General features: G+C 56.9%; 110 protein-coding genes and 1 other RNA gene. 45 read left to right on the top strand and 66 right to left on the bottom strand.

All coding sequences use genetic code 11. The annotated features are described in order from the left end of the window. Positions 1 to 122 precede the first annotated feature (122 nt). Entirely contained in the window at positions 123 to 386 is a 264-nt protein-coding gene (gene rpsT / locus ACKF11_RS12125; protein ID WP_230348911.1) for a 30S ribosomal protein S20, read from the top strand. 228 nt (positions 387 to 614) lie between these two features. On the opposite strand, the gene ACKF11_RS12120 is transcribed toward rpsT, so the two are convergent. From ACKF11_RS12120 to rplU, 6 genes are all read right to left on the bottom strand, one after another. After that, positions 615 to 1,757 (bottom strand): 5-(carboxyamino)imidazole ribonucleotide synthase, encoded by a 1,143-nt coding sequence (locus tag ACKF11_RS12120; protein ID WP_407997250.1) that lies wholly within the window; start codon positions 1,755 to 1,757, stop codon positions 615 to 617. Positions 1,758 to 1,802: 45 nt separating this feature from the next. Then, positions 1,803 to 2,297 carry a 5-(carboxyamino)imidazole ribonucleotide mutase gene (purE, locus tag ACKF11_RS12115; RefSeq protein WP_407997249.1) on the bottom strand — a complete coding sequence of 165 codons (495 nt, stop codon included), beginning with the start codon at positions 2,295 to 2,297 and terminating at the stop codon, positions 1,803 to 1,805. A gap of 9 nt (positions 2,298 to 2,306) precedes the next feature. Continuing rightward, complete coding sequence (gene proB / locus ACKF11_RS12110) at positions 2,307 to 3,425, bottom strand: glutamate 5-kinase (protein ID WP_407997248.1); 1,119 nt, start codon at positions 3,423 to 3,425, stop codon at positions 2,307 to 2,309. A 15-nt stretch (positions 3,426 to 3,440) separates the two neighbouring features. Next, complete coding sequence (gene cgtA, locus ACKF11_RS12105; protein ID WP_407993049.1) at positions 3,441 to 4,502, bottom strand: Obg family GTPase CgtA; 1,062 nt, start codon at positions 4,500 to 4,502, stop codon at positions 3,441 to 3,443. A gap of 113 nt (positions 4,503 to 4,615) precedes the next feature. Then, positions 4,616 to 4,873 carry a 50S ribosomal protein L27 gene (rpmA, locus tag ACKF11_RS12100; protein WP_011480439.1) on the bottom strand — a complete coding sequence of 86 codons (258 nt, stop codon included), beginning with the start codon at positions 4,871 to 4,873 and terminating at the stop codon, positions 4,616 to 4,618. 13 nt (positions 4,874 to 4,886) lie between these two features. Then, positions 4,887 to 5,201: a 50S ribosomal protein L21 gene (rplU, locus tag ACKF11_RS12095; protein ID WP_011480440.1), complete on the bottom strand. Its 315-nt coding sequence runs from the start codon at positions 5,199 to 5,201 to the stop codon at positions 4,887 to 4,889. Positions 5,202 to 5,394: 193 nt separating this feature from the next. Here rplU and ispB point away from each other — a divergent pair, with 193 nt between their 5' ends. After that, on the top strand, positions 5,395 to 6,363 hold the full coding sequence (gene ispB / locus ACKF11_RS12090) for an octaprenyl diphosphate synthase (protein WP_309566286.1): 969 nt from the start codon (positions 5,395 to 5,397) through the stop codon (positions 6,361 to 6,363). A 9-nt stretch (positions 6,364 to 6,372) separates the two neighbouring features. On the opposite strand, the gene ACKF11_RS12085 is transcribed toward ispB, so the two are convergent. The 4 genes from ACKF11_RS12085 to ACKF11_RS12070 all read right to left on the bottom strand — a co-directional run bounded on the left by ACKF11_RS12085 (position 6,373) and on the right by ACKF11_RS12070 (position 11,546). Next, a complete protein-coding gene (locus ACKF11_RS12085; RefSeq protein ID WP_407993051.1) occupies positions 6,373 to 8,148 on the bottom strand; it encodes a TolC family protein in 1,776 nt (591 codons plus the stop codon). After that, on the bottom strand, positions 8,148 to 9,449 hold the full coding sequence (locus ACKF11_RS12080) for an HlyD family secretion protein (protein WP_407997247.1): 1,302 nt from the start codon (positions 9,447 to 9,449) through the stop codon (positions 8,148 to 8,150). The genes ACKF11_RS12085 and ACKF11_RS12080 overlap by 1 nt, the downstream gene beginning before the upstream one ends. Beyond that, positions 9,439 to 11,097 carry an ATP-binding cassette domain-containing protein gene (locus ACKF11_RS12075; protein WP_407997246.1) on the bottom strand — a complete coding sequence of 553 codons (1,659 nt, stop codon included), beginning with the start codon at positions 11,095 to 11,097 and terminating at the stop codon, positions 9,439 to 9,441. The genes ACKF11_RS12080 and ACKF11_RS12075 overlap by 11 nt, the downstream gene beginning before the upstream one ends. A gap of 128 nt (positions 11,098 to 11,225) precedes the next feature. Further along, a complete protein-coding gene (locus ACKF11_RS12070) occupies positions 11,226 to 11,546 on the bottom strand; it encodes a hypothetical protein (RefSeq protein ID WP_407993053.1) in 321 nt (106 codons plus the stop codon). A gap of 153 nt (positions 11,547 to 11,699) precedes the next feature. Here ACKF11_RS12070 and ACKF11_RS12065 point away from each other — a divergent pair, with 153 nt between their 5' ends. Genes ACKF11_RS12065 through ACKF11_RS12050 form a run of 4 tightly spaced genes read left to right on the top strand, consistent with a single transcriptional unit; the run spans position 11,700 to position 14,164 of the window. Then, the gene (locus tag ACKF11_RS12065) at positions 11,700 to 12,566 is read left to right on the top strand and encodes a prepilin peptidase (RefSeq protein ID WP_407997245.1); all 867 of its coding nucleotides are present in this window, start codon (positions 11,700 to 11,702) and stop codon (positions 12,564 to 12,566) included. A gap of 3 nt (positions 12,567 to 12,569) precedes the next feature. Next, a complete protein-coding gene (coaE, locus tag ACKF11_RS12060) occupies positions 12,570 to 13,178 on the top strand; it encodes a dephospho-CoA kinase (RefSeq protein WP_309566280.1) in 609 nt (202 codons plus the stop codon). Positions 13,179 to 13,232: 54 nt separating this feature from the next. Then, positions 13,233 to 13,991: a cell division protein ZapD gene (gene zapD / locus ACKF11_RS12055; protein ID WP_309566279.1), complete on the top strand. Its 759-nt coding sequence runs from the start codon at positions 13,233 to 13,235 to the stop codon at positions 13,989 to 13,991. Next, a complete protein-coding gene (locus ACKF11_RS12050) occupies positions 13,979 to 14,164 on the top strand; it encodes a DNA gyrase inhibitor YacG (RefSeq protein ID WP_407997244.1) in 186 nt (61 codons plus the stop codon). Before zapD ends, ACKF11_RS12050 begins: the two co-directional genes overlap by 13 nt. 15 nt (positions 14,165 to 14,179) lie before the next feature. Here the strand turns inward: ACKF11_RS12050 and ACKF11_RS12045 are convergent, their stop codons facing one another. The 7 genes from ACKF11_RS12045 to ACKF11_RS12015 all read right to left on the bottom strand — a co-directional run bounded on the left by ACKF11_RS12045 (position 14,180) and on the right by ACKF11_RS12015 (position 21,761). Beyond that, positions 14,180 to 14,668: a hypothetical protein gene (locus ACKF11_RS12045; RefSeq protein WP_407997243.1), complete on the bottom strand. Its 489-nt coding sequence runs from the start codon at positions 14,666 to 14,668 to the stop codon at positions 14,180 to 14,182. Continuing rightward, positions 14,617 to 15,549 (bottom strand): Nudix family hydrolase, encoded by a 933-nt coding sequence (locus ACKF11_RS12040; RefSeq protein WP_407997242.1) that lies wholly within the window; start codon positions 15,547 to 15,549, stop codon positions 14,617 to 14,619. Before ACKF11_RS12040 ends, ACKF11_RS12045 begins: the two co-directional genes overlap by 52 nt. Then, entirely contained in the window at positions 15,546 to 16,421 is an 876-nt protein-coding gene (locus ACKF11_RS12035) for an ATP-binding protein (RefSeq protein WP_407997241.1), read from the bottom strand. Before ACKF11_RS12035 ends, ACKF11_RS12040 begins: the two co-directional genes overlap by 4 nt. A gap of 8 nt (positions 16,422 to 16,429) precedes the next feature. Further along, complete coding sequence (gene argJ, locus ACKF11_RS12030; RefSeq protein ID WP_407997240.1) at positions 16,430 to 17,662, bottom strand: bifunctional glutamate N-acetyltransferase/amino-acid acetyltransferase ArgJ; 1,233 nt, start codon at positions 17,660 to 17,662, stop codon at positions 16,430 to 16,432. A gap of 225 nt (positions 17,663 to 17,887) precedes the next feature. Further along, a complete protein-coding gene (locus ACKF11_RS12025; protein WP_309566271.1) occupies positions 17,888 to 18,073 on the bottom strand; it encodes a DUF1289 domain-containing protein in 186 nt (61 codons plus the stop codon). Positions 18,074 to 18,091: 18 nt separating this feature from the next. Further along, positions 18,092 to 20,818 carry a preprotein translocase subunit SecA gene (gene secA / locus ACKF11_RS12020; protein WP_407997239.1) on the bottom strand — a complete coding sequence of 909 codons (2,727 nt, stop codon included), beginning with the start codon at positions 20,816 to 20,818 and terminating at the stop codon, positions 18,092 to 18,094. Between the two features lie 76 nt (positions 20,819 to 20,894). Continuing rightward, a complete protein-coding gene (locus tag ACKF11_RS12015) occupies positions 20,895 to 21,761 on the bottom strand; it encodes a M23 family metallopeptidase (protein ID WP_407997238.1) in 867 nt (288 codons plus the stop codon). Between the two features lie 24 nt (positions 21,762 to 21,785). Between ACKF11_RS12015 and ACKF11_RS12010 the strand changes: the two genes are divergently transcribed. The 4 genes from ACKF11_RS12010 to ACKF11_RS11995 are packed head-to-tail and all read left to right on the top strand — an operon-like array spanning position 21,786 to position 24,586. Next, the gene (locus ACKF11_RS12010; RefSeq protein WP_407997237.1) at positions 21,786 to 22,202 is read left to right on the top strand and encodes a DciA family protein; all 417 of its coding nucleotides are present in this window, start codon (positions 21,786 to 21,788) and stop codon (positions 22,200 to 22,202) included. A gap of 49 nt (positions 22,203 to 22,251) precedes the next feature. Beyond that, on the top strand, positions 22,252 to 23,043 hold the full coding sequence (locus tag ACKF11_RS12005) for a sulfite exporter TauE/SafE family protein (RefSeq protein ID WP_407997236.1): 792 nt from the start codon (positions 22,252 to 22,254) through the stop codon (positions 23,041 to 23,043). Then, positions 23,040 to 23,780 carry an ABC transporter ATP-binding protein gene (locus ACKF11_RS12000; protein ID WP_407997235.1) on the top strand — a complete coding sequence of 247 codons (741 nt, stop codon included), beginning with the start codon at positions 23,040 to 23,042 and terminating at the stop codon, positions 23,778 to 23,780. Before ACKF11_RS12005 ends, ACKF11_RS12000 begins: the two co-directional genes overlap by 4 nt. Beyond that, the gene (locus ACKF11_RS11995; RefSeq protein ID WP_407997234.1) at positions 23,780 to 24,586 is read left to right on the top strand and encodes an ABC transporter permease; all 807 of its coding nucleotides are present in this window, start codon (positions 23,780 to 23,782) and stop codon (positions 24,584 to 24,586) included. Before ACKF11_RS12000 ends, ACKF11_RS11995 begins: the two co-directional genes overlap by 1 nt. Here ACKF11_RS11995 and ACKF11_RS11990 read toward each other — a convergent pair whose 3' ends face one another. The 11 genes from ACKF11_RS11990 to ACKF11_RS11940 form a co-directional block, all read right to left on the bottom strand. Continuing rightward, on the bottom strand, positions 24,587 to 25,507 hold the full coding sequence (locus ACKF11_RS11990) for a diguanylate cyclase domain-containing protein (RefSeq protein WP_407997233.1): 921 nt from the start codon (positions 25,505 to 25,507) through the stop codon (positions 24,587 to 24,589). 255 nt (positions 25,508 to 25,762) lie between these two features. Next, entirely contained in the window at positions 25,763 to 26,290 is a 528-nt protein-coding gene (gene ppa / locus ACKF11_RS11985) for an inorganic diphosphatase (RefSeq protein ID WP_309566263.1), read from the bottom strand. A gap of 76 nt (positions 26,291 to 26,366) precedes the next feature. Further along, positions 26,367 to 26,597, bottom strand: coding sequence for a YkvA family protein (locus ACKF11_RS11980; RefSeq protein ID WP_407997325.1), 231 nt, complete (start codon positions 26,595 to 26,597; stop codon positions 26,367 to 26,369). 75 nt (positions 26,598 to 26,672) lie between these two features. Beyond that, a complete protein-coding gene (locus tag ACKF11_RS11975) occupies positions 26,673 to 27,566 on the bottom strand; it encodes a phosphoribosylaminoimidazolesuccinocarboxamide synthase (RefSeq protein ID WP_407997232.1) in 894 nt (297 codons plus the stop codon). 21 nt (positions 27,567 to 27,587) lie between these two features. Beyond that, positions 27,588 to 28,004: a phosphate-starvation-inducible protein PsiE gene (locus ACKF11_RS11970; RefSeq protein WP_309566260.1), complete on the bottom strand. Its 417-nt coding sequence runs from the start codon at positions 28,002 to 28,004 to the stop codon at positions 27,588 to 27,590. 312 nt (positions 28,005 to 28,316) lie between these two features. Beyond that, a complete protein-coding gene (fba, locus tag ACKF11_RS11965) occupies positions 28,317 to 29,366 on the bottom strand; it encodes a class II fructose-bisphosphate aldolase (RefSeq protein WP_407997231.1) in 1,050 nt (349 codons plus the stop codon). 11 nt (positions 29,367 to 29,377) lie between these two features. Next, the gene (gene pyk / locus ACKF11_RS11960; protein WP_407997230.1) at positions 29,378 to 30,853 is read right to left on the bottom strand and encodes a pyruvate kinase; all 1,476 of its coding nucleotides are present in this window, start codon (positions 30,851 to 30,853) and stop codon (positions 29,378 to 29,380) included. A gap of 682 nt (positions 30,854 to 31,535) precedes the next feature. Beyond that, on the bottom strand, positions 31,536 to 32,723 hold the full coding sequence (locus ACKF11_RS11955; RefSeq protein ID WP_407997229.1) for a phosphoglycerate kinase: 1,188 nt from the start codon (positions 32,721 to 32,723) through the stop codon (positions 31,536 to 31,538). A gap of 15 nt (positions 32,724 to 32,738) precedes the next feature. Continuing rightward, the gene (gap, locus tag ACKF11_RS11950; protein ID WP_407997228.1) at positions 32,739 to 33,740 is read right to left on the bottom strand and encodes a type I glyceraldehyde-3-phosphate dehydrogenase; all 1,002 of its coding nucleotides are present in this window, start codon (positions 33,738 to 33,740) and stop codon (positions 32,739 to 32,741) included. 76 nt (positions 33,741 to 33,816) lie between these two features. Continuing rightward, positions 33,817 to 35,808, bottom strand: coding sequence for a transketolase (gene tkt / locus ACKF11_RS11945; RefSeq protein ID WP_407997227.1), 1,992 nt, complete (start codon positions 35,806 to 35,808; stop codon positions 33,817 to 33,819). 244 nt (positions 35,809 to 36,052) lie between these two features. Next, a complete protein-coding gene (locus ACKF11_RS11940) occupies positions 36,053 to 36,616 on the bottom strand; it encodes a thioredoxin family protein (protein WP_407997226.1) in 564 nt (187 codons plus the stop codon). Between the two features lie 52 nt (positions 36,617 to 36,668). Here ACKF11_RS11940 and ACKF11_RS11935 point away from each other — a divergent pair, with 52 nt between their 5' ends. The 3 genes from ACKF11_RS11935 to ACKF11_RS11925 all read left to right on the top strand — a co-directional run bounded on the left by ACKF11_RS11935 (position 36,669) and on the right by ACKF11_RS11925 (position 39,960). Beyond that, on the top strand, positions 36,669 to 37,406 hold the full coding sequence (locus ACKF11_RS11935) for a 16S rRNA (uracil(1498)-N(3))-methyltransferase (protein ID WP_407997225.1): 738 nt from the start codon (positions 36,669 to 36,671) through the stop codon (positions 37,404 to 37,406). Between the two features lie 74 nt (positions 37,407 to 37,480). Continuing rightward, complete coding sequence (gene argA, locus ACKF11_RS11930) at positions 37,481 to 39,046, top strand: amino-acid N-acetyltransferase (protein ID WP_309566247.1); 1,566 nt, start codon at positions 37,481 to 37,483, stop codon at positions 39,044 to 39,046. A gap of 164 nt (positions 39,047 to 39,210) precedes the next feature. After that, a complete protein-coding gene (locus ACKF11_RS11925) occupies positions 39,211 to 39,960 on the top strand; it encodes a PEP-CTERM sorting domain-containing protein (RefSeq protein WP_407997224.1) in 750 nt (249 codons plus the stop codon). Positions 39,961 to 40,058: 98 nt separating this feature from the next. Here ACKF11_RS11925 and ACKF11_RS11920 read toward each other — a convergent pair whose 3' ends face one another. Continuing rightward, positions 40,059 to 41,735, bottom strand: a complete 1,677-nt coding sequence (locus ACKF11_RS11920) for a formate--tetrahydrofolate ligase (protein ID WP_407997223.1) — start codon at positions 41,733 to 41,735, stop codon at positions 40,059 to 40,061. A 434-nt stretch (positions 41,736 to 42,169) separates the two neighbouring features. On the opposite strand from ACKF11_RS11920, the gene argB reads away from it, so the two are divergent. From argB to slmA, 3 genes are read left to right on the top strand one after another with little or no spacing between them, the layout of a single operon-like run. Then, a complete protein-coding gene (gene argB, locus ACKF11_RS11915) occupies positions 42,170 to 43,054 on the top strand; it encodes an acetylglutamate kinase (protein WP_407993077.1) in 885 nt (294 codons plus the stop codon). Between the two features lie 22 nt (positions 43,055 to 43,076). Next, positions 43,077 to 43,754: a pyrimidine 5'-nucleotidase gene (locus ACKF11_RS11910; RefSeq protein WP_407997222.1), complete on the top strand. Its 678-nt coding sequence runs from the start codon at positions 43,077 to 43,079 to the stop codon at positions 43,752 to 43,754. A gap of 41 nt (positions 43,755 to 43,795) precedes the next feature. Further along, positions 43,796 to 44,374, top strand: a complete 579-nt coding sequence (slmA, locus tag ACKF11_RS11905) for a nucleoid occlusion factor SlmA (protein ID WP_407997221.1) — start codon at positions 43,796 to 43,798, stop codon at positions 44,372 to 44,374. Between the two features lie 66 nt (positions 44,375 to 44,440). Here the strand turns inward: slmA and ACKF11_RS11900 are convergent, their stop codons facing one another. The 24 genes from ACKF11_RS11900 to rsmI all read right to left on the bottom strand — a co-directional run bounded on the left by ACKF11_RS11900 (position 44,441) and on the right by rsmI (position 70,139). Continuing rightward, on the bottom strand, positions 44,441 to 45,673 hold the full coding sequence (locus ACKF11_RS11900) for a multifunctional CCA addition/repair protein (protein ID WP_407997324.1): 1,233 nt from the start codon (positions 45,671 to 45,673) through the stop codon (positions 44,441 to 44,443). Between the two features lie 4 nt (positions 45,674 to 45,677). Continuing rightward, on the bottom strand, positions 45,678 to 46,643 hold the full coding sequence (locus ACKF11_RS11895; protein WP_407997220.1) for a complex I NDUFA9 subunit family protein: 966 nt from the start codon (positions 46,641 to 46,643) through the stop codon (positions 45,678 to 45,680). Between the two features lie 39 nt (positions 46,644 to 46,682). Then, entirely contained in the window at positions 46,683 to 48,698 is a 2,016-nt protein-coding gene (locus ACKF11_RS11890; protein ID WP_407997219.1) for a transglycosylase SLT domain-containing protein, read from the bottom strand. Positions 48,699 to 48,775: 77 nt separating this feature from the next. Beyond that, complete coding sequence (locus tag ACKF11_RS11885) at positions 48,776 to 48,958, bottom strand: hypothetical protein (RefSeq protein ID WP_407993082.1); 183 nt, start codon at positions 48,956 to 48,958, stop codon at positions 48,776 to 48,778. A gap of 3 nt (positions 48,959 to 48,961) precedes the next feature. Beyond that, on the bottom strand, positions 48,962 to 49,891 hold the full coding sequence (gene lpxC, locus ACKF11_RS11880; RefSeq protein ID WP_309566235.1) for a UDP-3-O-acyl-N-acetylglucosamine deacetylase: 930 nt from the start codon (positions 49,889 to 49,891) through the stop codon (positions 48,962 to 48,964). A 115-nt stretch (positions 49,892 to 50,006) separates the two neighbouring features. Continuing rightward, on the bottom strand, positions 50,007 to 51,170 hold the full coding sequence (gene ftsZ / locus ACKF11_RS11875) for a cell division protein FtsZ (RefSeq protein WP_309566234.1): 1,164 nt from the start codon (positions 51,168 to 51,170) through the stop codon (positions 50,007 to 50,009). An 88-nt stretch (positions 51,171 to 51,258) separates the two neighbouring features. Further along, positions 51,259 to 52,497, bottom strand: a complete 1,239-nt coding sequence (gene ftsA / locus ACKF11_RS11870) for a cell division protein FtsA (protein ID WP_309566233.1) — start codon at positions 52,495 to 52,497, stop codon at positions 51,259 to 51,261. A 25-nt stretch (positions 52,498 to 52,522) separates the two neighbouring features. Next, positions 52,523 to 53,254 carry a cell division protein FtsQ/DivIB gene (locus tag ACKF11_RS11865; protein WP_309566232.1) on the bottom strand — a complete coding sequence of 244 codons (732 nt, stop codon included), beginning with the start codon at positions 53,252 to 53,254 and terminating at the stop codon, positions 52,523 to 52,525. Continuing rightward, positions 53,244 to 54,152 (bottom strand): D-alanine--D-alanine ligase, encoded by a 909-nt coding sequence (locus ACKF11_RS11860; RefSeq protein WP_407997218.1) that lies wholly within the window; start codon positions 54,150 to 54,152, stop codon positions 53,244 to 53,246. The genes ACKF11_RS11865 and ACKF11_RS11860 overlap by 11 nt, the downstream gene beginning before the upstream one ends. Next, entirely contained in the window at positions 54,145 to 55,038 is an 894-nt protein-coding gene (murB, locus tag ACKF11_RS11855) for a UDP-N-acetylmuramate dehydrogenase (RefSeq protein ID WP_407997217.1), read from the bottom strand. Before murB ends, ACKF11_RS11860 begins: the two co-directional genes overlap by 8 nt. Next, positions 55,035 to 56,462: a UDP-N-acetylmuramate--L-alanine ligase gene (gene murC, locus ACKF11_RS11850; RefSeq protein ID WP_407997216.1), complete on the bottom strand. Its 1,428-nt coding sequence runs from the start codon at positions 56,460 to 56,462 to the stop codon at positions 55,035 to 55,037. The genes murB and murC overlap by 4 nt, the downstream gene beginning before the upstream one ends. Then, positions 56,459 to 57,565 (bottom strand): undecaprenyldiphospho-muramoylpentapeptide beta-N-acetylglucosaminyltransferase, encoded by a 1,107-nt coding sequence (gene murG / locus ACKF11_RS11845; protein ID WP_407997215.1) that lies wholly within the window; start codon positions 57,563 to 57,565, stop codon positions 56,459 to 56,461. Before murG ends, murC begins: the two co-directional genes overlap by 4 nt. A 75-nt stretch (positions 57,566 to 57,640) precedes the next feature. Continuing rightward, positions 57,641 to 58,819: a putative lipid II flippase FtsW gene (ftsW, locus tag ACKF11_RS11840; protein WP_407993089.1), complete on the bottom strand. Its 1,179-nt coding sequence runs from the start codon at positions 58,817 to 58,819 to the stop codon at positions 57,641 to 57,643. Then, on the bottom strand, positions 58,816 to 60,177 hold the full coding sequence (murD, locus tag ACKF11_RS11835) for a UDP-N-acetylmuramoyl-L-alanine--D-glutamate ligase (protein WP_407997214.1): 1,362 nt from the start codon (positions 60,175 to 60,177) through the stop codon (positions 58,816 to 58,818). Before murD ends, ftsW begins: the two co-directional genes overlap by 4 nt. A 20-nt stretch (positions 60,178 to 60,197) precedes the next feature. Further along, positions 60,198 to 61,283 carry a phospho-N-acetylmuramoyl-pentapeptide-transferase gene (gene mraY, locus ACKF11_RS11830; RefSeq protein WP_309566226.1) on the bottom strand — a complete coding sequence of 362 codons (1,086 nt, stop codon included), beginning with the start codon at positions 61,281 to 61,283 and terminating at the stop codon, positions 60,198 to 60,200. Further along, positions 61,283 to 62,635 (bottom strand): UDP-N-acetylmuramoyl-tripeptide--D-alanyl-D-alanine ligase, encoded by a 1,353-nt coding sequence (locus tag ACKF11_RS11825; protein WP_407997213.1) that lies wholly within the window; start codon positions 62,633 to 62,635, stop codon positions 61,283 to 61,285. Before ACKF11_RS11825 ends, mraY begins: the two co-directional genes overlap by 1 nt. Beyond that, positions 62,632 to 64,056, bottom strand: a complete 1,425-nt coding sequence (locus ACKF11_RS11820; protein WP_407997212.1) for a UDP-N-acetylmuramoyl-L-alanyl-D-glutamate--2,6-diaminopimelate ligase — start codon at positions 64,054 to 64,056, stop codon at positions 62,632 to 62,634. Before ACKF11_RS11820 ends, ACKF11_RS11825 begins: the two co-directional genes overlap by 4 nt. Next, positions 64,053 to 65,804, bottom strand: coding sequence for a peptidoglycan D,D-transpeptidase FtsI family protein (locus ACKF11_RS11815; protein WP_407997211.1), 1,752 nt, complete (start codon positions 65,802 to 65,804; stop codon positions 64,053 to 64,055). The genes ACKF11_RS11820 and ACKF11_RS11815 overlap by 4 nt, the downstream gene beginning before the upstream one ends. Beyond that, a complete protein-coding gene (ftsL, locus tag ACKF11_RS11810; protein ID WP_407993094.1) occupies positions 65,801 to 66,061 on the bottom strand; it encodes a cell division protein FtsL in 261 nt (86 codons plus the stop codon). The genes ACKF11_RS11815 and ftsL overlap by 4 nt, the downstream gene beginning before the upstream one ends. Further along, positions 66,061 to 67,026, bottom strand: a complete 966-nt coding sequence (rsmH, locus tag ACKF11_RS11805) for a 16S rRNA (cytosine(1402)-N(4))-methyltransferase RsmH (RefSeq protein WP_407997210.1) — start codon at positions 67,024 to 67,026, stop codon at positions 66,061 to 66,063. The genes ftsL and rsmH overlap by 1 nt, the downstream gene beginning before the upstream one ends. Continuing rightward, a complete protein-coding gene (mraZ, locus tag ACKF11_RS11800; RefSeq protein ID WP_407993096.1) occupies positions 67,023 to 67,469 on the bottom strand; it encodes a division/cell wall cluster transcriptional repressor MraZ in 447 nt (148 codons plus the stop codon). Before mraZ ends, rsmH begins: the two co-directional genes overlap by 4 nt. Before the next feature lie 375 nt (positions 67,470 to 67,844). Further along, positions 67,845 to 68,149, bottom strand: an RNA gene (rnpB, locus tag ACKF11_RS11795) — RNase P RNA component class A. A gap of 75 nt (positions 68,150 to 68,224) precedes the next feature. Continuing rightward, entirely contained in the window at positions 68,225 to 69,259 is a 1,035-nt protein-coding gene (gene pyrC / locus ACKF11_RS11790; protein ID WP_407997209.1) for a dihydroorotase, read from the bottom strand. A 34-nt stretch (positions 69,260 to 69,293) separates the two neighbouring features. Next, positions 69,294 to 70,139, bottom strand: a complete 846-nt coding sequence (rsmI, locus tag ACKF11_RS11785; protein WP_407997208.1) for a 16S rRNA (cytidine(1402)-2'-O)-methyltransferase — start codon at positions 70,137 to 70,139, stop codon at positions 69,294 to 69,296. Between rsmI and ACKF11_RS11780 the strand changes: the two genes are divergently transcribed. The 6 genes from ACKF11_RS11780 to ACKF11_RS11755 all read left to right on the top strand — a co-directional run bounded on the left by ACKF11_RS11780 (position 70,131) and on the right by ACKF11_RS11755 (position 75,371). After that, positions 70,131 to 71,771, top strand: coding sequence for a penicillin-binding protein activator (locus ACKF11_RS11780; RefSeq protein WP_407997207.1), 1,641 nt, complete (start codon positions 70,131 to 70,133; stop codon positions 71,769 to 71,771). The two genes, rsmI and ACKF11_RS11780, sit on opposite strands and share 9 nt — an antisense overlap. Further along, on the top strand, positions 71,768 to 72,109 hold the full coding sequence (locus tag ACKF11_RS11775) for a YraN family protein (protein ID WP_309566216.1): 342 nt from the start codon (positions 71,768 to 71,770) through the stop codon (positions 72,107 to 72,109). Before ACKF11_RS11780 ends, ACKF11_RS11775 begins: the two co-directional genes overlap by 4 nt. A 29-nt stretch (positions 72,110 to 72,138) precedes the next feature. Beyond that, a complete protein-coding gene (locus tag ACKF11_RS11770; RefSeq protein ID WP_407993100.1) occupies positions 72,139 to 72,732 on the top strand; it encodes an SIS domain-containing protein in 594 nt (197 codons plus the stop codon). A 2-nt stretch (positions 72,733 to 72,734) separates the two neighbouring features. Next, complete coding sequence (locus ACKF11_RS11765) at positions 72,735 to 73,319, top strand: BON domain-containing protein (RefSeq protein WP_309566214.1); 585 nt, start codon at positions 72,735 to 72,737, stop codon at positions 73,317 to 73,319. An 84-nt stretch (positions 73,320 to 73,403) separates the two neighbouring features. Continuing rightward, positions 73,404 to 73,727: a DUF3579 domain-containing protein gene (locus tag ACKF11_RS11760; RefSeq protein ID WP_309566213.1), complete on the top strand. Its 324-nt coding sequence runs from the start codon at positions 73,404 to 73,406 to the stop codon at positions 73,725 to 73,727. A 108-nt stretch (positions 73,728 to 73,835) separates the two neighbouring features. Next, a complete protein-coding gene (locus ACKF11_RS11755; protein WP_407997206.1) occupies positions 73,836 to 75,371 on the top strand; it encodes a cyclic-di-GMP receptor FimW-related protein in 1,536 nt (511 codons plus the stop codon). A gap of 35 nt (positions 75,372 to 75,406) precedes the next feature. Here the strand turns inward: ACKF11_RS11755 and ACKF11_RS11750 are convergent, their stop codons facing one another. Beyond that, positions 75,407 to 76,666, bottom strand: coding sequence for a sensor domain-containing phosphodiesterase (locus ACKF11_RS11750; RefSeq protein ID WP_407997205.1), 1,260 nt, complete (start codon positions 76,664 to 76,666; stop codon positions 75,407 to 75,409). A 207-nt stretch (positions 76,667 to 76,873) separates the two neighbouring features. Between ACKF11_RS11750 and trxA the strand changes: the two genes are divergently transcribed. The 4 genes from trxA (at position 76,874) to ACKF11_RS11730 (ending at position 80,792) form a co-directional block, all read left to right on the top strand. Beyond that, positions 76,874 to 77,200: a thioredoxin TrxA gene (gene trxA, locus ACKF11_RS11745; protein ID WP_226757751.1), complete on the top strand. Its 327-nt coding sequence runs from the start codon at positions 76,874 to 76,876 to the stop codon at positions 77,198 to 77,200. Positions 77,201 to 77,334: 134 nt separating this feature from the next. Next, positions 77,335 to 78,594, top strand: coding sequence for a transcription termination factor Rho (rho, locus tag ACKF11_RS11740; protein WP_230348981.1), 1,260 nt, complete (start codon positions 77,335 to 77,337; stop codon positions 78,592 to 78,594). 139 nt (positions 78,595 to 78,733) lie between these two features. Continuing rightward, entirely contained in the window at positions 78,734 to 78,976 is a 243-nt protein-coding gene (locus ACKF11_RS11735) for a type B 50S ribosomal protein L31 (protein WP_011480512.1), read from the top strand. A gap of 118 nt (positions 78,977 to 79,094) precedes the next feature. Next, on the top strand, positions 79,095 to 80,792 hold the full coding sequence (locus ACKF11_RS11730) for an ArnT family glycosyltransferase (protein WP_407997204.1): 1,698 nt from the start codon (positions 79,095 to 79,097) through the stop codon (positions 80,790 to 80,792). On the opposite strand, the gene ACKF11_RS11725 is transcribed toward ACKF11_RS11730, so the two are convergent. Then, positions 80,789 to 81,136: a winged helix-turn-helix domain-containing protein gene (locus ACKF11_RS11725; RefSeq protein ID WP_309566209.1), complete on the bottom strand. Its 348-nt coding sequence runs from the start codon at positions 81,134 to 81,136 to the stop codon at positions 80,789 to 80,791. The genes ACKF11_RS11730 and ACKF11_RS11725 overlap by 4 nt on opposite strands. Positions 81,137 to 81,258: 122 nt before the next feature. Here ACKF11_RS11725 and moaA point away from each other — a divergent pair, with 122 nt between their 5' ends. The 8 genes from moaA (at position 81,259) to ACKF11_RS11685 (ending at position 89,606) form a co-directional block, all read left to right on the top strand. Next, positions 81,259 to 82,266, top strand: a complete 1,008-nt coding sequence (moaA, locus tag ACKF11_RS11720; protein ID WP_407997203.1) for a GTP 3',8-cyclase MoaA — start codon at positions 81,259 to 81,261, stop codon at positions 82,264 to 82,266. Between the two features lie 127 nt (positions 82,267 to 82,393). Beyond that, positions 82,394 to 82,972, top strand: a complete 579-nt coding sequence (mobA, locus tag ACKF11_RS11715; protein ID WP_407993106.1) for a molybdenum cofactor guanylyltransferase MobA — start codon at positions 82,394 to 82,396, stop codon at positions 82,970 to 82,972. Further along, positions 82,969 to 83,517, top strand: a complete 549-nt coding sequence (gene mobB, locus ACKF11_RS11710; protein ID WP_407997202.1) for a molybdopterin-guanine dinucleotide biosynthesis protein B — start codon at positions 82,969 to 82,971, stop codon at positions 83,515 to 83,517. The genes mobA and mobB overlap by 4 nt, the downstream gene beginning before the upstream one ends. After that, positions 83,514 to 84,779: a molybdopterin molybdotransferase MoeA gene (gene moeA, locus ACKF11_RS11705; protein WP_407997201.1), complete on the top strand. Its 1,266-nt coding sequence runs from the start codon at positions 83,514 to 83,516 to the stop codon at positions 84,777 to 84,779. Before mobB ends, moeA begins: the two co-directional genes overlap by 4 nt. Before the next feature lie 305 nt (positions 84,780 to 85,084). Continuing rightward, positions 85,085 to 85,852, top strand: coding sequence for a GntR family transcriptional regulator (locus ACKF11_RS11700; protein WP_407997200.1), 768 nt, complete (start codon positions 85,085 to 85,087; stop codon positions 85,850 to 85,852). 6 nt (positions 85,853 to 85,858) lie between these two features. Beyond that, a complete protein-coding gene (locus ACKF11_RS11695; RefSeq protein WP_407997199.1) occupies positions 85,859 to 86,839 on the top strand; it encodes a PfkB family carbohydrate kinase in 981 nt (326 codons plus the stop codon). A gap of 82 nt (positions 86,840 to 86,921) precedes the next feature. Beyond that, positions 86,922 to 89,042, top strand: coding sequence for a TonB-dependent receptor family protein (locus ACKF11_RS11690; protein WP_407997198.1), 2,121 nt, complete (start codon positions 86,922 to 86,924; stop codon positions 89,040 to 89,042). A gap of 207 nt (positions 89,043 to 89,249) precedes the next feature. Further along, entirely contained in the window at positions 89,250 to 89,606 is a 357-nt protein-coding gene (locus tag ACKF11_RS11685) for a hypothetical protein (RefSeq protein WP_407997197.1), read from the top strand. Positions 89,607 to 89,744: 138 nt separating this feature from the next. Here ACKF11_RS11685 and ACKF11_RS11680 read toward each other — a convergent pair whose 3' ends face one another. Then, the gene (locus ACKF11_RS11680; RefSeq protein WP_407997196.1) at positions 89,745 to 90,344 is read right to left on the bottom strand and encodes a cytochrome b; all 600 of its coding nucleotides are present in this window, start codon (positions 90,342 to 90,344) and stop codon (positions 89,745 to 89,747) included. A 75-nt stretch (positions 90,345 to 90,419) separates the two neighbouring features. Further along, complete coding sequence (locus ACKF11_RS11675) at positions 90,420 to 91,373, bottom strand: beta-propeller fold lactonase family protein (RefSeq protein WP_407997195.1); 954 nt, start codon at positions 91,371 to 91,373, stop codon at positions 90,420 to 90,422. Between the two features lie 144 nt (positions 91,374 to 91,517). Between ACKF11_RS11675 and ACKF11_RS11670 the strand changes: the two genes are divergently transcribed. The 6 genes from ACKF11_RS11670 to lplT all read left to right on the top strand — a co-directional run bounded on the left by ACKF11_RS11670 (position 91,518) and on the right by lplT (position 98,067). Next, on the top strand, positions 91,518 to 92,459 hold the full coding sequence (locus ACKF11_RS11670; RefSeq protein WP_407997194.1) for a quinoprotein relay system zinc metallohydrolase 2: 942 nt from the start codon (positions 91,518 to 91,520) through the stop codon (positions 92,457 to 92,459). 164 nt (positions 92,460 to 92,623) lie between these two features. Then, positions 92,624 to 93,379, top strand: a complete 756-nt coding sequence (locus tag ACKF11_RS11665) for an energy transducer TonB family protein (protein WP_407997193.1) — start codon at positions 92,624 to 92,626, stop codon at positions 93,377 to 93,379. Next, complete coding sequence (locus ACKF11_RS11660; RefSeq protein ID WP_407997192.1) at positions 93,376 to 94,845, top strand: sensor histidine kinase; 1,470 nt, start codon at positions 93,376 to 93,378, stop codon at positions 94,843 to 94,845. The genes ACKF11_RS11665 and ACKF11_RS11660 overlap by 4 nt, the downstream gene beginning before the upstream one ends. A gap of 86 nt (positions 94,846 to 94,931) precedes the next feature. Beyond that, a complete protein-coding gene (locus ACKF11_RS11655) occupies positions 94,932 to 95,387 on the top strand; it encodes a peroxiredoxin (RefSeq protein WP_407997191.1) in 456 nt (151 codons plus the stop codon). An 11-nt stretch (positions 95,388 to 95,398) separates the two neighbouring features. Then, positions 95,399 to 96,796: a PhoH family protein gene (locus ACKF11_RS11650; RefSeq protein ID WP_309566194.1), complete on the top strand. Its 1,398-nt coding sequence runs from the start codon at positions 95,399 to 95,401 to the stop codon at positions 96,794 to 96,796. A gap of 89 nt (positions 96,797 to 96,885) precedes the next feature. Further along, on the top strand, positions 96,886 to 98,067 hold the full coding sequence (gene lplT, locus ACKF11_RS11645) for a lysophospholipid transporter LplT (protein WP_407997190.1): 1,182 nt from the start codon (positions 96,886 to 96,888) through the stop codon (positions 98,065 to 98,067). Between the two features lie 86 nt (positions 98,068 to 98,153). Here the strand turns inward: lplT and ACKF11_RS11640 are convergent, their stop codons facing one another. The 4 genes from ACKF11_RS11640 to ACKF11_RS11625 all read right to left on the bottom strand — a co-directional run bounded on the left by ACKF11_RS11640 (position 98,154) and on the right by ACKF11_RS11625 (position 103,311). Further along, positions 98,154 to 99,488 (bottom strand): NAD(P)/FAD-dependent oxidoreductase, encoded by a 1,335-nt coding sequence (locus tag ACKF11_RS11640; RefSeq protein WP_407997189.1) that lies wholly within the window; start codon positions 99,486 to 99,488, stop codon positions 98,154 to 98,156. A 248-nt stretch (positions 99,489 to 99,736) separates the two neighbouring features. Next, positions 99,737 to 100,291, bottom strand: coding sequence for a c-type cytochrome (locus ACKF11_RS11635; protein ID WP_407997188.1), 555 nt, complete (start codon positions 100,289 to 100,291; stop codon positions 99,737 to 99,739). 89 nt (positions 100,292 to 100,380) lie between these two features. After that, on the bottom strand, positions 100,381 to 101,298 hold the full coding sequence (locus tag ACKF11_RS11630) for a substrate-binding domain-containing protein (protein WP_309566190.1): 918 nt from the start codon (positions 101,296 to 101,298) through the stop codon (positions 100,381 to 100,383). A 135-nt stretch (positions 101,299 to 101,433) separates the two neighbouring features. Continuing rightward, positions 101,434 to 103,311 (bottom strand): methanol/ethanol family PQQ-dependent dehydrogenase, encoded by a 1,878-nt coding sequence (locus ACKF11_RS11625; RefSeq protein WP_407997323.1) that lies wholly within the window; start codon positions 103,309 to 103,311, stop codon positions 101,434 to 101,436. 271 nt (positions 103,312 to 103,582) lie between these two features. Here ACKF11_RS11625 and pip point away from each other — a divergent pair, with 271 nt between their 5' ends. Beyond that, positions 103,583 to 104,536: a prolyl aminopeptidase gene (gene pip, locus ACKF11_RS11620; RefSeq protein WP_407997187.1), complete on the top strand. Its 954-nt coding sequence runs from the start codon at positions 103,583 to 103,585 to the stop codon at positions 104,534 to 104,536. Between the two features lie 22 nt (positions 104,537 to 104,558). Continuing rightward, positions 104,559 to 105,845, top strand: a complete 1,287-nt coding sequence (locus tag ACKF11_RS11615; protein WP_407997186.1) for a YhjD/YihY/BrkB family envelope integrity protein — start codon at positions 104,559 to 104,561, stop codon at positions 105,843 to 105,845. A gap of 6 nt (positions 105,846 to 105,851) precedes the next feature. Here the strand turns inward: ACKF11_RS11615 and ACKF11_RS11610 are convergent, their stop codons facing one another. The 4 genes from ACKF11_RS11610 to ACKF11_RS11595 form a co-directional block, all read right to left on the bottom strand. Continuing rightward, positions 105,852 to 106,535: a Fe2+-dependent dioxygenase gene (locus ACKF11_RS11610; RefSeq protein WP_407997185.1), complete on the bottom strand. Its 684-nt coding sequence runs from the start codon at positions 106,533 to 106,535 to the stop codon at positions 105,852 to 105,854. A 100-nt stretch (positions 106,536 to 106,635) separates the two neighbouring features. Continuing rightward, positions 106,636 to 108,582 carry a TonB-dependent receptor gene (locus ACKF11_RS11605; protein WP_407997184.1) on the bottom strand — a complete coding sequence of 649 codons (1,947 nt, stop codon included), beginning with the start codon at positions 108,580 to 108,582 and terminating at the stop codon, positions 106,636 to 106,638. Next, positions 108,579 to 108,944, bottom strand: a complete 366-nt coding sequence (locus ACKF11_RS11600) for a hypothetical protein (RefSeq protein ID WP_407997183.1) — start codon at positions 108,942 to 108,944, stop codon at positions 108,579 to 108,581. Before ACKF11_RS11600 ends, ACKF11_RS11605 begins: the two co-directional genes overlap by 4 nt. 40 nt (positions 108,945 to 108,984) lie before the next feature. After that, entirely contained in the window at positions 108,985 to 111,150 is a 2,166-nt protein-coding gene (locus ACKF11_RS11595; protein WP_407997182.1) for a TonB-dependent receptor, read from the bottom strand. Positions 111,151 to 111,373: 223 nt separating this feature from the next. Between ACKF11_RS11595 and trhO the strand changes: the two genes are divergently transcribed. Then, positions 111,374 to 112,345: an oxygen-dependent tRNA uridine(34) hydroxylase TrhO gene (trhO, locus tag ACKF11_RS11590; RefSeq protein WP_407997181.1), complete on the top strand. Its 972-nt coding sequence runs from the start codon at positions 111,374 to 111,376 to the stop codon at positions 112,343 to 112,345. A gap of 65 nt (positions 112,346 to 112,410) precedes the next feature. Here the strand turns inward: trhO and ACKF11_RS11585 are convergent, their stop codons facing one another. Further along, a complete protein-coding gene (locus tag ACKF11_RS11585; protein WP_407997180.1) occupies positions 112,411 to 112,761 on the bottom strand; it encodes a hypothetical protein in 351 nt (116 codons plus the stop codon). Between the two features lie 142 nt (positions 112,762 to 112,903). Between ACKF11_RS11585 and nhaR the strand changes: the two genes are divergently transcribed. After that, entirely contained in the window at positions 112,904 to 113,803 is a 900-nt protein-coding gene (gene nhaR, locus ACKF11_RS11580) for a transcriptional activator NhaR (protein ID WP_309566180.1), read from the top strand. A 198-nt stretch (positions 113,804 to 114,001) separates the two neighbouring features. After that, the gene (locus ACKF11_RS11575; protein ID WP_407997179.1) at positions 114,002 to 114,487 is read left to right on the top strand and encodes a GlcG/HbpS family heme-binding protein; all 486 of its coding nucleotides are present in this window, start codon (positions 114,002 to 114,004) and stop codon (positions 114,485 to 114,487) included. The last annotated feature ends 262 nt before the right edge of the window (positions 114,488 to 114,749 follow it).

Below are 114,749 nucleotides of genomic sequence, written 5' to 3'. Positions count from 1 at the left end.
AAGCGGGGATTTTATCACGGCTAGTCCGGCAACTCACTGAAAGGTCAACATAGGGATTGCATTCAGGAGGAAAATTGGTTAATATGCCGGGCTTCGAATTCAATTAACAGGAATTATCATCCATGGCTAATAGCGCACAGGCGAGAAAGCGTGCACGTCAGGCAATCAAGCAACGCGCCCACAATGCAAGTTTGCGCTCGGCTCTGCGTACCGCGGTCAAAAAGATCATCAAAGCGGTTGAAGCCGGCGACAAGACTGCAGCTCAAAGCGTGTTCAACGAAAATGTCAGCGTGATCGACCGCATTGCAGACAAGAAAATCATCCACAAGAACAAGGCCGCTCGCCACAAGAGCCGCCTGAGCGCAGCGATCAAGGCACTTGCCTAATCCAGCTTGCATGCTTGTGTAAAAAGCCGGGACATCCCGGCTTTTTTATTGCATTTTTATTGTCCTACGTTTACAAAACCCTGCTTATTGCCCGACTCGGATTGTAGGCATTACTCATAATTCCTACCCAAGAGTTGGCTAACGCTTTAACGGTGAGCAGCAAAAGCAAAAAATAAAAAAGCCAGGCAGACCGCCTGGCTTTTTTATTTCAATCCGGCTTCGTCTTCGTCAGTCCTCAATTCCCAAGGCATGGCGCACTTTCAATGCGCCCTGCAGGGTTTGGTCCAGCCTGTCCCCGATCACGGTAAAGTGCCCCATCTTGCGGCCAGGCCTGGCCTCATGCTTGCCGTAAAGGTGCATTTTCAATCCAGGCTCGGCATAGGCATCGCCCCATGCCGGTTCGCCATCGCCCCAGATGTCGCCCAGCAAATTCACCATCACTGCCGGGCTGTGCTGACGCGCATCGCCCAGCGGCAGGCCTGCCAGTACGCGCACCTGCTGTTCGAACTGGTTGGTCACGCATGCATCTATGGTGTAGTGCCCGGAATTATGCGGGCGCGGTGCCATTTCGTTGACCAGCAAACGGCCTTCGCTAACGAAGAACTCGACGCCTAGCACGCCGGTGTAATTGAGCTTTTGCGCCACATCCACCGCCAGCTGGCGGGCTTGCTCACGAATCGCAGCATCGCCTCGAGCCGGGGCAATGCTGACGTCGAGGATGCCGTTCAGGTGGCTGTTTTCCGCCACGGGAAAGGTCTCTACATTGCCTTCCGCGTCGCGCGCCAATACCACGGACACTTCATAATCCAGCTTCAGCATGCGCTCGAGCACGCAGACCTCCGTGCCGAATTTCTCGAAAGCGGCGCCGGCTTCCTCAGGCGTCGCCACCCGGGCCTGGCCTTTGCCGTCATAGCCGAAGCGCGCCACCTTGAGGATGGCGGGATAAAGCCCGCTATCGGCGCCGGGAATGTCAGCCGCCTGCCGGATCACGGCATAAGGCGCCACCGGAAAGCCGGAATCGCGGAAAAAGTTCTTTTCAGCGACGCGGTTCTGTGCAATCGCTACCGAAGCTGCCGCAGGACGTACGGTGCGATGCTGCGCGAGGTATTCCAGCGTGGATGCCGGCACATTCTCGAACTCGGTGGTAACGGCTTCACATTGCTCAGCCAGCGACCGCAGGGCAGCCTCATCGTCGTAGGCCGCGCAGAGGTGCACATCGGCAATCTTGCCCGCAGGGCTGTTGCGGTCCGGATCCAGCACCGCCACCTTGTAGCCCATCTCATGAGCCGCAATCACGAAGAAGCGGCCCAACTGGCCGCCGCCCAGCATTCCCAGCATCGCCGGGGGCAATATGGTTTTTGCACTACTCACGAAAACTCCTCAAAACTCGATATTCAGCATTATCATCAAGACGCATCAAGGCTGGTCCTGCAATGTCATATCCAGCACCCGCGAGGACTGTGCGGCACGGAAATCCGCCAGCTTCTGCGCAAGCCCGGCATCCGTCGTCGCCAGAATGGCTACGGCAAACAGACCGGCATTGGCAGCACCTGCCTCACCGATCGCAAATGTCGCGACCGGGATGCCCTTGGGCATCTGCACGATGGACAGCAGAGAATCCTGCCCTTGCAAGTGACGGGATGGCACCGGCACGCCAAGCACCGGCAACGTAGTCTTGGCGGCCACCATGCCCGGCAGGTGCGCCGCACCGCCAGCACCGGCAATAATGACGCGCAAGCCGCGTTCGGCAGCCTGTTCGGCAAACTCGAACATCAGGTCCGGCGTGCGATGCGCAGACACCACGCGCGCCTCATAGGCGATGCCGAAGTCAGCCAGCATCTGGGCCGCTGCGCGCATGACGGGCCAGTCGCTATCTGAGCCCATGATGATACCAACCAATGGTTTGGACATGATTTCCCCTTACACCAGAATCAGGTTATCGCGATGAATCAATTCAGGCTCATCGACATAACCCAGGATATGTTCAATTTCGTGGCTCGGCTTGCGCAGGATGCGTGCGGTTTCCAGCGCGCTGTAATTCACCAAGCCGCGTGCGATTTCCTGCCCCGCGGCATTCGCGCACGACACCACCTCGCCGCGCTCGAAACTGCCCTCCACCGCAATCACGCCGATCGGCAGCAGACTGCGCCCGCCTTCAAGCAAGGCCCTGGCGGCACCGTCGTCCAATATGACCTTGCCCGCCAGACGCAAATGGTCGGCCAGCCATTGCTTGCGCGCCAGGGTCTTGACCTGGCCTGCCTTGAGATGGGTGCCCACCACTTCCCCCTGCGCCAGCCTCACCAGCACATCGGGCTCGCGGCCAGAGGCAATCACGGTATGCGCCCCGCTGCGCGCAGCACGCTTGGCCGCAAGTATCTTGGTGAGCATGCCGCCGCTGCCGATCAAGGTGCCAGCGCCGCCGGCCATTTTCTCCAAGGCCGGGTTACCGGCAGTTTCATGCTGGATGAATTCCGCGTCGGGATGCTTGCGCGGGTCGGCGGAATACAAGCCGGGCTGGTCGGTAAGGATCACCAGCGCATCAGCCTCGATCAGGTTGGCGACCAGCGACCCCAGGGTGTCGTTGTCGCCGAAGCGGATCTCATCGGTCACCACGGTGTCGTTTTCGTTGATCACGGGGATCACGCCCAAATCCAGCAAGGTACGCAAGGTAGTGCGTGCGTTCAGGTAGCGTTTCCTGTCCGCCAAGTCGGCATGCGTCAACAAGATCTGGGCAGTATGCAGGCCGTGCGAGGCAAAACAGGTTTCGTACATCTGCACCAGGCCCATCTGCCCGACGGCAGCCGCCGCCTGCAACTCATTGATCGCGACCGGCCGCTTCTTCCAGCCCAGGCGCTGCATACCCTCGGCCACAGCGCCGCTCGACACCAGCACCACCTGCTTGCCGGACTTGACCAGCCTGGCGATCTGGTCGGCCCAGGCCGCAATGGCATCCCTGTCCAGGCCTGCCCCATTGTTGGTCACCAGGCTGGAGCCGACCTTGACGACCAGGCACTTCGCATTCAATAGCAATGACGTCATTTCTGCCGGTCCTGCCTAGTCTCCAGCTACCGGGGCCGTGCCGACGCTCTCAGCCGCCTCATGGTCAGCCCGGCTGGTTTCTTCCACATGCTCCATGATGGCATAGGTCAATTCGCGGCAGCCTATGCCGGCCAATGCGGAAATGGCGAAATAACGGCCCTTCCAGCCCAGCCTCTGGACAAATTCGGCTACTTTTTCCTCGCTGTCTTGCAGCATGTCCACCTTGTTGAGCACCAGCCAGCGCGGCTTGTTGTAGAGCTCTTCGTCGTACTTGCGCAACTCTTCCGTGATGGCCAGGGCTTCGCGTACCGGATCGACGGCTTCATCGAACGGCGCCAGGTCGACCAGATGCAGCAGCAGGCGGGTACGGGACAGGTGGCGCAGGAACTGGTGGCCCAAACCTGCGCCCTCGGCTGCGCCCTCGATCAGCCCGGGAACATCCGCAATCACGAAGCTGCGGTTGGCATCGACGCGCACCACGCCCAGGTTGGGATGCAAGGTGGTAAACGGATAGTCGGCCACCTTGGGCTTGGCGGCGGATACCGAACGGATGAAAGTGGATTTGCCTGCGTTGGGCATCCCCAGCAAGCCGACGTCGGCCAATACCTTTAGTTCAAGGTAAAGCTCGAACTCCTCGCCGGTATCGCCCTTGGTGCATTGGCGCGGCGCACGGTTAGTACTGGACTTGAAGTGGATGTTGCCAAGGCCGCCATTGCCGCCCTTGGCCACCATCACCTTCTGGCCATGCTCGGCAAGGTCCGTCAGCACCTGGCCGGTCGCCTTGTCGCTGATCACGGTTCCCACCGGCACCCGCAGCACCATGTCTTCGCCGCCCGCACCGTACTGGTCCGAGCCGCGGCCGTTTTCCCCGCGCTGCGCGCGGAAGACGCGCGTATAGCGGTAATCGACCAAGGTATTGATATTGCGGTCGGCGATCATGTAGATCGAGCCGCCACGACCGCCGTCCCCGCCATTGGGACCGCCCATGGCTTCGTATTTCTCGCGGCGGAATGTGGCGACGCCGTTGCCGCCGTCGCCGGCGTAGACCTTGATCGTGGCTTCGTCTATAAACTTCATGGTCGCTGTTTCACAGGTTCAATTCGTTAAGGCAGTCATCATACCGCCTAAAATACTGCTTAAAATAAAAAAGCCCTATCAGTGGATAGGGCTTTTTCCGAATCATGCCAGTATTAAGCTGGGATGATGCTGACCAACTTGCGGCCCAGCGCGCCTTTCACGGAGAAAGCCACCTTGCCGTCAACCTTGGCAAACAAGGTGTGATCCTTGCCGATACCAACATTCTCGCCCGGGTGCATCTTGGTGCCGCGCTGGCGGACGATGATGCTGCCAGCGGAAACAAACTGGTCGCCAAAAGCCTTTACGCCCAGTCGCTGCGCGTTCGAGTCGCGACCGTTACGGGAACTACCGCCTGCTTTTTTGTGTGCCATTTCTAACTACTCCTTACTTAGCAGCAATCTTTTCGATCTGGATTTCGGTGAAACTCTGGCGGTGGCCTTGAGTCTTGCGATAGTGCTTGCGGCGACGCATTTTGAAGATCAACACCTTGTCGCCACGACCGTGAGCCACAACCTTGGCTTGTACGCTCGCACCTTGAACCAGAGGGGAACCAATGGTGGTATTGTCACCATCGGAAACCAACAATACCTTGTCGAGGGTGATTTCGCTGCCGACTTCGCCCGCCAACTTTTCTACCTTAAGCTTGTCACCAGCGGCTACGCGATATTGTTTGCCACCAGTTTTGATAACTGCATACATGGTTATGCCTCGTTTGCTACGCATTCAAATGAATCGGGCATTATACGGAAAATCGCATGGAAAGCAAATGCTATTATCGCCAATGCTTCCCTTGCGGCAAAATTGCAATTTCCAGGCTGGACCCCTGTCATGCAGACACTGCATCCGGCCTGGCATATGCTAGAATCCCGAGACTTATTTTTGGCAGCCAGACGTGTCCCTAGCTTTTATTCAATCGTGCATCGCAGATGACATGCAACAGGTCGATGCGGTGATTCGCAAATCCCTGCATTCCGATGTCGTCCTGATCAACCAGGTCGCCGATTATATCGTCAACAGCGGCGGCAAGCGCCTGCGGCCCGCCTTGGTGTTGCTCTCTGCAGGCGCATTCGGCCATATTGAAGCAAAGCATCATGAACTCGCAGCCATCATCGAACTGATCCATACCTCGACCCTGCTCCATGACGACGTGGTCGACGAATCCTCGCTGCGCCGCGGCAAGGCGACCGCCAACACCTTGTTCGGCAATGCAGCCAGCGTGCTGGTCGGCGATTTCATTTACTCCCGCACTTTCCAGATGATGGTCAGCATCCAGAGCATGCGGGTGATGGAGGTCCTGTCAGAGGCCACCAACACGATTGCCGAGGGCGAGGTGCTGCAACTGCTCAACGTGCACGACGCCGACATCACCGACGAAGCCTACTTGAAGGTCATCCATTACAAGACGGCAAAGCTGTTCGAGGCGGCGACGCGGCTTGGCGCCATCATCTGCGGCGCCAATGCGCACGATGAAGCCGCCATGGCGGAATACGGCATGCGCCTGGGCACGGCGTTCCAGTTGGTGGACGATGTGCTCGACCTGAGCGGCGACAGCACCGAGATCGGCAAGAATCTGGGGGACGATCTTGCCGAAGGCAAACCCACGCTGCCGTTGCTATATGCCATGCGCCACGGCACGGAAACCCAGCGTGCCATCATCCGCAATTCAATCGAGCAAGGCGGCCTGGATGAATTGCCGGCAGTAATCGAGGCGGTGAAAGCGACAGGCGCCCTGGAACACGTGCTTGAAGTCGCCAAGGCCGAAGCCGCCGCCGGCTGCAAGGCCATTACCCGCTTGCCCGACTCCGCATACAAGCAGGCCTTGCTGCAGCTTGCCGACTTTGCCGTCTCGCGAAGCTATTAAATCAGCAAATCAGGAACCCAGTTCCACTTGGCCGTACCCCAATAGGGTGCCCGTGGTATAGGCGATATCGATCAACGCGGCCTGGTAATCCACCATGGCCCGTATTTCCTTGATCTGCGACTCTCCCAGCCGGCTCAGCATTTCCAGCACCTCGGTCATATTCCGCAGCCCTTCATTGAACTGCTTGAGCTCGCCATCGTAATTAACGCCTGCCAGCATTACCTGCTGCCGCGCGGCAATGATACGCTGCCAATGCTGCTCAGCCCGATCCACCGCATCGTGGATTTCTCTTTTGACCGTCAATATCTGCAACTCTTTGGTCGCCAAGCGCTGCATACGCTGCTGTACTGCTTGCTGCAGTTGATTACGCCGTGCCTCGTTCGTCATAGGCAGCTCAAAACGCAAGCCTACGGACCAATCACTGAAGCGGTTGTCGAATGGACTGTCGTACGCCCTCGACAGACTGCTCTCGCCAGACGACAAGGCACCATAACTGTAATCTAGGGTAAACAACGGCAAAGTCTGGTTTTGCAGGTACTCCACCTTGTCGAGGTCTGCGGCGAGCCTCAACTCCAGTTCCAACAATTCGAGCCGGCCCTGCATGGCAGATGAGATCAGCCGATTCTTGTCGAATTCGTAATGCATGAGAACAGGTTCGGACTGGGGACGGATTAATGCATTGCTGTCTATGGCATATTGGGGATCATTGAGCAGGAATAGCAATTGTCGCTGGGTTAGCTGCAATCGGGTTTTGGCAAGGATCAGCGCCTCAATTCGGTCCGAAACGCCAATTTCGGCGCGACTGGCCTCAATGCCCGCGACCAGCCCCTCCTCCACCTTGCGGCGCACCATATCGAGATTACGCGCCGCCAGCTCATATTGCTGGCGCCGGACATCTAACTCAGCCCAGGCCGCATAGAGCTCCCAGTACGCCTTGTCGATCAACGATAGCACGCGGATGGACTGCAGCCGCGTCTTGGCATCCACCGCCTGCCGGTCCAGATCGGCAATGCGGATGCTAGCTTCATTGACCTTGACCCCAGCGTTGCGCAACAAAGGCTGGCTGATCGAAAAACGTGTTGCGCGACGGTACTGGTCTGAGCCTAGTACGCCTTCCGTCAGTTTACGCTCGAAGGGAGTGCTCACCCTCACCACTCCCCCTGTCCTGAGCGGAATGGCAACCCCAGCCTCGCCGTCCAGATAGTCAATCTGCTGCTCTGCCTTGTCCAACTTGGCCAGCTGCCCATCCAAGAGGGGGTCCTCGGATTTGATCTGCACTATGTCGCCACTGGTCAACGGTCGATTCTCGCGCCTGCGTTGCAAGCTGGCATAGATAATATTGTCAAACTTTGCGCGCTCTGCGCCCAATACGCTTTGCGCGATTTGCTGATCGAATTGCACTACCTTCAACGAAAGATTGTTCTGCAAGGCCCGAGCCCTGACATCTGCAATCGTCAATCCATGTTCAACCCCTTTCGGCAAGAACATTTCCTGTTCGCGGCCTTGCGCCAATGCCTCATCCAGGTTCAGACGGAACCGCTCGGGAACAGACAATCCATACTGCCGCCGCGCATTTGCGAAGTCCTCTTCCAGAGTCGTTGCCTTATTCCGGCTCATGGCATTCAAATCAACGCCATTTGGCAGGTGATCGGGCATGGAATGCTCCAGTGCTGCATCCGTGCCGGACGCTGCCCAGCCCAAGCCTGGAGACAGGCCTGACAGGCTTAACCAGGCCAGTGCCTGACAACAAAGCATGACCAAGCTTGGCGGCCTATGTTGCATCATCAAGCCCCCTGGAAAGCATTGGCGGCAGGCTGCGGCACACGTGGAGGGAAACCATTCAGCACGCGCCAGACTTCATAACCAATTGAAACTTCTTCTAGCAGTATCCAGCCCCGAGCGGAACTTCCTTGCCTCAGAAAGCGTTCGGAAGGCCATTTCTGCACACTCTCATCGGGCACCACCATGACCCGGAAACGCCCAGTGCCGTCATCGCTAGCATCGACAAAGGCTACTTTACCGCCAAATGTGCCGATCGCGACATTGGGCCACCCGGATATCTGCAACGCCGGCCAGCCGTCGAATTCCAATCTGACGCGGCTGCCTGGAAGTATCAGCGCAGCATCCAGGCCCTTCACCATCAACTCCACCGCCCGCTGCTCCGTGTCGGGAATAATCACCAGCAATGGCTGCCCTTGATTGATCACCTGTGACTGGGAATTCACCGGCAACCTGAACACGGTGCCTGCGCGGGGCGCCCGCACCAATTGCGACTCCTGGCGAGCAAGGCTAATCTCGAGACTGGTCAATTCATTCTGGGTATCGGCCACCTCCGAACTGATCTTGCTGATCAGGGCGCGACTGGTATCAATATTGGCCTGAGTCTCGGCTCTGACCTGCGCTTGGCTAGCCACTGCGGATTTTTCTTCGGCTCGCGCCGAGTCCAGCGCGGCCTTGGCGCTATTCACGTTTCGAAGCGCCACCGCCCTGTCCCGCTCGGCCAATTCTACATCGCGCCTGGAAACCAACCCTTCCTGTACTAGGCGCTGCATTCTGCCAACCTGGAAATCGGCCGCATCCAGCATAGCCTGGGCGGATGCAACGCTTTCAGCCGCAGCTACGACTTTCTGCTGAGCAACATTCAGGCCATAATCCACGGCCGCTATCCTGGCTTGACGCACAGCCAGCAAGTTTTGCAACTGCACTTCATAAGCCTGCAATTCATCCTGCTTGGCCTTGAGCTTGGCAGCGACGGTCTGGCGTTGTGCCGCCAGCCTTTCCTTGAATCTCGGATCGACATCGCTGATTTCAAGCAAGGGATCCCCTGCATTGACACGCGACCCCTCCCGCACGAACCATTGCCTGATTACGCCGCCCACCGGGGCATCCACGCTTTGACGCCTTTCCAGTGGAGCAAATGCGGTCACGGCGCCCATGGCCTGCACATTCTGTTGCCAGGGGAGGAACAATATCAAGGCCGGTACGATAAAACACGACACCACGACCCAGAACAGGATGCGCTTTACCAGCCTAGGCGTGACCGTATATTGCGAGAACTGCTGGTTGTCAATAATGTCAGGCATCATGATCGGGCAACTCCAGCACAAGGGTTTCGTCGCAATGCTGTGCGATCGATGCACGACGCGTCATGATGACAAGGCTGCACGCTGGCAAATCAAGCATCAAGGGCAGGGCGCGCTGCAGGTCAGCCTCATCCAGGTAGTCGAGCAAGCCATCCACAATCAGCAATCCTGCCTGGCCAATAATCGCCCTGGCCAGCATCAAGAGATTGATCTGTGTAGTGGAGAGCGGCGCACCATTGACTGAAAGCTGAGTATTAAAGCCATCCTGCAACTGGTTGATGCTGGACATCAGCCCCAGCCTGCCCAGCAGCTCAGTCACCTCTCCGATCGGAATATCATTCCGTCCGATCAGGATATTCTCAATAATACTGCCTTCAATGATCTCTAGCTTTCCGACACAACCAATATGTTGGCGCAGCTCGTTCAGATTGAATTGATCAATAGCGATATCATTGAACTCCACACGCCCACTTTCTGGCTGCTTCAAGCCAGTGAGCAATGCCGCCAATGAGGATTTTCCGCTGCCAGCAGCCCCCAGCACAGCAAGGCTGCGACCAGGCTGTACGGTAAAACTGATGCCAGATTGCAAGGCAGTATGCCGCAGGTAGTGATAGCTAAGATTTACGGCGCTCAACTTGATCGGTCGCTTTACCTCTACTTGGCGTAAAGGCGCCTTTTCTTGGGGCAAGTCCTGGATATAGCCAATTTTGTCCAGGCTGGCGAGCAGGTCGTAATAATATTCAAGCTGGCCGATAAACCGCAGGAAAGAAGCCAGCACTGCGAAAATGATCAATTCCGCCGCGACGAATTGTCCCAGGTTGATCTGCCCCTTGATCACCAGCGTGCCCCCCAGGGCCAGCATGGCAGTGCCGCCCAAGGCATAGATGAGGACGCCCCCCAGATATTGCTTGATGAGGATGCGGAAATGCGCGCTCCGCTTTTCCAGGTATTCGGACGCCAACTGGCTGGTGCGCTCCTGCGCCAGGCTCACGCCCGAGGAGAATTTGAAGGTATTGAGGTTGCGGGCAATCGTTTCGAGCCAGGCGGCCAATTCGAACTTGGCATGGGACTCCGCAATCGCCGTCAATGGGGCCTTGCGGCCGATGACGTAGACAATCACCAGGATGATGAGCACGACCAACGCCACCACCACGGCGAAATACATGCTATAGAAAACCAGGATGATGCTGCCCACCACCCCTTGCAATATGGTCGCCACGCCTATCGTCAGCAATGTCGCGACTGACTTCTGCACCGACGTCACCTCGAAGAAGCGGTTGACCAGCTCCTGCAAATCTTCCGCATCCGCCGCATCATATTTCGCGCCTTGCGTCTTGTTGGCGGCGTCAGTGGCAATCCGGCAGAAAATACGGCGCTGGATGAGCTCGACGATAAAAATCTCCAGCACGTAGAACAAACCTGCAAGCAGCAGGAAGATGAACAGCATGAAGGAAATGATGAGCAACGGCTTCATCAGGCTGCCCATGGTGACCGTATTGATGAGAGCCTGTACCGAAATCGGAATCGCCAGGTTGATGAAGCCCACCCCGCCCATCAGGATGATGATCAGCAGGATGTCTTTGCGTTCCAGGCTCAGCAGGTCGATCAATCTTTGCCGGGGCGGTATTTTATGTAAGGTATCGTTGTTCATTCTTCATTGTTCACTCTAACCCAGCAAAACGACATTGCCATCTAGACTTAGTTCCGGAAAAACGCTCCTCGTAATATCAAAAGAGCCCTGCGAACAGGGCTCTGTATCATACCACTTAACTCCAACGATCAATTCAACGTTATAAGTTCTCCATTCTCAGCATGATAGTAGCTGAGGTGGGCGCAATGGCTGGTCCTGGTGGTCAGCGAACCGTCAAACAGGGACTCGCCATCCACGTCGACCGTGGCGTAGCCATTGTGGTAGAGGGTAACTTCCGCCTGTTGCCGTCCGTGACGCATGGCAAAGCTCATGTAGTTTTCATCCTCGGACTCGTCATAGACTTCCCAGTCGCCGTTACCTGTCAACTGTTCCAACCAACCCGATAAATCCACTTCGACGCGGCAAACGACAGGGGTCTCCCATGCGGTTTGAGCTGCAGTATTCATCATGTGCATTCCTTTCAGGTTAGTGATGAGAAATATTGACAACTATTACGTGGCGATAATTTTCCTGATTTCAAGTCCATCCAGAACGCCACGACTGCGGTTGCCATACTGATATAACGGTGCGATGATGCGGAAAGTTTACCGACAACCCAATTTATGCCTGATTTTGTTTTGCTGGATGTCTTGAGGGACAGCCCCGCGCTCTTCATCACCAGCTCCGTCCTGCTGGGACTCATGGTAGGCAGCTTCATCAATGTCGTGATCCACCGCCTGCCGCGCATGATGGAACTGGCCTGGCAGGCCGAGCGCCTGGAAGCGGAAGGCAAGCCGCAGCCGGAACAAATCCGGTACAACCTTGTCACTCCCCGCTCCCGCTGCCCGCATTGCCAGCATGCCATTACGGCTATCGAGAACATCCCGGTCGTCAGCTACTTGTTCCTGGGCGGCAAATGCAGGCAATGCAAGGCGCCCATCAGCCCGCGCTACCCATTGGTGGAAATCCTTGCGGCAACGCTGTCCGGCCTCGCGAGCTGGCATTTCGGCTATTCGAGCCTGGCCGTGGCAAGCTGGCTCATTATCTTCGCCCTGATCGCCTTGACCTTTATCGACCTCGACACGCACCTGCTGCCGGACGACATCACACTGCCGCTACTTTGGGCAGGCTTGCTGTTCAACCTCAGCCACGGCTTTACTGATATCACGTCTGCTGTGACCGGCGCCGCTGCGGGCTATCTCGTCCTCTGGTCTGTATACTGGCTGTTCAAGCTGGCCACGGGCAAGGAGGGAATGGGCTATGGCGACTTCAAGCTGCTCGCGGCGCTGGGAGCCTGGTTTGGCTGGCAGCTACTCCCTGCTGTCATTTTATTATCATCAGTCGCTGGTTCCATCATCGGGATCGGCTTGATCGTGTTGACCAAGCATGGGCGGGAAACCCCGATTCCATTCGGCCCATACCTGGCCCTGGGCGGGATTGCAGCCCTGTTTTTCGGCAAACAACTCTCTCAACTATACCTAGGAGGCTGATAGATGTACGTAGTTGGACTCACCGGCGGCATTGGTGCCGGCAAAAGCGAAGCGGCAAGAATATTTAGCGAGCTGGGCGTGCCCGTCGTCGACGTCGATGTCATTTCACGCCGCCTGACCGGCGCCGGCCAGCCATTGGTGGCAAAAATAGCGGAAGCATTCGGCGCAGAATATGTCACCGCGGATGGCGCCATGGATAGAGGCAAAATACGCGACCGCATCTTTGCCAACGATGCCGACCGCAGGCTGCTCGAGTCCATCCTGCATCCCGCCATCCACAGCGAGGCCCTGCGCGAACTGGAAAACTACAACCAGGCCCCGTACCAGATACTCGCCATCCCGCTGTTTTTTGAGTCAAACCGCTACGAAGGCATCGTCAACCGTACCCTGTTGATCGACTGCGACGAGGACAAGCAGATCAGCCGCGTGGTCAACCGCAACGGCTTCACCGAGAAAATGGTGCGTTCCATCATTGCCGCCCAGGCATCGCGCAGTTTTCGCCGCGCGCTCGCCAACGACATCATCGACAACAACGGCACTATTGAGGAACTGGAAGAGAAAATCCGCCTGATGCATGAAAAATTCATTAAGACTTGCATAGTTAGCGAATAAATCTGATAATTCACGATAGCTTTTATAAACAAACGGATCAGCCTCGAGAAGCCCGTGCCTAGTTACGACTATCCTTTTAACGAACGCATCCGTACCCTGTTGCGTCTGGAAGACCTGTTCACCAAGGTTTTGCATAACATTGAGGGTGAGCACGAGTTCGTCCACCACAGCGTCCTGCTTTCCATTTTCCAGATCCTGGACATCATCGAGCGGGCCGAACTCAAGATGGACCTGCTGCAAGAGCTGGACCGGCAGAAAATGGTCATGAACAACCTGCGCGGCAACCCCTCGATCGAGGAAAAAGTGCTGAACGACCTGGTGACCGATATCGAAAATGCAGCGCGGCCGCTACGCAATACGCCCGGCAAGCTTGGGCAAACCCTGCGCGACAACGAATGGCTGATGAGCATCAAGCAGCGCTCCGTCATCCCTGGCGGCGTCTGTGAGTTCGACCTGCCGTCCTACCACTACTGGCTGGGACTGAGCAGCGAGCGGCGCAAGCATGACCTCAGCGTCTGGATGAGCCCCTTGATGCCGCTGTACGACGCCATCCGCATCATCCTGCACATCCTGCGCGGCAGCGGTGCCACGTCCAGCATGACCGCTGTCAACGGGGCTTACCAGCAAATGCTGGGAGGCGCCAAGCCAGCCCAGATGCTGCGTGTGGAGATCAGCGACGATACGCCCTGCTTTCCCGAAGTGAGCGCCAACAAGTATGCGATCAATATCCGCTTCAACAGCCTGGACAACGCCCAACGGCCACGTCCCTGCGACTCCAACATCGACTTCTCATTGACACTGTGCAACCTGTAGGCAGGAAACTGGTTCCCTGCCCGCAATGCGGGGAATTGTCGGAATACTCCAGTGCAAACCCATATCGTCCGTTTTGCTCGGAACGCTGCCGCCTGATCGACCTGGGGCAATGGGCCAGCGAGAGCTATCGCATCCCGGACACCAACCCCAAGCCTGACGACGACGAATACTAACGCACGAATAGTGGGTTAAGGCTGGGCGCTGAACTCGAGTGTATATTGAGTCCTTAATGGCTGGGACGGACGCTTGATATCGAGCGTCATTACCCAGTCGCTGCTTCCGCTCACGCATACCGGCAGGGTGACCATGGCGCGCCAGCTGCCATCAGGCTGCTGCTGGAGGCGGTAGCGGTTGATTCCCATCTGCATATCCTGCATATCAAAGCTGGCTTGCACCGACTCCGCCTCGGGCAGCGTTACTCGCATCTTAAACGCCTGCATGACCTTGGGTGTTGTCATCGCCTGGATTGTCAGGTCGTCATGGCGGCATCCGCGCACAATATCCTCGCAGGCGATCGCTAACGGTTCGACCGTGGCTCCGCCAGGCTTCAGCCATAAATAAGCCGCCAGCACCAGCGCGGGCACTAGCACAGCCGCCAGTCGCGCCAATAACTTGCGCGACATGATCAGCCCCACGCTCCGCGCATCATGGCGATACCATGCGCGCCATGCTGCCATGCCTGCTCCATATGCGCCTGTTGCAAACCGCCCAATGCATAGATTGGCAGGCTGCTGCCTTGCGCCAAGGCGGCAAAGCCCTCCCAGCCCAGCACCTGGGCCTGGGGGTGGCTCAATGTAGGCAACACGGGAGACAACACCGCAAAATCCAGCGCCAAGGATTGGGCGTGCGCAAGTTGCTGGGCATTATGACAAGAGGCAGCGCACAGCATGCCGTCCGGACGCTCCGAAAGCGCCATCAGGCGCTCGGAAGACAAATGCACCCCGGCCATGCCCAATGCCCGTGCAGCCTCGATCTCGCCGTTGAGCAACACCTTGGCCTGGTAGGGCTGCGCCAGCTTGAGCACTTGCTCCGCCAAACGCTGCAGACTCTCCGCAGGCAAATGCTTTTCCCTCAGCTGCAGCAAGCGCAGCTCTTGGTCCAGGGCGTACTGCAAGCGTTCCAGGAAGCGCTGCTCGCCCAACTCGCCCGCATTGCTGATCGCATAGATGGAAGGCAGGCCCAGGGCTGCCAGGATAGGCTCATTGGCAGGCAGCATCGGGCCTACGTTCAATGCGGCAGGATGTTGCCAGCTCAATCGCTGACCTTCGCAGCCGTGCGGCTCGTGCTGCCATTCGCGCACGATGAAAAAATGCAGTTCCACCTTGCGGTCAGGATACTCGAAGCGGCGCAACAGCCAGGGGTAGGCACTTTCCACATCGACCCCAAGTTCCTCGCGCAATTCCCGCACCAAGGCGTGGCGCGGAGTCTCGCCGGACTCTATCTTGCCCCCGGGAAACTCCCACCATCCTTCCCAAGGCTTGCCGGCAGGACGCTCGGCTAGCAGCACCTGACCGTCAGGGCGTTGCAATATGGCTACGGCGGCACGCACTACGCTCATGGATGTCTGGTTCCTGCCAAGGCCTGGCGGCCGACATAGTCGCGGGCGAACTGATACGCTACCCGGCCGCTGCGTGCGCCTCGGGTATGCGAAAACAGCAAGGCGGCGCTGCGGGTTTCCTCGTCCACCTGTTCAATACCGTAATGCTTGAGCCATTGCGCGACTACCGCCAGGTATTCATCTTGGCTGAATGGATAGAACGACAGCCAGAGGCCGAAGCGCTCGGACAACGATACCTTTTCCTCGGTAGTGTCACCTGGCCTGATCTCGTCGCCGTGCCGCGTCACCTCCAGGTTTTCCGACATGTACTCAGGCATCAGGTGGCGGCGGTTGGAAGTGGCATACACCACGACATTGTCCGATGTCGCCGCGATCGAACCGTCCAGCACCACCTTGAGCGCCTTGTAGCCCGGGTCGCTGGACTCGAAGGACAGGTCGTCGCAGAAAATGATGAAGCGCTCCTTGCGCTCGCGCAGCAAGGCGACGATTTCCGGCAATGCCACCAGGTCCTGCTTATCCACCTCCACCAGGCGCAAGCCCTGGTCCGCAAACGCGCCCAGCACCGCTTTCACGAGTGAGGACTTGCCGGTGCCGCGCGCGCCGGTCAACAGCACGTTGTTGGCTGGATGGCCATGCACGAACTGCTCCGTGTTGCGCACAACCTCGGCCTTTTGCTCATCGACGTTGCGGATGTCGTCCAGGCTGATATGGTGTGGATACTCCACGGCCACCAAGTGGCCGCGCCCGTTCAATGTTTGCCAGCGCCAGGCAATGGCGTTCCAGTCGGGTTCGGGTGCCGGCGGCGGTAAGAAGCTTTCCAGCCTCGCCAGCACCGCTTCGGCACGGGTGATCAATTGCTCGAGATCGGCCATGAGTCGACCTAGCTGCGGTAGTCCGCATTGATGCGGACATAGTCATAGGAAAAGTCGCAGGTCCAGACCGTGGCATTGGCCTGCCCGCGGTTGAGCACGACGCGCACGGTGATTTCAGCTTCCTTCATCACGGCAGCGCCTTGTTCCTCTACATAACTTGCCGCGCGTCCGCCATGCTCGGCCACCAGCACATCGCCCAGGTAGAGCTTTATGGCATTCACGTCTAGGTCGTCCACGCCTGCATAGCCGATCGCCGCGAGAATCCGCCCGAGATTGGGGTCGGAGGCAAAGAAGGCGGTCTTGATCAATGGCGAGTGCGCAATCGCGTAGGCGACCTGGCGGCACTCCTCCACGTCCTTGCCGGACTCGACCTGGATCGTCATGAACTTGGTGGCGCCCTCGCCATCGCGCACGATCGCCTGGGCCAGCTCGACCGCCACTTCGGTGATGGCATCCTGCAATTGCTGGAATTCCGCACTGGCAACATCAGTGATCTCGGCATTGTCTGCCTTGCCGGTCGCCATGACGATGAAGGAATCGTTGGTCGAGGTATCGCCATCGACCGTGATGCAGTTGAACGAGCGATTCACCGCATGATCGATCAAGGCTTCCAGCGCGGCCTGGCTGATCGCGGCATCCGTCGCCACATAGCCGAGCATGGTCGCCATGTTCGGATGAATCATGCCGGAACCCTTGGAAACCCCAGTCACCGTCACGGCCTTGCCGCCCAGGGCGATTTGGCGCGAAGCGCCCTTGGATACAATGTCGGTCGTCATGATGGCCTCAGCCGCATCGAACCAGCGTTGCTCACCCAGACCAGCTACGCATTGAGGCAGGCCGGCCAGCAGACGATCCATGGGCAACGGCTCCAGGATGACGCCGGTGGAGAAAGGCAACACCTGCTCAGGCTTGAGCTGCAACAGCTTTGCCAGCTCGACACATGTAGCGCGGGCGTTTTCCAGGCCGGATTCGCCGGTTCCCGCGTTGGCATTGCCGGTATTGACCACCAGCGCACGGATATTCCCGCCAGTCTTCGACAAATGCTCCTTGCAGACAGTCACCGGCGCCGCACAGAAACGGTTCTTGGTGAATACGCCGGCCACGCGCGTACCGTCGGCGAGCCTGATGACCAGCATGTCCTTGCGGTCCGGTTTGCGGATATGGGCTTTGGCAATACCAAGCTCTACGCCTGGGACCGGCAACAGGGAATGCGCTTCGGGCGCGACGAGATTGACTGGCATGATGGCTTTTCTCAGGAACGCAAAAGGCTGATTTTACCGTAATCAGGTGCCGCTTGCCCGGCAGCACCATGAATGCAGGCAATAAAAAAGCCGGGATTTCCCGGCTTAGAGCAGCTAATAAAACTCTCATAACGTTGTTGCTTCTGCTTGTCGTACCACTTGTACGGTCTGCGCAGAGCGCCTAGCCAGGATCGCTTCGCTGAGTTTTGTTAGCCACTCCTAGTCTCAAGCCTGGCTTAGACGCCTTGCTTCAAGCGCTCGCATAACCTGCAGACGCTCGGCCTCATCCATGGTGCGCCAGGCGCGTATTTCGGCAATCGTCCGCAAGCAGCCTGTACAATACTCCCGCCGGCTATCCAGCGCGCATACCCTTATACAGGGAGAGGCCAGTTGCGGGGCTTGCACCTGCATCCGTTCAACCCTGAGGTATCAGTTCAGTTTGCCGTGGCACTGCTTGTACTTCTTGCCGGAACCGCAAGGACAAGGATCGTTACGGCCCACCTTGACGCCGACGCGCTCGAATGTCGTCACTGGCTGTCCGCCGGCCTCGTCGGACTCATCCGCATTGCCGAGCGCCTCGTCATAGTCCGCATGCTGATATTGCACGTTCTCGAGCTCGGCAGGCTTCTCGACGGCTTCCACATCAGCCTCGCTCTGCACCTTGACCAGCATGGTCACCTGGGTCACTTCGCGCTTGACGGTATCCAGCAGGCTGGAGAACAGGGCAAAAGCCTCGCGCTTGTATTCCTGCTTGGGGTTCTTCTGAGCATAGGAGCGCAGGTGGATGCCCTGGCGCAAATGATCCAGCGCCGCCAAGTGCTCACGCCAGTGGTTGTCCAGGCTTTGCAGCATCACGGCACGCTCGAACTGGCGCAATACCGAAGCCGAGGCCTGGTCTTCCTTCGCCTGGTAGGCGGCATTGGCCGTCTCGACGATATGTTCGCGCAGGGTTTCTTCATGCAGGTTGGGGTTTTCTTCCAGCATCTTCTGCAACGGGATATCGAGGCCCAGGTCTGCCTGCAGGGCTTTTTCCAGGCCGGGGATATCCCACTGCTCTTCCAGACTTTCAGGCGGGATATAGGTCGCAATCAAGTCGTGGATCACGTCCACGCGCATCGCGGCAATGGTCTCGCCGACGTCCGCGGCTTCGAGCAATTCGTTGCGCTGCTGGTAGATCACCTTGCGCTGGTCGTTGGATACGTCGTCATATTCCAGCAGTTGCTTGCGGATATCGAAGTTGCGGCCCTCGACCTTGCGCTGGGCGTTCTCGATCGCACGCGTGACCCATGGATGCTCGATCGCCTCGCCTTCCGGCATCTTCAGGCGCTCCATGATGGCGGCGACACGGTCGGAGGCGAAAATACGCAGCAGCTGGTCTTCCAGCGACAGGTAGAATCGGCTGGAACCAGGGTCGCCCTGGCGGCCGGCACGGCCGCGCAGCTGGTTGTCCACGCGGCGGGACTCATGGCGCTCGGTGCCGATGATATGCAGGCCGCCTGCCGCCAAGACGGCGTCATGCTTCACCTGCCAGTCGGCCTTGATCTTGGCAATCTGCGCCGCCTTGTCTGATTCGGACAAGCTCTCGTCCGCTTCCACCGCGGCGATTTCGTCTTCCGGATTGCCTCCCAGCACGATATCGGTACCGCGGCCCGCCATGTTGGTGGCAATGGTGATCATGCCGGCACGGCCGGCCTGGGCGATGATGTGGGCCTCACGCTCGTGCTGCTTGGCATTGAGCACCTGGTGCTCGAGCTTGGCTTCGGACAATACCCTGGAAATCAGCTCCGAGTTCTCGATCGAGGTGGTGCCCACCAGTACCGGCTGGCCGCGCTTCTGGCATTCCTTGATATCGTCGATCACCGCCTGGTATTTTTCCTTGGCGGTGCGATACACCTTGTCCATGTGGTCCTTACGCTGCAATGGGCGGTGCGTAGGAATCACCACGGTTTCCAGGCCGTAGATCTGGTTGAACTCGTAGGCCTCGGTATCGGCGGTGCCGGTCATGCCGGAAAGCTTGCCGTACATGCGGAAGTAATTCTGGAAGGTGATGGAAGCCAGGGTCTGGTTTTCCTTCTGGATGGTCACGCCCTCCTTGGCTTCCACCGCCTGGTGCAAACCGTCGGACCAGCGGCGGCCCGCCATCATGCGGCCAGTGAACTCGTCCACGATGACGATTTCGCCATCGCGCACGACATAGTGCTGATCACGGTGGTAAAGCGATTGCGCGCGCAGGGCGGCATACATGTGGTGCACCAGGCTGATGTTGGCAGCGTCGTAGAGGCTGCTGCCTTCGGCCAGCAAACCCGCCTCGGCCAGCAAGGCCTCCGCATGCTCGTGCCCTTGCTCCGAGAGCAATACCTGGTGAGATTTCTCGTCCACCCAGAAGTCGCCTTCGCCGTCTTCCTTTTCCTGGCGCACCAGCTTGGCGGCGATGCTGTTCATCTGCAGGTACAGGTCCACGCTGTCGTCCGCCTGGCCGGAAATAATCAGCGGGGTGCGCGCTTCGTCGATCAGGATGGAGTCGACTTCGTCCACCAGCGCATAGTTGAGGCTGCGCTGCACGCGCTCTTCCGCCGTGAACACCATGTTGTCGCGCAGGTAGTCGAAACCGAATTCGTTGTTGGTGCCGTAAGTGATGTCGGCAGCATAGGCTTTCTGCTTTTCGTCGTGCGGCATTTGCGAGAGATTGATGCCCACGCTCAGGCCGAGGAAGTTATACAGGCGGGACATCCATTCGGCATCGCGCCGCGCCAGGTAATCGTTCACCGTCACCACATGCACGCCCTTGCCGGTCAGCGCATTGAGGTAGGCAGGCAAGGTCGCCACCAGAGTCTTGCCCTCGCCGGTACGCATTTCGGCAATCTTGCCTGCATTCAGCACCATGCCGCCGATCAACTGCACGTCGAAGTGGCGCATGTTGAGCACGCGGCGGCCGCCTTCGCGCACCACGGCAAAAGCCTCGGGCAGCAGTTTTTCCAGCGATTCGCCCTGCTGGTAGCGTTGCTTGAACTCCTCCGTCTTGGCTTTGAGCTGCTCGTCCGTCAACGCCTGCATGCTGGGTTCCAGCGCATTGATGGCCTTGACGTTCTGTGCATATTGCTTGACCAGCCGCTCGTTGCGGCTACCGAAGATTTTCTTGAACAACGCGGATAACATGAAGTGGCACCACTTTTCCGTATGGACGGAAACCTCTAGGTTAGCTTTAAATAAGTTTAGTTAATAAAATCAAAATCTAATTCGCGCTTTGCAAATACTTGCGCGGATCCAGCGCTGCCCCGTTCAAGCGCACCTCGAAATGCAGGTGGGCCCCGGTGGAACGCCCTGTACTGCCGACGCGGGCGATCAATTGGCCTCGCTCGACACGGTCCCCAGCCTTCACTAGCAACTGGGATGCATGGGCATAACGGGTTTCAAGCCCCGACCCATGGTTAATCTTGACAATTCTACCATAGTCGGGAGTCTGCTCCGCAGCCGTTACAACTCCTGCGGCAGAAGCATACACAGGCGTCCCGCTGTCCGCTACGAAATCCAGGCCCTCATGGAAAGCGACCTTGCCGGAAAACGGGTCGACGCGCCAGCCGTAGCTGGAGGAGTTATACGCCACATCGGTCGGCATGGTGCTCGGCAATGTACTCGCCTTCAGGCGCTGCTGCAACAGGGAGGCTTCAAGCACGCTCAGCTTGTCGCTGTTGAGGTCTATCGATTGCGTCAATGCCTGGATGCGCTGCTTCAACTCATCCTCGGACATGGTACGCGCATCCACCATGGGGCCGCCCCGCCCCGGCGGCAAGGCATCGGCGTCGCGGGCCTTGACGCCTGCCAGGCTGGAGAGCCGCGCGCCCAATGCATCCAGACGCAACACCTTGGCCTCTATCTCGCCAAGCTGCTGCGCCAACGCATCGATATGCGCCTGCTCGCCTGCGCTCGCGAAATGCATGGAAGCCGGGGCGCCTTTGTGCTGGTGGGTGCCCTGTGGCACAATAAGCACCCAAAGCAGCAAGGCTGGCAGCGCGCTCAGCAGGCCAATGACGAGCAAGCCCAGTGGCAGCGGGATGCTGCGCGTCCTTGCCGTACTATTCGATACTAAAATGATGTTCATTACTTCCCCTTGGGAGAGCCCGGCATGCTGCGTGTAAGTGCATTGTTTACTGAAAATGCCGAATTGGCGGCTCTTTCGCAACAAGCAGAGCAACTGACGCTTTCGCAGCAGAAATGGAACGCCGTAGTACCCGCCGCGCTGAAACCTTATACGCAGGCAGGGAGTCTCAGCCACAAGCGCCTGACGGTCTATGCCACCAATGGCGCAGTCGCTGCAAAAATCAAACTGATGCTGCCCAGCCTGATGCTTGGGCTGAAAAAACAAGGGCTTGAAGTTACTTCAATTCGGGTGGAAGTGCAAGTGCAATCTGCCGCGGGCAAGCCTGCCAAGAAAGTGCGCACGCTCAGCCCGGCAGCAGCAGCCAGCCTTGAAAAGCTGGCAAGCGAACTGCAGGGCTCGCCGCTGGGCGATGCCATTGCCCGGCTTTCCAGCCGCCGCTAGCAGCACCTTCGCCTGTCCCTGACATTCACCAGGATTTTGTCGGATCACTATGGAATTTTTACTTTATTTTATTGCCGGGGCAGGGGCAGGGGTTCTGTCGGGGCTGCTTGGCGTAGGCGGCGGCACCGTGATCGTGCCCATCCTGGTCGTCATCTTCACCTCGCAGGCGTTCCCGCCGCAACACATCATGCATATCGCGCTCGGCACCTCGCTGGCGACGATCATCGTCACCTCGATTTCGTCGGCGCACGCCCACCATAAAAAACAGAACGTGCATTGGTCCGCGGTCAAACTGATCGCGCCCGGCATCGTTATCGGCACCTTGCTCGGCGCCGTACTGGCCGGCCAGCTGGATACCGTGATACTCAAGGTGATTTTCGCTGTGTTCGTATTGCTGATCGCCACCCAGATGGCGCTCAACTTCACGCCGGCGGCCCACAGGCAATTGCCAGGCAAGGCCGGCACCTTGGGCATGGGAGGCGTTATCGGCGTGCTTTCCAGCCTGGTCGGCATTGGCGGCGGATCGCTATCGGTGCCGTTCCTGATCTATTGCAACTTCAATGCGCGCTACGCGATTGGCACCTCCTCTGCGATCGGGCTGCCAATCGCGGTCGCCGGTACGCTAGGCTTCGTCGTCACAGGCCTGGCGGAGGGCAATCTGCCCGCATACAGCCTGGGCTATGTCTATCTGCCCGCATTCGCCGGCATTGCGCTCGCCAGCATGCTCACCGCGCCGTTTGGCGCTTACCTGGCCCATAGGCTGCCAGTCCCGGTATTGAAAAAGCTATTTGCGCTGCTGCTCTACGTGGTAGGCATCAAGATGCTCTGGAGTCTGGTATGAGCCAGGCATTCGTCATCGAGGTCGAGGGCCTGTACAAGTATTTCGACCAGTTCTGCGCCGTCGACAACCTGCGCTTCCAGGCCAAGCGCGGCGTCACCACGGCCTTGCTGGGCGGCAACGGCGCGGGGAAAACCACGACGATTGCCATGCTGCTGGGGTTATTGACCCCTAGCCAGGGACAGATCCGCATCCTCGGCGAGGACATGCTGCAGCATCGCTACCGCCTTCTGCACCGCATGAACTTCTCCTCGCCCTACGTCGACCTGCCGCAACGCCTGACGATACGCGAGAACCTCACGGTCTACGGGCACTTGTACCGGCTGCCCCGCCTGAAGCCGCGCATCGAGGAACTGGCCGGGGCGCTGCACCTTGATGCACTATTGGACAAGCGCTACGGGCAGCTTTCGGCCGGACAGAAAACCCGTGTTTCCCTTGCCAAATCGCTGCTAAACGAACCCGAGCTGCTGCTGATGGACGAGCCTACCGCATCTCTGGATCCTGATACCGCGGACTCCATCCGCAGCTACCTGGAGCAATACCAACGCGACACCGGCGCCAGCATCCTGCTGGCATCGCACAACATGGCCGAGGTCGAGCGCATGGCGACTGACGTGATCATGATGCGCAAAGGCCAAGTGGTAGACACCGGCACGCCGGCAGGCCTGCTTGTCAAGTACGGTCGCAATAACCTGGAGGAAGTCTTCATCGACATCGCGCGCCACAAGGAACCTGCCTGATGCAGGACATCCACTTCTCTCCTAGGCGCATCGGCGCGGTAGCATTGCGCCACCTCTACCTGATGCGCTCCTCCTGGCCGCGCGTGCTGGAAATGGTCTACTGGCCTACGGTGCAGATGATACTGTGGGGTTTCATCACCTTGTACTTGCAAGTCAACAGCAGCCTGATCGCCCAGGCCAGCGGCATCCTGCTGTCGGGCGTGTTACTCTGGGACGTGCTGTTCCGCGGCCAGCTCGGCATTGCATTGGTGTTCATGGAGGAAATGTGGTCGCGCAATCTGGGGCATTTGTTCGTCAGCCCGTTGCGGCCCTATGAAATGGTGGCATCGCTGCTGCTCATGAGCCTGATCCGCACCCTGATCGGCATTGGCGGCGCCACCCTCATCGCCATCCCGCTGTTCGGCTACAACATCTACGATATGGGCCTGCCGCTGATCGCCTTCTTCCTCAACCTCATCGTCATGGGCTGGGCGATCGGCCTGATCGTATCCGGCATCGTGCTGCGCTACGGCATGGGCGCGGAAAGCATCGCCTGGGTCAGCGTGTTCGCCATCCAGCCGCTCTGCGCCATCTATTACCCGGTCGCCATCCTGCCAGGCTGGCTGCAGCCTGTCGCCCTGGCGTTGCCGGCGAGCCATGTGTTCGAAGGGATGCGCGCGCTGCTGTTAGAGCACAGCTTCGATGCAAGCCATATGGCCTGGGCAATAGGGTTGAATATCCTCTACCTGGCCGTCGGCATTGCCGTATTCCTCGGCTACTTCCAAATCGCAAGACGCAAGGGGCTGCTGTTGCAGGTGGGCGAATGATCAGCCCTCTTCTTTAGCGGCCGTCCACATTCCCCGGCCGTTGCTCTTGGATATGTAGAGCGCCTCGTCGGCTTTCTTGAAAAGCTGCTCGTGGGAAGTCGCGGCCAGCGGATAAATGGCGAACCCGATGCTGGTATTGATCCGGTACGGATTGTCAGCGCCGATGTCGAAAGGCTCATGCAGCATGTCAATGATTTTGCTGCACAAGCGTTCCTCGGTTTTCTTGGTGGTGATGTTGGGCGCTAGGATGCCGAACTCGTCCCCGCCGAACCGCGCGAGGTAGTCGCTGGATCGGACGCAGGCCGACAGCACCGAGGCCACATGCTTCAAGACCAGGTCGCCGGTCTGGTGGCCGTAGGTGTCGTTAATCGCCTTGAAGCGGTCGAGGTCGAGCAGGATCAGCAGCAGCATCTGGTTTTCGTCGGCGGCTTTCTGCGTCAGGTGCTCAAGATAGAAGTCGAACGCCCTGCGGTTGAGCAAGCCGGTCAACGCATCCTTTTCCGCCAGCGCCTTGAGCGTAGCTTCGTCCCGCTTGCGCTCGGTGATATCGGCAAAAGTCGCCAGGGCCAAGCCAGCCTCGGGCAGGATTACCCCGCCGTGAAACGCCGTCTTGATGCTGCCATCGGCGCATTGGACATTCACCTCCACCGCGGGAACCTCGTAGACCTGTTTGCCGCCGCCCTCAAAATATGCCGACCACCTTTCGCGAGCGCTTACCTGCTGGCTTGCCAAGGGATAAACGCGCACGATCCAATCTTCCACCGAGGCAAAATCGCTGCTGCGGTAACCGTAGGTCTCGCGGAACTTGCCGTTCATGAATAGAATCTTGCCGCCTTGCAGGCTGGCACAGGAAATAGGGATAGGCAGCGACTCCAGCAATGCCTCGAGCTGGTAGCTTTCAAGCTTCAGTTGACTAATCATCTATTCAACCGCAATTGTCATCCATTCCATAATATCCCCGGCACAAGGCCGCTTAATCGCAAACACTTGAGCCAATGATCAGCTTCACGCGCCTGTCATCATAATGACATGAATGCCACGCCGAAGTAAGACAATTACCTATTTATTTGCCGGAATTAGCAACGGCCTCAAACATCCTTTTGTGCATGCTATGGCATAAAAAAGAGGAGCATTGCTCCTCTTTCTGATCCTGACCGGCTCTATTGCGGGACTGGATTACTTACCGAACCTCTCGACGCCAGCGACGATTTCCGCCTTGGCGTCTTCAACATCCTTCCACTCGCCGACCTTGACCCACTTGCCTTTTTCCAGGTCCTTGTAATGCTCGAAGAAGTGGGCGATAGGCGCAAGCTGGAACTCGGGGATATCCTGATAGGACTTGATGTCCTTGTATTGCGGGCAGATCTTGTCCACCGGCACGGCCAGCACTTTGGCGTCCACGCCGCCGTCATCTTCCATGGTCAGTACGCCGATCGCGCGGCAGCGGATCACCACGCCCGGCTGCAATGGAATCGGGGTAATCACCAGCACGTCGACGGGGTCGCCGTCTTCAGACAGCGTCTGCGGAATGTAGCCGTAGTTGCACGGATAATGCATGGAAGTGCCCATGAAGCGATCCACGAATACGGCGCCAGAGTCCTTGTCCACTTCGAACTTGATGGGCTCGCCACGCATGGAGATTTCGATAATGACGTTGAAGTCGTTAGGGATGTCTTTGCCTGCCGGCACATTACAGAGGGACATGGATTGATCCTTAATATGTTTTGGTTTGAATAATATGGGGATAACGCGGGATTTTAGCGTAAATCAGGGACAAAAATCATCTTTGGGCTATGGCGCGCTCGGCGACCTGCTGCCTGCATTCGGCAACCACCGCTGCAGGCACGCACTTGATGCCCAGGTAGAACAGGCCCGGCACGATGACCAGGTCATCCAGCTGCCCGAGGATGGGGATGAAATCCGGGATCAGGTCGAATGGCAGCAGCAGATAGCCCACCGCCAGCCCCAGCAGCACCCTGGCCAGCCAGGGCGTTTGCGGATGGCGCAGCACCAACTGATAGACTTCCAGCTCGGTCTTGAGCTGCCGCGCCAGCTTTTTCAGCTTTTCTTTCAGGGCATGTCCTGGCTAGAAAGGCTTACCGGTCAGGCGCTCGAACGCCTCGCGGTATTTGTCCGCCGTCCTGGTCGCCACATCGTCCGGCAATGCCGGGCCGGGCGCCGTTTTGTTCCAGCCGGTGGATTCCAGCCAGTCGCGCACGTATTGCTTGTCGAAGCTCGGCGGGTTGCTGCCGACCTGGTATTGATCCTGCGGCCAGAAGCGGGATGAATCCGGCGTCAGCACTTCATCGATCAGGTACAGCTCGCCCGCCTCGTCCAACCCGAACTCGAACTTGGTATCGGCGATGATGATGCCGCGGCTCAGGGCATAGGCCGCCGCTTCCTTGTAAAGCTGCACGCTGATGCGCGCCACCTTGTCGGCCAGCTCTTTACCCAATAATTGGGCGCATTTTTCCAAGGTGATGTTCTCGTCGTGGTCGCCCACTTCCGCCTTGCTCGATGGCGTGAACAAGGGCTCGGGCAACTGGGCCGCTTCCTGCAGGCCAGCCGGCAACGGGATGCCGCACACGCTCTGGCTGCCCTTGTATTCCTTCCAGCCGGAGCCCGCGAGGTAGCCGCGCACGATCGCCTCGATCGGCAACGGCTTGAGCTTCTTCACCACCAGCGCGCGCGGCCCCAATTGCGCCTGCTCCGCAGGATCGCTCACCACGGTATTGGGGTCGATGCCGGTCAAGTGGTTGGGCACGACATGCTTGAGCTTCTCGAACCAGAAATTGGCGATCTGGGTCAGGATCGCGCCCTTGTCCTTGATCGGCGTCGGCAGGATGACGTCGAATGCGGAGAGGCGGTCGCTCGCCACCAGCAGCATGTGTTTATCGTCGAGGTCATAAATATCCCGCACCTTGCCCTGATTGATAAGTTTCAGGCTCTTGATGCTGGATTGCATGAGGGGAGTAGTCAAAACGCGTACCTCTATCAAAAACTATTTGTGATGGTCCTGCTCGGGGCCATCGGAATAAGGAAACTTCACATGCCCGTAGCGCACCACCAGGATGGCGACGGCGATCAGCAGGATGGAAGCCGCCACGGCAAAAATGCGCCAGGCTTCCAGCTCCTTGATGTCCAGCACCAGGTAGCGCGCCAGCGCAATGATGCCGATATACAAGGGGTACCGCACCGGCAGCGTGCCCGAGCTCAAGTAATGGTTGAGCATGGTGAGGATTTCGAGATAGAGAAACAGCAGCAGCAAATCCGCTACGGTCACGGCCCTCATATCCCAGATATGCAGCGCGGCCTGCCCGGTCGCCACTATCGTCGCCAGGGCAATGAACACCAGCAATGCCTGCTCGACGAGGCCGATGCCTCGCTGGCCTAATTTACTGTATTTATTGGGTTGCATAGCGGCGCTGGTCCGGGCAAATGATCCCGGCATTATACGCTGTAAATATCCGCCGCCGTGAAGCGATGTATTAGAGCCTGTTCACCATCTTTTCATAGGGCACGTTGTCCCGGCAGGGTAGTCAAAGCAAGGCAAAACCACAAGCATGCGCATTGTAACCGGGCTTATTGCCCGGCGAAGATTTGCAACGCAGCAGCGGCTGCGCTGCCAGGTCAACCCGGAGGGCATGGCATAAAAACGCGCCCGGACTGCGCCTTGATCGGACGCGTTTTGATGCCATGCGTACCCCATGAAAAGATGGCGAACAGGCTCTTAGGAAGCAGCGTATCGCTGCGCCATTTTATCGAGTGGGAGAGGCTGGATTTGCGCGGCATGCCCGGCAGAGCCGAATGCCTCGAAACGCTCCCGGCACAAGGCCTGCATGCCGCCGGTCGCGGCTGCCAGGATCCTGCGCGGGTCGAATTCCGCCTTGTGTTCCGGCTGCCCGAGGAAGCGGCGCAACGCGCCGGTAAAAGCCAGCCGCAGGTCGGTATCGATATTCACCTTGCGCACCCCGCTTCGGATCCCCTTGACGATTTCCTCCACCGGCACGCCGTAGGTCTCGGGAATCTCGCCGCCGTATTCGTTGATCACCCGCAGCCACTCCTGCGGCACGGAGGAAGAGCCATGCATCACCAGATGCGTATTCGGCAACCGCGCATGGATTTCGCGCAGGCGGCTGATGGAAAGCGTTTCCCCGGTGGGCGGGCGCTTGAACTTGTAGGCGCCGTGCGAAGTGCCGATCGCGATCGCCAATGCATCCACGCCTGTCTGCGCAACGAAATCCACCGCCTCGTCCGGGCTGGTGAGCAACTGGCTGTGGTCTAGTAGGCCTTCCGCCCCGACGCCGTCCTCCTCGCCCGCCAGGCCTGTCTCCAGCGAGCCGAGCACGCCCAGCTCGCCCTCCACCGACACGCCCGCCGCATGCGCGGCCATCACCACCTGCCGCGTCACCTCTACATTGTAGGCATAGCTGGCCGGGGTCTTGGCGTCCTCCAGCAGGGAACCGTCCATCATCACGCTGCTGAAGCCGGTCTTGATGGAATGCAGGCATACCTCCGGGCTGGCGCCGTGGTCCTGGTGCAGCACGACGGGAATGTGCGGATAGCTGGCGATGGCCGCCTCGACCAGCTTGAGCAGGAAGGCCTCGCCCGCATACTTGCGCGCGCCTGCGGACGCCTGCAGGATCACCGGGCTGTTGCACGCATCCGCCGCGCACATGATGGCCTGCACCTGCTCCAGGTTGTTGATATTGAAGGCTGGCACGCCATAGTCATGCTCGGCAGCGTGATCCAGCAATTGGCGTAGACTGATCAGTGCCATCGTTATCCATCCTAGGGTTGTTCACGGCTAGTGTTGCTGGCGGTTAAATGTCGCTCGCGCCTATGCTCGCCCACCTTGACGATCTGCAAGGTATTGGTGCCGCCCGCATTGCCGATCGGCTCGCCGAACGTCAGCATCATGAGGTCGTCTCGCTGCACCGCGCCCAGCCGCAGCAATGTCTCTTCCGCGTCATAGAGTATCTTGCTCAGCTCCTGGCTGGGCAGCTCGATATGGTAGGGATAGACCCCGCGGTACAACGTGAGCTTGCGCCGCGTGTTGCGCTCCGTCGTCAATGCATAAATCGGCACATTAGTATTCGAGCGTGACAGCCAGGTGACAGAAGAGCCCGACCGGGTCAGGGCGGCGATCGCCTTCACGTTCAAATGCTCCGCCGCGTACACGGATGCCATGGCGATCGCCTCATCGATGAACTCGAACTCGTCATTGATCGGCGCCTGCAAATGGTGGCTGTCGTACTCCTTCTCCGCCTCCAGGCAGACCCGGTGCATGGCCTGGATGGACTCGACCGGATAATGCCCCACCGCCGTCTCGCCCGAGAGCATCACCGCATCGGTGCCGTCCAGCACCGCGTTGGCCACATCGGAAACCTCGGCCCTGGTCGGGATCGGGCTGCTGATCATGGATTCCAGCATCTGCGTCGCCGTGATCACCAGCTTGTTGCGCATGCGCGCCGTGCGGATCATGCGTTTCTGCAAACCGGGCACCGCCGCATCGCCCACCTCGACGCCGAGATCGCCGCGCGCCACCATGATCACATCGGCGGCGTCGATAATCTCCTCCAGCGCATCGATCGCCTCCGCGCGCTCGATCTTGGCGACAATCGCCGCATGGCCGCCTGCCTCCTCCACCAATTGACGCGCCAGGTCGATATCCGCACCGCTGCGCGGGAACGAGACGGCGATATAATCCGCCTCCAGCGCCACTGCCGTACGGATATCCTCCTGGTCTTTCAAGGTCAGCGCAGGCGCAGACAAGCCGCCGCCCTGGCGGTTGATGCCCTTGTTGTTCGACAGCACCCCGCCGGCCGCCACCGTGCAATGCACCTCGCCGCCGTTCACCGCTTCGACGTTGAGCACGATGCGCCCATCATCCAGCAGCAACACCGCGCCAGGCTCCACCTCGGATGGCAAGGTCTTGTAATCCAGCCCCACCCGCTCCTGGTTGCCCAGCTTGCATGCCGCATCGAGGATGAACTTGTCGCCCACCTTGAGCAGGATGCGGTCGTTCTCGAACTTGCCGATGCGGATCTTCGGCCCCTGCAGGTCGCACAACACCCCTACCGGCCGTCCGCTGCGACGGCAGATATCGCGCACCAACTCGGCGCGGGCAATATGGTCTTGCGCGGACCCATGCGAGAAATTGAGCCGCACCACATCCATCCCGGCATCCACTAGCCGCTCAATCACCGCCTCATCGCTGGAAGCCGGCCCCAGCGTCGCCACAATCTTGGTTTTACGTAATGCCATGACATCCTTTCCTTGCGATTGCTCAGGAATTCATCTTAATGCTGACAGCGCTTAGGGGGAATGGTGCATATTTTGTGCCATTAAGATGACAAGAGGATTTATCATGTTTTACGATGCACACCCAGCAAACAAAGTGTAGGGACGCAGACAATCGGGTCGCCTTTTGGCTCCGCCGAAACTGCGTTTTCTTTCGTATCTTTCTTTTGGCGAAACAAAAGAAATAGGTTCGCCCGGCGGGGCGAAACCCATCCTTGCATCATGCTTCAGTAATGATAAAGACCAGAGCTCGTTGAATTGGATGGGTTTAGTTAGATAGTTGTTGGATTAGAAAGTGGTCTTGACCCCTATCGCAAGTCATTGACCCGTTGCCTTTCGCTTGTCAGCGAGTTACTTTCATTTGCTTCGCCAAATAAAAGTAACCAAAGCAAAGGCGACCCCGGAGTCTGCGCCGGGAGCAAAGCTCCCGGTTCCCTGCGTTGCTCAATCTGTCTGGGCTCTTGCTGAACTCGCTACGCTCAAACAGACGCAAGCTCTTGATCCAGACAGATTTGCGCTACTCGGCGCAGCCAGACGGGGAGTTCAACGTCAAACCCGCACTTGGCTTCGCTACGCTCGCCCTTAAAAAAAGTGGATATAGCAAAAAATAAAGGAGCCCGCGGGCTCCTTTATTTTTAGGCTGATCTTAGCAATCACCTTTAGCACGCTGTTCCAAAATCTCCACCGCCGGCAATTTCTTGCCTTCAAGGAATTCCAGGAACGCTCCACCCGCCGTCGAGATATAAGACACCCTATCGTAGATATCGTATTTCTGGATTGCGGCGATGGTGTCGCCGCCGCCGGCCAGGGTGAAGGCCTTGGTCTTGGCGATGGCGTCAGCGATGGTCTTGGTGCCTTCGCCGAACTGGTCGAACTCGAATACGCCAACCGGGCCGTTCCAGACCACGGTGCCTGCATTGAGGATGATCTCGGCCAGTTGCTTGGCGGACTCGGGGCCGATGTCGAAGATCATGTCGTCGTCGGCCACGTCATCCGCCGACTTGAGCACGGCAGGCTCATTGGCATCGAACTGCTTGCCGCAGACCACGTCCACCGCGATCGGCACGGCCGCGCCGCGTTTTGCCATCTTTTCCATCAGGCATTGCGCGGTAGGCACCAGGTCGTCCTCGTTCAGCGAACGGCCGATCGGTTTGCCGGCCGCCTTGAGGAAGGTATTGGCGATACCGCCGCCGACCACGAGCTGGTCGACCTTCTCAGCCAGGCTTTCCAGCACGGTGAGCTTGGTCGAGACCTTGGAGCCGCCGACAATCGCGACCATGGGGCGGGCGGGTTCGCACAGGGCCTGGCCCAGCGCATCCAGCTCGCCTACCAGCAGCAAGCCGGCCGCGGCGACAGGCGCATATTGCGCCACACCGTAGGTGGAAGCTTCCGCGCGGTGGGCCGTGCCGAAAGCGTCCATCACGAACACGTCGCAGAGCGCGGCATATTTGCGTGCGGTTTCTTCGACGTTCTTTTTCTCGCCCTTGTTGAAGCGGCAGTTTTCCAGCAAGACCACTTCGCCCTCGGCCACTTCAAAGCCGCCATCCACCCAGTCCTTGATCAGCCGCACCGGCTGGCCCAGCTTTTCGGCCAGCACGTCAGCCACGGGCTGCAGGGAATTTTCCTCGGAATATACGCCTTCTTCCGGGCGGCCCAGGTGGGAAGTCACCATGACGCGCGCCTTGGCATCCAGGGCGTGGCGTATGGTGGGAATGGAAGCCGTGATACGCGCGTCGGAAGTGACTTTGCCATCGCTGACCGGCACGTTGAGGTCGGCGCGGATAAAAACGCGCTTGCCCGCGAGGTCGAGGTCCGTCATGTTGATTACGGTCATCGCTTGCTCCCCGGCTTAGCTGGCAATATGACGCACCAGGCGCATCATGTTGCAGGTGTAGCCGTATTCGTTGTCGTACCAGGCCACGATCTTGACGAAGGTCGGGTCGAGCTGGATACCGGCATCCGCGTCGAAAATCGACGGATAGGCGTTGCCGCGGAAATCGGTGGATACGACCTTCTCGTCGGTAAAGCCGAGTACGCCCTTGAGCGGACCACTTTCGGAAGCTGCCTTCATCGCAGCGACGATCTGCTCGTAGGTTGTTTCCTTGTTCAGCTCCACGGTCAGATCTACGACAGATACGTCGCTGGTCGGGATGCGGAATGCCATTCCAGTCAGCTTCTTGTTCAGTTCCGGGATCACCTTGCCCACGGCCTTGGCTGCGCCGGTGGAGGAAGGAATGATGTTTTCCAGGATGCCGCGGCCGCCGCGCCAATCCTTGTTGGATGGGCCGTCCACGGTCTTCTGCGTAGCAGTGGCCGCATGCACGGTGGTCATCAGGCCGCGCTTGATGCCGAAGTTGTCCTGCAATACCTTGGCCACCGGCGCAAGGCCGTTGGTGGTGCAAGAAGCCGCGGAAACGATGGCCTGGCCCTTGTAGGCGTCATGGTTGACGCCATAGACGAACATAGGGGTATCATCCTTGGACGGCGCGGACTGCACCACTTTCTTGGCGCCTGCGTCAATATGCTTCTGGCAGGTTTCTTCTGTGAGGAAGAAGCCGGTACACTCGACCACGACGTCCACGCCGGCCTCGTCCCACTTGAGGTTTGCAGGGTCACGCTCTGCAGTCAGGCGAATGGTCTTGCCGTTCACGACCAGGTTGTTGCCGCTGACGGAAACGTCGCCATCGAAGCGGCCGTGCACGGAATCGTGCTTGAGCATGTAGGCCAGGTAGTCGGGCTCGAGCAAGTCGTTGATCGCCACGACCTCGATATCAGTAAAATCCTTGATCGCCGCACGGAACGCCATGCGGCCGATACGGCCAAAGCCGTTGATGCCAACCTTGATTGTCATAGGGTTTTCCTCTCTATGAAAAACAAAAAGGGAGCCAGTAACACTGGCCCCCCTTTTTTTCAGTTAGTTCACGCCATTACAGCACGGACTTGACGGTGTTCACTACGTTTTCAACAGTGAAGCCGAAGTGCTTGAACAGCACGCCGCCTGGAGCGGATTCGCCGAAGGTGTCGATACCGACCACAGCGCCTTCGAGGCCGACGTACTTGCGCCAGAAGTCGGTCACGCCAGCTTCAACGGCCACGCGCTTCACGCCTGGTGTCAATACGCTGTCTTTGTAGGCTTGGTCTTGGCGGTCGAACACGTTGGTGGATGGCATGGAAACCACGCGCACCTTGGTGCCGGCAGCGTTCAGCTCTGCAGCAGCCTTGATTGCCAGATCCAGTTCGGAACCGGTAGCGATCAGGATGACGTCAGCCTTGCCTTCCACGTCGGAGAATACATAACCGCCCTTGCGGATCAGTTCGAAGTGCTTCTCGTCGTGCTTGATGCCGGGCACGTTCTGACGGCTCAGCACCAGGCTGGATGGACCGTCCTTGCGCTCGATGGCAGCAACCCAGGAAATTGCAGTTTCAACGGAATCAGCAGGACGCCATACATCCATACGAGGAATGTAACGCAGGCCGGCAGTGTTCTCAATTGGCTGGTGAGTAGGACCATCTTCGCCCTGGCCGATGGAGTCGTGAGTCAACACGGCGATAGTGCGTTGCTTCATCAATGCAGCCATACGCAGCGCGTTCTTCGCGTAGTCGGAGAACATGTGGAAAGTACCGCCGAATGGCAATACGCCACCGTGCAGCGCCATACCGTTCATGATCGCGTACATACCGAATTCACGTACACCGTAGGAGATGTAGTTGCCAGGCTCCTTGCCGCTCACGTGCTTGAAGCCGGAGTAGCTGGTCAGGTTGGAGCCAGTCAAGTCGGCGGAACCGCCGATGAACTCTGGCAATACCGGAGCCAGGGCAGCAATCGCGTTCTGGGAAGCCTTGCGGGTTGCAACAGCTTCAGCCTTCTCGTTGGTTGCCTTGATGAAAGCGTCAGTCACTTCCTTCCAGTTTGCTGGCAGTTCGCCTGCAAAACGGCGCTTGAACTCGGCAGCTTCCGCTGGGTAGATCTTGGCGTAAGCTTCGAACTTGGCATTCCAGTCGTTCTCAAGCTTGGAGCCCTTTTCCTTGCCATCCCAGCCTGCATAAACTTCTTCAGGGATCACGAATGGCTCGTGTGTCCAGCCCAGCGCTTCACGGGTTGCAGCGACTTCTTCCAGGCCCAGTGCGGAACCGTGGCAGTCGTGGGAGCCGCACTTGTTCGGGGAGCCCTTGCCAATGATGGTCTTGGCAGCGATGAAGGTTGGCTTGTCCTTGACCTTCTTGGCTTCCTGGATAGCGGCATCAACCGCTGCGGGATCGTGGCCATCAACGTTGGGGATGACGTGCCAGCCGTAAGCCTCGAAACGCTTGGCGGTGTCGTCTGTGTACCAGCCTTCGATGTGACCATCGATGGAGATGCCATTGTCATCCCAGATGGCGATCAGCTTGCCCAGACCCCATGTACCAGCCAATGCGGCGGCTTCGTGGGAAACGCCTTCCATCAGACAGCCGTCACCGAGGAATACGTAGGTGTAGTGGTCGACGATCTCATGGCCTGGCTTGTTGAACTGGTCTGCCAGCAACTTTTCAGCCATCGCGAAACCAACCGCGTTGGTGATGCCTTGACCCAGAGGGCCTGTGGTGGTTTCAATGCCAGGTGCGTAGCCGTATTCTGGATGGCCGGCGCAACGGGAATGCAGTTGACGGAAAGTCTTGATGTCTTCGATACCCAGATCGTAGCCTGTCAGGTGCAACAGGGAGTAGATCAACATGGAGCCATGGCCGTTGGACAAGATGAAACGGTCACGGTCAGCCCAGTTAGGGTTGGTTGGGTTGTGGCGCAGATGGTGGTTCCAGAGAACCTCTGCGATGTCTGCCATGCCCATCGGTGCACCAGGGTGTCCAGAATTTGCCTTCTGAACTGCGTCCATGGATAACACGCGGATGGCATTTGCCAATTCTTGACGAGTTGCTGCCATACATATCTCCCTACGGTTGAAGAGAAAAAGGCTTCACCAGCACAGGAAGGCTGGAGGAAGCCTCACTCAAATTCTTGAAAACCCCTTTGAATCGACGGAATGCGGAAACTGTTGCAAGCCACAGTTCCGAAGAGGTATTTAGCCCATAATTATTCCTTAGATGAGCGGTTTCAGCAATACCAACGATGAATGTTGATGCCAATGCTGATATCTGAAGTAACGCCTCATTTCCCTAGCAGACCAATTAGACAGGCTCCCGCCACTTGATGGAGCATCCGATCGACGGCACTTGCTCGACCGGGCCGCGCCCTGTCTCGGCGACATGCCGCATGGCGTCGAAAAGATCACGGGTCGGGTTCTCCACTGGCGTCATCACTCGCCCCTGGTTGTCGAAGCGCCCGCGGTATTGCAGCTCAAGATGCGCATTGAAGCCGAAGAAGTCCGGCGTACACACCGCGCCATACGCCTTGGCGACTTCCTGGCTTTCATCGAAGAGGTAGGGAAAGGGGAAATGAAACTGGCGGGCGACCTCCGCCATTTTCTCGAAAGAGTCCTCGGGATATGCCGCTGCGTCATTGGAGGAAATCGCGACGGTATTGATGCCCAGCTCGCGCAACGCGCGCGCATCCGCCACCAGCCGTTCCCTGATGGCCTGCACATACGGGCAATGATTGCAGATGAACATCACCAGCGTGCCGTTGACCCCCTTGGCCTCGGCCAACGACCAATGCCTGCCATCCACGCCAGGCAGGTTGAAATCAGGCGCTTTCCAGCCAAAATCACACACTGGCGGGTTCAGACTTGCCATAATGCCTACTCCTTCAATTAGAATTATTCACTTTCAATACTACCACCACGTCATGACAATTCCTCGCTTTTACCACCCTGGAGCGCTTACCCCTGGCAGCGAGACGGCATTGCCAGACAACGCGGCTATCCATGCCAGCAAGGCCCTGCGCATGCAAGCGGGAGATGAAGCAATCCTGTTCAATGGCGACGGGCAGAACTACCTGGGCAAAATAACCTCCATCCGCAAGCAGGAGGTGCGGGTCGATATATTAGAAGCGCAGCCATGCCAGACGGAGTCCCCCTTGAAGATCACGCTTGCGCAGGCGATCTCTTCCGGAGACCGCATGGATTTCACGATACAGAAAGCGGTGGAAATGGGCGTGTCATTCATCCAGCCGATCGCCAGCCAGCGCAGCATCGTCAAGCTCGTAGGCGATCGCGCCGAGAAGCGCCGCGAGCATTGGCAGAATGTGGCGGTCTCCGCCTGCGAGCAATCAGGGCGTGCCTACATACCCAGCGTGGCCTCCCCCATCGGCCTGCCCGAATGGCTGGCGCAAAAGCCGGAGGCAGACGCATATATCACCCTGGCCCCAGATGCCCCGGCCGCGCTCGCGCAAACCAGCCCGCCCGGAACCAACATTTGCCTGCTGATCGGCCCCGAAGGCGGCCTGACCGAGCACGAAATCGGGCTCGCCGCCCAGCATGGCTTCGCCCTTGTGCGCATGGGGCCGCGCATTCTGCGCACGGAAACCGCCGCATTGGCCGCCATTGCCAGCATGCAGGCGCTGTGGGGAGATTTCACCCGATGATGCAGATCAAAATTGCATTAAAAGGCCTTTTGCTATAAAAATATGCCTCAAACGCAAAATCAGGACTGATTCCAATGGCTTTAGGCAGCGCAATCCGCAAACGCCGCAAGGCACTCAACATGACGCTGCAGGAGCTTGCGCGCAAGGTCAACGCCAATAGCGGCAACCTTTCGCGCATCGAACGCGGGGCGCAGGGCGTCTCCGAGGCCATGCTGCGCAAGCTCTGCACCGCGCTGGATTGCACCGCCGCCCACCTTTATGCGCAAAGCGACGCGGAAAGCGGCAACAGCACCAACACGTCCCGCCTGACGCTGCACCAGCCACAAGAGTTCGTGCGCTGGTTCCGCGCCGCCGCCCCTTATATCCACGCTTTCGGCGGGCGCACTTTCGTCATCGCTTTCGGCGGCGAGGTCGTGGACGACGGCCAGTTCGTCGCCCTCTCGCACGACCTCAACCTGCTTGCCAGCCTGGAAGTGCGGCTGGTGCTGGTGCACGGCGCGCGCCCGCAAATCGAGAGCCGCCTCCGGCGCGCCAAGCTGCAGACCAAGCTGGTCAACGGCCTGCGCGTCACGGATGACGAGGCCATGGAGGCGGTGAAGGAAGCCAATGGCGCAGTCCGCGTCGAGATCGAGTCCCTGCTGTCCATGGGCTTGATCAACTCTCCGATGGCAGGCGCTGACATCCGGGTCGCGAGCGGCAACTTCGTCACCGCCAAGCCGTTGGGGGTGCGCGAAGGCATAGACCTGCAGCATACCGGCGAGGTCCGCAAGGTCGATGCGATCGGCATCCAGAAGCGCCTGGACGACGGAGAGCTGGTGCTGCTTTCACCCCTGGGCTATTCGCCCACAGGAGAGGTGTTCAACCTGACGCTTGAGGATGTCGCCACCAGCGCCGCTATTGCGCTGGATGCCGACAAGCTGATTTTCCTCATGGATTCCAGCGGGGTGCACAACATCCGCGGGGAATTGCTGCGGGAAATGACTACCGATAAGGCCAGGAACCTGTTGCGCCATATCGGCGACAATGTCGCCCAGCAGATCACCGAAGATGAATTCTATTACCTCCCGGCCGCGGTCCGTGCCTGCGGACAAGGCGTGGCGCGCACGCACCTGATCAGCCGCCATGTGGACGGGGCGATCCTGCAGGAACTCTTCACGCATGACGGCATAGGCACCATGGTCACGGAAGACCCGCTGGAAGCCATGCGCCCCGCGGACATTGGCGACGTGGGCGGCATCTTGCAACTGATCGAGCCGCTGGAGAACGAAGGAATCCTGGTCAGGCGCGGGCGGGAACGCCTGGAAATGGAAATCAGCCATTTCCACGTCATGGAGCACGACGGCAAGATCATCGGCTGCGCAGCGCTCTATCCGTTTCCCGGCACCAAAACCGCTGAGCTCGCCTGCATGGCCATCCACTCCTCGTTCCGCCGCGGCGGACGCGGCGACCGCCTGCTCAGCTATTGCGAAGAACAGGCCCGCGAGCTCCGCCTGCAATCCATCTTTGTCCTCACCACGCGCACCGAGCACTGGTTCCTCGAACGGGGCTTTATCGAAATCGGCGTAGAGCAATTACCGGGCGAAAAGCAGAAGCTGTACAACCTGCAACGCCGCTCCAAGGTGTTCATCAAGCATATTTGAGCCAATCATTTTCCCGGAATGGAAAATAAAGTATTGACCTTTCAAATGAGAATAATTACTATTAATTGTCGATTATGGAAATAATACTGATTCCTATTAATTGATACTTAGTGCCGGTCACGCTCATAGTGCTCAGGCCCATAAACAGATTCAAGGGGAAATAAATGAAAATTGCTTACACTCAAAGTATCCTTGCTTTAAGCTTGCTGGCAGCCGCATCCGTCGCTCAGGCAGCAACTTCTACCAGCCAATACTTTTCCGATGTTGAAGACTCACTGGCGACTGATGGCTTCAACCAACTTATCGCTTCCCGCCTGGGCAGCGGTACAGCTGGACAACAAGCGCTTGTTGATGGCGTTGTAAGCAACGCGCCAGCCGGCGATGCTGTATTAACACGTACATACGGTAATGCATATCCCGCCTCCCTTGGTTTGTACCAATGGACTGGCACAGACTATTCCCTGTTCAGCATCACCGATAACACGCTGATTTCCGACATCGGCTCCATTGTATTCCAGAGCGAAGTATTCCCAGGCGGCAATCAATCTCTCGGCGGCCAAAGCGGCCTTGCCGCAGCGATTTCCGATGTATACCTGAGCTACAATGGCGGCAATCAATTGCTGGCAGCAAGCAGTTTCACCCTGTCCGATGCACCAGTCGATGAGAACTCTCCTTTTTGGGATCCTGAAAACCCAGTCGCTGAAGGCGCAGTAGGCTACTTCACCTGGGACTTCAGCAGCATCAGCGCTCCAATCACCTCTTATGAAATTTCATTCCTGGTCCACCTGCACAGCAGCGTTGTGGCATTCCAGGTAGACCAGATTGCTGCCGCGGTACCCGAGCCTTCTGCTTATGCCTTGATGCTCGGTGGCTTGGCATTGGTCGGCTTCGCAGCCCGCCGTAAGAAGGCCTGATTCACGCTGGCTACCTCACCATCTACCCCGGTGCGGCAACCTCTCTGTAGTTAAGGGAGGTTGCCGTTTTTCTTTTCCGGCCCGCATTCCACATTGCGTCAATCCAAGCCGATCACCCGCCCGTCTTCGTCGATATCAATACGCGTGGCGCTGGGCACGGCAGGCAGGCCGGGCATGGTCATGATGTCATCGCAAATCATCACGACAAACTCTGCCCCGGCACATAGCCGTACAGCCCGAACCGTCAAAATATGCTCGTGCGGCAGGCCGCGCTGGGAAGCGTCGGTGGAAAACGAATACTGGGTCTTGGCAATACAGATCGGATAATGCCCGTAGCCCTCGTCCTGCAACTTGTCGATCATGGCACGCACGCGGCGGGGCGCATGCACCTCGACAGCACCGTAGATATTGCGCGCCACCTTGCCTAACTTGTCCCAGAGCCTGTCCTCGTCCTGATAAACGAAATGCATGCCTGGCATATCGCTGCCATCCATCAGCTCAACCACCGCATTCGCGAGCGCCGCCGCCCCGGCACCGCCTTTTGCCCAATGCTCAGCCAGCACCACCTTGACGCCCAGCCTGGCCATGCGTTCGACCAACAGGTCCAGCTCCGCCGCAGTATCGTGGTCGAAGCGGTTCACCGCCACCACGGAAGGCAAGCCGTAATGCTGCGTGACGTTTTCCACATGTTTTTCCAGGTTGGCAATGCCGCGCTCCAGCGCGCCAAGATCTTCCTTTGCCAACTCAGGAACATCCATGCCGCCGTGGTACTTGAGCGCCCTGACGGTTGCCACGATAACGCAGACATCCGGCTTAAGGCCGGCCTTGCGGCATTTGATATCGACGAACTTCTCGGCGCCCAGGTCGGCGCCGAACCCGGCCTCGGTCACGACGATTTCACCAAGCTTGAGCGCCGTCCTCGTGGCGATGACCGAATTGCAGCCATGGGCGATATTGGCAAACGGCCCTCCGTGCACCAGCGCGGGCGTATGCTCCAACGTCTGCACCAGGTTGGGCTTGATCGCATCCTTGAGCAACGCGGCCATCGCTCCATGCGCCTTGAGGTCCTGCGCCGTTACCGGCTTGCCTGCGAATGTATATCCGACCACGATATTGCCCAGGCGTGTACGCAGATCCTTGAGGGAACCCGCCAGGCAAAACACGGCCATCACTTCCGAAGCCACGACGATATCGAAACCGTCCTCGCGCGGCTGGCCGTTGACCTTGCCGCCCAGCCCGACCACGACCTGGCGCAAGGCCCGGTCGTTCATATCGACGACCCGTTTCCACGTGACCTGGCGCGGGTCGATCTGCAAGGCGTTGCCGTGATGGATGTGGTTGTCGATCATGGCGGCAAGCAGGTTATGCGCTAACGCGATGGCGGCAAAATCGCCGGTGAAGTGCAGGTTGATATCCTCCATCGGCACGACCTGTGCATAGCCGCCGCCGGCAGCGCCGCCCTTCATGCCGAATACCGGCCCCATGGAAGGTTCACGCAGGCAGATGACGGCGCGCTTGCCCAGACGCTGCAAGGCGTCGCCGAGGCCGACCGTGGTCGTGGTCTTGCCCTCTCCCGCCGGGCTCGGGCTGATCGCCGTCACCAGGATCAGCTTGCCGTCTGGCCTCGCTTGCAGATGCGGGTTGGCATTGAGGTCTATCTTGGCCTTGTATTGTCCGTAAAGCGTGATGGAGTCTTCGCTCAGGCCGAGCCCGGCGGCAATCTCGCTGATCTTCCGGAGTTTTGCCTGCTGGGCAATTTCAATATCGCTTGGCATGCATTTCCCTGTTCTGATTGTTGACGGATGCCAGGAGGGTATTGCTATCAAGCTCAGTGTACCTCTGCCGTCCATGCTTTGTAAGAGCCTGTTCACGATCTTTTCATAGGGCGCGCATGGCGCCAACATGCGTCCGGTCAAGGCGCAGTCCGCAGGTAATGCTCATTGCCTTGCCAAGGACTGCAACACAGAGCGGGCGCGTGTTGGTGCCATGCCCTTCGGGTTGCCCCGGCAGCGCAGCCACTGCCGCATTGCAAATCCTCGCAGGGCAATGAGCACGGCTGCGTCTTGCAGCCTACCCTGCCGGGACAACGCGTCCTATGAAAAGATCGTGAACAGGCTCTCAGGAGTTTTAGCGAGCTGTCGCGTGATTTTCATGTTAAACCAGTTAAAATAGCCGCATATTCATTCACTCGCATTTTCAGAGAGAGTCGATGCTCAACCAAACCACCGCCGCCCAGAAAGCCCAAACCCTCGCCGAAGCCTTGCCCTATATCAAGCGCTTTTTCGACAAGACCATCGTCATCAAGTACGGCGGCAACGCCATGACCGACCCCCACCTCAAGGAGTGCTTCGCCAGCGATGTCGTACTGCTCAAACTGGTCGGCATGAACCCGGTGGTAGTGCACGGCGGCGGCCCGCAGATTAACGAATTGCTGGACAAGCTGGGCAAGAAGGGCGAATTCATTCAGGGCATGCGAGTCACCGACGAAGAAACCATGGACATCGTGGAAATGGTGCTGGGCGGCCAGGTCAACAAGGAAATCGTCAACCTGATCAACCGCAACGGCGGCAAGGCGGTCGGCCTGACCGGCCAGGACGGCAATTTCATTCATGCCCGCAAGCTGCTGGTGCAGGACCTTCAAAATCCGGCCAACATGATCGACATCGGCCAGGTGGGCGAGATCAGCGGCATCGACCCCAGCCTGATCCAGTTCCTGGACAGCGGCGACTTCATTCCCGTCATCGCGCCTATCGGCGTAGGCGAAGATGGACAGACCTACAATATCAACGCCGACGTGGTGGCAGGCAAGCTGGCGGAAATCCTCGGTGCCGAGAAATTGATTCTGCTCACCAATACCCCGGGCGTACTCGACAAGACGGGCAACCTGCTCACCGGCCTGACGCCGAAGCAGATCGACGACCTGGTCGCCGATGGCACGCTGTCAGGCGGCATGCTGCCCAAGATCAGCTCGGCGCTGGACGCTGCGCGCAGCGGAGTCAAGTCCGTGCATATCATCGACGGCCGCGTCGAGCATGCCTTGCTGCTGGAAGTCCTGACCGACGCCGGCGTGGGCACCCTCATCACCGCCAAGTAAGCGTATACTCCAGCCCGAACCCATGCCGCACAAGGTCTGGATCTTCGACCTCGACAATACCTTGCATGATGCAGATGCGGAAATCTTTCCGCATCTGCACATCGAGATGACGCGCTACATCATGAGCGAGCTCAATTTGGAAGAGGAAGCTGCCTGCCTGTTGCGCCAGCATTACTGGCGCATCTACGGCGCCACTCTCAAAGGCCTGATGCGCCATCATCGTGTGCACCCTCATCATTTCCTCCAAACTACCCACCAGCTTGACGACCTGCCCAAGATGGTCCGCTCGGTCAAAAGATTGCGGCACACCTTGCAGCAACTCTCCGGCCGTAAGGTAGTATTCACTAACGCGCCGATGAGTTATGCCGAAAGAGTGTTAAAATTACTCTCTATCGACGGCTTGTTCGATCAGGTGTTCAGCGTAGAATCCTCTGGCTTCCACCCTAAACCCGCGATGCGCGGCTTCCGGCACTTGTTGCAGGCGCTCAAGGTCAGCGCGGGCAACTGCATCCTGCTGGAGGATAGCCTACCGGCATTGATGACGGCAAAGCGCCTGGGCATGAAGACTATCCATGTTTCTGCCAGGCCTAGGCGCGCCAGTTATGTCGATGCCAGGATTTCCAGCGTGCTGGAGCTTCCGCACACTTGGATTTATAAAACATACAACAATGCAGAACATCGCCAGCAGCCGGGGACATAAGGTTCCGGCCTGGCTTTCTGCCTGGATCAAGAGGTAAAGAAATGGCTTTGAAACCCGGAGAACGCAAGCAGCAAATCCTGGAAACCCTAGCAAAAATGCTGGAATCGCCCAAACGCGAAAAAATCACTACGGCTTCCCTCGCGGCCAAGCTGGAAGTCAGCGAAGCAGCGCTCTACCGCCACTTTCCTAGCAAGGCTCGCATGTTCGACGGCCTCATCGAGTTCATCGAGCAAACGCTGTTCGGCCTCATCAACAAGATCACCTCGGAAGAAGAGGAAGGCCTGCGCCAGGCACGCCGCATCGTCACCATCCTGCTGCTGTTCGCGGAAAAGAACCATGGCATGACCCGCGTACTGATCGGCGATGCGCTGGTCAACGAGGACCCTGCCCTGCAGATCCGCATCAACCAACTGTTCGACCGCATCGAGTCCACCCTGAAGCAAAGCCTGCGCATTGCCGAAACCCAGACCGGCCGCAAGTTCGACCCAGAATCCCAGGCCAACCTGCTGCTGTGCTTCGTGATCGGCCGCTGGCATCAGTTCGCCAAGAGCGGCTTCAAACGCAAGCCGATGGAATATGTGCAGCAGCAACTGACATTGCTATACGGGCTGGAAGAGTAATTACAGTCATTTACACCAAAGAAAAAGCCTCGCAGTTGCGAGGCTTTTTCTTTGCATCCATTCTAATCATGATGCCCAAGCCAATGGAAAATTGAATGCCGCCTCCATGGCCGCGACGCGGGCATTAAACACCGCATCCCTGATGGCAGCAGGATTGACCTGCTGCTTGGCCACCTCGCCCACATCCACGGCAATGACCATATCCAGGATATCCAGCAATAGCTGAAACTGCGGCAGAGGCTGATCTTCGAAACCCGTGCGCCCCCGGGCATCGGCCTCGCAGGCACGCAAAAAATCCCTGAAACGACCAGGCTGGCGCAGAGCATCCGTTTCCTGCAAAAAACGCAATACAGTAGCAGCCTTCATCTCGCCGACCTGGTGCACCTTGCCGTGGAATTTCGCCACCACCAGCGCCAGTTCCTTGCAGTCGTTCGGTACGCGCAGGCGTTTTACCAAAGACTGCAATAATTCCACGCTACGCTCTTCGTGGCCGATGTGCCGGGGCAGGATATCGGCAGGCGTCGTGCCCTTGCCGAGATCGTGCGTCAATGCCGCAAAACGCACCGGCAGGCTGAAGCCTGCACGGGCGGCATAGTCGATCACCAGCATGACATGGACGCCGGTATCGACTTCGGGATGATATTTAGCCGTCTGCGGCACGCCGAACAGCCTGTCCACCTCGGGCAGCAACCGTTTGAGGGCGCCGCAGGCCCGCAGCACCTCGAACATGCGGCTGGGCTGCTGTTCCATGAGGCCCTTGGCCAGTTCCTGCCATACGCGCTCCGGCACCAAGGCATCGACTTCGCCATCCTCCACCATGTCGCGCATCAGCGTCATGGTTTCTTCCGCCACGGTGAATTCGGTGAACCTCGCCGCAAAGCGCGCGGCGCGCAGGATACGCACCGGGTCTTCGCTAAAGGCCGGGCTGACATGGCGCAATAGCTTGGCATCGAGGTCGGCTACGCCATGGTAGGGATCGATCAATTGCCCATGCTCGTCCTCGGCAATCGCGTTGATGGTGAGGTCGCGTCGCGCCAAGTCCTGTTCCAGCGTGACTTCCGGGTCGGCATACACCTGGAATCCCTTGTAGCCTTTGCCGGTCTTGCGCTCGGTGCGTGCCAGGGCATATTCCTCATGCGTCTCGGGATGCAGAAATACGGGGAAATCCTTACCTACCGGCCTGTAGCCCAGTTGCACCATGGCTTCTGGCGTGCTGCCTACCACGACGTGGTCGCGGTCCTTGACCGGCAGGCCCAGAAGCCTGTCCCGAACAGCGCCGCCAACCGTATAGGTGCGCATGAGTTTACCGCTTGCTGAACGTACGCCCGGCCAGGCTGCGGAAACGGTCATAGGCGCTGCGCGGGGTATCGCCGACGAGGTATTCCGGCGCCACCGCCTCCAGTGCCGTGGTCGGGACGCCAAACAGTTCTCTCACCGGTGCTGCGCACACGCTATCCACCTCCATGCTGAACAGGTTGTCGCGCGTCATGAGCTTCACCGGCAGCTTTTCCATGACATAGGCCTGGTAATAGGAGAGCTTGTCGTTGAGCGGGACAATCCGGCGTTTCTTGCCCAGCAGGAACGCCACGAACTCGATCAACTGCTGCAAGGTGTAGACTTGGGGGCCGCCTAGGTCGATGCTGCGGCCATAGGTGCTGACATTCTCCAGGGCGGCGACGAAGACATGGGCGACGTCTTCCACCCAGATCGGCTGGAAGCGTGCATTGGGCTTGGCGACGGCCACCACCGGCAATATCTTGACCACGTTGGCGAACAGGTTGAGGAACTGGTCGCCGCGGCCGAAGATGACGGAGGGGCGGAATACCGTCACATCGACCTCGCGGGCTCGCGCCAGCACAGTGGCCTCGCCAGCCGCCTTCGAGCGCAGATAGGCGCTCTTGGCATCGGCGTCGGCCTGGAGCGCGCTCATGTGCAATAGGCGCTTCACGCCTTGTTTGCAACAGATGTCGACGATGCGCGCCGGCAACTCGGCATGCAGCTTGTCGAAACCGGCTTGCGAGGATTCATGCAGGATGCCGACCAGGTTGATTACGGCATCCTGCGCGTGCAAGTGCCCGGAGAGCGCCGTGTCATTGAAGATATCGCATTCGACGACCTGCACGTTGGGCAACAGGATGAGATGCTTGCTGCTTTCGCGTCTGCGGGTCAATACCTTGACGTCATACCCGGCGACGCTGAGCTTGTGCACGACCGCACTGCCCACGAAACCAGAGCCACCAATCACACATACTTGCCTGATACGTTGCATTACTTCATGTCCCTTTGCTTGCCTATGTTGAGTGCTTTGCTAATCTTGTTCCGGGTTGACGGGCTCGCCTATCCCCGGCACAGTCCCCAGCCGCTGTTTCAGCGTCTGGGGCTTGGTGCCCAGCTGCTGCGAGTAATAGACGGAGTTGCCCAGCACCTTCTTGACGTAATCCCGCGTTTCGCTGAAAGGAATGGTTTCCGCATACACCGCGCCTTCCAGCGGCTTGTCCGATGCCCAGCGCTTGGGCCTTCCCGGCCCTGCATTATAAGCTGCGGTCGCCATCAACGGCTGCTGGTCCATCTTGTCCATGGTATAGCGCAAGTAATGGGTCCCGAACTTCAGGTTCGTGTCGAGCTGGTTGATCATGGCAGGCTTGTAGTCCCCCATGCCCATGCGCTTGGCGATCCACTTGGCGGTTTCGGGCATTACCTGCATCAGGCCGGATGCGCCGACCACGGACTTGGCCCAGCTGACAAAGCGGCTTTCCTGGCGGATCAGGCCGTATACCCAGGCCTCGTCCAAGGCATTATCCGCGGCATACCCCTGCATCAGATCGCGATAGGGCGTGGGGTAGCGCAGGGCGAAATCATGCAATAGCTTGGTGCGGTCGGCCGTGCTGATGGCGATGTCGTACCAGCCTTCGCGGAACGCCACTTCGGCAGCGGCGATCAGCTGCTTGTCATCGAAGTCGCGGCTGGCAAACCGCCACTCCTCGCGCGACTCCCAACGCATCTCCAGCCTGCGCAGCGCCAGGGCGCGCTGTACGCCTGCTTGATCCAATACCGCCCGCACTTCGTTCGCACTCGCCTTGTAAGGATCGGGCGTAGCGCCCAGGGCATCCCCTATTTCCTCTTCCGCCAACAGGCCGTAATAGGTGTTTTCCTTGGCAAGCTTGACCAGTATCAGGTTGGCCGCGACGATCTGCTTCTGCTCCTTGAGCGCACGGGCCTTCCAGTACTGCCACACCTGTTCCTCTTGCTGCGATTCCGGCATGGCGGCAATAGCCGCCTGCAATGCCTTCCAGTCGCCGGCGCGCATGGCAGCCCTGGCTTTCCATTCCTGCTGGTCCTTGTCCAATACGGTGCTGCCGGCGCGCTGGAAATAGGTCAACGCGGCCGGGTCATGCTTGCGTGCGGCATACAGGGCAAAACGGCCCCAGAAATAGTCGCGGTCGGCCGCATCGAAATTGCCATGCAGCTTTTCCCACAAATCCAGTGCCAATGCGGGCTGGCTGCGGCTCAGCCGCTCCAGCGCATAGAGGTTGAGCTCCCTGCCCAATCGGCTCTTGAAGCTGATCTGGCGCTTTTCCAGCACTTGCTGCGGGTTTTGGTAAACCCGGTCCAAAAGCTTGAGGTTGTTCTTATCGATGTCGGGCAGGCGTTGCAACACGGTTTTGGCGACGGTGATCTTCGAGCCTTGCAGCAGCAAACGGGTTCGCGCCCAGATATCCTCCTCGCGCAACACCCCGCCTTTCTGCAAGCGCTCGAACACGGCGCCGCAGTTCGCAGGCAGCTCGCTGCCCGTCATCCAGAGCGCCTTTCCATCCTTGACGGCGGACTCCAGCCCTTGCTGGATGCCGCCGTCGGCCGCATAGCAGCTGACTGCCATATCCTCGCGCTGAAACTTGGGATACTCTTCAAAAAACGTGTTCCAGTCCTGGCGCTTTGCCAGCACCTTCAGCCACTCGCCGCGCAAGCGATCGGCAAACGGGGCGTCCTTGTATTGCTCGAGAAAGTTTTGCACAGACTGGCTGCTTGCCTGGTTCAGGTCGAGCAACAAGCGCCAATAATCGGTATAGGGAGCGAGAATATAATGCTGCGCATGCAGGCTTTGCGAAGCGGTGGTGAGCGCATTGAGGTTGCGCGCGTTATAGGCGGCGCGTGCGCTCAGGAAGAGGTCGTCGGGGCCGGCGGCATGCACAGGCTGATTGCCCAGCACCAACGCGCCAGCCAGCAGGATTGAAGCCAAAGCCATCCTGCAATTGCCCAACCATTTGGCTTTGCCTGCACGCCGCAGACTGCCTGCCTGCGCGCCGCCCATCTGACTTAACTGCATTGTGTTATACCCAAACCATGACGCTTGACCAAGCATAGCATAGCCACCCCCTGAGATGGCCGCTGCAATTGAGGAATCTAGTAAAGAATGATGCGGCCCATGGAGATCACCAGAGCCACCACCATGAGCATGACCAAGGTGAACTTGGTCAACTGCCAAGTGAACTTGAGATAGCGCTTGTCGCCGGAGATGAAGTAGACACCCAGCGACACGGCAACCGAGATCAAGCCCAGCACCAGCAGGATGCGCAATACCAGCATGGCTTAGACGTATTGCAACGCGGGCGGCAGGCCGATGGGATTCTGGAAAGCGCCGGGCGCTTCCTCGAACTTGTCGAAAGTAGCGTATTCCCAGGCATCGCCGTCGGCCAGCAATGTCCGCAACAGTTGGTTGTTCATGTAATGGCCCGCCTTGTAGGCGCTGAACGCGCCGATCAAGGGGTGCCCCAATACGTACAGGTCGCCGATGGCGTCCAGCATCTTGTGCTTGACGAATTCGTCGTCATAACGCAATCCGTCGCTGTTCAATACGCGATAATCATCCAGCACGATGGCATTGTCCAGGCTGCCGCCCCGAGCCAATCCCATGGAGCGCAAGGCTTCCACTTCATGCATGAAGCCGAAGGTGCGCGCACGGCTGATTTCCTTGATATAGGAGTTGTCGGCAAAGTCTATGCTGATCTTCTGCCCGGTATGCTCCACGGCAGGATGGTCGAAATCAATGGTGAAGTCGAGCTTGAAGCCGAAATAAGGATCGAAACGCACCCATTTGTCGCCTTCGTGGTACTCGACGGTTTTTTTGATACGGATGAATTTCTTCATCGCGTCCTGTTCGACAATGCCGGCCTGTTGCAGAAGGAAGACAAAAGGTCCGGCGCTGCCGTCCATGATAGGCACTTCGCCCGCATTGAGCTCGATATGGATGTTGTCTATGCCCAACCCGGCCAGGGCAGACATCAGGTGCTCGATCGTGGCAACCCGCGCACCGTTGCATTCCAGCGCGGAACACAACTTGGTGTCGGTAACGAGATGAGGCTGCACCTTGAACTCCGCAGTCTCGGGCAGATCGACCCTGCGGAATACGATACCGGTATCGGGCGCTGCCGGCCGCAAGGTCAGGGTAACCTTGTCGCCGGAATGCAAGCCAACACCGGTGGCGCTTATTTCTTTTTTCAGCGTTCTTTGTTTAAGCACTGCTGTCCCTCTCGCGAGAGTCCTCATTCATCTAATTGCCATATTATAGCACGTGGCGCTGCCCCGCCCGGAGCGGGCAGGCATCCCACCGGCCCTTGCGGGCCCAGGCAATGCCTTAATCAGCCTGCTTGCGCAGGAATGCAGGAATATCGTATTCCTCCACGCCTGACATCTTCATGGCTTCGACCTGGGCGCGACGGCCATTGGAGCTGAATACCGCAGGGCCTTCGTCATCCATGCCGCCCATGTAGACAGGCTGGTTGGTCGTACCGTCGCGCACCTGGGTCATCACGCGCAGCTCGGGCTTCTGCTGGCGGCGTGCCACTGCGCCATTCAAGCCAGTTGCCACCATGGTGACGCGCAAGCCATCGCCAATGGACTCGTCGAATACATTACCGACGATCACAGTCGCATCATCCGCAGTGAACTCCTTGATGGTGTTCATCACGTCGTAGTATTCCTTCATCTTGAAGGAAGTGCTTGCGGTGATGTTGACCAGCACGCCGCGCGCGTTGGCCAGGTTCACGTCTTCCAGAAGGGGACTTGCCACTGCCTGTTCAGCCGCGATACGCGCACGCTCGCTGCCGGTAGCCGTTGCAGACCCCATCATCGCCATGCCCATCTCGGACATCACAGTACGCACGTCGGCAAAGTCGACGTTCACCATGCCAGGGCAATTGATGATTTCGGCAATACCGGAAACCGCGTTATGCAACACATCGTTGGCCGCCTGGAACGCTTCCAGGAACGGCACGTCCTCGCCCAGCACCTGCATGAGCTTTTCGTTAGGGATAATGATAAGAGAGTCGACGTGCTTGGAAAGTTCTTCCAGTCCTTCCTGTGCGACCTTGGTACGTTTCCCTTCAAAAGAGAATGGCTTAGTCACTACCGCAACTGTCAAGATGCCCATTTCCTTGGCGACTTCGGCAATGATAGGGGCAGCACCAGTACCGGTACCACCACCCATACCAGCAGTGATGAACAGCATGTCCGCGCCGTCAATAATTTCGGCAATACGGTCACGGTCTTCCAGCGCAGCTTCGCGACCGATTTCTGGCTTGGCACCAGCGCCCAGGCCCTTGGTGATGTCAGTACCAATTTGCAATACCGTCTTGGCCTGGCTCTTTTTCAAGGCCTGCATGTCGGTATTCGCGCAAATGAATTCCACGCCGCCAACTTCCTTGGCAATCATGTGTGCCACGGCATTACCACCGCAACCACCCACGCCTATCACTTTGATCACGGCCTCTTGTGAGTCCCTGTCCATAATCTCAAACATGTTAAATTCCTCCAAAGTTACGTCTGCCTAAACTCGAAAAAAGCACTATTGCTTACACACAATCGCTTACAAACACGCTATTCAACTACTAAAAATTACCCTGGAACCAACTCTTCATCCGGCTCAACACCTGGCTGAAAGAATTGGATTCCATCTGTCCCTGGAGCTGACGTTCCACCTGTTGCTGGCCCATCAACACCAGTCCCACCCCGGTGGCATACCGCGGATTGCCTACCACCTCGGACAAACCTCCCACATTGCGCGGCATGCCAAGGCGCACCGGCATGTGGAAAATCTCCTCACCCAGTTCCACCATCCCCTTCATGAGGGAGGAACCACCTGTAATCACGATGCCGGAGGCGATCATTTCCTCCATGCCGCTGCGGCGCAGCTCGCCGAGCACGAATTCATACAGCTCGACCACGCGCGGCTCGATCACCTCGGCCAGCGTCTGCACCGACAACTGGCGCGGGTCGCGGCCGTCGACGCCGGGCACTTCCACCACTTCGCGCGAGTCGGCCAACTGGCGCAAGGCGCAGCCGTGCTTGATCTTGATCTCTTCCGCCGACTGGGTCGGCGTGCGGAACGCCACCGCCACGTCGTTGGTGATCTGATCGCCTGCAATCGGCACCACGGCGGTATGGCGGATTGCGCCCTGCTTGAACACGGCGATGTCAGTTGTGCCGCCGCCGATATCCACCAGGCAGACGCCGAGCTCCTTCTCGTCCTCGGTCAACACCGCCAGGCTGGAAGCCAGCGGCTGCAGGATGAGGTCGCTCACCTCCAGGCCGCAACGCTTGATGCACTTGACGATGTTCTGCGCAGCGGAGACGGCGCCGGTGACGATATGCACCTTGACCTCGAGCTTCATGCCGCTCATGCCCAGGGGCTCGCGCACGTCCTCCTGGCCGTCGATGATGAATTCTTGCGTGAGGATGTGCAGGATCTGCTGGTCGGACGGCAAGGCAATCGCGCGCGCGGTCTCGATCACGCGGTCCACGTCCATCTGCGTCACCTCGGCATCCTTGATCTTCACCATGCCGTGCGAATTGAGGCTCTTAATATGCGAGCCCGCAATGCCGGTGAACACGGTGCTGATCTTGCAATCCGCCATGAGCTCGGCCTCTTCCAGCGCGCGCTGGATGGCCTGCACCGTGGAGTCGATATTCACCACCACGCCCTTCTTCAGCCCGCGCGAGGTGTTCTGACCCAGGCCGATGACCTTGAGGCTGCCGTCCAGCTGCAACTCGGCCACGATCGCCACGATCTTCGAGGTGCCTATATCCAGGCCGACAATCAGATTCTTATCTTCCCGGACCCTGCTCATTTATTTCTCCAATTTTCCATGTTACTCACGCTGCTCCTGTCTTGCGTTTTGGCGTCGACCCCTCGGGCTTGCGTACGGCAAACCCGTTGGGATAGCGCAAATCGGCGTAGTTGATCGCCACTTTCAACCCGCCCAATGTCTGTCCGTATACGCTGGCGAATTTCTGCAAGCGCGTTTCCATCTCTTCCCGCCCCAGCTCGATCACCATGCCGTTGCTGGTCTTGATCTGCCAGGCGCGGCGCGGGGTCAAAGCCAGTTGCGCGATATGCATGCCGGTACCCGTACCCAGGATCTGGCTATATACGCCGTATTGCTTCGCCACCTCCGCCACGCCGTCCCCCGGACCGTAGAACACCGGCAGGTCGCTGTCCGACGCCGCATGGAACAGCTCGCCGTACGTATTCACCAGCGCGATATTGCCCCAGCGTGCCAGCTCCCTCTGTTCCTCGATCACCACCTCCAAACGGTCGGGCCAGCGCTTGCGCACGCTGACCTTGCGCGCCCACGGCAGCTTCTGGAAAGCGTCGCGCGCCTTCACCACGTCGACCGTGAAGAAATTGCCCTGCAAATGCCGGTCCGCGATCAGCTTGATCTGCTCGCGCGTCACGTGTTCCAGCGTGCCTTCCACCCGCACTTCCTTGAGCGGGAAAATCGGCAGGTGCACCACCACATACACCAGCCCATACAAAAACATCACGGCCGCCAGCGCATTGAGCAGGTTCGCGATCCAGTTAAGGGCGCGCGGCTTATCCCACATGCGCAAGCTCCAATATCTTCAGCACCAGCTCGTCGAAACTGAGCCCGACCGCCTTGGCCCCCATGGGCACCAGGCTGTGGTCGGTCATGCCGGGCGAGGTATTCACTTCAAGGAAGTAATGCCGCCCGGCTTCGTCCATGAGGAAGTCCACCCTTCCCCAGCCCTGCCCGCCGACGACGCGGAACGCCTGCAAAGCCTCGGCCTTGATTTTTTCCTCCAGCGCGGCATCCAGCCCGCACGGGCAGAGGTATTGCGTATCGTCGCGCAGGTACTTGGCCTCGTAGTCGTAGAACTCGTTGGCAGGCACGATGCGGATCACGGGCAAGGCTTCGTCGCCGAGAATGCCCACCGTGTACTCGCCGCCGCCGACGAATTGCTCCGCGATCACCAACGGGTCGGACTTGGCCGCCAACTCATAGGCAGCCTTGAGGCCGCCTGCCTTCTTTACCTTGCTGATGCCGATGCTGGAGCCCTCGTTGGCAGGCTTCACGAACAAGGGCAGGCCAAGGCGCTGCTCGATCGCGGCGAAGTCGCTGTCGGCATCGATCAGCTCGAACTCGGGCGTCGCCACGCCAGCCGCGCGCCAGAGCAGCTTGGTGCGCCATTTGTCCATGCCCACGCTGGACGCCATCACGCCGCTGCCGGTATAGGGAATGCCCATGAGCTCCAGCGCGCCCTGGATGGTGCCGTCCTCGCCATAGCGGCCATGCAGTGCGATGAACACACGGTCGAATCCGGCCAGCTCGCTCAACTCGCGCTCTGCCGGGTCGAAGGCATGGGCATCGACGCCGCCGCGGCGCAAGGCGGCCAGCACCGCGGCGCCGCTCTTCAGCGATACCTCGCGCTCGCCCGACTTGCCGCCCAGCAGCACGGCCACCCTGCCGAAATCCCTACTCATGCCCATCCTCTCCAATCACTCTCACTTCCGGTTGCAGGTCCACGCCCTGCTGTTGCTTCACCACCGCCTGCACATGCAGGATCAGCCGCTCTATATCCTTTGCCGTCGCCCCGCCCTGGTTGACGATGAAGTTGGCGTGCTTCTCCGACACTTGCGCCCCGCCGATGTTGTAGCCTTTGAGGCCGCTGGCCTCGATCAGGCGCGCCGCATGTTCGCCCGGCGGGTTGCGGAACACCGACCCGGCATTCGGCAGGTTCAACGGCTGTGTCGCGAGACGCCTGGCCAACAGCTGCTTGATCCTGGCCTCGGCTTCCATCGCATCGCCATCGGCCAACCTGAACCAGGCCGCGACGAACCACTCGTCCGCCACCGGCATCTCCACATGGCGGTAGGCGGTGGCGAACGCCTGGTGGTTGCGCTCGTGCAGCTTGCCTTCGCGGTCTATGGTCAGCACGCGGTCGACAATCTCCCAGGTCTCGCCGCCATGGCAGCCGGCATTCATCGCCAGCGCACCGCCCACGGTTCCGGGAATGCCCGCCATGAACTCCGCGCCATGCCGATGCTGGCGCGCGGCAAACTTGGCAAGCTTGGCGCAGGTTACGCCCGCCTCGGCGTAGACAAACTCTTTATCCGTCTGCAATGTAGTCAACGCACCATGCATAAGGACCACAGTGCCCCTGACGCCACCGTCACGCACCAGCAAGTTGGAACCCAGGCCGATAAAATACAGCGGCTCGTCGGCAGGCAATCCGGCAAGGAATTGCTGCAGGTCGTCCAGGCTGGCGGGCACATACAGCCGCTCGGCCGCCCCGCCTGCACGCCAGCTGGTATAACGGGCCAGGGACTCGTCATACAGCAAGTTGCCTGTCGCGACCGTGGCCGTCACTGCACGGCCTCCATGGGTACGCTCTCTGCAGCGGCCGCCAGCTCCCTGGTTTTGGCGGCGACCTGGCCGATGGAGCCTGCGCCCATCACGATCACCACATCGCCATCCCGCGCCATATCCACGATCGCCTGCGGCAATTCCTGCGGCGTTTCCACGAATAGCGGTTCCACCTTGCCAGCGACACGGATCGCGCGTACCAGCGAGCGGCCGTCAGCTGCCACGATTGGCGCTTCTCCTGCGGAATACACTTCGGTCAGCACCACCACGTCGGCGCCGGAAAGTACTTTGACGAAATCCTCGAAGCAATCACGGGTGCGGGTATAGCGGTGCGGCTGGAAAGCCAGCACCAGCCTGCGCCCGGGAAAGGCATCGCGCGCCGCTGCAATCACGGCATTCATCTCGACCGGGTGGTGCCCGTAATCATCGATCAATGTAAAGTACCCGCCGTTTTTCGCCGGCATTTCGCCATACCGCTCGAAACGGCGTCCCACACCCTTGAACTCGGCCAGCGCCTTGATGATGGCGCTGTCGGGCACGTTCAACTCGCTCGCCACTGCAATCGCGGCCAGCGCATTCAGCACGTAATGCCTGCCAGGCAGGTTGAGCGTGACATCGAATGTCGTCGTCACGCCGTTGATGCGGCTCACGGTAAAGTGCATGCGCCCATTTTCCGCACGCACGTTGCTGGCGCGGATACGGGCCTCTTCCGAGAAGCCGTACGGCATGACCTGCTTGGAAATCTGCGGCAGGATGGCGCGGATATTCGGGTCGTCGATGCATACCACGGCCATGCCGTAGAACGGCAGGCGCTGCAGGAATTCGACGAATGCCCCTTTGAGCCGCTCGAAATCATGGCCATAGGTATCCATGTGGTCTGCATCGATATTGGTGACCACGGAAATGATGGGAGTAAGGTGCAGGAAGGAGGCATCCGACTCATCGGCCTCCGCGACGATGAACTCTCCCGTACCCAGGCGCGCATTGCTGCCTGAGGCTTCAAGCCGCCCGCCGATCACGAAGGTGGGGTCCATCCCGGCTTCCGCCAGGATGCTGGCAATGAGGCTGGTGGTCGTGGTCTTGCCGTGCGTGCCCGCAATCGCGATCCCCTGGCGGAAGCGCATGAGTTCGGCCAGCATCAATGCGCGCGGCACGATGGGGATGCTGCGCTCGCGCGCCGCCGCCACTTCGGGGTTGTCATCCTTGACCGCGCTGGAAATCACCACCACGTCGGCCTCTCCAAGGTTTTCCGCGGCATGGCCCTGGTGCAGCCTGGCGCCGAACCCGGCCAGCCTTCGCGTTGTCGCATTGTCGGCGAGATCCGAGCCGCTGACGCTGAAGCCCAGGTTGAGCAGGACTTCGGCAATGCCGCTCATGCCGGAACCGCCTATACCGACAAAATGCACGTGTTTCACTTTATGTTTCATGGGCGCTTCCCTCCCTGCGACGGCAGGGCAATACTTTCCAATTCGTTTGCAATCGTCTCTGTCGCCTTAGGCCTGCCCAGCTCGCGCGCGGCATGCGCCATTGCCAGCAGGCGGGTGCGCGTCAGTTCCTGCAGCAGCGCGGCCAGCCTCTGCGGCGTCAGTTCCTGCTGCGGCAAATGGATGGCTGCGCCGTGCTCGGCCATCCAGCGGGCGTTGTCGCGCTGGTGCGAGGTGGTCGACACCACCAGCGGCACCAGGATGCTGGCGACGCCGGCCACCGCCAGCTCGCTCACCGTGATCGCCCCGGCCCGGCATACCAGCACATCGGCCTCGGCATAGGCGCCCGCCATGTCGTCGATAAAGGGCGCCACCCTGGCTTCCACGCCAGCGGCGGCATAAGCCTCGCGCAAGGCGTCGATATGTTGCGCGCCGGACTGGTGGGTCACTACCGGACGCTGTCCCGCAGGCAGCAAAGCCAACGCCTTGGGCAAAGTCGCATTCAGCACTTGCGCCCCCAGGCTGCCGCCCACCACCAGCACGTGCAGCGGGCCTTGACGGCCGGCAAAGCGCTGCTCCGGCGAAGCGATATCAACAATCTCGGCACGCACCGGGTTGCCGGTCACGCGCGCCTTGAACGCCATGCCGCCCAACGTCGCGGCGCCGCCATCGAAACCGAACAACACGCGCTTGGCATGCTTGACCAGCGCCCGGTTCGACATCAGCAAGGCGGCATCCGCATTCACCACTGCCAGCGGCACGCTCGCAGCCCTGGCCGCCCAGCCGCCCGGCACGGTGACATAGCCGCCCATACCGAGCACCGCCTGCGGCTTCAATTCACGCATCAGGCGCCATGCCGTCCAGGTGGATCCCAGCAGGCGGAACATCCCCTGCAACGTATGTTTCCATCCCTTGCCGCGCAGGCCGGAGAACTTGAGCTGCGTCATCGGCAATCCGCTGGGTGGCACCAGGCGGTTTTCCATCCCGTGGGTCGTGCCCAGCCAATGCACGTTCCAGCCGCGCGCCTGCATGGCCTTGGCGATCGCCAAGCCTGGCATGACGTGCCCGCCGGTGCCTGCCGCCATGATGAGTAAGGTCTTACTCATGCAAACCACCTTTGACCCATGGGAAAACAGGCGCCTGGCAATGTTGGCAAATCCCTTTGAATATCGTGTTATCCATCATGCCGGCAATCCCTTTTGAAGGCGCCTGTTTTCCCAATCGACCCTAAGTAGGATCGCCAAGGCAATGCAGTTCGCCAGAATGCCGCTGCCGCCGAAAGACAGCAATGGCAGGGTCAGGCCCTTGGTCGGCAGCACGCCCATGTTCACGCCGATATTGATGATGCTCTGCACGCCGATCCAGACGCCTATGCCCTGCGCAAGCAAGGCGGAGAAATAACGCTCGTTGGCGACGGCTTCCTTGCCGATGCGGAAGGCGCGGATCACCAGCCAGGCGAACAGGCCGACCACCACCATGACGCCAATGAAGCCGAGCTCCTCGGCAATCACCGCCATGAGAAAGTCTGTATGCGCTTCGGGCAGGTAGAGTAGTTTTTCCACGCTGGCGCCCAGGCCGACGCCCAGCCATTCGCCGCGTCCGAATGCGATCAGGGCGTGGGAAAGCTGGTAGCCCTTGCCGAACGGGTCGGCCCAGGGGTCCATGAATCCGATCACGCGCTGCAGGCGGTAAGGCGAACTCCAGATCAGCCCCACGACCGCCACCGGCAGCAAAGCCATCAGGCCGACGAAAATACGGGCGTTGATGCCGCCGAGCCAGAGAATCGCCATGGAAATCGACACGATCACGCTGAACGCGCCGAAGTCGGGCTCGCGCAGCAGCAGCCAGCCGACCACCACCATCACCGCCACCATGGGCAGGAAGCCGCGCTTGATGCTGTCCATCACTTCCGCCTTGCGGATGGTGTAGTCCGCGACATAGATCGCGGCAAACAGCTTCATGAATTCCGAAGGCTGCAGATTGATGACGAACAGCGACAGCCAGCGCTGGCTGCCGTTGACGTTGCGGCCGACGCCGGGAATCAGTACCAGCACCAGCAGGAACAGGCCCAGCAGGAACAGATACGGCGCCATCTTCTGCCAGAACCGGGTCGGCACCTGGAATGCGAGCAAGGCCGCCGTCAGGCTGATCACCAGGAAAATGGAGTGGCGCACCAGGAAATAGGTCGGCTGGTGCCCGGTCATCTTGTCGGCCTCCGCCAACGCAATCGAGGCGGAATACACCATGACCAGGCCGATGCCGAGCAGGATCAGCGTTACCCAGACCAGGCCCTGGTCATAAGTCGACGATGAGGAGGTCAGTCGGTCGCGCCCGCTCAGCATGTACATCATGTTGTTCATGCCCGCACCTCTCTTTTCTGCAGGCCATTGACCGCCTGCACAAACACCTCTGCGCGGTGCACGTAATTGCGGAACATGTCCAAGCTCGCGCAAGCGGGCGAGAGCAGCACGACATCGCCGATGTCCGCCAGGCCGAATGCCTTCACCACGGCATCTTCGAGAGTATCGGCATGCTCCAGCGGCACGCCTGTGTCCTGCAATGCATCAGCAATCATCGCGGCATCACGCCCGATCAGCACTACACCGCGCGCATGCCCGGCCACGGGCGTTTGCAAGGGAGAAAAATCCTGTCCCTTGCCATCGCCGCCAGCAATCAACACCAGCTTGCGGTTCAAGCCGTTGAGCGCCGCGACGGTAGCGCCGACATTGGTGCCCTTGGAGTCATCATAAAAGGATACGCCATCGACATCGGCCACCCATTGCACACGGTGCGGCAAGCCCTTGAAATCGCGCAATGCCTGCAAGGCAACAGCCTCGTCGATATCGAGCACGCTGCATAAAGCCAGCGCCGCGAGGGCATTGGCTGCATTGTGCAGACCTGTAATCCTCAGGTCGGCTACCGGCATCAGCTTGCGCTGTCCGCGGGCAAGCCAGGCTTCGCCGGCGTCATGCAGCAGGCCGAACTCCTGTTCATTACGCGGCACACCTAGGCCGAACGTTAGCTGGGCAATACCGTCAACTGACATTTCCCGGCTCCATATGTCGTCGGCATTGAGCACCTGCAGTCCGGCATGGGCGAAAATGCGCGCTTTGGCATCGGCATACGCCTGCATGTCGGCATAACGGTCCATGTGGTCTTCGCTGATATTGAGCACCGTGGCGGCATCCGCCTTCAGGCTATAGGTAGTTTCGAGCTGGAAGCTGGAGAGCTCGAGCACATAGACATCCGCCGCGTCGTCGATCACATCCAGCACTGGCAGGCCGATATTGCCGGCCACGACTGTCCTCAGGCCCGCGGCCTTGCAAACCTCGCCCACCAGCGTAGTAACAGTGCTCTTGCCGTTCGCGCCTGTAATCGCAATGACCTTGGCATGCGCCGGCTTTGCCTGGGCAAACAGCTCGACATCGCCCACCACCTGCACGCCGCGTTTGATGGCAGCCTGGATTTGCGGCTCGGCCAATGGCACGCCTGGACTGGCCACGATCAGTTCCGCACCCTGGAATGCATCCTCGGCGAAAGGCCCCAGATGTACCGCAATACCGGGAAACTCCTGCTTGACTGCATCAAGGCCCGGCGGCAGCTCACGGCTGTCGGCAACGGACAGGCGTGCGCCCTGGCGAGCGAGCCAGCGCAATGCCGAAAGGCCGGTATCTCCCAGCCCCAGCACCAACACCTGTTTGTCCTTGAGTTGCAGCATATATCCTTTAACCTGTTTCCTTATCTCAGCTTCAACGTGGAGAGGCCAACCAGCACCAGCATCATGGTGATGATCCAGAACCTGACCACGACTTGCGTCTCTTTCCAGCCCTTGAGCTCGTAGTGGTGATGCAGGGGCGCCATTCGGAATATCCGCTTGCCCGTGAGCTTGAACGACCCCACCTGCAGCATCACCGAAATGGTTTCCATCACGAACACGCCGCCCATGATGAACAGCACGATTTCCTGGCGCACGATCACGGCCACGGTGCCCAGCGCAGCTCCCAGCGCCAGCGCGCCGACGTCGCCCATGAACACTTCTGCGGGATAGGCGTTGAACCAGAGGAAGCCCAGGCCCGCGCCGCCGATCGCCGCACAGAACACAGTGAGTTCACCTGCCCCAGGCACATAGGGCACGCCGAGGTACTTGGAGAAATAAAGATGGCCCGCCACATAGGCAAACACCGCCAGGGCGCTCGCCACCATCACGGTGGGCATGATCGCGAGGCCGTCCAGCCCGTCGGTCAGGTTGACCGCGTTGCTGGTGCCGACAATCACGAAATAGGTCAGCACGATGAAGCTCACCACGCCCATCGGCAGCACCAGATGCTTGAAGAACGGCACGATCAGCTCGGTCTCCGCCGGCACCGTCGCGGTATAGAACAAATAGGCCGCAACGCCCGCGCCTATCAATGACTGCCAGAAATATTTCGCCTTGGCCGACAATCCCTTGGGATTGCGGTAGACTACCTTGCGCCAGTCATCGACCCAGCCGATCACGCCGAAACCCAGGGTCGTGATCAGCACCACCCAGACGAAACGGTTGGAAAGATCGGCCCAGAGCAAGGTCGAGACTGCAATCGCGATGAGGATCAACGCGCCGCCCATGGTCGGGGTGCCCGCCTTCACCAGGTGGGTTTGCGGGCCGTCATCGCGTACGGATTGCCCCACCTTGTATTCGGTGAGCTTGCGGATCAGCTTAGGCCCCACCAGGAAGGAAATCGTCAATGCCGTCAATGTCGCGAGGACGGCGCGCAGCGTGATGTAATTGAACACATTAAAGCCGCGAATATCCTGGGCCAGCCAACGGGCGAGTTCGAGCAGCATTATGGTTTCTCCTTTTGTTCTTGCAGCAAGTCGACGACACGCTCCATGCACATGAAGCGCGACCCCTTGACCAGCACAACGGTATCGGCATCCAATGCCGGTAGCAGGAATGCCGCCAGGCTTTCCACCGTCTCGTGATGGCTCGCGCCACTGCCGTATGCCTCCACGGCCTTGGCAGACAAGACGCCCAGCGCATGCAGGGCATCCACGCCTGCCGCTTTGGCATAAGCGCCCAATTCGGCATGCAAGGCCGCTTCGTTCTCGCCCAGCTCGCCCATGTCGCCCACGACAAGCAACCGTTTTCCAGACTGGCTGGCAAGCACGTCGATCGCGGCTCTCATTGAAGCAGGATTGGCGTTGTAGGTATCATCGATCAGCAATGCGCCGCGCCTGCCGGACTTGCGCTGCAGCCTGCCCTTGACGCCGGAAAAACCGGCAAGGCCCCCGGCAACCGCATCCAGCGGCACGCCCATGGACAAGGCGGCGGCTGTGGCGGCCAGCGCGTTCCTGATGTTGTGCAGACCAGGCACGGGCAAGCGCAATGCGCATTCGCCGGCAGGCGTGCTCAATTGCAGGTCGCTGCCTTCTGAATGCAGCGCATAATCCGCCGTGACGTCTCCGGCATTGAGGCCGAAACGCACGATGCGGTGCCGTCCTGCCAGGGACTGCCATAGGCCGGCAAACGTATCGTCGGCATTGATCACCGCCACGCCGTCATCTGCCAGGCCTTCGAAAATCTCGCCCTTGGCTTTCGCCACCCCCTCGACGGAACCCAGGCCGCCCAGGTGCGCGGCAGTCGCATTGTTGATCAATGCCACGTCCGGGTGGCCGATCCGTGTGAGATAGCTGATCTCGCCAATATGGTTCATGCCCATTTCCACCGCGGCATAGCGATGGCGCTCACGCAACCTTAGCAGCGTAAGCGGCAGTCCGATGTCGTTGTTCAGGTTGCCCTGGGTCGCAAGCACGGCGTCATCCGCGCCTGCCGCGACCCGCAGGATCGCTGCCAGCATTTCCTTGACGCTGGTCTTACCGTTGCTGCCGGTAATAGCCGCCACGGGGATGCTGAACTTCCGGCGCCAATAGGCGGCCAATTGACCCAATGCAAGACGGGTATCTTCAACCAATACAGCAGGCGTTGCTCCTACAACTTGGGAAACCAGAACAGCCGCCGCCCCTTCGGTCAAAACAGCCTTGGCATAATCATGTCCATCGAATCGCTCACCCTTGAGCGCCACAAACAACTGCGCTGGCTCCAGCTTGCGGCTGTCCGTGCCTACGGACTGGACCAGCACGTCGGCGCCGATCAGAGTGCCACCCGTTGCCTTGGCGATTTCGGATAGATACATCATGTGGCGACCCCTAAGATGTTGGCCGCCACAGCAGCATCATTGAATGGATGCCGTACGCCTGATATTTCCTGGTAATCCTCATGCCCCTTGCCCGCGATCAGCACGACGTCGCCCGCCTGCGCCGACCTGATTGCCTGGATAATGGCTTTTTCCCGATCGGGCTCCACCTGGGCCGGACCATGCAAGCCAGCCACCACCTCGGCAATGATCGCCTCGGGGTCCTCACCGCGCGGATTGTCCGAAGTCACGATCACCTTGTCTGCCAGTCTTGAAGCGACTTCCGCCATCAGCGGGCGCTTACCTTTATCCCGGTCGCCGCCGCAACCGAATACGCAAATGAGGCTGGCCTTTGCCTGCTCGCGCAAGGCAAGCAATGCCTTTTCCAGCGCATCGGGACTATGCGCATAATCCACCACGACCAATGGCTGGCCGCCGCCGCCCAGTTGCTGCATGCGTCCGGGTGCCGGCCGGATTTCAGCCAAGACGCGCGCTGCGTCTTCGAGTGCGACTTCCGAGGCAAGCAATGTCGCCAATACGGCGAGCAGGTTGCTGGCATTGAAGCGCCCCACCAGCTTGGCATGCACTGCAGCCTCGCCTTGAGGACTCTGCACTTGCATGTGCAGGCCCTCGGCATCGAAATGCAAATCATGGCCGCGCACGTCCCCGCCGCTCAAGCCATAGCTCAGCACATGCTTGCCCTTGGCTTTGAGCTCGCTCAGCAGCTCCCGGCCAAAGGCATCGTCCTGGTTGAGGATGGCGGTCTGCACGCCGTCAAAACGGAACAACTTGCGCTTGGCGCCGGCGTAGCTCGCCATATCGCCGTGATAATCCAGGTGGTCGCGTGTCAGGTTGGTCAGCACGGCGACCTTGAAATCAATACCATTCACCCGCCCTTGGTCCAGTCCGTGCGAGGAAACCTCCATCGCCGCCACTTCAGCGCCCGCTTGCAGGTAATCGGCAAGCATGGATTGCAGCAAGATAGGGTCAGGCGTAGTGTTCGCGGCAGCGGACAAGGCATCCGGAAAGCCGTTGCCCAAGGTGCCGATCACCACCGCCTTGCGTCGAAGGGCGTTGAACGCCTGCGCCAGCCAATGACTGCAGGAGGTTTTTCCATTGGTGCCGGTCACGCCTATCATCCAGAGTTGGCGGGACGGGTGGCCGTAGAATTCTCCGGCGATGGCGCTTGCCTTGCGACGCAAACCTGTTACAGGCTGGTTGGCAACGGCCCATGAAGGATTCCAGTCAAATCCCTCCTGCTCCCATATCACACCGGCCGCTCCGTTGGCGATGGCCTGCTCGATGAAACGGCGCCCATCGGCCTGTTCGCCCGGATAGGCAAGGAACAGGCTGCCCGCGGAAGCACGGCGGCTGTCCGAAGTCATGCCGGTGAAATGATGGCGATCAAGGCTGGGCAGGCTCATACCACCTCCTTGATCTCGGGCAGGTCGTCGACAGGGATCACGACATTGTTGTTCGGCGCATCCTGCGGGATCGCCAGCATGCGCAACGCGCCCGACATCACCTTGCTGAATACCGGGGCGGCCACCGTACCGCCGTAATATTTGCCGCCACTCGGGTCGTCGATCATCACCGCAATGATCAAGCGCGGGTTGGATGCAGGCGCAAAACCGACAAACGAGGATACATAGTGGTTTGCCTGGTAGCCGCCCACGCCGGGCTTGTGCGCCGTCCCGGTTTTACCTGCGACGCGGTAGCCCAGCACCTGTGCCCGAGGAGCGGTACCGCCAGGCTGGATAACAGTCTCCATCATGTCGCGCAGGTGATGCGCAGTTTCGGGGGTATAAACCTGATGGCCAACAGGAGGCTCCTTGAGCTTGAGCAGAGAGACCGGCAGCAAGGCGCCATCATTGGTGAATACGGTGTAGGCACGCGCCAGCTGCAGCAAGGTCAGGCTGAGGCCATGGCCATAAGACATGGTGGCCTGCTCGATCGGGCGCCAGGTCTTGTAATTGCGCAGTCTTCCGGAAGCTTCGCCGGGAAAGCCGATACGCGTCACGGAGCCGAACCCGACCTGGTTATAGATGCTCCACATGTAATGCGGCTCCAGGCTCAGCGCCATCTTAGCCGAACCGATATTGGAAGACTTCTGAATGACCTGCGCAACCGTCAGAACGCCTTGCGGGTGCGCATCACGGATCGTGGCCTTGCCGATGCGCATGGCGCCGGACGATGTATCGATGAGCGTGCTAGGCTTGTACTGTCCGCTATCGAGGGCTGCCGCGGCAGTAAACGGCTTCAGCGTCGATCCAGGCTCGAAAGTGTCGACGATCGCCCGGTTGCGTGAACGGCCCCCGGTCAGGTTCACCGGGTTGTTCGGGTTGTAGCTGGGGACGTTTGCCATCGCCAGCACTTCGCCGGTCTTGGCATCCAGCACGACCGCAGAACCTGCCTTGGCCTTGTGCTCTTCCACCGCCGCCGCCAGTTCGCGATAAGCCAGGTATTGAAGCTTGCGGTCTATGGAAAGCGCCAGGTCGCGGCCATCCTGCGGAACCTTGACTGCCTCGAGGTCTTCGACGATACGCCCTTGCCTGTCCTTGATCACGCGGCGGCTGCCCGGCTTGCCGGACAACCATTTCTGGGAATGCAGCTCGAAGCCCTCCTGGCCGTTATCGTCAATACCGGTGAAGCCGACAAGGTGAGCAGTCACTTCCCCAGCAGGATAATAACGGCGGTATTCTCTCTGCATGAAAACGCCAGGAATACCGATGCTCATCACCTGTGCGGCAAGCTCAGGCGGCAGGCGGCGCTTGAGATAAACGAATTCACGCTGCGTGTTATCGAACTTGGATTTGATCGCTTCCGGCTTGAGTTTGAGGATGCCTGCCAGTTTCGCCAATTGCTCAGGCGAGACCTTCACGTCTGGCGGGCTGGCCCAGATGGACTCCACAGGCGTGCTGATCGCCAGCGGCTCGCCGTAACGGTCGGTGATCTTGCCGCGGTGCGCGGGCAGGCTCAACAGGCGGCTATAGCGCGCATCGCCCTTTTGCTGCAGAAAGGATTTATGCACGCTCTGCAAATAGACGCTGCGCCCCAGCAGCACGGCAAAACCGCACAGCACCAGCACCAACAGGAGGCGACGGCGCCAGACCGGCAGCCTGACCACGACCCGCGGCTTCGACCCCACGCGCATGCGCATCGCCCCCATCATGGCGCGACCACCTGTATGCGGCTTGGATCAGGCACCTGCATGTTCAGGCGCCGCTCGGCGATCTGCTCGATGCGGGAATGCATGGCCCACGTGCTTTGCTCCAATTGCAGCTGGCCCCACTCTATCTCGTATTGCTTGGCCGCATCCTCTTGCTGCTGCAGCTCGATATAGAGCTTGCGCGCCTTGTGCTGTGACGTAATGACGCCCAGCGCAGCCACTATCACCACCAGGAAGAGGATCAGGTTAAGCTTGGCCATTATTGCACCGAGGTCCTTTCCGCAACGCGCAATACGGCGCTGCGTGAACGCGGATTGCGCCTGACCTCGGCATCGCCCGGGCGCACCGCACGTCCGACCGCCACCAGGCGGGGCTGCGGCAGATCTTTCGCACGCACGGGGAAATTCGCAGGCAAGTCATCCCTGTCCTGCTCGGCACGGATAAAGCGTTTCACAATGCGGTCTTCCAGCGAGTGGAAGCTGATCACCGCCAAGCGCCCTTGCGCTGCCAATAGCGGCAGACACTGAGGAAGGGTCAGCGACAATTCCTCAAGCTCCTGATTGATGAAAATCCGTAAAGCCTGAAAGGTGCGCGTCGCCGGATCTTGGCCAGGCTCGACTTTTGGGACCGCCCCTGCCACGATCTTGGCAAGTTGTCCGGTAGTGGAGATGACCACCCCTCCTGTGCGCTGCGCAACAATCGCCCTTGCAATCTGTTTAGCAAACCGTTCTTCACCATATTCCTTAATTACCCCCGTCAGTTCTTGTTCCGTTGCAGCCGCGACGAACTCTGCCGCTGTCTGTCCACGGCTTTGGTCCATGCGCATATCGAGCGGGCCGTCAAACCTGAAGCTGAAGCCGCGCTCGCCCTCGTCGATCTGTGGAGATGAAATTCCCAGATCCAGCAACACACCATCTACTTTTTGAATATTCAGATCCGCCAGGACTTCCGCCATGGCGGCAAAATGACTGTGGACGATCGTAAAACGCGCATCCTGGATACCCCGTGCGGCCTCAACGGCGGCCAGGTCGCGGTCCAGCGCCACCAGGCGCCCTTGCGGTCCGAGTTTTTCCAGTATCTTGCGGCTATGCCCGCCCCGGCCGAACGTGCCGTCGACATAAATGCCGTCAGGCTTGATCGCCAGTGCCTCCACCGCCTCGTCCAACAAAACCGTTACATGCTGAGAAACCTGGGGAGCGGGTACATGGCGAACGCCAGCACTCACAGCGAAAAACCCTCCAACTCGGCAGGCAACTCCATATTCTCGGACGACATCACCTGCTGCAACTGGGCCCGCCAGGCCTCCATGCCCCAAAGCTCGAAGTGGCTGCCCTGCCCCACCAGCATCACCTGCTTCTCCAACCCGGCAAACTCCCTCAATACCGGGGAAACCAGCAAGCGGCCGGCGCTGTCCAGCTCGACGTCTTCGGCAAAACCCACCAGCAAGCGCTGCAAGGCACTGGACTGGCGGTCGAAACTGGAAAGCGCCATCACCTTGGATTGGATTGGCTCCCAGGCAGGCTGGGGATACAGGAGCAGACAACGATGTGGATGGGCAGTCAGGACAAGGCTGCCCTCGCTTTGAGCGTGCAGGGCGTCACGGTGCTTGGCTGGCACAGCCAGCCTGCCTTTGGCATCCATATTTAATGACGTCGCACCGCGAAACATGAGGTCCCTTGGCCGATACCAGCGTTTAGCGCGCTGGCATCGGCATTAAATTTTGTCAGATCGGGAGATGGGTAATTGCCAACCATCCGGAGATGAGCAATCAACTTTGATCAACAATTACCCACAAAACTCCACTTTTCTCCACTAACACCCACTATAGATAAAAAAAAATGGCAATGCAAGGGCTTTTTTAGGATTTTTCCTTTATGGGACAATGACTTAGATGATTTTCGTGAGAAAATTTTTATCCTTAAAAAATAAGGAGATAGGAAATTTAGTGAAAGTGCTTTATGAGAAACAGTTGCGAGGTGGCTGAATTTTGGTATGGGGAAGTATTGGCAGGGAAAGAATCTATATTCGACTATCTTGGAACAAGATTGAAGCTGGCCGGTAAGCCGGGTTCTGTCCCCGCAGTGCGGGTGGCAGCCATTCATCTAGGCCTAGCGTTGCCGCTAGGCTCAAGCAACCTACCCGGTAGCAGCGCGAGCCACGCCATTGCTACCCTATTTGGTCTTGCTCCGGATGGAGGTTACCGCGTTTCACGTCCACCTTGCGGCTTACTCGTCTCTGTGGCCCTATTCCTCGCCTCACGGCGTACGGCCGTTAGCCGTCATCCTGCTCTATGGAGCCCGGACTTTCCTCCCCTCGCTTGCGCGAGCGGCGGCTGCCTGGCCAGCTTCGGCGCTAGTGTACCACACGCACCTTCCAGCCTGATGCGCCATAAGACCAAGGCAACACCGCGCCGAAGCAGATAGCTATTTCAGGCGCCAGGCAATTGTGCTGCTTGCCCGCAAGGGTACCAGCTCTTCGTCAGCAAACGGCAGGCTTGCTGGAACTTCCCATGCGTTCTTTTCCAGGGTGATCTTGTCCGCATTGCGCGGCAAGCGGTAAAAATCAGGCCCATGGAAGCTTGCAAATGCTTCCAGCCCGTCCAACGCGCCAGCCTCATCAAACACTTCGGCATAAAGCTCGATCCCGGCATGCGCGGTATACATGCCGGCGCAGCCACAAGCCGCCTCTTTTGCGGATTTCGGATGCGGCGCGCTATCGGTGCCCAGGAAGAATTTGGAATCGCCGGAAGTCGCCGCCGCGACCAAGGCCAGGCGATGCTCCTCGCGCTTGAGTACCGGCAGGCAATAATGATGCGGACGAATGCCTCCGTTGAACATGGCATTGCGGTTCATGAGCAGGTGGTGCGCCGTGATGGTGGCAGCGACGTTCTCCGACGCCCCGGCGACGAACTCGGCCGCATCCCTGGTCGTAATGTGCTCAAATACCACCCGCAATCCCTGGAAACGCTCCAGCAACGGAATCATATTGCGCTCGATGAACACCCGCTCGCGGTCGAACACATCCACATTGGCATCGGTCACTTCGGCATGCACCAGCAAGGGAACCCCGTGCTTCTCCATGGCCTCCAGCGCCTTGACGCAATGCCCGAGGTTGGTCACCCCTGAGTCGGAATTGGTGGTAGCTCCGGCAGGGTAAAGCTTCACGCCATGCACGATGCCGCTGTCCTTGGCCAGGACAATTTCATCGGCACTGGTGTTATCCGTCAGGTACAAAGTCATCAACGGCTCAAAACTTGAACCGGCAGGCAATGCCCGTACGATACGTTCACGATAAGCGCGCGCCAATGCCGTAGTCGTCACCGGCGGACGCAGGTTGGGCATGACAATCGCCCGCCCGAAGCGCCTTGCGGCATCCGGCAACACCGCAGACAAGGCCGCGCCATCGCGCAAATGCAGGTGCCAATCATCAGGGCGTGTGATGGTGATGGTAGTCGTCATGAAACTCTCTATATTTAATATCTAACAATATGGTTCAGGATTGCTTGAGACTGAGCGCCAGCTCATACAGCGCATTCTTCTTGGCTCCGGTAATCTCGGTCGCCAGCTTGACCGCCTGCTTCAGGGGCAGTTCATCCAGCAGCAACGTCAATACGCGTTGCACCTCGGCATCGACGGGAGCAACCTCCTTCGCCGGTGCAGGCTCCACCAATAGCACGAATTCGCCGCGCTGGCGGTTGGCATCCTCCTCCAACCAAGCCCGGGCTTCCGCCAATGGCAAACGGTGTATGGTTTCAAAGGTCTTGGTCAGCTCGCGTGCAATGGTGAGCGTACGTTCCGGCCCGAGCACGGCAGCCATGTCTGCGACACTATCGAGCACTCGATGCGGAGCCTCGTAGAACACCAGGGTCACCGCCACCTCCGCAAGTGACTGCAGGGCCGAACGGCGTTGACTGCCGCCGGCCGGGAGGAATCCATGAAACTGGAACCCGGGCGTCGCGATCCCCGCCACAGAAAGCGCAGCCACCACTGCGGATGCACCCGGTATCGGTACCACCCTGATTCCGGCCTCATGCGCCATCGCAATCGCCACAGCGCCCGGGTCGCTGATGCCGGGCGTGCCCGCATCGCTCACCAGCGCGACAGATTCGCCCGCCTGCAAGCGTTGGATCAATTGCTCGCCCGCCTTGCGCTCGTTGTGCTCATGCACGGCCACCAGTTTTTTCTGGATGGCGAAATGCGACAGCAGGCCTGCTGTGTGCCGCGTATCTTCCGCCGCCACCACATCAACCGCCTTGAGCACATCCAACGCCCGTAAGCTGACGTCTTGCAGGTTTCCAATTGGCGTAGCTACCACATATAATGTCCCACTATGATTCAACGACTGCTCGCCCTTCTGTATTTCACATGGATATTGCTGCCGGCCCAGACAATAGCAGCGACCGCCAGCCCGAATGCCGTGCCGCCGGAAACGCGTTTTCAGGAAGGCATGGCATGCCTGCAGGCCCAGAATATCGACTGCGCCGCCCTGGCGCTCAACCGGATTCCCAGCCAATCGGTCCATGCCAAGCTCCTGGCAGGCAATATTGCCGCCGCACAACAGGATTTCGACTCCGTTTTCCGGCTGTTGTTGCCTTTAAAGGCCAACACTTCGCTCGACAACGAGGCAGCCGCAAGTTTACACGCAAGCCTCGCGCTCGCCTATGAGCAAGAGCCCGACCCCTTGCGAGCGCTGGAGCAGCGCGTCGCAGCGGAACGCTTCCTTGACGATGAGCAAGGCCGTGCCGAGAACCACAAGAAAATCTGGAATGGCCTGAGCAACCTGAGCCGGAACGACCTGGTCAATATCCGTGGCGAAAGCCCGGACACGGACATCCAGGGCTGGATCGACCTCGCGCTGGCAGCCCAGGAACAAGACGAGAGCGCGCTTAAAAACTGGCCGGACTTCTATCCAGGCCACCCTGCAAGCAAGGGATTCAGCCAGGCGCTACTCTCCCAGCGCCCCGAGGTCCCAGCCCCTAGCCCAATTGCGGCGCCTGTCGGTCCTGGCGGCAAGATCGGCGTCATCCTTCCGTTTGCGGTGGAGGCCTATTACCCCGCTGCCGATGCGATAGAGCAGGGATTTGCCGCCGCCCAATCCCAAGCGCAAGACCACCGAGAGCTCACGCTGTACGCCACCGACGGCAATCCGGCCAATATTGCCGAAACATACCGGCGCGCAGTCGATGAGGGCGTGCAGATAGCCCTGGGGCCGTTGACACGCGATGAAGTCACACGCCTGGGCCAGCAGGACCTCGGCATCCCGACCCTGGCGCTCAACCAGCCCGACTCCACCCCGGGCAAGACGCCCAACCTATATATCTTCGGCCTGTCGCTTGAAGGGGAGATTGCCCAGCTTGTCAGGCTGGCGCAACGCCTGGGCATGCAAACCGCAACTATAGCAGCCGGCAGCAACCACCTGGCTGAACGCATGGCGCAAGCGTTCGGCAATGCCTGGAACGACGCGGGCGGCCGCATCACTCAACAACTGACGTTTGCCGAGGACAGCAACCTGACTGAACTGCAGGCCAAAATCACATCCAACCCATCCGACCTGATTTTCCTGGCGGCGAATTATGAAGAGGCGAGAGTCATCCGTCCTTACCTCGACACCGCGACCCCGACATTCGCGACCTCGCATATCTATGCCGGCATTCCGCAGGATCCGGAAAACGAGCCACTCAATGCAGTGCGTTTCGTCGATATGCCCTGGCTGCTCGAGCCCGAATCCGCTGCATTTGCAAACCTGCGGCCTGCCGCTTCCGACTTGCCGCCCGGCGAAATGCAACGCTGGTTCGCCTTGGGGGTGGACGCCTACCGCATCCTCGACCATGTGAGCAAACATCCGCAACAAGCGCACACCCTGCAGGGCCTGACCGGAAAAATCAGCATTTCCTCCGATGGCAATATCAGCCGCGAGCTTGCCAGCGGACGTTTCAGCGCACAAGGTGTCGTGCCGGAAACCACGCCTTGAAACAGCTCGGGGATGATGCAGAGGCAATTGCTGAGCGCTACCTGGCAACACAGGGGTTGGCGCTGGTCAGCCGCAACTATCGCTGCCGTTTTGGCGAAATAGACCTGGTGATGAAACAAGGCGACACCGTTGTATTCATTGAAGTCCGCATGCGCAGCCATTCCGCATTTGGCGGCGCAGCAGCCAGCATCAATGCTGCCAAGCAGCAAAAGCTCATCCGCACGGCCGAATACTTCCTGCAACAACATGGCAGCGCCCCTTGCCGCTTCGATGCCGTCCTGTTGAACAAACTGGATACGAACAAAATCGAATGGATTCAGGATGCGTTTGGCGCCTGACGCCCTTCAAACAATACTGACATTACGACATGACTGACCTGCACCACCGCATCGCTGCACATTTTGAAGAGAGCGGACGCCTCAAGCTGGAACTTGCGGAACTATTGGCCGCACCGATCGCCGACTCTGCCGACCTCATCGTGCAGGCCCTGCTCAATGAGAAAAAGATCCTGACTTGCGGCAATGGCGGCTCGGCATCCAACGCACAATATTTCGCGTCGCGCATGCTGAACCGCTACGACCAGGAACGCCCGGGGCTGGCTGCCGTCGCCCTGCCTGCTGATATTGCGACCCTCACCTCGATTGCCAACGACAATCACTTTGAGCAGGTGTTCTCGCGCCAGATCACGGCCCTTGGCCACCAGGGCGACGTGCTGCTGGCGCTCAGCACCAGCGGCAATTCCAAGAATATCCTGCGTGCGATCTCCGCAGCCAAGGATGCAGGCATGCACGTGATCGCCTTCAGCGGCGGGGATGGCGGCGAGCTTGTGGAACTTCTGACCGAAGAAGATATCCATATCGGGGTGCCGCACGAGCACCCCGCCAGAATCCAGGAAGTTTATATGTTGAGCCTGCATTGCATCTGCGATGCAATTGATTGTCTTTTGTTAGGAGTGAATTAATTATGCGCGCACGTACCCTTTCCCCTCTGGCTCCATTGATTCTGGCCGTGGCACTCTCCACCCAGCTCGCAGCCTGCGTACCTGCCGTCATCGGCGGAGCCGCCGCCGGCGGCGCCATGGCGGCTGACCGCAGGACCTCGGGCATTTACATTGAAGACCAGAACATTGAGCTCAAAGCCTCCAATGCCATCAAGCAGGAGCTCGGCGAAAAGAACCACATCAATGTCACCAGCTACAACCGTAACGTGCTGCTCACCGGCGAAGCGGTCGATGCCGCCAGCAAGGAAGCAGCCGAGAAAGCGGTGCGCAATGTAGACAACGTCCGCAATGTCACCAATGAAATTGTGATCGACACCAAGAGCACCTTTAGCGAACGCAACAACGACACTTACATCACCTCCAAGGTAAAGGCACGCCTGGTGAAGGAAAACCGCTTCCCTGCAAACTATGTCAAGGTAGTGACGGAAGCCACCACCGTGTTCCTGCTGGGCCTCGTGACCAGGCAGGAGGCTGAGGACGCCGTCGATATCGCCCGCAGCACCAGCGGCGTGGGCAAGGTAGTCAAGGTATTCGAGTACATTGATTAACAGCGTGCAAGCGTGCACCCAATCGCGCTGCATCGGCTGATTGGGTGCTAGAATGTACTCTCAGATTGGGTTAATGGTTAAGGCATGAGCACGACAGAAAAATCAGGCATCAAGGAAATCATCATTCAGGGTCTGACCCGCGCAGGCAAGCCGTTCCGCCCCAGCGACTGGGTGGACAGGATGTGCAGTACCTACGCCAGCTTTGGCGCTGACCGCAAGCTCCGTTACTCGCCCTACCTCAAGCCGCGCGTGATAGAAGGCGTGCGTTGCCTGGCGGTTGACCTGAAACTCAAGGATACCAACCCAGAAGGCTTCAACCAGCTTATGCATTTTGCCGACGAAAACCAGCTCAACATACTGGATGCCGAAGGCAACAGTATCGACGCGTCCCAAGCAGCAGCGATTTAACCGCCACATCAGCGCCGCGCTCCGTTAAAGCCCTACTAGGCTATATCAAGGCAGTGACAAAACAACCAAGACTATTTACCATCCTCACTTTAAAGGGGGATTTAGGGAATGTTGTTGAATTTGAACGTGCCGGCATTGGTGGACCATCCACTGATTGTTGCAGAAACCAAACCGGCAAAAATCACCAAGTTTCTGAACGCACTCCCCGTCACCAACATCCTAGAGACATCCCAGGCGTTGCAGGAAGAGCTGGAAATCCTCAACCGGCAGAAAGTCGCGCCGGACACCCGCATCAAGGCGCTGGAAACCTACCGGCCAGCCATTGCTTCAGTCACGGAGTCGCTCGCGGCCCATTACTGCAACGCCCCGCTTCCCCTGCCCGAGCAGGACAAGCAATATGCCACGTTGGCCAACACCCTGTGGACCGAATTGGCCTATGGCTACAAACTCGCCCTGCTGGACCTTGAAGCCAGGCTATTCAAGATTGGCGGCGCAAAGCTCCTGAACCTGTGCCTGCATCGCACGCTAGATGCCTTGCGCATGCAGATCGAGATTTATTATGAAACCTACCGGGCGCAGCCTCCTTCGCTCTGGAGCGAGCTGCACCAGCTTTACGCTCTGAGCGTGAAGCGCGGGCTGGAGGCAACGGCAATCGACGACTTGGTACGCAACCAAACGCTGCCCATCAGCCATGTCTACAAACAGGCGCTACTGATCAGCCTGGCCGATCCGCAGCACCTTTCGCAGAAAGACATCAAGCTCACTTCCGATTACATCACGCGCTTCGCCGGCCTTGCCCAATTGCAACGCCCTGAGCCGATGGAAAACCCGGCAGCCATTTTCCTGATCTCGGGCAACCGTGACAAGCCGCCCGTGCCACTGGGCAAGCGCTTACGGAAAGTAGACGAAGAGCACGACTTCTTTCTGCTTACCATGGATCTGGCACGCCAGGTCCACCAGCATATCAAGCAGTGCCAGCAGGGCTCTTTTCCGCCGGAAGCCGGCCTGCCGGAAAATGCGAACCAGCCCCGCTACCAGGACCTGCTGACCTATCTGCTCCGTCACTGGGGCGCTTCCCCGAAGCGCATTTACAACCGCACACCGAAGAATGACGGCATCGAACTGATCATAGGCTTGCCAGCATTGCACACCACGCTGTACGGCAAGATATTGACCGAGGCGGACAATGCGCTCGGAAAACTGCCGCGCAATTCGCGCTGGCAAGCGCTCAATATCAGTGCTGGCGGCATGGCCCTGCGCAAACTGCCGGCGACAGAAGCCCATCTGCACATCGGCGACCTGGTAGGCGTCCGAATAAGCCATACCACCCATTGGGCGATCGGCGTGCTGCGCTGGGCCAGCCATACGGAAAATCGCCACCTGGACATTGGCATCCAGCTGCTGGCGCCAGAAGCGAAACCCGTCAGTATGCAATCCGCCGATGAGCATGCCGTGCCGCTGCTATTGCTGCCCGAAATCCCCACCCTCAAGCAATCGCCTTCCCTGATCGGCGCTCCGGGCAGCTACAGCCCGGCGAAAATCATCGACTTGACGCTTGAGGACGACAGCAGCAAACGCATCATGATCACCCGGCTGATTGAAAGGACCAATCAATTCGATCACTTCCAGTTCAGCACTTTATAAGCACCAGATCAGTGCACCACAATAGGCCTGGCGCACTACTTTGCGCCGAATACCTCGTCCACCCAGTTGAAATCGAAGCACAATACGCTGACCTGCCCATGCAACGCCACCGCCATGGACAGCGTGACGCAGAGCTTGCCCGTCGCAATCGAGAGATAAGGCCGGGTCATCTGTAACGAACCGGGGTTCTGCAATGCCCGGCGCAAATAAGGACGGCGCAGCCAGACGGCGCCGCTCCCGTCGGCCAAAGGCCGGTAGCGCCTATCCGTGACCATTTTTGCACTATCCGCCAGGCAGCTGGCGCCAAGCTGCACCCCTTGCTGGTCCAGCATATAACAACGGTCAGCCCCGTCCAGCAGCAACAATTGATGGAAAGCCTGCTCCGGCGCAACTCCAGCCTGCAGCTGAGACACGGCCAGCATGAAGGCGCCGCGGTAGTAGGCTAGGCATTTCTGGCTCGAATCCAGCGCGGATGAAGCCTGGTAACGTTCAAACAATGAAAATATCTTGTTTTCACTATGCGCTTCATTGAGCGCATGGGCCGGCATGCCGAAATAATGCCCCTGGACCAGGTCGACATCCGTCTCCATCGCCACCATGGCCTCTTCCAGGGTTTCTATCCCCTCAATCAGCACCAGGCTGCCCGCCTCGTGGATCAAGGACACGATCCCAGGCAACAAGCGCCGCGCCATCGGCTTTTGCATGGCCTGCACGATCATGGAGCGGTCCAGCTTGACGATGTCGGGCGATAGCCGCCATATCCGCTCGAAATTGGATTGCCCTGCGCCAAAATCGTCGATTGCCACCAGGCAGCCCAGGTCCTTGTAGAAGCCGACGGATTCGGACAATTGCAGCTCATCGTCGATCGCGCCTTCCATGATTTCCACGACAACCCGCTCCGGCGGCATATCGTTTTCCTTGAGCAACTGCCTGAAAAAAGCGCCATACTGCTTGCCCTGCACAATCACCCGGGGGTCCACGTTCAGGAACAGCCATTCGACACTTTCACGCCCCATGCTGCAGAAATTACGCAAATGCAGGGCTCGCGACAAACGGTCCAAATGCACGATACTGGCCTCGTCCCGGGCCAGCGAAAATATCTGGTAGGGCGACACCTGCCGGCGCCCGTCAATTGCGCGCAGCAATCCTTCGTAGCCGACAACCCGGCAATGCGACAAGCTATAAATCGGCTGGAACGCGCTATACAGCTTTACATGCTCGTAAGCGGCAAACACTTTGCCATGCTCTCCAGGCTCGTCCAGGAACTGGAACTTCCCAGTCGTGTTTTCGGTCATTGATGAAGCCCTGTCATATATCATTGAAGCGGTTCACAGCGCAGATAACAAAAATCCATGCAGCGCAGCAATATCCATGCCTGCATTCAATACTTCACTTGCAGGATTTTTTTCGCTAGGATAGCGGAATTGCTTGGCACGCTATGCCACTATCAAGCTGGTGCGGACACATCACCCAGCATAACCAAACCATCACTAGAGGTTCAAATGAGCGAACATATTACCCATATCAGCGACGATACTTTCGACCAGGAAGTCTTGCAGTCCCAGGTTCCTGTTCTGGTAGACTACTGGGCGGAATGGTGTGGCCCCTGCAAAATGATCGCTCCGATTCTGGACGAAATTTCCAAAGAGTACGCCGACCGCCTGAAAATCGCCAAGCTCAACATCGATGAAAACCAGAATACGCCACCCAAGTACGGCATCCGCGGCATTCCGACCCTCATGCTGTTCAAGAACGGCAATGTGGAAGCGACCAAAGTAGGCGCCCTTTCCAAATCCCAACTGACGGCATTTATTGACAGCAATATTTAATAGCGCTACCCTGGCGCCAGGTTCCGTCTAAAACAACACGCTTAAAGAGCGTCATACGCCACAGGAACCTGGCGGTCATCCTTCAAACAATCCCCGTTTTTGCAGCACATCCGATCTTCAACGAGCCTTCCCATATGCATTTATCAGACCTGAAGCACCTCCCTGTCACCGAACTAGTCGAAATGGCGATCGCCAACGAGATTGAAGGCGCAAGCCGCATGCGCAAACAGGACTTGATCTTTGCAATATTGAAGAACAAGGCCAAGAAAGGCGACAGCATCTTTGGCGATGGCACCCTTGAAGTCCTGCAAGACGGTTTCGGTTTCCTGCGCTCGCCCGATACCTCTTATCTTGCCGGGCCTGACGACATTTATGTCTCCCCTTCGCAGATCCGCCGCTTCAACCTGCATACCGGCGATACAATCCAGGGCGAGATTCGCACCCCGAAAGATGGCGAACGCTACTTTGCGCTGGTCAAGGTGGACAGCGTCAATGGCGAAGCGCCGGAGAACAGCAAGCACAAGATCCTGTTCGAGAACCTGACACCCCTGTTCCCCACCAAGCCGCTGGTGTTGGAACGCGACATCCGTGGCGAAGAAAACATCACAGGGCGCGTCATCGACATGATCGCCCCGATAGGCAAGGGCCAGCGCGCGCTTCTCGTGGCGCCGCCCAAATCAGGCAAAACAGTGATGATGCAGCATATTGCCCACGCCATCACCGCCAACCATCCAGACGTCGTCCTGATCGTGCTCATGATCGACGAACGCCCGGAAGAAGTCACGGAAATGACCCGCTCGGTAAAGGGCGAGGTCGTTGCCTCCACCTTCGACGAACCTGCGACCCGCCACGTGCAGGTCGCCGAAATGGTGCTGGAAAAAGCCAAGCGCCTGGTCGAGCACAAGAAGGATGTCGTGATCCTGCTCGACTCCATTACCCGCCTGGCGCGCGCCTACAACACGGTAGTCCCTGCTTCCGGCAAGGTACTGACCGGGGGTGTGGACGCCAATGCATTGCAACGCCCCAAACGCTTCTTCGGCGCCGCACGCAACATTGAAGAAGGCGGCTCCCTGACCATCATCGGCACGGCCCTGGTGGATACCGGCTCCCGCATGGACGATGTGATCTATGAAGAATTCAAGGGCACCGGCAATTCCGAACTTCACCTCGACCGCCGCATGGCCGAGAAACGCATCTACCCCGCCATCAACGTCAACAAATCCGGCACCCGCCGCGAAGAACTGCTGATCGAGAAGGATGTGCTGCAAAAGATATGGGTATTGCGCAAACTGCTCTATCCAATGGATGACCTGGAAGCGATAGAATTCCTGCTGGACAAACTCAAGGCCACCAAGAACAACGCCGACTTCTTCGACTCCATGCGCAGGGGCTAACGCCAACGGCAGCTAAGGAAAGACGGCTTGGAGAAATTTGCAATTTCTTGACAAGCTTAATATAATGGCCGACTTTCCTGCTAGGCAGGAACCTAACACTGGCCCGCCGCACAAACCGGCAATATAGAGGTAAAACATTATGAAACCTGGCATTCACCCAGAATATCGCGAAGTTGTATTTCAGGACATCGGTGCTGATTTCAGCTTCTTGACACGCTCCACTATCGCTGCGAAAGAAACCATCAAGTGGACGGACGGCAAGGAATATCCACTGGTCAAGATTGAAGTTTCTTCCCAATCCCACCCATTCTATACTGGCAAGCAGAAGATTCTCGATACTGCTGGCCGTGTTGAGAAGTTCCGCCAGAAATACGGCATGTAATCCAACGGGATTGTATGTTGTGGCAAAAAGGCAGCCTGGGCTGCCTTTTTTGTTTTCCATACAATTGCCTGGCGATTAAAATGTATAGGTATTCCCGAACAAAGACTAAAGGATATTCATGGCATTCGAGCTTGAGCACGATTGGCAAGCACACCTGGCAACCCCTCGCGCGCATGTGGGGGAGCGTGCCAAGACACATCTGCTGATCTTGCTTTGCATTGCATGGATATTCCTGGGATTGGTTGGACATGAACCCTGGAAGCCAGACGAAGCGCAAGCCATCAGCATCGTCAAAAACATGACGCAAGGCAAGGGGCTGCTCGCCCCGGTTGCCGCAGGGCAGCAAACCATAGAATACCCGCCGCTGTATTACTGGAGCGCTGCGGGTAGCGGCAAACTGCTTTCATCCATCCTGCCCTTGCATGACGCCGCCAGGTTGATCAACAGCATCTGGATGACCATCACCTTGCTCATGATTGGCATGCTGGGACGAGAGCTGTGGGGCGTCGGTATCGGTCGCCAGATCACCTTCATCTTCATTGCCTCCATCGGCCTGATTGCATCCTCCCACCTGTTGATGCCCCAGGTCGCCTCCCTGGCCGGATTGTCCATGGCACTGTATGCCCTAGCGCTTGCCAAGCGCCGCCCATTAAGGGCATCAGTGTTGCTGGGTTCGGGCATAGGCATCAGTTTCCTTGCCACGGGCCCGGCCAGCGCCCTCATCGTGTTGGCGACCATGCTGCTATTGCCCATCCTGTTCGCGCAATGGCGCAGCAAGAGCTTTGCCATTGTTTCTGCATTAAGCCTGCTGGCAGCCAGCCCTTGGCTCTTCATCTGGCCGTGCCTGCTATTCAATGCCGACCCAGCTCAATTCACTGCATGGTGGCAAAACAGCATCAGCGGCTCCAGCACTATCAATTACCCCTATATCCTGCGCACCCTGCTCTGGTACTCCTGGCCGGCACTGCCTATTGCGGCATGGGGCGCATGGCGTTACCGGGCTGTACTGCTCACTAAACCCAAAATGCAGTTGCTGCTGGTGTTTTTTGCAGCCAGTTTCTTGATCATCGGCATCGGGTTCGAACGCCGCGAAATCCATATCCTGCCGCTGTTGCTACCGCTGGCAGCGTTGGCTGGCGGCAGTGTTGAAACATTGAAGCGCGGAGCGGCCGGCGCATTGGACTGGTTTGGCTTGCTGCTGTTCGGCCTGCTAGGCTCGCTGGTCTGGCTGGGCTGGTTTGCCATGTTGACAGGCACGCCGGCCAAGATCGCCGAACGCATGCAATTTCTTGCCGCCACCCAGGAGGCGCACCTGAATATCCTGGCATTGGCTGCAGCCTTGACTGTTACGGTCATCTGGTTATTCGTGATTTCGAACAGCAAACGCTCGAACCGCGGCGCACTGACCAACTGGGCAGTCGGCATGACCATGGCATGGGGACTCCTGATGACGCTATGGCTGCCATGGATAGACAACGCGCGCAGCTATAAGAATGTCTTCGAGGAACTCAATGCAGCCATGCCCGCGCAATACGCCTGCATCAACAGTTACGGCATAGGGGATGCGCAGACTGCGCTGCTTGACTACTATACCGGCCTGGCCATACAGCCACAGAGCGCGCCGCAAAGCCACAATCCGGCCTGTGACCTTTATCTGGTACAGGAGGACAGCCGCCACCCCAACCTGACGCCAGGCGAGGGCTGGCAATTGGCATGGTCCGGCAACCGCGCGTTGGACAGGCGCGAGAGCTTCCGGCTGTTTACGCGTCACGCCAGCGTATCAGTGGAAGAGGATGAAAGTACCAAGCAACCTTAACGCGGCAGCAACAAGGAAGCCAGCGCCTGTGCGTCCTGGGCGATGCTGTGGCTGGCCTTGGCCTCCATCGCGCGATAGCGTGCCAGCACATCCTGGCCAAACGGCGTCACCTTCGCGCCACCGCCATGGCTTCCGCCCGTCGCCGTTGCCACCAGCGGCTCGCGAAAGCTTTTATTCATGGCATCGACCAGATCCCAGGCGCGTTTATAAGACATCCCCATAGCCCGGGCGCCTGCTGATATCGAGCCGCTTTTGTCTATCGCCTCCAGCAAATCGGCCTTGCCGGGCCCAATGGCGACCAAGTGTTGATATGGCAGGCGAATCTTGATACTGATTGCACTCATATGGAATTTTCACCTCTCACCGGGGTCATATCACAGTCTTCAAATATTATTGTTTGTATTGACTGAAGGACTTACAATCCACACATCTTATCGCATCCATGCTAGGCCTGAATAGCTGCTCAATGTCTGCCATCGCCCACACTCCCCAGTTGATCGACCAGTTCGGCCGTCATGTGGACTATATACGCCTGTCGATCACAGACCGCTGCGACTTCCGTTGCGTCTATTGCATGGGCGAAGACATGAACTTCCTGCCACGTGAAGAGGTACTGACCTTAGAGGAATGCGCTCGCCTGGTCAAAACCTTCGTTTCTCTGGGTGTGAGCAAAGTGCGCATTACCGGCGGCGAACCGCTAGTGCGTAAAAATGCGCTTTCCCTTTTCGAGGAAATCGGCCGCCTTCCCGGGTTGCGCGAACTGACCATGACCACCAACGGCTCGCAGCTGGAGCATTACGCCCACGACCTGAAGCAAGCCGGGCTGGACCGCATCAACATCAGCATGGATAGCCTCGATCCCGAGCGCTTCCGCAAAATCACGCGGGTCGGGGACCTCAACAAGGTGCTGCGCGGCATCCAGGCAGCCAAGGATGCAGGCTTCACCAATATCAAGCTCAATATCGTCCTCATGCGCGGCTTCAACGATACGGAAGCCGTCCCGCTGTTGGAGTTCGCAATCCAACAAGGTCTGGATGTCGCCTTCATCGAGGAAATGCCATTGGGCGAAGTCGACCACAGCCGTGGCGACACCTATATCAGCAATCAAGCCACCCTCAAGCTGCTGCGGACCCACTTCCCGCTGGTCAGCAGTACGGAAACCACAGGCGGTCCAGCGCGGTATTGGCGGGTTGCCCATACCGACACCCGCGTCGGCTTCATCTCGCCGCACAGCCACAATTTCTGCGAAGCATGCAATCGCGTGCGCATTACCTGCAAGGGCGAGCTTTACCTCTGCCTGGGGCAGGAAAACAAGGTGGACCTCATGCCCTTGCTACGTGAATATCCCAATGACGACCAGCCCTTGAGAGAAGCCATTCTTGCCTCCATGCAGGTCAAACCAAAGGGACATGACTTTGACCTGCGCCGCCAGGCGCCATCCGTCATCCGCTTCATGTCGCAGACAGGCGGCTGACCATGCTGGCGCCCTCATGGCATCGTCGCGCTGTAGCGTCGACGGAAAATAAAGTAGAATTTTACATTTCAAATCAACCGGATTTATTGGCATCGCTTCACGGCACTCCAATATCGGGCCAAAGCATATGAGTATTACAGGTATCGTACTTGCAGGCGGCAAAGGCAAGCGCATGGGAGGCGCAGACAAGGGCTTGGTGGAATTCAACGGCCAGCCCATGGTCGCGCATGTATTACGGCGTCTTGCCCCGCAAGTGGACGAAGTACTGGTCAATGCCAATAGAGAGATCGAGCGTTACAACCAATTGGGCTACCGCGTCATCGAGGATGAAATCAGCGGCTTTGCCGGCCCATTGGCCGGCTTGCATGCGGGCATGCAGCACGCGCAACACCCTTACATCCTCACAGTGCCGTGCGATTCCCCCTTGTTGCCGCCCAGCCTGGCAAAGCGCTTGATGAATGCCTTGATAGAGCGTGATGCGGATATCGCCGTTGCAAAAACCGGCAAACAGGCCCACCCCGTCTTCAGCCTGTGCCGCCGCGCACTGCTCCCCAGCTTGGGGCAGTTTCTTGAACGCGGCGAGCGCAAAATGGCAGACTGGATCGCCGAGCTCGACAGTATCGAAGTCTCTTTCACGGACCAGGCGCTCGCCTTCACTAACATCAATACTCCTGAAGAGCTGCGCGGGCTGGAACAGGCAGCGTGAGCACCGCCGCATTCACACGCCCAGTATTGGGCTTTTGCGCCTACGGCAGCGGGTCGGGCAAAACGACATTGCTCACCCGCCTAATTCCGGTGCTGACAGCGCGCGGCTTGCGCTTGTCAGTCGTCAAGCATGCGCACCACAAATTCGATGTCGACAAGCCTGGCAAGGATAGTTACCGCTTGCGTGAAGCAGGCGCGGTCCAGACATTGGTAGGCTCGGATACCCGCTGGGCGTTGATGACGGAGCGCCAGCGCGTTCCCGAACGGCAAAGCACCACTATAGAGCTCTCAGAGCTGCTTCCCCAGCTTGATGACAGCGTCATCGACCTCGTGCTGGTCGAAGGCTTCAAACAGGCAGAAATAGACAAGATCGAGATCCACCGCCCCAGCCTGGGCTACCCGCTGCTGGCACCAGGGGACGACAGCATCATCGCTGTGGCGGCGGACGCTCCGCTCAGTGCAGCGGCAGTGCCGACATTGGATTTAAATAACCCGGAAGCGATTGCCGACTTCATCGCGCACTGGATGAAGGATTTGACACCATGAGCATGCAGCCCTCATTGAACCAGCTCATCAGCTGCCAGGATGATTACGACCCCAACTCCATGCCGGTCGAGCAGGCACGGAAATTCATCCGCAATTTTCTCAACCCGGTCAGCGCAACAGAAACATTGCCGTTGAAAGCCGCTCGCGGACGCGTACTCGCCGCCAGTATCATCTCGCCGCTGAATGTCCCCGGTCACGACAACTCGGCCATGGATGGGTTCGCCCTTCACAGCCGCGACCTCAATACCGCCTCCTTGAAGATCGTCGGCACCGCGTATGCAGGCAAGCCATTTCCGGGAACAGTGAAGGCTGGCGAATGCATCCGCATCATGACGGGGGCGCTCGTCCCGGAAGGTACGGACACCGTCATCATGCAGGAACGAACCCAGGTTTCCGGTGAGATCATGACCATGCTCGAGCCGCCCGCCCCACAGGCGAACGTACGCTATGCCGGCGAAGATCTCAAGGCCGGCCATGCCGTACTGGAAAAAGGACGCAGGCTGCGCCCTGCGGATATCGGCCTGATCGCATCTCTCGGCATTGGCGAAGTCTTGGTCTACCGCAAGCTCAAAGTCGCCTTCTTCTCGACAGGAGACGAACTGGTGAGCATTGGCAAGCCATTGGGCGAGGGGCAAATATACGACAGCAACCGCTATACCCTGCACGGCATGCTGGAAAACCTGGGCGTGGAAATCACTGACATGGGAGTCGTCCCTGATAATCCGGCAGTCTTGGAACAAACGCTGGTCCAGGCGTCTTCGCAGGCAGACGTCATCCTGACCAGCGGGGGCGTTTCCGTTGGCGAGGCCGACTTCATGAAACAGCTATTGGAGAAGCTTGGCCAGGTCGTATTCTGGAAAATCGCCATGAAACCCGGCCGACCGCTGGCCTACGGCAAGGTGGGAGAAGCGCACTACTTCGGGCTGCCAGGCAACCCCGTCTCTGTCATGGTCACCTTTTACCAGTTTGTCCGCGATGCCTTGCTATGCCTGATGGGACAAAACCCGGTGCCACCGCTGCCATTGCTGAAAGCCACTTGTACCGAGCCTATACGCAAACTGGCAGGCCGCACAGAGTTCAAGCGAGGCATCCTGTTTGCCGATCCGTCAGGAGTATGGCAAGTGCGTCCTACCGGCAACCAGGGGTCGGGCATCCTGCGCTCCATGTCCGAAGCCAATTGCTTTATCGTGTTGGATGACTATGTAGGCGACTTGCCCGCCGGTGCGGAAGTCCAGGTTCAAGTGATGGAAGGGATTTTGTAAGCGCGCCATCCCATGACAGGATAACGCGTGAGCATATGGCGGCTTAGCTCAGCCTTTCAAGGTATTCGAATTCGACTTTCGCCCCACCTTCTCCAATCTCACTTCTCCCTCCCCTGGAATATCAGCTTGTATTGCACCATGCCCTTTCGCCTGCTCTCGGGATGAAGAATAAAGGAAAGCCAATGTTATTATATTTTTATAGGTATATTTATATTGGCATTGTACTTGCATATTCCTGTTGAGCTCCCGCCAAAGTGGAAGTTAATATGCCATTGGATTTTTTGTAGGACTGATGCGTGCCCCCATTGAAAAACACTAAAGCTAATGTAGCCTCCATCACCAACTTGATTACATTGGACAAGAATGCAGCCGACCCGCTCTACGCACAGCTATATCAGCAGCTCGAATCCCTGATATTGCAGCAGGAACTCAAGCCAGGCACGCAACTGCCCACCGAGACCGCCTTCTCGGAAGCGCTCGGCGTCAGCAAAATCACCATCAAGCGCAGCTACATGGAATTGCGCAACCGCAAGCTCATCACCAGCAACCGCAAGGGCGGCACTACCGTGCTCACTCCTGGACGGCTCGACACCCACATGTTCAAGCTGCGCGGCTTCACTGATGAAATGCACGAGCTGGGCATGACGCCTTCCACGCGCATCCTGGAACGATCCATCGTCAATGACCGGGGCATGGCTTCCATGTTCGGACTCAACTCCAACACGCCCCTCCTCAAGCTGGAGCGCATCCGCTACGGGGACGACAAACCGCTCTCCCACGAAATCGCCTGGTATAACCTGCACCACCTGCCGGAACTCGCATCCGCCGACTTGCAGGGTTCCATCTACCAGGCGATCAACCAGCAATGCCAGTACCACCTGGCCTGGTGTGAACAGACAGTAGAAGCCGTACTTTCCAATGACATCGAAAACCAGGCATTTGGCTTCAGCTTCCCTCAGCCTTGCCTGCTGATCAAGCGCCGCAGCTATTCACAGGATGGCATCCTGCTGGAATATGTGGAAGGCACATTCCGCGGCGACGCCTATGCCTACCGGGTCAAGATGAAAGGCTGAAACCTCATGCTGGCAAGCTTCAAACCTAGAGCCTCGAATGCTTACGTGCTTGCCAGCCTCATGATCGCGCATATCTATTTCGTGCGCCGCTTCCCGGCCCCTGGCGAATCATGGCAAGCAGACGACTTTTACTGCGAAACCGGCGGCAAGGGGCTGAATGTCCTGATCGGCCTGCGCAAACTCCAAATACCCGTCGACGGCATCCTGCCTTGCGGTTCGCATCCATCATCACAACAGCAGTGCCAAGATATATTGTCGCAGTGGCAACTCCGCCATATCGCTTCCGCCGTGACGGCCAAGTACAATGGCCACGGCGTCGCATTGATCGATGCGCAAGGACAGAATCAAATCATCGTTCATCCCGGAGCCAATGCCCTCCTTGATGAAACGCATGTCCAACAGCAAGCAGCGTCCATCCAGCAGGCCGACCTCATCTACGCCCCCTTCGAACTGCCTGATAACGCCATCTTGGCAGCCTTCAAGATCGCACATAGCGTTGGCAGCATGACAGTGCTCAATCCATCCCCCTACCATGTCATCAGCTCCGAACTGCTCGCGCTTACCGACGTACTAATCATGAACCAGACCGAGGCGCAGGCATGGCTAAATGGCGCACCAGGAAATTTCAACTCCTGTGCGGCCGCACTCGCATGGCTGCATACCATTCGCTTCAACCAACGCTTTCCTGGCAAATCGATCATCATCACTTTAGGCTGCCAGGGAGCAGTCGCCATCCTTGAAGACGGCAGCACATACGAGCAAGCAGGATTTCGCGCTGAAGCCATCGACACTATCGGCGCAGGCGATGCTTTTGCCAGCGCCTTTATTGCCAGCCTGCTTCAAGGCAACATCACCACCACCGCCTTGCAACATGGCTGCGCCAGTGCCAGCCTGACGGTCCGTCAACGCGGCCTTCTGCCCCACCTGCCCACCGCAAGCACTTTGCAGGACTTCCTGGCCGGGCAAGGTTCCGGTGCAAATTCATGATTATCTTGATGGTCAAACCGATCGCTTTCGCCTATGCTCGCCTGCTCGTAAAACAGTTTAAAAGCATCGTCGGGGAGTCAGCATGCATCATTCCAGGTTTCACCTCAAACTCATTCCACTCGCCGTATTAAGCGTATGGTGCAATAGTGCCGCGCTGGCAGAAGACGCCACCGAAGAAACCAAGGATGGCCTCCAAGTCATTTCCCCGGTCGTGGTGACAGCCACCCGCGCAGCACAACGCAGCTTCGACCTGCCAGTGGCAATTGACGTAGTCGGCAAGGAAAACATCCAGGACGGCCTGCCGCAAATGACTCTTTCCGAAAGCCTGATCCGCGTTCCGGGCATCACTGCGCAGAACCGTACGCAGATGTCTCAGGACCCCCAAATTTCAACCCGTGGTTTCGGTGCCCGCTCTGCGTTTGGCGTACGTGGAGTACGCGTATATGTCGATGGCATTCCATTGACCTACCCCGATGGCAGCGGCCAACCGGGCAGCGTTGACCTTGGCGCCATGCAAGGCATTGAAGTCATGCGCGGCCCGTTCTCCGCACTGTATGGCAACTCTTCCGGCGGCGTTGTGCAGTTGCTAACGGAAAATGCACCGGCAGGCCATGAGTTATCTGCTGGCGTATTATTCGGCAGCTACGATACCCGCCGCGAGAACGTGCGTGCTGCAGGCACTGCAGACGGCTTGGAGTATCTGATCAACTACAGCAATTACTCCTCCGATGGCTACCGTGACCATAGCCGCAATACGAAGGAACAAGGCACGGCTAAATTCCGCTTCAACTTGAACGAGGATACAAAGCTCACCACACTGATCAATTGGTTTGATCAAGATGCAGATGACCCGCTTGGGTTAACCCGCGCTGAAGTTCGTGCTGACCATAAACAAGCAGCGCCTAGTGCATATCGCGCAGACACACGCGTATCTCGCAGCCAGACTCAGGTCGGCTTCAACCTTGAACATAATATTAACGAAAATAATTCCATCAACCTGATTTCTTATGTCGGCACTCGCAGAAACGAGCAATACCTCTCTATCAGCCAAGTCAATGGCAATGGCCGGGCAAGCTCTATTGATCGTGAATTCTGGGGAACCGACCTACGCTGGAACAACAAGGGCGAATTATTAAGCCGCCCCTATTCCATCAGCCTGGGCCTGACATATGGCAAGATGAATGATGACCGCCTGGATATTGAGGCGATCAATGGTGTTAAAACTGGGACTTTGAATCGAGATGAAGAAAATATCGCCACCAATTTCGATAAGTATATCCAGGCACAATGGTCAGTCTTAGATAGTTTGGATCTGCATTTTGGTGCCCGCCGAACCAAGGTCAAGTTGGAAGTCGATGATCATCGTGGCAACAACGACGGTAGCGTCACCTATGAGAAAACCACACCTGTCGTTGGTGCAGTTTGGAAAGTCTCTCCAACCTGGAATATCTATACTAACTATGGCAAAGGCTTCGAAACTCCCACTTTTGCTGAAGCAGCTTATGCCACCGTTACCCCTGCAGTTACTGGCCCTAACTTAGGCTTAAAACCAAGCGAAAGCCGCAACTTCGAAGTCGGCACAAAGGCATTTATCGGCAGCAATACTGTTGCCAATTTGACTTTGTTCAATGTACGTACTGATGATGAAATTGTTGTGCAGCAAAACCTGAACAATAACGTCACCTATATGAACGCTAGCAAAACCAAGCGTAATGGTATTGAATTATCGATTGATTCCAAGCTTGCTAACAATATTTCACTGTTTGGTTCTTACACCTTGCTACGCGCAAAATTTGATGACACCTATTCTTATCCTGTGACTCGCTTTGGTAGCACAGCCATCAATACTGTTCAATCAGGCAATTACATCCCCGGGACTTATCGATCCCAGATTTATGGTGAGATTGCGTGGAAACACCAAGCTAGCGGCTTCAACACTGCTTTTGAAGCTCGGCACAATAGCAAGGTATACACTGACGACCAAAATAGTGATTCTGCCCGCTCATATACGCTTTTCAATATCCGCGCGGGCTTCCAGCAAAAACTTCAAAACTGGCGCTTTAGTGAGTACGTACGCGTAGAAAATATTTTCGACAAGGAGTACATCGGCTCCATCCGCGTTAACGACGGAAATAGCCGCTTTTACGAGCCTGCGGCAGGCCGCAACTGGTTGTTAGGGCTTAACGCGACCTATATTTTCTAGGCTGTACTGACGTCCTCTTCAAATAAAAAGGGATGCTGCGATTGCAGTATCCCTTTTACTTTTCACGTGCAATCACCTTTACTACAGAACTCAATCATTCGAAAATTCCGAAGTATTTATCAGAGAATAGTATGTTTTTCTTGTGATCTTCATCTAGTAGGATGTGCACCATGGTAAGACAAAATATTAATTCACTATTTGGAGACGATGATGAATAAGACTGTTGTAATAGCGAGTGTGGCGCTTGCGGCTTCCTGGGCTTCTTTTGCCCAGGCAGAGGAACATAACGCAGCCCTGTTCGATCAGCAGGTGCTGGCCGCGGCGACGATTAATCCCAGCCGCCTGGCTACCGATGCGCGGGTGGCGGAGTCCGAAGCGGTGATTACACATAAGGATGTGGTGCAGTCCCGTAACAATCGTCCTCATTTCAGGCATCACTTCAATCTGAACCGTATCGATACGAGCGGGGTGAGTGCAGATCGCAATGCCGGGAAGAAGTTTGTGTATGTGACGCATCCTAAGCATCACTTCAAGGTCAAGCGGTATGTAGGCGGGATAAAGTAAGTACCCCAGTATCTGCAAATAGGTGGCCCAGAGAATGCTGGCCACCATGAAAAAACACCCTCAGGATAATAGTCCTGAGGGTGTTTTCATATCGGCACGCTGTTACGCAGGATGCAACAACAAGATGATCAATAAGCTTTAGTTAAACAATGACATCCGCTTCAGGATATTGTCCTTGTCAATAAATTGATGCTTGAGCGCGGCTGCAATATGCAGGCCGATCAAGGTAATCAGTATTGCGGCAGAGAACTCATGCGCCGCCACAAAGAAATCCCGCAGTCCGGCGTTGTCCAAGCCAGGCAGTACCGGGACGGAAAACCAGTGCAGGCCGTATTTGCTGTACAGCGTTGTCAACAGCCCGGTCGCGGGCATCAACACCATCATGAGATAAAGCAAATGATGGATGCCGTGGGCCACTATTTTTTCCCAGCGCTTCATCGAGTCGGGCAAGGCTGGCGGCCGGTGCATCAGCCGCCAGTACAGCCTGAGGCCGACCAGCAGAAGCACGGTGAAACCGATTGATTTGTGCAAATTGAAATAAAAGGTGCGGGGGGTGGCTGCCTCGGCAAGTTGCCAGGTATAAGCTCCCAAGTCGAAGAGATCAATGCTTGTGACTTTGTCCCCGCCGCGGGGAAGCTCGTTCATATACCAACCAAGCGCAAACAGGAAGAGTATGGCGATCGCAATCAGCCAATGCAGCGTGATTGCCACCTTGGTATACCTGTTGGGGTTATTCATGGTCATTCCAACCTAAACAGCCCCGGCACTTGCCAAGTAGTGGCAGATGCCGGGGGCAGGGTCAATCAACAATGGCTAATGGACGAACACGCCCCATGGCGTATCACCAACCGGGATTTCCTTCAGTGCCTTGTCAGTGGAGGTGTCGACGACCGTCACCGAGTTGGACTTACCATTGGCGACATACAGCTTCCTGCCGTCCGGGGTCAAGGCCATGTTCCATGGACGCTTGCCGACCGGAATGGTAGCTGTCACTTTATTGGTGGCGGTATCGATCACGGACAGGCTGCCGTCCCCGCCATTCGAGATATACACTTTCTTGCCGTTAGGGAGCACTTGGACGCCATTGGAGCGTTGACCTACTGGAATCGTCGCAATGACTTCGTGCTTGCTGGTATCGAAAACAGATACGTTGCCTGCCGCCTCATTGGCGACATAAGCGCGCGAGCTGTCCGGCAGGAAGCCGATACCGCGCGGACGTTCGCCGACTTCTACTAACTTGATGGAAGCGCGCTTCGCAACATCGACGATATCGACATACTTGGCTTCTTCAGCGCTGACGTACATCCATTTGCCATCGGGGCTGAATTCGGCATGTTCAGGGTTTTTGCCCTGCATCTGCACGATGTAGCTTACCTTATGGGTGCTGGTATCGATCACGGCCACGCTGTTGTCTTCTTCGTTGGCTGCCGAAATCCATTTGCCGTCGTGTGAGATGCCCACGCCTTCCGGCGACTCTTCGAGCTTGATCTTGTCAGTCACTTTCTTGGTCTTAAGATCAATGACCAGCAGGGCGTTTTGCTTCTGGTCGCTCACGAAAATGTATTTGCCGTCCTTGGTGATGGCGGCACCGCGGGGCTTCTTGCCCGCATCGAAGGTATCCACGACCTTGTCGGTCTGGGTATCGATCACTGAAATCGTCCCCGATTTCTCATTGGTGGAATAGGCAAAAGGCGCCGCGAGCAAGGAGCTCGAGAACGCCAGCGCAGCCGCAGCCGTCATGAGCTTTATCTCAAATTTGCATTGCATAATACATTCTCCAATAGTATTTAAAATATTGTTTTTGTCGTTTACACGCATTGTTTCAGACGCCGCGATACTTCTCAAGTTCAATTAGGGTGTTTACAGAATTGTATATACCCATTTAACATGCAATTTTGCAGTTTCCTCATTATGGCTCGCCGACTCATCCATTATTTTACGCTCCTGTTGTGCATCGCCAGCGCCCTCTGGATGCTCCCTGCCGACAGCGCGCCGGTGGCACTGCCCATGCAGCAAGTAGCCTTGGGGGTCTATATGCACCAAGGCGCCCACCTTGACCTGGATGAAGGATACCAAGGGGATATCAGCAATATCGGCTTCGTCATCGGCACAAAAGGGGTAGCCGTCATTGACACTGGCGGCAGCAAGCGAGTAGGGGAAGCCCTGCTCGCCTCAATTCGCAAGGTCACTAACTTGCCCATTTTGTATGTGATCAACACCCATATCCATCCCGATCATATTTTTGGCAATGCAGCCTTCAAGCAGGAATATCCAGTCTTTATCGGCCATGCCAAACTCGCCAATGCCATGGCCTTGCGCAGCGATGCCTATTTGCGCCAAGGCCATAAGCTTCTTGGAGCACAGTTCTCGGGCAGCGAAATCGTCCAACCGACCCAATTGGTGGAATCCACCCAGGAACTGGATATTGGCGAGAGAAGGCTGCTGTTGACGGCATACCCCAATGCCCATACCAATACCGACCTTACGGTACTGGATGAACAAACCGGCACCTTATGGACAGGCGACCTGCTTTTCATCGAGCGCACCCCTTCCATTGACGGCGATATCAAGGGGTGGCTGTCAGCGATTGCAAAGCTACAGCAACTCCAAGGCATCCATCATGCAGTCCCCGGGCACGGCCCAGTCACGCAGGATTTTCAGGGCGCCTTGGACAACCAGTCCCGCTACCTCAAGCTCTTGCTGCATGACGTACGCAAAGCCATCAAGCAAGGCCGCAGCATGGAACAGACGATGGATAGCGCAGCGAGCAGCGAAGCTGCTCGCTGGCAATTATTCAATGCGGTCAACCGGCGCAACATCAATCTGATTTATCCCGTGCTTGAATGGGAATAATTCCAAAAAGACAGCCATGGTCAGTCTATAATCAGCGATGCCTTTCTTTGACAACGTACAGTAATTCACCTTACACCTTGGTTGCGATCGCCCATTCAATCCCCACACCAGCCGGCCAGCACAGCATCGGCTGGGCCGTTCTGGCGTCGTTGGCGCTTCATGTCATGCTGTTAATGCAACTGCCTGTCCTGGATTTTACCTCTCCAGAAACGCCCGTGCCGCCGCCCCTGCAGGTTGAGCTGACACCGCAACCCAACCCTGCCCAATCCGCTGCGTTGCCGGAGCCTGAAACCATTGCGCCAGCGGAGCCAGTCAAACAGCCGGAGCCCGAACCTGTACCCATTGTTCCCAAGCCAACGCCAAAACCTGTGCCCCCGCCGCCAAAACCTGTGCCCCCGCCGCCAAAACCTGCGCCCAAGCCACCGGAACCGCCCCGCATGGCGGATAAGCCTTCCCAGCATGAAGCCGTGGAAACTCCCCTGCCAGCCGCCGTTCCCGATGTCATGACAGCTCCGCCCAGGGAAACCCCGACGCCGGCCCCGGTCGCTCCCGTAGCGCCTCCTGCGCCAGAACCCGCCCCGCCGCCGCACCCGGCCGGGCCAAGCCAGCAGGATATAGATGCCGCACGCAGCTTGTACGGCAGCCTGCTTTCACGCGCCATTGCCAAGTACAAGCAATACCCGCGGATTGCCCAAATGCGGGGATGGGAAGGCGAAGTACTGCTGGAGGTGCATTGCGACGAGACCGGCCACGTACTTTCGACGCAGGTGAAGAAATCCAGCGGCCATAACGTATTGGATGAACAAGCCATCACCATGGTGAAGAAAGCGTCCCCATTGCCGCAACCGCCCGAAATATTGCGCAACAGCAAGCACCTGGTCATTCTGGTTCCCGTTCCCTTCACACTGGAAGCGTCATGAGCAACCAGCCGCAGGCAAAATCGCTCCGGGATGTCTTGCTGATCCATGAGTTGACGTTTTTCCTGCTGGTCATCCTCGCGGGAACGGCCGGCGTAATCGGCATGCGCATCTGGGACCAGTCCTCGCAGGAGTCGCAACGCATCCATCTCATGGTGCAGGAAATCCAGCAAACACGCGGCGACTTATACAGGCAGATGAAGGAGTTGTTTGACCTGCACTTCTTGAAGGATCCGCAAGCGCAAGAGGAATATAACGTCTACACCCTTTCGATTGACACGCATTTCCGCAAATTACTGAAGCTCACCGCCGATAGCCAGGAAAAATCGGCCATCATGGAATTGAATGCCAGTTATCAAGATTTGATCCAAGAAACCCAGCATATCTTCGCCCTGGTGGAAGACTACAACAATGCCGAGCTGGAGAAGGTGCTAAACACCCATTTGGAATCCAGCATCTTCCACCATTACGAAATTATTTCCGCCCGGGCAGAACGCTTGCTGCTTTTGAAGCATAGCGAGCTCTCTGCCCGGCTGGAGGATGTCAAGCACACGGCATTCACCCTGTTGATCATCCCGATCGGGCTGGCGTTGCTGCTGCTGCTGTTCTCCCATATCTTCCTCAAACGGGCGATTGTGCGCCCCATCCGCAACGTGTTGCACGCCACCAGCGAGATCAGCGCAGGCAACCTCGATCACAAGGCGCCTGAAGAGGGGGTTGCCGAACTGGCTGCATTGTCATCCGCCATCAACAGCATGGCACATGAATTGACCCACAGCCAGGAAGCCTTGGTACGCTCGGAAAAACAAGCCGCCCTTGGCCTGCTGGTGCCCATGCTCGCTCACAACATCCGCAATCCATTGGCCAGCATCCGTGCCACGGCGCAAGTGGCGGACAACCCCCACCTCGACCAGGAAACCCGCGACTCGCTCACTGCCATCATCAGTACCGTTGACCGCCTGGACCGCTGGACCCGCGCGTTGTTAGCCTACCTGCACCCACTGAAGCCGCATGCCAGCGCCACGACGCTGCGCCAGATACTGCAAGGCGCACTCGCCCCATTACAGCAGAAAATCCAGGAGAAGCAGATATCGGTACGACTGCCGGATTGGCAGGACATGAACGACCGCATGCTCACCGATGAGAACCTGCTGGAGCAGGCACTCTACAACCTTCTCCTGAATGCCGTGGAAGCGTCCCCTCAATCCAGCGAAATCACCATTGACTGCGATATCGCCGAGGATAGCCTGCATATTACGATCAGCGACCAGGGGCCGGGCATGCCGTTTACCCCGGATCCACATGCGGCCAGCCCAGGCCCTACAACCAAGCGCTTTGGCACCGGACTCGGGATCCCTTTTGCATTCAAGGTCATGGAAGCATTATCCGGGCACATCCACTTCAACCACAGGGTCAAGGGCGGCACAACGACTGAAATTATCTTGCCGCGCGACTATCAATCTGAATGAAACTAATATGAATATCACCCCATAACTTGCTTGCCATATCCTCAGTTTTTATCAACAATGAGAGCGTCTAGAGCTTACTGTCCACTATGTTGAATCAAGCAATTCCCGACTTTGAATTACCTTCCACCAGCGGAAAATTTTTCAAGCTTTCCGACTATATCGGCAAAAAACTGATCGTTTACTTCTACCCCAAGGACAATACCCCCGGCTGTACCAACCAAGGCAAGGATCTACGCGACCTCTACGAGGCATTCCAGGCCAGCAATACGGAAATCGTCGGCATTTCGCGGGATGGCCTCAAGTCTCACGAGAACTTCAAGGCTAAGTTCAACTTTCCATTTGAACTACTATCAGATGCGGAAGAAAAAGCCTGTACGTTGTTCGACGTAATCAAGATGAAGAAACTTTATGGTAAAGAAGTACGTGGCATAGAACGCAGCACTTTCGTCATCGATGAACAGGGCATCCTGATCCATGAATGGCGGAAAGTGAAAGTAGACGGCCACGCACAGCAAGTGCTCGAATTCATTCAATCCCTTTAAAAGGCCGCCAGATGATCAGAAAGCGCACAGCAAGCACCAAACTGTTTGTACTTGACACCAATGTACTCATGCACGACCCGTCAAGCCTGTTCCGCTTCGAGGAACATGATATTTACCTTCCCATGGTCACGCTGGAAGAGCTGGATAACAACAAGAAGGGGATGACAGAGGTTGCACGCAATGCGCGCCAGGCAAGCCGTAACCTGGAAGAGATTGTGGGAACCAACCTGGCGGACCTGGAAAAAGGCTGTCCGCTCTCCATTAATGGCAATAAGCACGTCAGCGGCAAGCTGTTCCTGCAAACCGAGGCAGTGACAACGGAACTGCCCATGCTGGCCGGCAGCAAGGCGGACAACCAGATACTGAGCGTAGTGCTCAGCCTGCAGACATCGCAGCCGAGCCGGGAAGTGGTGCTCGTCAGCAAGGATATCAATATCCGCATCAAGGCACGCGCGATTGGCGTGGCTGCTGAAGATTATTTCAATGACAAGGTGCTGGAAGACACCGACCTGCTCTACACCGGCATGAAGGAGCTTCCGGCAGACTTCTGGGACAAGCACAGCAAGGCCATGGAATCCTGGCAGGATGCCGGCAGGATGTTCTATCGCATCACCGGGCCGCTCTGCAAGAGCTTTCTCATCAATGAATTCATCTATTACGAATTCGAGAAGCCCTTTCACGCGATCGTACGTTCGATTGAAGGCAATACTGCCGTATTGGAAGTGGTCAAGGACTATACCCAGTCCAAACACAACATCTGGGGCATCACGGCCCGCAACCGCGAGCAGAACTTCGCACTCAACCTGCTGATGGACCCGGAAGTGGACTTCGTCACGCTGCTGGGCCAGGCCGGTACTGGCAAAACCCTGCTGACGCTGGCCTCTGCGCTGACCCAGACACTGGACAAAAAAATTTACAGCGAAATCATCATGACCCGCGTCACCGTTCCCGTCGGCGAGGACATCGGTTTCCTGCCCGGCACGGAAGAGGAAAAAATGGCCCCGTGGATGGGAGCATTGGAAGACAACCTGGATGTGCTCAACAAATCTGACGAGGATGCGGGGGAATGGGGCCGCGCGGCCACCCAGGACCTGATCCGCACCCGCATCAAGGTAAAATCATTGAACTTCATGCGAGGGCGCACTTTCCTACATAAGTTCCTGATCATCGATGAAGCCCAGAATCTGACTCCAAAACAGATGAAAACCCTCATTACGCGTGCAGGACCCGGGACTAAAGTCGTTTGTTTAGGTAATATTGCGCAAATTGACACGCCTTATCTCACTGAAGGCAGCTCCGGCCTGACCTATGTGGTCGATCGCTTCAAAGGCTGGGAGCATAACGGGCACGTTACCCTGGTTCGCGGCGAGCGATCCAGGTTGGCAGATTTTGCAGCAGATATATTGTAATAATCGGCCACTACTATGACTCAATCTGGCATAGCCAGTCACAATGACAGGATAAATGCACCTTCTTATCAGGGTGTAATAAAGCAGCGATGAACTGGGGTTTTTATATCATACTGCTGGCGCAGTTCTTATCCGCGCTAGCTGACAATGCATTGCTGTTCACCGCAATTGCGCTCCTGAGAGACATGGAGGCCCCTAGCTGGCACGACCCACTGTTGCAATGGTTCTTTGTCATCTCCTACATCATCCTCGCCCCTTTCGTCGGCGCGTTTGCCGACGCTTTTCCCAAGGGCCGGGTGATGTTTGTCTCCAATGCCATCAAGTTTATCGGCAGCATGGCCATGGTGCTTGGCATGCCACCCTTGTATGCCTATGGCATAGTCGGCATAGGGGCAGCCGCCTACTCGCCCGCCAAGTACGGCATTCTGACGGAATACCTGCCGCCATCCATGCTGGTGAAAGCCAATGGCTGGATGGAGGGTTCCACCGTCATGGCCATTGTGTTGGGAACCGTGCTCGGCGCCATCCTGCCCAGTATCAATATCCAGGTTGCCATGATCGTGATCACGGTGCTTTATCTCTCGGCAGCCATCTTCAATATCTACATCCCCAAGGTGCCGGTGGACCACAAGCCTCCCAAGAAAACGCCTACCTTTCTCATCAAGGATTTCTGGCAAGCGACCAAGACGTTATGGAAGGATGCGCAAGGCCAGGTCTCCCTGGCGGTCACCACCTTGTTCTGGGGGGTCGCAGCCACGTTGCGTTTCGTCGTCCTGGCCTGGGCCGGCTTTGCCTTGAATTTCACCCAGGAGCAATCCACCTATCTCATGGTGGTCGTCGCTATCGGCATTGCATTTGGCTCCATCGCTGCTGCACGCATGATCAAGCTTGAACATTCAGTCCGCGTGCTCCCCGTGGGTATTGCGGTAGGGCTGCTGGTCATTGGGATGGCATTTGTAAGCAACTGGATCGTTGCCTGCATCCTGCTGCTCATGATCGGCGCCTTGAGCGGCTACCTCGTCGTGCCATTGAATGCATTGCTGCAGCATCGCGGCCATTTATTAATCGGTGCAGGCCATTCCATTGCGGTGCAGAACTTCAATGAAAACCTCGGCATTGCCGCCTTGATCAGCCTTTATACCTTGATGATCAAGGCAGACATCCACATCAATTTCATTATTGTGGTCTTTGGCCTATTTGTCAGCCTGAGCATGGGTGGAATATACAAGCTATTTCAAGCGCAGAACGCGGTGCAGCACAAATCGGAATAGCCCTCCCGCAACCATGTCGCCTCAATCAATAAAAAGCCCGGACAAGTATCCGGGCTTTTTATTGATTAGATACCGCTAGAGAGGCATTAATGCAGCTTAACCCGGGCCTCTGTCCTGCGCGTAATCAGGCGCGCCAGTATCTGGAGCACCACGGCGAAGAACCCATGCAGCGCCATTAAGTGCATTTGATATAAAGACTGATACATCAGGCGTGCAAACAAACCTTCGATATACATGCTGCCACCCGCAATCGCACCCATCAGGCTGCCTACTGTAGAGTAGCGCCCAAGATTGACCAATGAACCGTAATCCCGGTAGGTGTACTCAGGCAGGTTGTCTTTGCCTGCCACACGGGCTTTCACTGTCTTCACCAGCATGGAGGCCTGCTGGTGAGCAGACTGGGCGCGCGGGGGCACGTTCTCGTCATGTCCGGGCCATGGGCAAGCCGCGCAGTCACCGAAAGCAAAGACATTTTCATCCAGCGTGGTTTGCAGCGTGCGCTTGACCACCAGTTGATTGATGCGGTTCACTTCGAGGCCATCCAGTTCACGGAGGAAGTCGGGCGCCTTAATGCCTGCCGCCCACACTACCAGCGCTGAAGGAATGAAACGGCCGCTATGGGTATATACCCCTTTATCCGTCACTTCGGTAACCCGCTCCCCTACGTAAACGTGCACACGCAGCTTGCGCAGCTCAACGTCCACCGCCATTGACAGCTTGGGCGGCAGCGCCGGCAATACGCGGTCGCTCGCCTCAATAATGGAAATCTTGATATCGCGATCGGGGTCAATCCTATCCAGGCCAAATGCAGCCACTTCACGGGTGGTATTGTGCAGTTCCGCAGCAAGCTCGACCCCTGTGGCGCCAGCCCCGACAATAACCACTTCCAGTTGCCCAGCCTGTACTGGTTCAGCCTGGGTTTGTGCACGAATCAAAGCATTGGTTAATTGCTTATGGAAACGTTCAGCCTGGTTTTGCGTATCCAGCGCGATAGAATGCTCGCGTGCGCCGGAAATACCGAAGTCATTGGTGGTACTGCCAACCGCAATGATTAAGGTATCGTACTTGAAAGTACGCCGGGGGATGACTTCCACACCTTCATCAAAATAAGGGGCGACATATACCTCTTTCTTGGTTCGATCCAAGCCGTCCATGCGCCCAAGTCGGAAGTGAAAGTGATGCCAGTGCGCCTGGGCAATGTACTCAAGCTCATGCTTGTCCGGATTCATGCTGCCTGCGGCGATTTCATGCAGCAATGGCTTCCAGACATGGGTGCGGGTGCAATCGATCAGGGTGATATGCGCTTTTTTCTTGCGTCCCAGACTTCTGCCCAGGCGCGTAGCTAGCTCCAGTCCACCCGCCCCACCACCGACGATCACGACACGGTGCAAATCTGAATTTGTTTGCGTTTCCAATTGCATAACTTCACTTTCCAGGACTAATCAATATAAATCCGTACATCTCACGGCAAGCATAGCGTTGCTATATCACAACCACCCCTCAATGACCATGGTAGCTGGCTTGCACAAAAAGGAATGCTTTGATTTTACCTCTAAAGGCCGGGCTTCGCGCATAAAAAAACGGTCATTGAATAAACAATGACCGTCTTTTCTTTATAGAGAAGGATCAGCGAGTGCTGGATCGCACCCGCGCCACTCATACTATTTCATTATTGTGGCTTTTCGTTCAACCATGGCTTGTCGCCGCCGCCCTTGTATTGGCTACGCAGGAAAGCGACGATCTTCAAGATTTCGTCAGTTGAAACCAGGTCTGGGTTGCCAGACACTTGCTTGTGCCAAGTTGCCATACCGCCATTGGTACCACCTGCAATGGTTTCAAACAAACCCTTGTCGGTAATATGCTTGGAGTATTGCCAACGGTCGTCGGTAATCGAAACTGCCACCTGGCCGTCGCCATTTGGACCATGGCAAGTCGTGCAGGAATAAAGACCGAACTTCTTCTTACCTTGCTTGGCCTTCTCTGGATCGGCTGCATAAATCTTAGTGTAAGGATTGACACAAGTTTCCAGGAACTGCTTGGCTTCTGGGGTATCATCATCAGCCACCTTGATATTCAGAGGGCTATTGTCCTTGGTGGACACCAGGTTGCAGGCAGCACTCGCCTGCATTGGCATCGCCAATCCTGCCAGCGCCAGCACAGAGGCTGCCAAGGTTGCTTTGATCACTCCATGATTCAACATACTTTCTCCTTGCTTTTTGAACATTAAACTTCGACTACTTATTAAGAACTAACGAGTCTGCACTTCAATTAACGTGTCAGACTATGAATAGTTGACCCAGTTCATGAAAAATACTATTCAAATTTGGGAATTACATCACCCTTGTTTTTAGATTTTTTCTCGATGTCGTCGCCCTCGACCACTGGCACGTGAGGAATGCCGTACTCATCAAGGATCTTGATGATGTCGTCATGACGGCGGTCCAGCACTTCCTGCAACATCGCCAGGCGCTCCTTGTCGCGCTTACGCACGCCTAGCGAAATATTCCAATATTCCTTGCCATGGATATTCTCTTGTTCATATTCCGGGGCAGGAACCACAACCAAGGGAATAGGGGCCTTTTTGGCGTAATAGCCGGCGATGGGGCCCCAAAGGATAGCGACATCAATTTCACCCTTGACCAGGTCGTCAATCACAAAACTGGGCGGCAAATTGAGGTCGCGCTGGATACGGTATGGACGGGAGTTGCCGAGCAAGCCCTTGTCGTTGAGCGGCCGGGAGGGCGGCGTCTGCCCTACCACGCCGATAATGCCTTTATGCAGGTCCGGGGAATCCCAGTCCTTGATGTCATACCCGCTATCCTTGCGGTAAACGAATACGTAGCCTGAACGGTAATAAGGCTTGGATGTCGCCATCATGTCATTACCGGCGACCGTGCCGATAATCACATCACACCGACGTGCATTCAATGTATTACGGATGAACCCCATACGGTCATACCAGAATTGGTAGGTCAGGGTCTTGCCAAGATCCTTGGCAATCAATTCGGCAATCTTGTTCTCAAAACCTTCCTGCTTGCCGTTTGAGTAGGGTAAGTTGTCATAGTCCGCGCAGACCTTCAATTCATTTGGATTGTCTTCACGTACCGGGAGGCCACCGCGCCCCACTTCGGTGTCAACTTCCAATGCATTGCCAGCACCGCCTGCCATCGCAACCTGGCTCACGCCGGACAACACGAGTACTAATGAAACCTTCTTCAGCGTTTTTAACATTACTTACTTCCTTCTGCGTTGATAAGCCTGCTAACTAATTGCCTATCAAAGATAAAAAGCACCCTGTCCTAAGACAGGGTGCTTGGGAGCAACTAACCTAATGTCAGCTTTGAATCTTCTGCATTAATCAGACGATTACAGGCTGAACACGTTCAGTGCACCGCCGCCAGGAGCAGCGTTGTACTTGGTCAGTTCTTTGTAGCCACCAGCAGCGCCCAGCGCATCGGTGTCGTTGTCAAGGCCAAGGTTCATCGCAACGCCAGCCCAACCGCCGATACCGGACAGTACGCCAACGTATTGCTTACCCTTGTGGGTGTATGTGAAAGCGTTACCGATCACACCGGAACCAACTTGGAACTTCCAGAGTTCCTTACCGGATTGTGCGTCAACAGCCTTGAACCAACGGTCCAGGGTGCCGTAGAACACCAGGTCGGAAGCAGTTGTCAGAGCGCCACCCCAAGCAGAGAACTTCTCCTTGTTGTACCACTTGCTCTTGTTGGTCATTGGGTCATAAGCAGCAAAGCCGCCCATTACGCCGTCAGGACCAGCGAACATGGTCAAAGTAGCACCAACCCATGGTTGACCGGCGATGTACTTGGACTCAACTGGCTCGTATGTCATACAAACGTGGTTAAGTGGGGAGTACATCAAGCCAGTACGTGGGGAGTAAGCAGCAGGCTGTTGGTCCTTGGTACCCAGCGCAGCAGGGCAGATACCCTTAGCGTTGTAGTCTTGGTGAGTAGAGTACTTACCATCCTTCTGAGGAACACCGCTCTTCAGATCAACACCAGTAGCCCAGTTAACAAACGGGTGTACTTTTTCAGCTGCAATGATGCTGCCGGTATGTGCATCAAAGGTATAAGCGAAACCGTTGCGGTCATGGTGCCAAGCGTAAGTCTTGCCGCCCTTGTCGAACAGGATCACTTCATTGATGCCGTCATAGTCCCACTCATCGTGAGGAGTCATTTGATAACCCCACTTAGCGATACCAGTATCTACATCGCGAGCGAAAATAGTCATGGACCACTTGTTGTCACCAGGACGTACGTCTGGGTTCCAAACGGATGGGTTACCAGTACCGTAGTAAACCAGGTTGGTTCTGTGGTCATATGGCCACCAGCCCCATGTGGAACCACCACCGTGCTGCCAACCATCCTTAACAGCTTGCGGCTTGAGCCAGGTCTTAACACCCAGGTCCTTTTCAGGGAACTTCAGCTTTTCCTTGGGCAGAGCCTTGAAAGAGCCGCCTTCCTTGTTACCGCCGTTTACGTCTTCATATACGGACAGTGAGCTGTAGTGAGGATTGTCCTTGTTGAAATCCTTGCCGATCAGCACTTCGCTGTCAGGACCTGTGCTGTATGCCTTCCATACCAGCGCGCCATCCTTCAGGCTGTAAGCAGCCAGGAAGCAGCGAACACCGAACTCAGCACCGGAACAACCAGTCAGGACCTTGTCCTTGATGACGTGAGGAGCGTTGGTGTTGGTAGCGCCAACCTTAGGATCGTTTACCTTAACGTCCCAAACCTTTGCACCAGTCTTCGCATCCAGAGCAACCAACACGCCGTCGTTCTGTTGCAGGAAGATCTTGCCGTCGCCGTAACCCAGACCGCGGCTTACGTTATCGCAGCAGAGAACAGCTTGCACGGAAGGATCTTGCTTAGGGAAGTAAGCCCAGACAATCTTTTGATTGTCGTTCAGATCAAGTGCGTAAACGTTGTTAGGGAATGCTGTATGCACATACATCATGTTGCCCACAACAACAGGAGAGCCTTCGTGACCACGGTTTACACCGGTTGCGAATTGCCAAGCTGCCTTAACGTTCTTGACGTTGCTCTTGTTGATTTGGTTCAGGGTGCTGTAACCCTGATTATTATGTTGACCGCGTGGATGTGCCCAGTTGTTAGGATCCTTCATTGCGGCTTCTTGGTCAGCAGCTGCAGATGCAACCATAGGCAAAGCCATAGCCATGCCAAATGCCACACCAAGCGCCAGCTTGATTTTGCTCATCTCCATTTTTATAAATCTCCATAGTGATACTACTAAGGGTTTAACAAGACCCAGCCCCACATATACCACCTCCCATTTATAATTACGGGTTGTTGCAGCATCTTTGAGACTTTGCCTTTTACTCACTTTAAAGCGAGTAGACTGCATCTTAGTGCAGGAAAAAATGTTTTGCAATACTTCATTTACATTTTACTTACAATTAAATAATTCCTAAACTTGGTGAGACAATTTCCCATATATAGAAAAATAATCTCCTTCACAGACGAGACCTCCATTCATGACTCACGCGCTTTTCCCGGACATTCAACCTTATCAGCAAGGCATGCTGGCCGTCTCAGGCCTGCATTCCATTTATTACGAGCAATCGGGGAATCCTGCCGGCCAGCCCGTGGTGTTCCTGCACGGCGGCCCCGGCAGCGGGTGCAACCCAGGCCAGCGCCGTTATTTCGACCCAGCCCATTACCGCATCATCCTGTTGGACCAACGCGGCTGCGGGCGCAGCACCCCGCAAGGAGAGGTTGAGGAGAATACGATCGACCACCTAGTGGCCGACCTGGACGCGCTGCGCCAGCACCTGGCCATTGACCGTTGGCTGGTATTCGGCGGCTCATGGGGCAGCACCCTGGCGCTGAACTACGCCTTGGCATATCCGCAACATATCACCGGGCTCATTCTCCGCGGCATTTTCCTCAGTCGCCCAAGCGAGTTGGATTGGTTCCTGCACGACGTACAGCACTTCTTCCCGGAAGCCTGGCAGCAATTGCTATCCTACTTGCCAGCAGCTGAGCAGCATGATCCCTTGAGCGCATTCGCGAAGCGCGTGTTTTCAGATGAGCCATCCATCAGTGAGCCAGCCGCCATTCATTGGAACGCTTTCGAAGCCAGCATCATGACCTTATTGCCTAGCACCACCACTAGTGAGCAAGGCATCAACGGCAAAATCGAGCTGGCGCGCGCCCGGGTGCAAATTCACTACATCAAGAACCAGTGCTTTGTGGGAGAACGTAATTTATTGGCAGAGGCAGCCGCCAGGTTGCAACAGATCCCGACCGTCATCGTGCAAGGCCGCTACGACATGGTATGCCCGCCATTGACCGCGCACGAGCTCCACAACGCCATGCCGCATGCGGAACTTCACATGATTCCCGACGCAGGCCATTCAGGCATGGAAGCCGGCACCAGGAGCGCCCTGATTGCCGCCACAGAGAAATTCAAGCAAGCTCTAGGCTGAGCAAGGCAACAGGAGCGGTTTTTTGGCACTCAACATTTCCAAGGTCAAACACCTGGGCAGCCATCCGGCATTGCATAAGTCGCGCCGCGCTTACGCACGCCAGCGTTACAGCACGCCGTTCTTCGTGTTGCGTGAAACGCTGATCAGCTTTCAAGTTCACAACGGGTTTGGCATTTCCGCATCGCTGTCGTTTTACGCCATGTTTGCCTTGATCCCGCTGATCGTGCTCATGTTTTTCCTGTTGAGCCATCTCGTGGTGTCATCCAACTATGCCACCGTCAAGCTGGCGATCATCGTCAGCAACCTGGTGCCCAACCTCAGCAACCGCATCATGGTGGAAGTCTATAACGCATCACAGCATAAGGCCGCCTGGGGCGTTTTCGGTTTCATCGCCATGTTCTGGCTGGCCGTGCCATTGGCAGGCGCCTTGCGCTCGGCCTTCTACACCATCGCCGGCATCCAGGAAAAGCCTTCGTTCCTGCGGCGCCAGATCAAGGATATCCTGGGCGTGCTTGGCATATTGTTGATGTTCTTCCTGTTTACCATCCTGGGGCTGGGGATAGAAAAAGTGATCAACATCCTGGAACCGCATACCGCCTACTCCAAATACATCAACTCGGCCACCTCCATCGCACTCACCACATTATTGACCGCGATCTTCTACCGCGTTTATTTCCCAGTACGGCTGCGTCTATCTCATATCATGATCGGCGCCGTTGTGACCGCCCTGCTGTGGCTTGCCATGCGTCCGGCCTTCAGCTTGTTCTTGTCTGTGAACCCTGCTTATGGCGCAGTATTTGGCGGCATGAAGAACCTCTTCATCTCGATTGCCTGGCTTTACTACACTTTTGTGGTATTCATGCTCGGCACCACGCTGATCTCCACGCTGCGCAAAAAAGATGTGCTATTGCTGCGGGGGCTGTTCGATCAGATGCCGGAGGACAAGACAGCTTACTTGGACGAATTGATGGAGCGTTATGGCAAGACATTCCAGCGCGGCGACTATATTTTTAGAGTCAATGATAACTGCCATGACCTTTATTACCTTGTCTCAGGCCAGATCAAGCTCATGCTGGGAGAAAAATTGCTGCGTGAACTCAACAGCGGCGATTATTTTGGCGAAATGGCGTTCTTGACCCAAACGCCTAGGGTTGCAGATGCGATCGTGATTTCCAAGGAAGCCGGGGTCGTCGTCGTCAACTCAGAGAATATCGAAACGCTGCTGCAAGGCGAGCCGCAAATCGCCATGAACTTCCTGCGCCAGATAGCGACGCGACTGCAGCACAGCCATATAAACGGCTCGGCTTAAGCCGCCCTAGCTATCCGCCCACATCCGCAATAGATTGTGATAGACGCCGGTCAGGCGGATCACCTCGGGATCCTTGCCGCCGCGCTCGGCCCCAATCGCCTGGATGCTGCTGTCCAGCTGGAACAGCAAAGTACGCTGCGCATCGTCGCGGATCATGCTCTGCATCCAGAAAAACGATGAAACCCGGGCTCCGCGCGTGACAGGCGTCACGTGATGCAAACTGCTGGAAGGGTAAAGCACCATATGTCCTGCTGGCAGCTTCACCTCCTGGGTGCCGAACGTATCTTCAATCGTCAGCACCCCACCGTCATAATCCTCAGGCTCAGAGAAAAATAAAGTGGCGGAAAGGTCGCTGCGGATGCGGAAATTGGTGCCGCGCAATTGGCGGATCGCATTATCCACATGCGTGCCAAACGCTTGCCCGCCCTCATATCGGTTGAACAGAGGCGGAAACACTTTCAGAGGCAAAGCTGCCGAGATGAACAAAGGGCTCATGCCCAATGCATCCTGGATCAAATCCCCGACTTGGCGCGCCACGGGCGAACCTTCCGGCAGCTGCATATTATTCTTGGCCAAAGCGGATTGGCTGCCTGAAGTGACATTACCATCCACCCATTCCGCCGCATCCATCAATTGCCGGCACTGTGCCACCTGATCCTTGGTCAATACCTCTGGAATTTCAATCAACATTTCATCTTTCCATCCAACCAACAAGCAAAAAACCCTATAGAGAGTTCGACTCTCCATAGGGCCAGAGTAAGAGATATATCGAACTGAACTTATATCATATTTAGAACTTGAAGTTCAGAGACAAGAATGCAAATCTTCCAGCAGCCACTGTAGCCAGACCGCCATGAGACGAGCCTGAATTGCTGAAGTAGCGCTTGTCTGTCAAGTTCTGAATATTCAACTGCAAGTTGATACGCTCATCGAATTTATAGGTGGCCATCGCATCCAAGCGCACATAAGACGGAACCTTGAGTGTATTGGCCGTATTCACATACATCTCGTCCGTATAGAACGCGCCGCCGCCTACAGTCAACTGCGGCAGCAACTCATAAGTGGTCCATAAGCTGGCGCTGTTTCGCGCAACGGTTGGCAATGGCTTACCTTTACCTAACAGCCCTGATGCATTAGTAGCTGTTTTCACCTGCTCGCTGTCCAAATAGGTATAGCCAGCAAACACATTCCACTTGTCTGTCAACCGGCCTGCGGCCCCGAGCTCCAAGCCTTGCACCCTGGTTTCACCAATATTGTCCAGAAGCCCTGTATCGACATTGGTAACCCGGCTATCTGTACGCCTGATGTGGAAAACAGCCGCATTCAGCGCCAACCCATCCAATACATCCCACTTGGTACCGACTTCAAGGCTCTTAATCCGCTCAGGGTCGAGATCCTGCGTATTCACTGCGATATCCGACCCATTATCAGGGCCGACAACGCCATTGCTGATCCCCATAGGCACTGTCGAGGTGGCATAGGTAGCGTAGATATTGCCGTTAGGCCGCACCTTGTACACCAAACCCAACTGATAATTGAAAGATCCATTATCGGACTCTCCTACGCTTTCGACGCCAGCCACAATATTGACATGCCTTCTGGCTTCGAATTTGTCATAGCGTACGCCTGCATTCAACAACCATTGGTCATTGAACTCGATCGTATCAAAGGCAAAAATGGATCGATTGAAACTGGTGCTTCTATTATTTGCCTCATGGTCCGGGAAAGTCACCGTTGCCACGCCAGCAGGCGCAGTATTGTCTGGATTCGTGGCATCCACATTCGGATTTGCCCCAGCCACTTCAACATTGCGATATTGATATGTCACATCCCGGCTGATGGTCACTCCCACATTCATTGTGTGCTTAACCTCAGCGGTATTGAAGCCAAATGACACATCTGTCGTATTGGCGATAGTAGTCGTTTCCACTTTTCGCGCATGGTTAGTACGAGACAGCAACGGGAAAGTCGTCACCCTTGGCGAACTCATAACATACTCATTATCCGATTTCCCATACCGGCTGATATTCCGTAAGGTTACGTCATTATCGAAAGTATGCTTCAGTTCGAGAGTACCGATATCTGTGGTCGTCTCTTGATAATCCCGATTGGTATAGCCAAAGAAATGGTCTTTGCTGACATGAATAGGCTCGCCGTTCATGAATGGAAAACCGCGATCAGGAATATCATCCGTCTCCATATGGTACCAACTTACCGTGGCAGTGGTAGGCCCGTTCAAACCCAGCGTCAAAGATGGCATGAAACCCCAACGCTTCACATCCACACCGTCACGCCCCGGAGTATCGGCGTCATGTGTCATCCCCACCAGCCGTATAGCCGCATCGTCGCCCAGCATGTAGTTGCCATCGAACGTCACCCGACGATAGCTATCCGTACCGATACCGATAGTGCCCGATGTAAAGCTGTCCGCCTTGGCTTTCTTGGTGATGATATTGATGCTACCCCCGGCAGACCCTTGTCCGTCAAATGCACCTCCAGGCCCTTTGATCACTTCCACACGCTCGATTGCAAATACTTCGCGGTTTTGCGTTGCCAAATCCCGGAAACCATCGACAAATATGGAGGATTGCGCATCATACCCACGTATAAATGGGCGATCGGACATGGCGCCACCCGAACCGCCTTCACCAACCCCGAATGTGATGCCAGGCGTTGTACGCAAGGCATCCTGCAATGTGAGGGAGCCGCTATCCTTGATCACATCCTCAGTAATCACACTGATTGTTTTGGGGTATCTTGCAGCGAAGATGTAAACTTCTGATTCTCAGACCGTTCTACCTTGTATTTATTTTCCTTATGTACCTGAACAGTCGTTTCAGGCAAGGTCGTTACCTCTTCGTCCGCAGCCATTGCAACCATTGGCGTGGCAAACAACAACGCCACTGCGGTAGCGACTGGCTTCATTGCCAACTCAATGTTCTGATTAAGATTTTTTTGCACAGTTTCCCTTTCATTTCCCTGACAAACATTTGGGAAACGGAATATAAATAATAAACATTCACATTTCAGCACACATTCTGAAGGGGAACTGTAACGCTGAATTTTCTTTACATTGCCCGAGAAATGAAAATACCCCATAGAGTCAAACTCTATGGGGTATTGATTTTGCTAGAAAAATCTAGAATTTGAAGTTTAGCGACACGAATGCCAAGCGACCAGGAGCCACGGTGGCAAAGTGACGTGTGTAAGTCTGATTGAAGTAACGCTTATCAGTCAGGTTTTGGAGATTAAGCTGCAAACTAATGCGATCATCAATCTTATAATTTGCCATGGCATCCCAACGGACATAAGAAGGCACATAGAGCATGTTACCCGGATCGGCATAGACCTTGTCCACATAGAATGCGCCACCGCCAACAGTCAACTGAGGCAACACTTTATAGGTTGTCCAAACACTGGCACTATTCTTTGCAACACCAGGCATGTCCTTGCCCTTATTTAGGGTTGACCCCAGATCCCGATGATTACCTAAAGCATTGCCGGTCTTGGATTGCTCGCTATTCAAGTGCGTATATCCAGCAAATACATCCCACTTGTCAGTGATCTTGCCAGCGGCACCGAATTCAACACCTTTAACATCAAACTCACCAGCATTAGCATAACCACCGTCTGCCATCAGCACTCGTGCATTAGACTTTTGAGTGTAGAAAGCTGCTGCGGTCAGTGACAGGCCTTCCAGTACATCCCATTTTGTACCCACCTCAAAATTCTTGGTACGCTCAGGGTTCAAGTCACTAGCCACATTGGTATAGCCATTTTCATGGTTCCCATCGCCGTTTGACAAGCCAATGGGCGTGGTTGAGGTTCCATAGGAAGCATAGATACTGCCATTAGGCTGCACCTTATAGACAACGCCTAACTGATAATTCCAGAAGTTATGATCCGCTTTGGCTGTACTATTTTTCACCTCGAAACGATCATAACGAACACCAGCATTCACCAACCATTTTTCATTCAGCTCAATGCTGTCAAACACATATGCTGACTTGCTACGGCTAGTCCAGGTATTTGTCGGATCTGCACTGAAGGCAACAGAACCAGGCCAAATATCATTAGCATCAGGATTCAAGAAGTTACCGTTGGGGCCTCCGTTCTGGTTAGCCCCGGTGCCTCCAGAAAATGTGGCTGAGTAAATATCTGTTTCTTCTCGGCTGATTTCAAAACCGGTATTGACAGTATGCTTAATAGACCCTGTATGGAATGCAATCGACAAATCAGTCAAATTTACTAAAGATGTCGTTTTTGTTTTGCGTCCTTGACCTTCCCTTGGCGCAATATTATTGGCTTGGTTAGCAGCACTTGGCAAAGAGCGGGTTACCACATACTCATTTTTTGTTTCCCCATAACGCAATGTGTTGCGCAATGTCACATCATCGCTAAAGGCATGCTTAAGCTCAAATGTACCAATATCCGCATTGGTTTCATGATAGTCACGGTTCTTCAAACCATAAAAGTTATCCTTACTTACACCAACAGGGCGACTCTTAGTGTTGCCGGAGTTGTCCCGATATGGCAAACCACGATCCGGCATATCATCCGTTTCAAAGTGATACCAGCTGAGAGTGGCAGAAGTAGGGCCATTTAAACCTAAAGTCAAAGACGGCATAAAACCCCAGCGCTTGACGTCTACATCATCGCGGCCTGGAGTATTTGCATCATGGAACACACCGACCAGACGGATAGCCGCATCATCACCGATCATATAGTTGCCATCAAAAGTAGCACGGCGATATTGATCGGTACCGAAACCGACAGAACCAGAAGTAAAATTGCCAGCCTTCGCACGCTTGGTAACGACATTGATACTGCCGCCAGCAGAGCCGCGGCCATCAAATGCACCACTTGGTCCCTTGAGCACTTCCAATTGTTCAATCGCGAAAACTTCACGTTGCTGCGAACCAATATCACGCAGACCATCCACGAAAATGGCACTCTGTGCATCAAAACCGCGAATAAATGGGCGATCACCAATCGGACCGCCACCCTCGCCAGTACCAAAGGTAATACCAGGTGCTGTACGCAACGCTTCTTGGAATGTATTGGAACCAGTGTCTTTGATCACATCTTCCGTAATGATAGTGACTGACTTCGGAGTATCCTTCAGCGGCGCTGTAAATTTCTGATTTGCAGACTTCTCCACCTTATAAGGATTTTCTTTTTTTGATTGCACTTGAAGCTCTGGCAGAACGCCAGCTTCTTCAGCTGCAACTGCAGAGCCAGTGAAGGCCAACGCAATGGCAGCAAAAATTGGCTTCAAGGCCGGATCGTGTTTTGTATTTTGCACAATTTTCCCTTTACAACGTTTTACATAAATTCACAGAGATGGAATATAAATAATAAACATTCTCAATTCAAGTAAAATTTGTATATCGTTGTATATTCGCAACATAATAACCATATGAAATCTATGGAAATTTAATTAAAATAGCGCGTGTTAGTGCATTTATGCTCAACTGCAGAATGCCTTTTAACCCATTGATTTGTTATATTTTCGTGAGAAATTTGTCGTGCATCATATTGTCGTTGCTGCTTTATATAAGTTTGTTAGCTTGCCTGACTATCAGGAGATTCAACCGGGCCTGCTGGCCTTGTGTAACGCCCAGGGCATCAAGGGTACCTTGCTGTTGGCGGAAGAAGGCATTAACGGCACAGTGGCTGGCAGCCGGGAAGCCATTGATGCCTTGCTCGCTTACCTGCGCCAGGATCCGCGATTCGCGGATATCGACCATAAAGAGTCCTTCACTGACGAAATGCCGTTCTATCGCATGAAAGTGCGGTTGAAAAAGGAAATAGTGACCTTGGGGGTGCCGGGCATCGACCCCAACAAGAAAGTAGGAACTTACGTCAAACCGGAGGACTGGAATGCTCTGATTTCCGACCCGGATGTCATTGTGGTCGACACGCGCAATGATTATGAATACGAAATTGGCACGTTCAAAGGCGCTATCGACCCGGCTACCACGACTTTCCGCCAGTTTCCCGATTATGTCCGCAACAACCTTGATCCGGCAAAAAACAAGAAAGTCGCCATGTTCTGCACTGGGGGCATTCGCTGCGAGAAAGCCAGTTCATATATGTTGGAACAGGGATTTGAAGAGGTCTACCACTTGCAAGGCGGCATTCTGAAGTACTTGGAAACTGTTCCAAAGGAAGAAAGCCTATGGGAAGGGGAATGCTTTGTATTTGACCAGCGGGTGGCAGTGAGACATGGCTTGGAGGTGGGAGATTATGACCAATGCTTTGCATGTCGCCATCCCATCTCTGCCGCAGATATGGCATCGCCGAAATATGTGAAAGGCATTTCCTGTCCTCGTTGCTATGACAAACTGTCAGCTGAGAAACGCGCCAGCATTGAAGAGAGACAAAGGCAAATTGAAATTGCGCGCCAGCGCGGTGAAGAACACATAGGCGACAATGCGCGCAAATACTCGGCCATTCACAAACAATCGAAAGTTAAAAAAACACCCCCGGAAGCCTAGCTCTAGGGGTGATTCCCAGGCATCTGCAAATGCCTGGGAGGGTGCGATGTTGCGTAATGTGAGGTTTAGTTTACCCCTACATACCGCTTGACCTTGAAGTGATGCTTAGGATGCGCCACATACACAAACTTCTTCCCGGCATTGCGATCTGCACTCACCCCGCTCGTATCGATACGGTTCAGATTGAAGTGATGCCTGAAATGAGGACGATTGTTGCGGGACTGCACCACATCCTTATGTGTAATCACCGCTTCGGACTCCGCCACCCGCGCATCGGTAGCCAGGCGGCTGGGATTAATCGTCGCCGCGGCCAGCACCTGCTGATCGAACAGGGCTGCGTTATGTTCCTCTGCCTGGGCAAAAGAAGCCCAGGAAGCAACAAGTGCCAAACTAGCGATAGCAACTGTCTTTTTCATGATGATCTCCAATGAGTTGATTGATATTTTTTCTTACCATGGTGCACATCCTACTAGACGAAGATCACAAGAAAAACATACTATTCTCTGATTAATTATTCGGGAAATTCGAAGTGTCGAGATTTGCCACCAAGGAGACATCATGAACTATAAGCAACTCAGTTATTTCTGGGCTGTCGCCAAAGCTGGCAGCCTGGTCAAGGCCAGTGAGCAATTAGGTGTGACTCCACAAACCCTCAGTGGGCAAATTTCGCTACTTGAAGCCGACCTGAACGTCACATTGTTCAAGCGGGCCGGGCGCGGCCTGGAACTCACGGATGCAGGACGTCTTGCACTGCCTTACGCCGAACGCATTTTCGAAATAGGCAGCATGCTGGAGGAAACCCTGCATCATCAACCCAAAAAACGTCCTAGGGTTTTCAACGTAGGTATTGCAGAATTCGTCCCCAAATCCATTGCCTATCACCTACTTTCGGCGGCCATGGAATTAGAAGACCCGATTCGCATCGTGTGTCGGGAGGACAACTTCGAAACGCTTCTCGCACAACTGGCGATTCATAAACTGGACATCGTGCTGGCAGACCGCCCCATGCCGAGCGAAGTCAACATCACCGGCATTAGCCGTAAGCTCGGGGAAAGTGGCACCTCTTTTTTTGCCACCGCAGAACTGGCCATGAAATATCCTGGCCAGTTCCCGGAACGCCTGCATCGCGCGCCCATGCTGGTCATGGGAGAGGATAGCCTATTACAAGGGCAAATCATGCGTTGGCTGAACGAGCAACATATTACCCCCAACATTGTCGGAGAGTTTGATGATAGTGCACTGATGAAAGCCTTCGGCACTGCTGGAGCGGGTTTCTTTACCGTCTCATCCGTCATCGCGCATGAAATTGAACAGGAGTATGACGTCATCAAAATTGCCGACACCGACGAATTTACCCAGCATTTCTATGCAATCTCCGTCCCCAAGCGGGCAACTCACCCTGCCGTGGTAGCAGTAAACGAATCAGCGGATAAATTATTTTTGTTTAATAAGACTTAAAATCTACGCAGAAACAGCACCCCAAGATAATGTTTTAAAACTAACACTCTGTTGGTTTCCCATTAATAAGTGATTCTTACTGAACATCCACTCAAACGCTTCCATATAAGAAAACTTTAAAAACAGCCAATTAAAACACTCTTTCCACTTGGCATATCAATTGCAGGTCTAGGTGCTTTCATAAAAAAGACCTCAATAATGACTCATATTTTCCGTTCGACTATCGTTGCTGCAATCTTTGCTTCCTATTCTAGCTTCGGCTTGGCGGCTGATATCATCGGTTACGGCGCTCCCATCACGAGTGATCAGGCCAAAAAAGCCGCTACAGCGGCGATTGCAGATGCAAAGAAAAATAACTTGGCGGTAGTAGTCGCAGTAGTGGATAGCAGCGGCAGCTTGTCCTATCTAGAGAAAATCGACGGCACCCAGATTTCCAGCGTGGAAACCGCCATCGGCAAAGCTCGCACCGCTAACAATTTCAAACGCCCAACCAAAGCGCTGGACGATGTAGTAGCCGGTGGCCGGGTCGCCCTGCTCAACCTGCCAAATATTTTGCCGCTACAAGGCGGCTTGCCAATTATCCTTGATGGGAAAATCGTAGGCGCCATTGGAGTAAGCGGCGCCACCTCTCAACAAGATGAGCAAGCGGCCGCCGCAGGCTTGGCAGCCATTGGGGCCAAATAAAACCTCCAACAAAAAAAAGCACACTGAATACACTTCCTTTTGTATTCAGTGTGCTAACTATAAAGATAGATATCAATCAAATTATCAAACTTAGGAAGTGAGCTGCTGCACTCGCCAATCAGCCATCTTACTGGTCACCAACGGATTATGAGTAAATGCCGCACTCGACCTTTAGGCTCCATCATTATTCAAAATCATGATGTTGGCAATCAAAAACCATCATGACACATCTTTAAATTTCTTTGTGGTTGACACTTTGTTG

Origin of the sequence: Methylobacillus draconifructus (assembly GCF_045984385.1) — a bacterium.
GTDB lineage: Bacteria > Pseudomonadota > Gammaproteobacteria > Burkholderiales > Methylophilaceae > Methylobacillus > Methylobacillus flagellatus_A.
This window is presented reverse-complemented; position numbering and strand designations above follow the sequence as displayed.

Coding starts and splice junctions, on each gene's coding strand:
- lplT (WP_407997190.1), top strand. CDS start 96,886: ATGAACTGGGGTTTTTATATCATACTGCTGGCGCAGTTCTTATCCGCG.
- ACKF11_RS12040 (WP_407997242.1), bottom strand. CDS start 15,549: ATGAGCGTAGTGCGTGCCGCCGTAGCCATATTGCAACGCCCTGACGGT.
- ACKF11_RS12000 (WP_407997235.1), top strand. CDS start 23,040: ATGAGCCAGGCATTCGTCATCGAGGTCGAGGGCCTGTACAAGTATTTC.
- argJ (WP_407997240.1), bottom strand. CDS start 17,662: ATGCCAGTCAATCTCGTCGCGCCCGAAGCGCATTCCCTGTTGCCGGTC.
- ACKF11_RS11630 (WP_309566190.1), bottom strand. CDS start 101,298: ATGTTAAAAACGCTGAAGAAGGTTTCATTAGTACTCGTGTTGTCCGGC.
- cgtA (WP_407993049.1), bottom strand. CDS start 4,502: ATGAAGTTTATAGACGAAGCCACGATCAAGGTCTACGCCGGCGACGGC.
- ACKF11_RS11815 (WP_407997211.1), bottom strand. CDS start 65,804: ATGATGGGGGCGATGCGCATGCGCGTGGGGTCGAAGCCGCGGGTCGTG.
- ACKF11_RS11765 (WP_309566214.1), top strand. CDS start 72,735: ATGCGCGCACGTACCCTTTCCCCTCTGGCTCCATTGATTCTGGCCGTG.
- ACKF11_RS11600 (WP_407997183.1), bottom strand. CDS start 108,944: ATGGGGTATTTTCATTTCTCGGGCAATGTAAAGAAAATTCAGCGTTAC.
- ACKF11_RS11685 (WP_407997197.1), top strand. CDS start 89,250: ATGATGAATAAGACTGTTGTAATAGCGAGTGTGGCGCTTGCGGCTTCC.
- rplU (WP_011480440.1), bottom strand. CDS start 5,201: ATGTATGCAGTTATCAAAACTGGTGGCAAACAATATCGCGTAGCCGCT.
- ACKF11_RS11935 (WP_407997225.1), top strand. CDS start 36,669: ATGACAATTCCTCGCTTTTACCACCCTGGAGCGCTTACCCCTGGCAGC.
- ftsA (WP_309566233.1), bottom strand. CDS start 52,497: ATGAGCAGGGTCCGGGAAGATAAGAATCTGATTGTCGGCCTGGATATA.
- mobA (WP_407993106.1), top strand. CDS start 82,394: ATGAGTATTACAGGTATCGTACTTGCAGGCGGCAAAGGCAAGCGCATG.
- ACKF11_RS11865 (WP_309566232.1), bottom strand. CDS start 53,254: ATGTGGGATAAGCCGCGCGCCCTTAACTGGATCGCGAACCTGCTCAAT.
- rpsT (WP_230348911.1), top strand. CDS start 123: ATGGCTAATAGCGCACAGGCGAGAAAGCGTGCACGTCAGGCAATCAAG.
- ACKF11_RS11725 (WP_309566209.1), bottom strand. CDS start 81,136: ATGAGTGCAATCAGTATCAAGATTCGCCTGCCATATCAACACTTGGTC.
- ftsL (WP_407993094.1), bottom strand. CDS start 66,061: ATGGCCAAGCTTAACCTGATCCTCTTCCTGGTGGTGATAGTGGCTGCG.
- mraY (WP_309566226.1), bottom strand. CDS start 61,283: ATGCTGCTCGAACTCGCCCGTTGGCTGGCCCAGGATATTCGCGGCTTT.
- ACKF11_RS12085 (WP_407993051.1), bottom strand. CDS start 8,148: ATGATGCAACATAGGCCGCCAAGCTTGGTCATGCTTTGTTGTCAGGCA.
- ACKF11_RS11895 (WP_407997220.1), bottom strand. CDS start 46,643: ATGCAACGTATCAGGCAAGTATGTGTGATTGGTGGCTCTGGTTTCGTG.
- ACKF11_RS11730 (WP_407997204.1), top strand. CDS start 79,095: ATGGCATTCGAGCTTGAGCACGATTGGCAAGCACACCTGGCAACCCCT.
- ppa (WP_309566263.1), bottom strand. CDS start 26,290: ATGTCCCTCTGTAATGTGCCGGCAGGCAAAGACATCCCTAACGACTTC.
- trxA (WP_226757751.1), top strand. CDS start 76,874: ATGAGCGAACATATTACCCATATCAGCGACGATACTTTCGACCAGGAA.
- ACKF11_RS11825 (WP_407997213.1), bottom strand. CDS start 62,635: ATGATGTATCTATCCGAAATCGCCAAGGCAACGGGTGGCACTCTGATC.
- moaA (WP_407997203.1), top strand. CDS start 81,259: ATGTCTGCCATCGCCCACACTCCCCAGTTGATCGACCAGTTCGGCCGT.
- ACKF11_RS11690 (WP_407997198.1), top strand. CDS start 86,922: ATGCATCATTCCAGGTTTCACCTCAAACTCATTCCACTCGCCGTATTA.
- mraZ (WP_407993096.1), bottom strand. CDS start 67,469: ATGTTTCGCGGTGCGACGTCATTAAATATGGATGCCAAAGGCAGGCTG.
- murD (WP_407997214.1), bottom strand. CDS start 60,177: ATGCTGCAACTCAAGGACAAACAGGTGTTGGTGCTGGGGCTGGGAGAT.
- ACKF11_RS12045 (WP_407997243.1), bottom strand. CDS start 14,668: ATGGCAGCATGGCGCGCATGGTATCGCCATGATGCGCGGAGCGTGGGG.
- tkt (WP_407997227.1), bottom strand. CDS start 35,808: ATGGCAGCAACTCGTCAAGAATTGGCAAATGCCATCCGCGTGTTATCC.
- ACKF11_RS11910 (WP_407997222.1), top strand. CDS start 43,077: ATGCCGCACAAGGTCTGGATCTTCGACCTCGACAATACCTTGCATGAT.
- ACKF11_RS11900 (WP_407997324.1), bottom strand. CDS start 45,673: ATGCGCACCTATACGGTTGGCGGCGCTGTTCGGGACAGGCTTCTGGGC.
- ACKF11_RS12005 (WP_407997236.1), top strand. CDS start 22,252: ATGGAATTTTTACTTTATTTTATTGCCGGGGCAGGGGCAGGGGTTCTG.
- ACKF11_RS12070 (WP_407993053.1), bottom strand. CDS start 11,546: ATGATGAATACTGCAGCTCAAACCGCATGGGAGACCCCTGTCGTTTGC.
- ACKF11_RS11750 (WP_407997205.1), bottom strand. CDS start 76,666: ATGACCGAAAACACGACTGGGAAGTTCCAGTTCCTGGACGAGCCTGGA.
- ACKF11_RS11610 (WP_407997185.1), bottom strand. CDS start 106,535: ATGTTGATTGAAATTCCAGAGGTATTGACCAAGGATCAGGTGGCACAG.
- moeA (WP_407997201.1), top strand. CDS start 83,514: ATGAGCATGCAGCCCTCATTGAACCAGCTCATCAGCTGCCAGGATGAT.
- ACKF11_RS11585 (WP_407997180.1), bottom strand. CDS start 112,761: ATGAAAAAGACAGTTGCTATCGCTAGTTTGGCACTTGTTGCTTCCTGG.
- ACKF11_RS12015 (WP_407997238.1), bottom strand. CDS start 21,761: ATGAACATCATTTTAGTATCGAATAGTACGGCAAGGACGCGCAGCATC.
- ACKF11_RS12010 (WP_407997237.1), top strand. CDS start 21,786: ATGCTGCGTGTAAGTGCATTGTTTACTGAAAATGCCGAATTGGCGGCT.
- rho (WP_230348981.1), top strand. CDS start 77,335: ATGCATTTATCAGACCTGAAGCACCTCCCTGTCACCGAACTAGTCGAA.
- slmA (WP_407997221.1), top strand. CDS start 43,796: ATGGCTTTGAAACCCGGAGAACGCAAGCAGCAAATCCTGGAAACCCTA.
- proB (WP_407997248.1), bottom strand. CDS start 3,425: ATGACGTCATTGCTATTGAATGCGAAGTGCCTGGTCGTCAAGGTCGGC.
- ACKF11_RS11890 (WP_407997219.1), bottom strand. CDS start 48,698: ATGCAGTTAAGTCAGATGGGCGGCGCGCAGGCAGGCAGTCTGCGGCGT.
- ACKF11_RS11735 (WP_011480512.1), top strand. CDS start 78,734: ATGAAACCTGGCATTCACCCAGAATATCGCGAAGTTGTATTTCAGGAC.
- ftsZ (WP_309566234.1), bottom strand. CDS start 51,170: ATGTTTGAGATTATGGACAGGGACTCACAAGAGGCCGTGATCAAAGTG.
- ACKF11_RS11695 (WP_407997199.1), top strand. CDS start 85,859: ATGCTGGCAAGCTTCAAACCTAGAGCCTCGAATGCTTACGTGCTTGCC.
- ACKF11_RS11990 (WP_407997233.1), bottom strand. CDS start 25,507: ATGATTAGTCAACTGAAGCTTGAAAGCTACCAGCTCGAGGCATTGCTG.
- ACKF11_RS11640 (WP_407997189.1), bottom strand. CDS start 99,488: ATGCAATTGGAAACGCAAACAAATTCAGATTTGCACCGTGTCGTGATC.
- ACKF11_RS11670 (WP_407997194.1), top strand. CDS start 91,518: ATGGCTCGCCGACTCATCCATTATTTTACGCTCCTGTTGTGCATCGCC.
- ACKF11_RS11860 (WP_407997218.1), bottom strand. CDS start 54,152: ATGAGTAGGGATTTCGGCAGGGTGGCCGTGCTGCTGGGCGGCAAGTCG.
- ACKF11_RS11885 (WP_407993082.1), bottom strand. CDS start 48,958: ATGCTGGTATTGCGCATCCTGCTGGTGCTGGGCTTGATCTCGGTTGCC.
- ACKF11_RS12075 (WP_407997246.1), bottom strand. CDS start 11,097: ATGAACAACGATACCTTACATAAAATACCGCCCCGGCAAAGATTGATC.
- gap (WP_407997228.1), bottom strand. CDS start 33,740: ATGACAATCAAGGTTGGCATCAACGGCTTTGGCCGTATCGGCCGCATG.
- ACKF11_RS11680 (WP_407997196.1), bottom strand. CDS start 90,344: ATGAATAACCCCAACAGGTATACCAAGGTGGCAATCACGCTGCATTGG.
- ACKF11_RS11655 (WP_407997191.1), top strand. CDS start 94,932: ATGTTGAATCAAGCAATTCCCGACTTTGAATTACCTTCCACCAGCGGA.
- ACKF11_RS11675 (WP_407997195.1), bottom strand. CDS start 91,373: ATGCAATGCAAATTTGAGATAAAGCTCATGACGGCTGCGGCTGCGCTG.
- ACKF11_RS11925 (WP_407997224.1), top strand. CDS start 39,211: ATGAAAATTGCTTACACTCAAAGTATCCTTGCTTTAAGCTTGCTGGCA.
- pyrC (WP_407997209.1), bottom strand. CDS start 69,259: ATGACGACTACCATCACCATCACACGCCCTGATGATTGGCACCTGCAT.
- murG (WP_407997215.1), bottom strand. CDS start 57,565: ATGAGTAAGACCTTACTCATCATGGCGGCAGGCACCGGCGGGCACGTC.
- ACKF11_RS11665 (WP_407997193.1), top strand. CDS start 92,624: ATGCTGTTAATGCAACTGCCTGTCCTGGATTTTACCTCTCCAGAAACG.
- ACKF11_RS11780 (WP_407997207.1), top strand. CDS start 70,131: ATGATTCAACGACTGCTCGCCCTTCTGTATTTCACATGGATATTGCTG.
- ACKF11_RS11575 (WP_407997179.1), top strand. CDS start 114,002: ATGACTCATATTTTCCGTTCGACTATCGTTGCTGCAATCTTTGCTTCC.
- ACKF11_RS11650 (WP_309566194.1), top strand. CDS start 95,399: ATGATCAGAAAGCGCACAGCAAGCACCAAACTGTTTGTACTTGACACC.
- ACKF11_RS11660 (WP_407997192.1), top strand. CDS start 93,376: ATGAGCAACCAGCCGCAGGCAAAATCGCTCCGGGATGTCTTGCTGATC.
- ACKF11_RS11995 (WP_407997234.1), top strand. CDS start 23,780: ATGCAGGACATCCACTTCTCTCCTAGGCGCATCGGCGCGGTAGCATTG.
- ACKF11_RS11940 (WP_407997226.1), bottom strand. CDS start 36,616: ATGGCAAGTCTGAACCCGCCAGTGTGTGATTTTGGCTGGAAAGCGCCT.
- ACKF11_RS12080 (WP_407997247.1), bottom strand. CDS start 9,449: ATGATGCCTGACATTATTGACAACCAGCAGTTCTCGCAATATACGGTC.
- ACKF11_RS12035 (WP_407997241.1), bottom strand. CDS start 16,421: ATGGCCGATCTCGAGCAATTGATCACCCGTGCCGAAGCGGTGCTGGCG.
- purE (WP_407997249.1), bottom strand. CDS start 2,297: ATGTCCAAACCATTGGTTGGTATCATCATGGGCTCAGATAGCGACTGG.
- ACKF11_RS11920 (WP_407997223.1), bottom strand. CDS start 41,735: ATGCCAAGCGATATTGAAATTGCCCAGCAGGCAAAACTCCGGAAGATC.
- secA (WP_407997239.1), bottom strand. CDS start 20,818: ATGTTATCCGCGTTGTTCAAGAAAATCTTCGGTAGCCGCAACGAGCGG.
- ACKF11_RS11625 (WP_407997323.1), bottom strand. CDS start 103,311: ATGGAGATGAGCAAAATCAAGCTGGCGCTTGGTGTGGCATTTGGCATG.
- murC (WP_407997216.1), bottom strand. CDS start 56,462: ATGAAACATAAAGTGAAACACGTGCATTTTGTCGGTATAGGCGGTTCC.
- ACKF11_RS12065 (WP_407997245.1), top strand. CDS start 11,700: ATGCCTGATTTTGTTTTGCTGGATGTCTTGAGGGACAGCCCCGCGCTC.
- ftsW (WP_407993089.1), bottom strand. CDS start 58,819: ATGAACAACATGATGTACATGCTGAGCGGGCGCGACCGACTGACCTCC.
- rpmA (WP_011480439.1), bottom strand. CDS start 4,873: ATGGCACACAAAAAAGCAGGCGGTAGTTCCCGTAACGGTCGCGACTCG.
- argA (WP_309566247.1), top strand. CDS start 37,481: ATGGCTTTAGGCAGCGCAATCCGCAAACGCCGCAAGGCACTCAACATG.
- ACKF11_RS11760 (WP_309566213.1), top strand. CDS start 73,404: ATGAGCACGACAGAAAAATCAGGCATCAAGGAAATCATCATTCAGGGT.
- ACKF11_RS11635 (WP_407997188.1), bottom strand. CDS start 100,291: ATGTTCAAAAAGCAAGGAGAAAGTATGTTGAATCATGGAGTGATCAAA.
- argB (WP_407993077.1), top strand. CDS start 42,170: ATGCTCAACCAAACCACCGCCGCCCAGAAAGCCCAAACCCTCGCCGAA.
- ACKF11_RS11820 (WP_407997212.1), bottom strand. CDS start 64,056: ATGAGCCTGCCCAGCCTTGATCGCCATCATTTCACCGGCATGACTTCG.
- coaE (WP_309566280.1), top strand. CDS start 12,570: ATGTACGTAGTTGGACTCACCGGCGGCATTGGTGCCGGCAAAAGCGAA.
- pip (WP_407997187.1), top strand. CDS start 103,583: ATGACTCACGCGCTTTTCCCGGACATTCAACCTTATCAGCAAGGCATG.
- ACKF11_RS11770 (WP_407993100.1), top strand. CDS start 72,139: ATGACTGACCTGCACCACCGCATCGCTGCACATTTTGAAGAGAGCGGA.
- pyk (WP_407997230.1), bottom strand. CDS start 30,853: ATGGCATTACGTAAAACCAAGATTGTGGCGACGCTGGGGCCGGCTTCC.
- nhaR (WP_309566180.1), top strand. CDS start 112,904: ATGAACTATAAGCAACTCAGTTATTTCTGGGCTGTCGCCAAAGCTGGC.
- ACKF11_RS11970 (WP_309566260.1), bottom strand. CDS start 28,004: ATGCAACCCAATAAATACAGTAAATTAGGCCAGCGAGGCATCGGCCTC.
- ACKF11_RS11755 (WP_407997206.1), top strand. CDS start 73,836: ATGTTGTTGAATTTGAACGTGCCGGCATTGGTGGACCATCCACTGATT.
- fba (WP_407997231.1), bottom strand. CDS start 29,366: ATGGCACTGATCAGTCTACGCCAATTGCTGGATCACGCTGCCGAGCAT.
- ACKF11_RS12025 (WP_309566271.1), bottom strand. CDS start 18,073: ATGCAGGTGCAAGCCCCGCAACTGGCCTCTCCCTGTATAAGGGTATGC.
- ACKF11_RS11955 (WP_407997229.1), bottom strand. CDS start 32,723: ATGACCGTAATCAACATGACGGACCTCGACCTCGCGGGCAAGCGCGTT.